Here is a 115,343-nt window from a genome sequence, read left to right on the forward strand (position 1 = left end):
GCCAATCTACTTTTAATTCATCAAACCATTCCTGAATATTATCCCACCAGGCAGGTAAATCAGGAGATTAGAGCTGTTGAGCTAACTGCTCGAGATGGCGCAAACCAACTGCACCTACTGCACCTTTAATTTTGTGGGCTTCTACAACAATCCCATTTCTGTCTTTGGCCACAATATTAGAATCCAATAAAGATAGGTATCCTGGCATCACATTTTCCAAGATCTTTATGCTCTCTTCAATCAGTTTTGGTCCAACTAATTCGAAATATTGGTTGAGCATATTGATATCTAATACGTCATCATGATTGGCAAGTTGTTTTAGCGGAATGTTGAAGGATTTATTTTTACAATCGGTCAAATATTTTTCAATAATCTTTATTAATGCACTTACCTACAGTGGTTTACTCAATACATCATCCATACCGGCAGCAAGATACTCTTTTTTGTCTTTCAATACATTAGCTGTTAATGCAATTAAAGGTGGAAGTTTATCATTAGCATAGATTTGATGAAACTGACGTGCAATATCGAGACCGGTCATATCAGGTAGTTGGATATCCAATAAAACCAAATCGTAACTACCAATTTTGAACATTTTTAGTGCTTCTTTTCCATTCATAGCAACATCAACGGTATGGCCTAATTTTTCTAATACAGATCGTGCAACGATGATATTTAATTCAATATCTTCCACTAAAAGAATATGCAACTTAGGTAGTAAAACAGCTTCTGTTGTTGGGGTTTCAATCGTTTTTGCTACAATGGGCGCTATAACGGATACAGTGAAGCAAGAACCTACCCCTAATGTACTATCGACCTGTATATCTCCCCCCATGCTTTGCGCTAACCGTTTAGAAACAGCAAGACCAATTCCAGTACCCGTTTCTGGTCGGCCACTAGCACTACCCTTTACCTGATAGTACATGGCAAAAAATTTTTTTGCGCCTCTTTTGGAATGCCAATACCGCTATCAATAACCTGAATAAAAAGTTGCTCATGTCCTTCATACCAAATACGAACTTTGATCTCACCCTGTTGAGTAAATCTGACGGCATTACCAATTAAATTCCATAGTATTTGCCGTAACCGTGTTGCATCAGTAATGATCTTGCTCGGTAAATTTTCTTTTACTTCTAAGATAAACTTTAAATCTTTAGGTTGTACTAAAAGCCCCGATAAATTTTCAAGATCAGAAATAAATTCATTAAAATCAATTTGTTGACTATCTAAACTAACCTTGCGGCGTTCAATCTTATCCATCTCAATAATATCATTGAAAATATTACCTAAAGTAATAGCGCTGACATGAATAGTTTTCAAATAATTTGTTTGTTCATCGGTTAATTCAGTATCGAGTAATATACGACTCAGTCCAACAATCCCATTAAGCGGCGTACGAAGCTCATGGCTGATGGTTGAAATAAACGTTGTCTTATCCCTACTGGCATTTTCTAACGCTTCCTGATAATGCTTACGCTCGGTAATATCGCGTCCAAACCCTACTAACCCATGGCGTTTTCCAACCCGATCATAAAACGGGACTTTACGTATTTCAAAGCATGCTTTCCGTCCATCGGGATATACCAACCATTGTTCATAGGTCAATGACACATTATGACGAAATACTTTTTCATCAGTTTCCAGCTCCTTTTCGGCCACTTCCTCACCATAAATTTCACGATAAGTTAGCCCAATAAGCTGCTTTTCACTGCGACCTGTCAATAATTCCCTTGCTCGATTACAACAAGAAAAATCATTATTTTCATCACGATAATAAACAAGATCAGGTGATGCATCTAAAAATAATTGTAATAATATAGACTGCTGTTCAAACTCAAGTTGTGTCTGCTCTCGGCGCTTCATCTCTTTTTGCAATTTTTCTAATAATTATAAATGCGCCTTTTGTATTTTTTCACGCTCTGCAATTTCCAAATTGAGCTGAGCAATATTTTCTTTAAGTTTGTCAGTAAGCTCGGCATCACGCTTACGCATAACTTCTAATTTATCAACCATGCCTGATAAACGACGACGAGACTCTTCAAGTTGTTCGACCACAACAGAAATAAAATAGACCGCCCAAGGCATAATAATCAATCCAAAAAAGATAGAGCGAACCAAATCAATATTATGAACATTGCCATATAATAAAATATCAACCGCGATCTGTAATACCATAGCGAATACAACAAGTGCTGTGGCTCATAGTAAGGAAAATCCCATTACGCCAAGCTTAATCATTAAATCAACATAATATTGAGCAAATCCTTTAAGCAGCTTCATACACACTCCGATACAAAAAATCAGCTTAAATCATAACTTATATAGATAAAAAACAGAGGGATCTAACATACATTATGAGGGATAATTTACATTTAGATTTTCATGAATAATGAATTAATTTATAAACGAAATTTTATAATTATCAGATAAATAAAAATTTAATAAACAAAAAATATAGATTTAAAAAAGAAAAAAGGGCAGTATTTGATACTCCCCCTCAATCATGAGATACCTTATTTTATAACACGTAGCGTCGGGCGTCCTTTCGGTGGCATCGGCGGCTCATCATCAGAAGATGAAATCGACTTTATTTCTTGCGCTTCGTTTGACAAATCAGTATCACTAACCAGTACTAAATTTTCACTTTGAGCAATAGAATTACCTGCACCATCCTCATATTCTGGTTCAGGTTCAAACATCATTCCTGCTCCATTTTCGCGCCCATAGATAGCAATAATAGCGCTCATAGGTACTTCAACATGGCGAGGAACTCCACCAAAACGGGCATTGAAGCTGACAATTTCATTAGTCAGTTCTAAATTACCGACAGCAGAAGGTGTAATATTTAAAATAATCTGTCCTTTATTCGCATATTCCATCGGTACATTTACGCCAAAAATATTAACATCCACAACTAAATGGGGTGTCATATTATTATCGAGAAGCCATTCATAATGAGCCCTAAGAAGGTAAGGACGACGTGGAGACATTCCTAACAATTCCATAATAAATTAACCTGTGGTAGATAAAAGCATCTCACGCTCAGCTTCAGTTAATGAAGCAAGGAAAGAGTCTCGCTCAAATACACGTTCCATATAAGAACGAATGCCCTCTGTTTCTTTTCCTTTAGGGATGTCGATCTTCCAGTAAGGTAAACGCCATAAAAGGGGAGCTAAATAGCAATCAACTAGACTAAATTCTTCGCTCATAAAAAACGGTCTTTCTTTAAAAATTGGCGAGATTGCTATCAGTTCCTCCCTTAACTGCTTACGGGCAGCATCAGCTTGAGGATCCTTATTTTCAATCTTATACATCAAAGAATACCAATCATTGTCTATCCGATGTATCATCAAACGACTATTACCACGAGCAACGGGATAAAGAGGCATCAATGGTGGATGCGGAAAGCGTTCATCAAGATATTCCATAACAACACGGGAATCATACAATGTTAATTCTCTATCAACCAGCGTTGGTACTGTTTGGTAAGGATTTAGATCAATCAAATCTTGAGGCAAATTACCCGCTTCAACATTCTCAATCTCAAAGCTCACGCACTTTTCTGCCAATACGATCCGCACTTGATGGCTAAATATGTCGGTCGGGCCGGAAAACAGTGTCATTACCGAACGTTTGTTGGCAGCGACAGCCATGAAAACCTCCAAGTTTTATTAAAAAAGAATAAACAGCCATAATATAATTAATCAGGCCATTCTTACATGTTTAAAATGCTGGTGAACCAATTTACTCGGTTAACAGACATTTGACCTTTATTTATTAAACTACAATTAATACATGTTATTTCCACCAAATCAGGTGAGAAATAGATAAGAAAATAATGGCCTATAGTCTATCAGATTTTGTTCAATATGGGGGAAAGTTTGACAAGATTTTATGATAAATGTACAAAATTCAAGCAATTTTTTATTGAAAAAATTTATAACAAAAAAAATTAAATTAATAATCGCAAGATGAGATAAATTTATAACATGCTAAAAACCCGCCTTTAGGCGGGCTTTTTATTACTAATTTGTTGTAAAAACAAGAAATTAACGTTTAGAGTATTGTGGACGACGACGTGCTTTACGCAGTCCCACTTTCTTACGCTCAACAGAACGCGCATCACGAGTAACAAACCCAGCTTTACGTAATTCTGAACGTAGTGTCTCGTCATATCCCATCAATGCACGTGTAATACCATGACGGATTGCACCTGCTTGACCAGAAATCCCACCACCTTTAACGGTAATGTATAGATCCAGTTTTTGCAACAGATCAACCAATTCTAACGGTTGGCGAACAACCATTCGCGCCGTTTCGCGGCCAAAATATTCTTCTAAGCTGCGTTGATTGATAGTAATATTACCGCTACCTGACTTAATGAAGACACGTGCGGAAGAGCTTTTGCGGCGACCAGTGCCGTAGTATTGATTTTCAGCCATTGCCTATATCCATCCCGATTAAATGTCAAGAACTTGCGGCTGCTGTGCCGCGTGGTTGTGATCACTACCCGCATAAACTTTCATTTTACGGTACATCGCAAGACCAAGAGGTCCTTTGGGTAGCATACCTTTAACCGCAATTTCAATTACACGCTCAGGGTGACGGGCAATCATTTCTTCGAAGGTCGCTTGTTTGATACCACCGATATAACCAGTATGGCGATAGTAGATTTTGTCTTCACGCTTGTTACCAGTAACAGCAACTTTTTTTGCATTAACAACAATGATGTAATCACCAGTATCGACATGCGGAGTATATTCCGCTTTATGCTTGCCGCGCAAAAGACGAGCAATTTCAGTTGCAAGACGGCCTAAAGTTTTTCCATCTGCATCAACAACGTACCAGTCGCGTTTTACGGTTTCTGGTTTAGCTATAAAAGTTTTCATTAAAGCTTACCCATATATAAGTTACATGTTGGCGAACACTCATATTTTATAAAAATACTTCAGTATGTTCACGCTAATTTTTGTCCAGTAAATCCTACCCCTTCGAGTAGTCAAACTGACATTAATGCAAGATTTTTGGGAAATAAAAGACTTGCTGTAACGTGGGGTGGAAAGATTATAGAGAAATTTTCGCCAAAAATCGACCCAAAAATAAATTTCTCGTCAATTTATTATATTATTACCCGCTAATCAAGCTATATGAGGTAATTTTAGGTATTCCTCACTCTGCATTTCTTGCAATCTTGATACACAGCGTTGATATTCAAAACGTAACAAATGCCCTTGGTAAAGTTTATCCATTTCTACCTCAGCATTAATAATCAACTTAACTTTTCGTTCATAAAACTCATCAATCAGAGCGAGAAAACGCCTGGCTACATCTTCATGCAGTTCTGACATCAACAAAACATTATACAGTAGTACCGTAAATCTTTTGCTAAGACGATATAGTCATTTTGACTACGTGCATCTTCACATAATACCTTAAATTCAATCGATAAAATGCCTTCTGCGGTACAGATTGCCGGCATAGTACGATGATTAATCTCAAGAATAGGAAACCTAACTCCAGATTTGCCAGCTAATTTAATAAATATCTCATCCATACGATTGCAGTTCGCTTCATCAATTGGCGTAAGATAAAGACCCGCTTGCTTCAAGGTACGTAAACGATAATCAATACCTGCATCAACATTGATAATGTCACAATATTTTTTAATTTGTTCGATCACAGGTAGAAAACGTGTTCGTTGCAATCCATTTCGATAGAGTTCATTTGGATGAATATTAGACGTTGCTATTAAGCAAATGCCTCTGCAAATAAAGCTTTCAATAACGTTGCCAAAATCATGGCATCAGTGATATCAGAGACAAAAAACTCATCAAAGCATAAAACATCGGTCTGTTTTTTAAATCTATCAGCAATAATTTCCAATGGATCTGGCTGACCTTGTAACTCAATCATTTCATTCTGCACTCGCCACATGAAAAGATGAAAATGTAAGCGTAATTTTCTGCCATCCGGTAAACGCTGATAAAAGAGATCCATCAGCCAAGTTTTACCTCGGCCGACACCTCACCACATATATAATCCCTGCACAGGCTCACGATTTGTATGAAGTTTCTTAGCAAATAATTGGCCAATTTTATTTTTCAATGATAACTGGGATGTTTTATTAAGCAACTGATGATGAATAATATCTAAACGTGCTATCGCCTTACTTTGCACCTCATCAAATTGACAATCACCGGTAGCCAAAAAATGTTGGTAAAGTTTAGTGGGAGTCAACAATGCCATCAACGTGATACTCCTTAAAAATGTCATAATTTAATTGACCAATGAAACCAATCATAAACATTATATCGATAATCTTTACTACTTTAATACCGCAAAATACTATGAAATCATTAGCAATAACTTTTCCCACTTTCACTTATAGCCTTTTAACAGGTATAGTGACTGCTATACTGTGAATCTATTTCTATGAAAATAAATGTTGTTTTGTTAATGAAGGAGTCAACATGACTTGGGAATATGCACTAATCGGTCTAATTGTAGGTTTCATTATTGGTGCACTAGTAGTTCGCTTCGGCAATACCAAGCTACGCAACCAACAAGCTTTACAAGCTGAACTTGAAAAGAAAAACCATGAATTGGAAGAATATCGTAAAGAATTGGTCAGCCATTTTGCGCGTAGTGCAGAGTTACTCGATAACATGGCGCAAGATTATCGTCAACTCTACCAGCATATGGCAAAAAGTTCTCATGAATTGATGCCTGATATGCCAATACAAAACAACCCGTTTAACTATCGTTTGACTGAATCAGAATCAGACAATGATCAAGCTCCGGTTAATTTACCACCTAAAGATTACTCTGAAGGTTCTTCTGGCTTATTTCGCACAATAAAAGAAAAAAGAAAGTAAATTAGGTTTGATATATTAATAAAATTGTATCTTTACCTAATTTTGATGATAGCGTATCCACCTGATAGAGTTATTTTGTTGTAAAAAATTAATATCATGTAAATACATGTAAAAAAACGATTACTACTATCTGTTGGCTGAACTTTTTTGCATAATTTAAAGTCTTAAACCTGCTGAGGCCTTTTATATCCAGGATAGCAAATTACCTTAAATAAACTAGGTATGTAAGAGAATTGAATTCATGATGAAAAAAGAGAAACATTTTTTAACTATATTAGCTATGAGTATCAGTCTTTCACTCATAAGTATACCTGCAGTAAGTCATGCTGCATCAATGCCACCAATTGCTTTATCATCTGGTCAAGAATTACCTAGCCTAGCACCGATGCTAGAAAAAGTACTTCCTGCCGTAGTTAGTATTCGTGTATCTGGAACACGTGTTCAAAATCAACAGCTACCAGAAGAATTTAAATTCTTTTTTGGGCCCAATTTTCCCTCACAACAACAAAGTGTTCGCCCTTTTGAAGGATTAGGCTCCGGGGTTATTATTGATGCTGAAAAAGGTTATATCCTAACTAATAACCATGTCATCGATAATGCTAATAGCATCCAAATTCAGCTTAATGATGGCAGAGAAATTGACGTTAAGCTTATCGGCCGTGATCCTCAAACAGATATCGCCCTATTACAAATCAAAGATTCAAATACAGCAAATCTGAAAAAATTGAACTTAGTGGCGATTAAAATAGCTGACTCCGATAAACTGCGAGTTGGTGATTTTGCTGTTGCTGTTGGTAACCCTTTCGGTTTAGGTCAAACAGCAACATCAGGAATTATTTCTGCATTGGGTCGTAGTGGTTTAAATGTAGAAGGTCTGGAAAATTTTATTCAAACTGACGCTTCTATTAATAGAGGTAACTCAGGTGGCGCATTAGTTAATCTCAATGGTGAACTAATTGGTATTAATACCGCTATTTTAGCGCCTGGTGGGGGTAATATTGGTATTGGCTTTGCCATTCCATCCAATATGGCTAAATCTCTTAGTGATCAAATTATCAAACATGGTGAAGTAAAACGTCGATTGCTAGGGATCAAAGGCACTGAAATGACTTCTGATGTATCGAAAGCATTGAAGATTGATGTGCAAAAAGGGGCATTTGTCAGTGAAGTGATACCAAATTCTGCAGCAGCTAAAGCAGGCATTAAATCTGGTGATATTTTGGTTTCGATTAATAACAAATATATCAATAGCTTCGCTGAATTGAGAGCTAAAATTGGCACTAGTGAAATCGGTAAGCAGATCACCATCGGTCTACTACGTAAAGGCAAGCCAATGGAAGTGAATGTTACCTTAGAAGATAGTGATTCTAGCAGTACGAAAGCAGAAGTTTTAACCACGTCACTAATAGGAGCCACTTTAAGCAATAGTACAATCAAAGGCACTAAAGGTGTTAAGGTCGATAGCGTTTCGTCTAATTCACCTGCAGCCATGCTTGGCCTGGCAAAAGGTGATCTTATTATTAATGCCAACGAACAACGGATAGAAAATATTAATCAACTGCGTAAAATTATTGAAACTAAACCTACTGCTTTAGCATTAAATATTTTACGTGGTGATCAAAATATCTATTTATTACTTCGCGGTAATAATATATTCAATTAATCACCCAGCAAACAGGTACTGTTAACTATCGTACCTGTTTGTATTTATGGTATCCTGCTATTTTATTATCTCGTTTATCTTTTATTACAGAATACTTACTATGTTCATCAAGCTTTTTCGTGCCGCCATTGGAGGGCTTGTTATCGCTACTATTTTGCTAATGGCTATTCCATCTCTACGCCCAAAAGGACTCACTGACCTCCTTGACGGTAAAAAAGATGAGCAACCAATTAGTTATAGTAAAGCGGTACGTAGAGCAGCACCGGCAGTTGTCTATGTTTATAGCAGCGGGACCGGTAGTTTTTCCCAAAATGGGCGCGAATTAACTGCATTAGGCTCCGGTGTCATTATGAGCAGTAACGGTTATATTATTACCAACAGACATGTCGTTAATAACGCAGATCAAATTCAGATTGCACTGCCTGATGGATTAATTTTTGACGCACTCATCGTTGGCTCAGATAGCTTAACAGACTTGGCTGTTTTAAAAATAGACGCCGAAAATCTTCCTGTGATTACGATTAACCCACAACGTAAAGCGCGCGTTGGCGATATCGTGTTAGCCATCGGTAACCCCTATAATTTAGGACAAACAGTGACACAAGGAATTATTAGCGCCACTGGACGGGTAGGGCTAAGTCCTACCGGCCGACAGAATTTTCTACAAACCGATGCGTCTATTAATCATGGCAATTCAGGCGGAGCGCTAATTAATACTGAAGGTGAATTGATGGGAATTAATACACTCTCATTTGATCATTCAGAAAATGGTTTTACGCCTGAGGGATTAGGTTTTGCTATTCCAACAGAATTAGCAACTAAAATTATGGAAAAACTTATTCGTAATGGGCGAGTGATCCGCGGTTTTATCGGTATCACTGCGCGGGACTTACCCCGTATTCGCTCTAACAATAACGATATTAATCAAATTAAAGGGCTACGTATTTTTCAGGTCGCGGCAAATGGCCCGGCAGAAAATGCTGGTATTCAAGTCGGTGATATTATTATTTCTGTTAATGATCAACCGGTTATCTCGGCTGCGGAAACAATGGATCAAGTTGCTGAAATTAGTCCGGGCAGTATCGTCCCTGTCACACTACTGCGCAACGAAAAAACAATGACTGTCCACGTTAAAATTGAAGAGTACAATGAAGGTAAATCATTACTACAATAAGTAAGAATCAGCAGTCTAACAAAGCTACTGATTTTTACCTTAGTAAAATAGCAGGTTATATTTTCTTTGCAGTAATACGTTCTATATTGGCCCCTAAACTACGTAGCTTCTTTTCTATTTCCTCATATCCCCTATCGATATGATAAATCCGATCAACAGTCGTTTTTCCTTTCGCAATACATCCAGCAAGTACTAAACTAGCAGATGCCCGTAAATCGGTAGCCATGACTTGTGCACCCATAAGTTGTTCAACACCATGACAAACAACGGTATTTCCTTCTATTTCCGCATGGGCTCCCATACGAATTAACTCAGGGATATGCATAAAACGATTTTCAAAAATAGTTTCTGTTATTGTACTAACACCTTCAGCCACTAAATTAAGTAAGCTAAATTGTGCCTGCATATCGGTTGGAAAGCCTGGATGCGGTTCTGTTCTGATAGTCACTGCTTTTGGCCGCTTACCATGCATATCCAGCTGGATCCAATCCTCGCCAATTTCAATCTCTGCACCCGCCTCACGTAATTTAGCTAATACTGCATCCAATGTAGCTGGTTTAGTATTGCGACAGATTACTTTACCTCCAGAGATAGCAGCTGCAACCAGAAATGTACCTGTTTCAATCCGATCAGGTAAAATTCGATAAATACCACCACCTAAGCGCACAACTCCTTCAATAATAATGCTGTCTGTACCTGCACCCGTGATCTTTGCCCCTAATGAATTTAAAAAGTTGGCTGTGTCTTCAACTTCATGTTCACGAGCTGCGTTTTCAATAACGGTTTTTCCCTCTGCCAGAGTTGCAGCCGTCATAATAGACACGGTGGCGCCGACACTAACTTTATCCATAACAATATTGGCGCCTTGCAAACGACCATCGACCGATGCTTTAACATAACCTTCATCTAAGGTAATTTTGGCACCAAGTTGTTCAAGCCCAGCAATATGTAAATCAACTGGACGCGCACCAATCGCACATCCTCCCGGTAAAGATACTTGGCCTTTACCGAAACGAGCCACTAATGGCGCCAAAGCCCAAATAGATGCACGCATCGTCTTGACTAATTCATAAGGAGCACAAAATTTATTAATACCACGTGCGTCAACAAAAATAGCGCCATTACGCTCAACTTTTGTACCTAACTGATTAAGTAATTCAATTGTTGTATCAATATCTTTTAGCTTTGGAACATTTTGTAATTCAACGGGTTCTTCTGCTAAAAGCGATGCAAACAATATCGGTAGTGCCGCATTTTTTGCACCAGAAATCGAGACCTCTCCCATCAAACGGGTTGGCCCCTTCAATCGAAACTTGTCCATCTAGAAATTCTCTATGAGTAATATTTATATTATTAATGCAAAAGTATAGTCTTAAAAACCATTAAGCTTACGATCTCTTTTCCATTCCGCGGGGGTATAAGCTTTAATTGATAATGCATGGATCCGATTATCTGCAATATATTCCATTAGTGGTGCATAAATCAGTTGCTGCTGCTTAACCCGACTCATACCGTCAAACATTTCACCAACAGCAATGATTTGAAAATTACTACCTTCGCCATTGACAATCACTTCATCAAGTTTCAATTGTTCTATTAATACTTGCTTTATTTCATTTGTATCCATAATTAAACTCAATTCTAACATTAAAAGACAATCCATCTATCCTAATCGATCTATCATCTGCTGCAAATCAAACAAAACGCCCTTGGCATAAAAATGCACAAGAGCGTTTGCTTTATATATAAACTCTTTTTAAAATTTATGACCCAATTAGTTCATAAAATCCTCAAGTTTATAAAGCCTAATAAGGGTCTTAAAACGCTCACTAATACCTTCAAATACCCATTTATTCTCTGACTGCTGTTCTGATTTTAACCTAATAAACATAGCGAGTCCGGTAGAATCGATATGAGATAACTGGGAAACATTCATCGCATTAATACATTTTAGCAACTGATTTCTCTGTTGCCAAAAAGCGGGTAGAGTATCACGATCAAGCTCACCGGTTAAAATCAACATTTGACCTTTCTGCTCCCAAGTCAACATGGGTATCATGATTTTTTATTTTCCAGCGTAATGGGATTTTTTGCACTATTGAGCAACACTTGTGTCAAACCGTCAATACCTTTAGTACGTAAAATATTAGCCCATTCGTTTTGTTTAGTTGTAATTAAACTAACACCTGCAGTAATCATATCATAAGCCTGCCAATAGCCAGTTTTGCTATTTTTACGCCATTGAAAATCAAGACGTACAGGTGGTCGTCGGCCCTGTGGATCGGTAATTGTTACCCGAATAGCAACCACATTCCTATCACCCAGCGGTTGTTCAGGCGCAATCTGATATTGTTGCCCATGATACATTGCCAAGGCTTGTCCATAAGCTTGTTCCAAATAGGCTTCAATCGCCTGAAAATAAGCATCCCGTTGTGACGGGGTTGCACTACTATAATAAGATCCTAAGACTAATGCTCCTGCATACTTAATTTGTACATAAGGCATAAGTTCTTCACGAACAACCCTGCGTAAGTAATCTGGATTTTGCCGGATCATAGGCTGCTCATTTTTTAAGCGAGTAAAGGTTTTAGCAGCGGCTTCTTGCATCAGTTTATATGGGTTGGTTTGATCTATCGCCATCGCAAAAGAAGCAACCACTAACAAAGCCACTATTAAGAAACGTTTAAACATAAAATAGGTTCCTTTTCTTATCATATTAGATTGTTCATCATGGTGTCGTGGAAGATTTTTCGTTATTTCCGGAAACTGAGCTTGCTCTATTCGAACGATTAGGATCGCCACTGCTATATAAGAATTGCCCAATTAAATCTTCCAATATTATGGCCGGTTTAGTATCTTCGATGCGTTCACCGTCCTTAAGAAAGGTAATTCCCATATCCGGATCATAAAAACCCACATTAAGTGCTAAAAACTGCTCACCTAATAATCCCGCAGTAAGTATCGACAATGAGCTGTTATCAGGAATATTATCATATTGACTAAAAATCGCTAAAGTAACACGTGGCGTATAAGTTTTCTTATCTAACATAATATCGACTATTCGGCCAACCACCACACCACCTATTTTTACCGGCGAGTTTACTTTCAATCCGCCTACATTGGTAAAAGAAGCAGTAACTTTATAAGTTGGGTGATTACCAAATGATTTAATATCTGCAACTTTTAAACATAAAAAGACAATTGCAGCTAATGCGATCAAAACAAATAGTCCAACTAGAATTTCACTTTTCTTACTTTGCATGAATTAATTCCCAAACATCAGTGCAGTAAGCACAAAATCTAAACCCAACACAGCTAATGAAGAATGAACAACGGTTCTGGTTGTTGCACGACTTATCCCTTCCGATGTTGGGATGGCATCATAACCATTAAATAAAGCTATCCAGCTGACTGTAAAAGAGAATACCACACTTTTAATAAAACAGTTGAGAATATCCTTTTTCCACTCAATAGCAGATTGCATCGATGACCAAAAAAAGCCTTCATCAATTCCTTTCCAATCAACACCGACTAGCGCACCACCTAATATGCCTACGGCGACAAAAATTAATGCCAGTAATGGCATACTGATCAGTCCGGCCCAAAAACGTGGCGCAATAACTCGACGTAATGGATCAACCGCCATCATTTCCAAACTAGAGATCTGCTCTGTTGCTTTCATCAACCCTATTTCTGCCGTTAATGCAGAACCTGCTCTGCCAGCAAATAAAAGTGCGGTCACCACTGGTCCTAGTTCCCTTAATAGAGAAATAGCGACCATCATGCCAAGACTGGATTCAGCACTAAACATGGTCAAGACTAAATATCCTTGTAAACCAAGTACCATGCCAATGAATAATCCCGATACAGCAATAATTAATAAAGATAAGACTCCTACATTGTAGAGCTGTTTTATTAATAATTGCCATTGTTTTACAAATTCAGGGTTGCCAAATAAGGCCCGACATAACAAATAGCCAGCACGACCAAATGTCGCCACCATAGCTAGTGAACGATGGCCTAATGCGGCTAATGTATCAATTAGTATCATCCCATCACCCTAATAAATCTGCTGCATAATTTCCTGCCGGAAACTTAAATGGTACCGGACCATCTGCTATACCATCAAGAAACTGCCTAACCCGCGCATCCTTATTTTGTTGCAATTCTTTCGCTGTGCCTTCAGCAATAACATGTTGCTCCGCAATAATATAAGCTTTATCCGCTATGCTCAACACTTCTGGCACGTCGTGAGAAACAATAACACAAGTAATACCTAATGCATGATTAAGTTCATCAATAAGTTTAACCAAAACTCCCATGGTTATCGGATCTTGCCCAACAAAAGGTTCATCAAATAGAATTAATTGTGGATCAAGGGCAATAGCGCGTGCCAATGCTGCTCGTCGCGCCATACCACCTGATAGTTCAGCTGGCATAAGATTGGCCGCACCTCTCAACCCGACTGCTTCTAGTTTCATCATGACCACTGTTCGAATAATTTCTGCTGCTAAAACAGTATGTTCACGTAAAGGGAAAGCAACATTGTCAAAAACATTCATATCAGTAAACAAGGCACCTGACTGAAACAACATACTCATTTTCTTGCGAGCAGCATAAAGTTCCGCGCGTGATAGTGTTGGAATATTAACACCATCAAACCAAATTTCTCCCTTATCTGGCTGTAATTGTCCACCAATCAAACGTAGCAACGTTGTTTTTCCAATACCTGATGGCCCCATGATTGCCGTAATTTTTCCCCAGGGGATCGTCAAGCTCATATCGGTAAAAATCAGCCGTTGACCCCGAATAAAAGACATATCTTTGATTTCTATGATATTATCTACAGACTTCTTCATGACGATAATAGCCTTTCTGTCTAATTATCATTTAAGTATATTTACTCAGTATGGAACATATTACCTAAAAACTAGCATATATTCGCTATCAATATTATTGCCAATTTTACTTTTGTTCATTACATCGTCACAATAAACAAATTTTCAAATGTCATCATAGTGAAAAATGCTATTTTTTCTAATAATACAACGTACGGATAATATATTGATGACAGTAATACAAAGCGAGTGATATGAAAAAACGAGTCTTACTAAACATCTATTAACCCATATAATTAAATTAGTTATATTAAATTGGGGAATAAAAATGTCTGATATTGATTTTCAAAAAACAGCGAAGAAGGTATTGGAGATTGAACGTAGCGGGCTTGCCAATTTGGAGCAATATATCAATGATGATTTTAACCAAGCTTGTGAACTGATTTTCAAATGTACTGGCAAAGTCGTTGTTATGGGGATGGGTAAATCAGGCCATATTGGCCGAAAAATTGCAGCCACATTAGCCAGTACAGGAACACCGGCTTTTTTTGTCCATCCAGGAGAAGCTAGTCATGGTGATTTAGGCATGATTAGTCGTCAAGATATTGTTATGGCTATTTCTAATTCCGGTGAGTCAAATGAAATATTAGCACTCATTCCAGTGTTAAAACGCCAACACATTGCGTTAATTTGTATGACAAAAAATCCTGCTAGTAGCATGGGAAAAGCGGCAGATTTTCACCTTTGTATCAAAGTACCGCAGGAAGCTTGTCCATTAGGTCTAGCGCCAACAACAAGCACAACCGCGATGTTAGTTATGGGAGATGCTATTGCGGTCGCTTTACTTGAAGCGCGGGGTTTTACTGCTGAAGATTTTGCACTTTCTCATCCAGGTGGCACATTGGGCCGCAAACTTTTATTAAGAGTGAGTGACCTAATGCATACTGGGAAAAATATTCCAAATGTCATGAAACAGGCAACATTACAGCAAGCATTAGTGGAAATTACTCGCAAAAAACTAGGTATGGTTGTGATTTGTAATGAAGAAATGCAAATTGAAGGTATTGTTACCGATGGTGACTTACGACGCGTCTTTGCAATGAATATTGACTTAAATAATGCCAAAATTACCGATGTAATGACAGCCGGTGGTATTATGGTAAAACCCGATATGCTAGCGATTGACGCCTTAAATTTGATGCAACACCACCATATTACTTCCTTACTGGTGGCAAAAGCAGATACACTTATTGGTGTTATTCATCTGCATGATCTTTTGCAAGCTGGCATCATATAATTATTGGAAATAATACATGAATAATGATAATAAAATCACAACCTGTTATGGCCCAATATACCAACATATCGTTGAAAAAGCACGTCTTATCAAATTACTAATTTGTGATGTTGATGGTGTCATGACAGATGGCTTAATTTATATGGGAAATAATGGAGAAGAACTAAAAGCATTCAATGTAAAAGATGGTTATGGTATCCTTTGTTTACTGACCTCTGCAATTGAAGTTGCCATTATTACTGGTCGTAAAGCTAAATTATTGGAAGATCGTGCCAAAACACTCGGTATTAATTATCTTTACCAAGGGCAAAGTGAAAAAAAATTAGCTTATAATGATCTGATAACCCGATTAAAACTCCAACCTCAACAGATTGCTTATATTGGTGATGATTTAATTGACTGGCCTGTCATGTCGCAGATAGGACTTTCGGTTGCTGTAGCTGACGCGCATCCAATGTTGTTAAGTAAAGCGCATTATGTTACATATCAAGCAGGCGGCAAAGGTGCGGTACGTGAAATTTGTGATCTGATCCTGCTTGCTCAAGATAAGATAGAAAATGCCCAAGGTTTATCAATATAGGCAAAAATGAAACAACGATGAGCAAATTTAAGTTTTGGCTTAACATTATATTAACACTAATTGTTTTAGCGCTTATTGGCTGGAACTTAGCTGATTTTAATCAATCAAAAGCACCAGCTATGGTGGATAACAGCCAACCAAATTATCAAACTGGTAATGCCATTACCCATGTCTATGATCCAATGGGTAAATTGGCCTATAAGCTGATAACCGATGATACGCACTACTTTTCGAGTAATAAAACCAGCTGGTTTATTAATCCAGTATTAACAACTTATGACCCAAAAAGTATCCCCACTTGGGCCGTACGCTCCAATAAAGCCAAATTAACCAACGACAACATGCTTTATTTATATGGTAATGTTCAAGTAAATAGCTTAAATCCAACTTCAGATTTACAAAAAATTTTGACGGAAAATGCCATCGTTAACCTAATTACCCAGGATGTTTCATCTGATGATAAAGTCACGGTAATTGGTATCGGTTTAAGATCAGTGGGTATGAAAATGCGCGGTAATATGAGAACGCATACCGCTGAATTAATTGAAGATGTTAAAACCTATTATGAAATCCCCAATAAGCAAACAGCTCCAGAAGGAAACAACTAAATGATATTGGTAAAAAAAATCTTCATTAATGTAGCATTGACTAGTTCAATATTCATATTAAGCTTGCCAGCAATAGCGCTGAAAAGTGATTCTCAACAACCCATTCAGATTGATTCAGTTAAACAGTCACTTGATTTAGAAAAAAATATTACCACATTTACAGAAAATGTTGTCATAAAACAAGGTTCTATAGCTGTTCGAGCTGATAAAGTCGTTGTAACCCGTCCGAACGGCGATGCCAAAAAGATGGTTGTCGAAGCCTATGGTACACCAGCCAATTTCTATCAATTACAAGATGATGGTAAACCGATCAAAGGTCACAGCGACAAAATACGTTATGAAATGGAAAAAGAGCTGGTCATCCTAACGGGTAATGCTTACCTTGAACAACTAGATAGCAATATTAAAGGTGACAAAATTACCTATTTAGTCCCAACCCAACAAATGGAAGCATTTAGTGATAAAGGGAAACGAGTAACGACCATACTGTTACCTGCCCAATTACAAGAAAAAGGCCCTGGGGTAAAAAGTACAAATAATAGTAAGAGTAAATAATAAAAAATGGCGAAATTAACTGCGAAACATTTGGCAAAAACATACAAAAACCGCAAGGTTGTTGAAGACGTTAGCCTGGAGGTCAGTTCAGGTGAAATCGTTGGTTTACTTGGGCCAAACGGTGCAGGTAAAACGACAACCTTTTATATGGTAGTTGGTATCTTTCCTCGTGATACTGGAAAAATTGCTATCGACGATGAAGATATTAGTTTGCTGCCGCTTCACGAACGGGCTCGTAGGGGAATAGGTTATTTACCGCAAGAAGCCTCAATATTTCGCCGGCTAAACGTTTACGAGAATCTGATGGCTGTATTAGAAATTCGTAAAGATTTAACATTCGAAGAAAAACAGCAACGTGCCGAAGAATTGATGGAAGAGTTTAGTATTACTCATTTGCGAAATAACCTCGGTCAATCACTTTCTGGCGGGGAGCGTCGACGGGTAGAAATAGCCCGGGCATTAGCGGCTGATCCTAAATTTATTCTTTTAGATGAACCTTTTGCTGGTGTTGATCCGATTTCAGTATTAGATATAAAAAAAATAATCCAACACTTGAGAGATTATGGTTTAGGCGTATTAATAACCGATCACAATGTGAGAGAGACATTAGATGTCTGTGAACGTGCTTACATTGTCAGTCAAGGTCATCTTATCGCGCATGGAACTCCTAAAGCAATTTTAGAAAATGAACAAGTCAAACGCGTCTATTTGGGAGAAGGTTTCCGCCTCTAACCGTGACTAATTAAAGTTGGTAAATTTTTTTATTATGTTATTCCCAAGAGGCTAAGCCAATTTTATGAAACAGAGTTTGCAACTCCGACTCAGTCAGCAGTTGGCGATGACACCACAGCTACAACAAGCTATTCGTTTGTTGCAACTTTCAACATTAGAACTTCAACACGAAATTCAGCAAGCTCTTGAAAGCAATCCTTTACTTGAACAAGATGACCTCTACCAGGAAATTGAAACATCAGATATTAATGATAACGAGCCAGCGGCACTAGATAGTTTTGACGCCATCGAACAAAATGATGTGCCAAGCGAATTACCTTTAGATACTAATTGGGAAGAAATTTACCACTCAGATAACTATCCAACTCTAACCAATAATTTTAGTGACAATGATTTTCCTATCTACCAAGGAGAAACATTGCAAACGTTGCAAGATTATTTATCCTGGCAAGCATCATTAACACCTTTTACTGAAATAGATGCCGCGATTGCCACCGCCATTATTGATGCTGTGGATGATTCCGGCTATTTAAGCACCACTATTGAAGATATTTACGCGGGTTTAGCCCTAGCAGATATTACCCAGGAAGAAGTTGACATTGTATTAAAACGGATCCAGCACTTCGATCCGATTGGCGTCGCAGCCAAAAATTTAAAAGACTGCTTACTAATTCAGTTATCAGCGTTACCTCGCGAGACTCCTTTTCTAAAAGAAGCTAAACTGATAATTAACGACCATTTAGAATTAATTGGCAATCGTGATTTTCGGCAACTTAGCCGAAAAACCAAATTAAAAGAACCGGCCTTGAAAGAAGTTATCGCTATGATCCAACTATTAGATCCTAAACCTGGGCAAATCATTCAAACTAATGAACCACAATATATTGTCCCCGATGCTCTGGTGCGCAAAATAGATAATGACTGGCAAGTAGCTCTAAATACTGAAAACATTCCACGCTTAAAAATCAATCAACATTATGCTTCTCTAGGTCAATACTCTGATAATGAAGAAGATAACCAATTCATCCGTAACAACTTACAAGATGCAAAATGGTTAATAAAAAGTTTAGAAAGTCGTAATGAAACTTTATTAAAAGTTGCCCAATGTATTGTTGAAAATCAACAACAGTTTTTTGAATATGGTGAAGAGTATATGAAACCTATGGTACTAGCGGATATTGCTTATCAGGTTGATATGCACGAATCGACGATTTCCCGTGTCACATCGCAAAAATATCTACATAGTCCAAGAGGTATTTTTGAACTGAAATACTTTTTTTCTAGCCATGTTAACACTGATACCGGAGGAGAAGCCTCTTCTATCGCTATACGCGCGCTAGTAAAAAAACTCATTGCGGCAGAGAACCCTGCAAAACCCTTGAGTGATAACAAATTAACGAGCATACTAGCAGAACAAGGTATTCAAATTGCTCGTCGTACAGTTGCTAAATATCGAGAGTCTCTATCCATTCCACCCTCGAATCAGCGTAAAAAACTGATTTGAATTAACTGAGAAGGAAGATACTATGGAATTTCAAATTACTGGCCAAAATATTAAAATTACTGAAGCATTACGCCAAACCGTGGAAGAAAAGTGTTCGAAATTTGAACAATACTTTGACCATATCAATGCTATTCATGTAATTTTAAAAGTACAGAAATTTAATCAAATTGCTGAGGCAACGGCGAAAGTAAATGGAGCAGAACTACATGCTTCTGCTCAAGAAGATGATATGTATGCGGCAATTGATGCCATGGTAGAAAAAATGGCGCGCCAGCTTACTAAATACAAAGAAAAATTGAAACAACATGAATCTGTGTTATTAAACAACAAGGGCACTATGACACTAAATGTAGATTATCGATGTTAGTATCGTTCATGCCAGATATTCATTATGGATATCTGGTATAATTGCCCTAAGTGAATAAATCCAATGAACAGTGAAAAAAAATTATCATTAAGCTCGGTATTAACACCATCATGTACACTCAATAATGTACATTGTACTAGTAAAAAACGAGCACTAGAAATTATTAGTGAAGTTGCTGCAATTGCACTGAATGTACCTGAAAGTGTCGTTTTTGACTCATTATTAACCCGTGAAAAAGTCGGCACAACCGGTATAGGTGGAGGTATTGCAATCCCACATGGCAAATTAAATGAAAACAATTCATCCGACGCAGTTGGTGTTTTTCTCCATTTAGATGAACCTATTGCTTTTGATGCCATTGATAATCAGTCAGTCAATTTACTGTTTGCATTATTAGTTCCTTCAGAGCAATGTAAAACACATTTACATACTCTCTCTTTAATTGCCAAACGGTTAACTGATAAGAACCTATGTCGTCGTTTACGCGCTGCGCAAAGTAATGATGAACTCTATAAAATCATTACTGAATAACTGGTTTCTAAAAATCTAAGCCAAATAATGATTTTCATTGTGAAGAAACTTAAGGGGTATGACTCATGGTGCTGATGATAGTCAGTGGCCGTTCTGGTTCAGGTAAATCAGTTGCTCTACGGGCACTGGAGGATATGGGTTTTTATTGTGTTGACAATCTGCCCGTTATTTTACTGCCAGAATTAGCAAATTCACTTGCTGAACGACAAACTTCTGCGGCCGTGAGTATCGATGTTCGTAATATGCCAGACAACCCAACAATTTTCGAGAATGCGTTAAAAAATCTACCGGCTAGTTTTTCCCCACAATTACTTTTTCTTGATGCAGATCGTAATACGCTGATCAGAAGATATAGTGATACACGCCGTTTACATCCACTCTCCAATAAAAATTTATCATTAGAAAATGCTATTGATGAAGAAAATGATCTATTAGAGCCACTCCGCTCACGCGCAGATTTAGTTATCGACACCTCTGAAATGTCAGTACATGAACTGGCTGAAATGCTTAGAGCACGCTTATTAGGTAAACGGGAACGTGAATTGACAATGGTTTTCGAATCCTTTGGCTTTAAACATGGTATTCCGATCGATGCAGATTATGTGTTTGATGTCCGTTTTTTACCTAACCCACATTGGGATCCTAAATTACGTCCTATGACAGGTCTCGATCGTCCTGTTGCCGCCTTTCTTGACCGACACACAGAAGTGCATAACTTTATCTATCAAACACGTAGTTATCTTGAATTATGGTTACCCATGTTAGAATCTAATAACCGTAGCTATTTGACGATTGCTATCGGTTGTACCGGAGGTAAACACCGTTCAGTTTATGTTGCCGAACAACTGGCTGATTACTTTCGTTCTAGAGGCAAAAATGTTCAGTCGCGTCATCGGACGTTAGAAAAGAGAAAGTCATGACGGTCTATCAACTCATTATTATAAAAAATCAACAGGGTATGCATGCCAGGCCAGCAATGATGCTATGTGAACTAATCCAACAATTTGAATCTTCGGTGCTATTGCGCAATTGCCATAATATAGAAGCTCAAGCAGATAGTGTTATAGCGATGTTAATGTTAGACTCAGAACAAGGTAGTTATATCGATATTGAAGTAACCGGTCCAGATGAAGAGCAGGCACTAGCAGCAATGATTCAACTTTTTCATCATAAACTTGAAGACGATTAACCAGTCTCTTTCAAAAAGTGTAATTAAATCAACGTTATTAGACAGCCATTTTTCACCGCTATCAACTACCTCAAAATTACGCGATATCTGCTAACACTATTATTCTTTCAATGTCATTTAATATACTGTGGCAAATTGAGTAAAAGTCATTCTGCCACACTAAAATGCTACTGAGTTGGCATCAACCCCATCTATAACTTTTCCGTCATCTGGTAATTTCTGCTCTTGCTGTAAATGCCTATCATTTTAGCCGTTCAATCCGGCCAAATCTTCTCATTCAACGAAAGCAATTATTAGCAAAATTTACTGACCAGCAACATGCATTTCTGGTAATAATACCGAACCACATTGAATATTACTGCGAGTTTTAATATCGTTGCCTATTGTTACGATATTAGCCCACATCTGTTTTAGATTGCCAGCAATAGTAATTTCACTGACAGGATATTGTATTACGCCGTTTTCAACCCAAAAACCTGCTGCTCCCCGAGAATAATCCACCGTTACCGAGCTAACTCCCTGCCCATCAATTCAGTAACAACTAACCCCGTCCCCATTTCTCGCAATAAAGCAGCAAAAATGACCGGTGTCTTCATAGTTGATAATTTACGCGGTGAAAGCCTGGCGACAGTTCGGCGAGCAGCCTCCTGTCCAACCCATTGAGGTGATTGCAAATCCTCTAATCGACGGGCAATGGAATAAGCATAATCGCGCTCCATTCCATCATTCTCCTGAGCAATCACACAACTTGACATTGAGTGCCGACTGGAGCAATAACTCTGTAACATTCCGTGAGTATTACCAAACACTCTAATGCCATAATGACTATTAAAACTTCCACCTTCAGTATTTTTAATTCTTTTATCCGCATTTAAAGCCGACATCTCCGCTTGAACTGCCAATTGGATCGCTTTTTCAGCATCAATATCAAAGGGATAAAAGAGTTTTAAATCAGGTGATTGATAAGCCAAAAGGTCAGCGTCTGCTAAACCAGCAAAAGGATCTTCCGAAGTATACTGTGCAATATCAATATCGGCTTGCACAGTACGCTTAATCGCTGCTGGATGTAAATTAGTGGACGAGGCACTACCTTTGTTGTTTATGATAAACCGTGATGCCAAGAGAGCACCATCACTATTACATTCAATATTGTCAGTTTCACCAAAACGTTTACTTACACTGATACCTGTTGATTTATTAATAGCCACTTCAGCTGCATCACAACTCTTTTTGGCGATTGATAATGCATATGCAACTGTTTCTTCTAATTGTTGACGTTGTAATAAAACCTGTTCCGTCAAACTCATTGATATCATCCAAAAATAGAAAATAAAATCAACTCAACCAATACCTATCTTCAGCAGAAAATAAATCCTCTGTAGCATTAAATCTATTTTCCCAGTTACAATAGAGATAAGATGTTAACATACCAGACGACAGATTATTCTGAAATAAAATAATCCGACGTCTTGCTAAGAGGAAAACCGCGATGGCAAAACAGCCCGATAACTGGTTCGATGATAACGCCGATAATATCGATAAGGATGAAATCATCTGGGTCAGTAAAAGCGAAATCAAGCGTGATGCCGAAGCGCTAAAAAAGCTGGGAGCAGAACTGGTTGAACTTAGTAAACATGAACTAGAACGTATCCCCCTTAATGATGAACTACTAGCAGCTGTTGAATTAGCGCAAAAAATTAAGAGTGAAGGGCGACGACGCCAGATACAATTTATTGGTAAATTACTCAGAGCGCAAGATCCTCAACCTATTTATGACGCGTTGGATAAGCTAAAAAATCGGCACAATCAACAAATTGCCATATTACATAAACTTGAAGCTTTACGTAATCAATTATTAGAGAATGGCGATAATGCAATTGAAGATGTAATACGTTTATTTCCCTTAGCTGATCGTCAACAGCTACGGACCTTAATTCGTAACTGTAAAAAAGAAATAGAGGCAAATAAACCGGCTAAAGCCTATCGCCAACTCTTTCAATACCTAAAAACATTATCTGAAATTGCCTAAGCTGGATTAGATTGGGAGGCTCGGCAATGAAATATTAATTTCCCTCCTAATGTTTGTTCAGCTTCTCTAAAAACCGTTATCAGCTCAGCAAATTCTGTTAACTGATATTCATTTATATGAGAAAAAATAACCTCTACCGGTAAAGCAATTCCACAAGTCAACATATCCCAAAGTGCATCCAAATTTTGGCCAAACCATTTTGGTAATTCAAAAACCAATATCGCTTTTTGATAAAAGTCATTCAGATTTTCTATTTCACGAAAATCAAATTCAACACAATGCATCATTTAATTCACTCTTGAAAAGGTTTTATAATGATCTAACGTCACATAAATCAATCCATCTGATGAATAAAGCAATCTATCACTAGCTCGATGACCACAGTGATAATTGATATCGGCTTCATACCATTGGCGGATCTGGAGCAGCAGGTAGCAATTTTTCTCTGTTGTTGTATCTATCGCCACCAATCGCTGTACCCGGCATAACTTGACATAAATTACCTGCCCTTGGATCCCAACCACTTTGTCGTGCTTTTCTTTTTGTAATATAAAAGTCTGGTAATCGATGGTATTGCCTTAGATAATTAACCACATTTTGCTGTGCGGTTAACTTGTCAATATTATGGACAGCCGTGGGCGCTACTGTTTGCCCTATTATGTCTGCCTGCTGCCGACTATGCCATTTAAAGTAAACGACTGCCACTATTAATATGGCTAATATTAGCAAGATAACAATTTTTTTATTCATCCAATCATCCAAAAATTTATTATGCTGTTCCACCAACCGTCATACTATCGAGCTTTAATGTGGGTTGGCCCACACCAACAGGAACACTTTGCCATTCTTTGCCGCAAACACCAATCCCGCTATCAAGTTTGAGATCATTACCAACCATTGAAATCTGCTGCATTGCTTCTCGCCCGGAGCCAATTAATGTTGCTCCTTTTATCGGCTTTGTGATTTTCCCTTTTTCGATCAAATAGGCTTCCGCAGTCGAAAAAACAAATTTGCCCGAAGTAATATCAACTTGCCCACCAGCAAAATTAGGTGCATAAATACCACGATCAACACTGGCTATTATCTCTGCTGGGGTTGATTGTCCGGCTAACATATAAGTATTTGTCATACGAGGCATCGGTAAATGCGCATAAGATTCACGCCGACCATTACCGGTTTGCACAACACCCATCAAACGAGCGTTCATTTTGTCTTGCATATAACCTTTTAAAATACCATTTTCAATCAAGACATTATATTGTCCCGGTACACCTTCATCATTGATGGCTAAAGATCCTCTACGACCGACTAGAGTGGCATCATCAACCACGGTACAAAGTGGTGAAGCAACTTGTTGACCTACTTTTCCACTAAAAATAGATGTGCCACGCCGATTAAAATCACCTTCAAGACCGTGGCCGACTGCCTCGTGTAGTAAAACACCTGGCCAACCAGCACCGAGTACCACAGGCATTGTGCCTGCCGGTGCAGCAATTGCGGTAAGATTAACCAATGCTATGCTGACAGCCTCTCGAGCATAATATGCCGCCCGAACTTCACCTTGCTCTGTTTCAAGAAAATATTGGTAACCATAGCGCCCACCACCACCACTACCAGCACGCTCACGCTTGCCGTCATGTTCCACTAACACACTGACAGATAAGCGTACTAATGGACGAATATCAGCCGCTAACGTGCCATCTGTTGCTACGACCAGAACATGTTCATAAACACCAGATAGCGTTACATCGACCTCTTGCACACGAGGATCTTGGGCTCGGGCAACTTGATCAACACGCTGCAACAATGCGATTTTCTCTTCCTGGATCATTGTTTGTATAGGATCAATCGCAGAATATAAATGTTTAAAATTAACCTTACTAATTAGACATGCTTGGCCCTTACCAGCCTAATTGACAATGCTTCGAGCCGCATTAGCACTTTGCTGTAGTGCCTGTAAAGTTATCTGATCGGCATAAGCAAATCCGGTTTTATCATCACGAATAGCGCGAATACCTACACCCTGATCAATATTGTAGGATCCTCTTTTAATAATTCCGTCTTCCAATCCCCATGCTTCATGACAACTCCGATTGAAAATAGAGATCGGCATAATCTAAATATCGCTCGGCAAGTGATTGTAAAACATCTTGCAGATGTTGATGATTAAGATCGTTTGATGTCAGCAAATATTCACTAACAGAGGTTAAACTCATATTTATTTACTCTTTCTATTTCGTTTTGTGTTCAATGAATGGCATCAAACTAGTACAGAAGCGATTATGCTTTACGACTTTCATCTGTTCACGGACACCAATCAGGCTTTCTTTAGCTTTATCAATATTAAGCGTTAATGCACTGACTGCATCTGCATTTTCTTGCAAAATATTGCCCCAGCTATCAATCACCATTGAGTGACCCCAAGTACGACGTTGACCATGCACGCCTATTTGTGCCGGCGCCAAAATCATACATTGATTTTCAATCGCGCGGGCTTTTAACAGTGGTTCCCAGTGAGCTTCACCAGTTAAACGTGTAAAAGCAGCCGGCACAGCAATGAGATCCGCCCCTTGCTTTCTTAATGCCTGAAACAGGCAGGGAAAACGTAAATCATAACAAATCGTCATTCCTAAACGGCCAACTGGCGTATCAACTACTGTAATATGTTCACCACGTTGATAAATTGACGATTCGTTATAAATACCTTGTTCATCATCAATTATATTCACATCAAACATGTGAATTTTGTCATAGCGAGCACGAATTGCACCGCTATCATCAAATAACAGACTACTACTCGTGATAAGCTCAGGATCTTCGCGGCTGATTAATGGCATAGAGCCCACCAATATCCATACTTGATAATGACGAGCCATTTCAGCAATTGCACCTTGTAAAGGACCTTCTCCCTGTAATTCAGCAAAATTACGGTAACTGATATTATCACTAAACAACAGTGCATTTTCCGGTGTTAAAACCAATTTCACACTATTTGGCAATTGTTTAATCTGCTGCTCTATCTGAGCAAGGTTATGTTTAGTATTTTTACCACTACACAATTGTAATAGTGCAATATTGTCACTTGTCATCCCGTTGATTCTCCTTCAATTGACGTAAAGTTTCATCAATTTTTGGTTGTTCCAGACTACCGGTAATTCGATAACGAATAACCGATATTTTACTCCATAATGGGCCCAATACTCTAGTTGCAGCAAACACTACCGCACCCGTAAGTGGATTAACGGCAAATGCCGTTGCAACACTTACCGTGGTTGCAATTTCAGGAGTAATAATAGCTTCTAAATTCATATCACGACGAACTAAATTAATTTTGCCATGTATTGTAATATCAGCCATTAAACCATCAATATAAAAATTATCAGTATTCAAGATGCCATTTTTTATATTGGCGTTACCCCGAATGGCATCAAACGCAAAGTCATCACTAAAGGTATCACTAAAATCCAATTGCAATTTACGTAAAAGTGCGTCAAAACTGATAAAACGCAACAACTGACCGGCTACACCACCACCCATCTGAGCAATTGCTCCCTTAGCTAATTTAAAACTCAGATTACCGTTCAAACTAGCAACATCAGGTTGCCATGGTACTGCGGCCCAATTTAAATCAAAATCAATTTTAAAAGGTGCCTGTTTAATCGGCACTAGTATGCCATAATAAGCAGCCAAATCATCAAATCGATTACCTTTTAATATCCCTTTTATCGTTGTACTGTTTTGCTGATCTGCATGCCATATACCAGAGATTTTCAAATCAGTGGAGCTATTTATTAACGATCCTTCTTTTAAAATGAGGGTTTGTCTATTGCGTATGACTTGTGCTTTTAGTTCACCTAGTTTATAGCCTGCAAGCCAACATTCTGAGCAATAAATATTCATATTTGGCCAAGCTGAAATATCATATCTTTGCGCAAGGTTATTTATTGCCACATAATTCTGCTGTTGGAATGAAGTTTCTGGATTAAAATAAAGATAGTTAATCTTAGCTTGCCAATCACCCTGCTTCGGAATACTTAAACTACCCTTCAAATTATCGCTATCTACAACAATTGTCGTTAATTCAGCGGTTTTATTAATGGTACATGCCATATTATTCCATTGCTGTTTAGCAAAAGTGATCTTTGGCAAGTTAACAATAGCGATATCGGGTATTACAAATGATTTACCATAACTTTGCGGTGCTAAATTTAATGAAGAAAATGAAGTCAAAAATGAAAGCCATTTCGGATCATTGATTTCAGGTAAGTTGATCATAACTAATGGACTGTCGGGCAGAACAACGCCTTTAGCTGTGTAAGGCTGAATGGCTACTTTTAGCAAACGAACTTGCTTTTCAGTAAATTGCCATTGGCTATTAAAGCTAACTTGCTTACCAACATCACCATAAATTTGTAATTGCCGGGTATCACCACTAGCACGAATTTGCATATCACCTAATTGCCTTACTTGCTTGCTATCCAAAGCAGGAAATTTGCTAGTAAGCTTATCTAATTTGCTATTCAGAGCAATGGATAAGGTTGGATTTTGCTTTAGTTGATTGGGCAATTGAATATTAACCTGTCCTTGCCAGGCTGTGCTACCTGCCAATTGACGCGTAATCGATTTAGGCAAAATAGCGATTTTTTTAGCTTGCCAATTACCGCCAACATTTACATTGATCTGGTAATTCTGTCGTTCATTAATGGTATTAAATGTTAAATTTATCGGTTGGCCAAACCATTCAGCTTGCAACTTTTCACTTTTCAAATCACCATTACGAAAATAAAAACGCCCCGTTAGCTGTTCCAGCTGACTATCAATAGCTGTGATATCGACATCATTATTCTTAAGATCAACTGGACCACTAGCAATCACACTACCACTATTTCTCTCTAACGGAATATCAAGCATCAATTTGCCACTAACGTTACCGCCTATTTTCACTGCATCTAATGCCTTGCCAATCGAACCTTCCATCGGGCTATGGATAAAATAATTATGGATCGCTTGTCCATCACCGGTAATATTAGATTTTATTAATAATTTAGATTGACTATAATCGGCAATATCTGCGCTAAGATCTACTGCTTTAGCATCACCTAATTTTACACTAGGCGCCGACATCCAAAGTCCATTACGTTCAAAATTAAGATCGATATCCAAATCAAAAATTGTCGGCCAATCAGTTTGATACTTAAAAGTCGCATCTCGTAGCGGTACAACAACTTGAAATTGTCCATTCTTCTTTTTAAAAGGAAAATTAGCCGGATCACCGTGAAAAACCATCGTGGCGGCATCAACATGACCGCTAATAATTGCTTTCGTCAGATAATCAGATAAATCTTTACCCATTAACGTGGTGGGAAAATAACGCCATGCATCACCAGCATCGGTCAATTTTGCGCCAGCCAAAATACTTAATATAGGTGGCTGATCTTTTGCTGTCTGATAACGAAAATCGCCGGTTGTCGATAGCGATTTTGCTTGCAGCATTAGATCCTCACTCCAAATCTGGCGTGATTGGCCTTCTTCCGACCAAAAAATGGTTCCCTGTCCGGCAGAAATTTCCAATGGCACTTTAAACATTGGTGCATATTCGATAAAACTATTATTTAAGTTAAATGAGCATCTTCCACTTTGCTGACTACCTCGCAATGAACCACTAAAATGGCTAACTGAAGGTATATCTTTCCAGCGTATCCAGCTAATATCTTGCCAGGTGGCATCAATGAGTGCTTTCTCTGGCTTACCCGGCGTAATATCCAATGCCAGTGCGACGAGTTGACCTTTTGGCTGACGTTTTTGCCAATCACTAATAAATTCAGGCGTGAAAAAAGAGAAAATAGGGATAATAGTTCTTAATCGCTCTAATTGAATATTATTAATCCGTATACGCCAATGATTTTCATCTGCTTTTGATTGTGGTAAATAGAGTAGAGAACTTTGACCTTCAAGCCATTGTTGTTGATCAGTTTTTAAATGTTGTAGCTGTGGAATATTAAATAACCAACCATTCTCTTGACGATGCAGGGTCAGCAATAAATCATCAACAGCCAGCTGATGCTCTTGTCCATCAACCTGCCAATTTGCCTGTCCTTGATGCAACTGTAATTGCCCACCTTCGATACGACTATCTTTGATAGTAATCCAGCTAGAAAGACTAAATACTGCATTCTGTAATCCAGTATTATCACGTAACCAACGACTTAACCAAGGGCGCAAATTTACATTATCTGCCTGTAAGTAAACCGTGCCGCTATTAATCACACCATTTTTATTACGAAGATTGAGTTTAATTTGAATGGCATCCTGATCTTGCTGCTGTTCAAAATTATCAAGGCTGATAAATCCTTGTGCTCGATGATATTCATTTTGATTTAACCAGGTCAGTTCAGGGATCTTTAAGGTCTTTTTTTCTGCCGACGGCGTCAGAAAAGTGATACGGCTTTCTTTTAAGGTAAAATAATCAAATTGCTGTAAAAACAATTCATCTAAAGCATCTAAATCAAAATGACTAAAATCGCCTTCACTGACAAATTCAAGTGGTTTATAACAATCTGCATTTAATTGATAGAAAATAATATCCCGAAAACGGAGATGTAAAGAAAAGAGTGAACGCCATATATCAAGTGAAAATTTTATTTTCTTTACCTGAATATTCACTTTTTTCGTGCTGACACTGACATCAGAAAACGTTAATACTGGTCCAAAAGAGACCCATTCACCTTCAATATGACCAATTTTAAACGGTATTCCTGTTAATGATTGCAGCTGTCCTTCAAGTTGATTGCGATATTCATTAATTTGTGGAAGAAAAAGACGTAGTACAATAATGGCCAATGCCATAATAAGTACTATTATTGCGCTTATGGCTACCAATACCTTAGGTAGTCGTTTCACCCATCTCTCCTTCCAAAAGAAGTTACTACAATGGCAATCTAACCACTATCATAACTACATCATAACGACATCAAACTGTTCCTGACTATACAGTGACTCAATTTGGACTTTGACAGATTTGCCAACAAAAATTTCTACTTCGGCCAATATATGAGATTCATCACCATTTAATGCTTCAACAACTGCCGCTGAAGCATAGACTAAGAAACGATTGGCATCGATAGTACGATTTATACGAACAATTTCACGTAAAATTTCATAACAGACTGTTTCTACCGATTTTACTGTTCCTCTACCCTGGCAAGTCGGGCATTCATCACATAGAACATGTTCAAGGCTCTCACGTGTTCTTTTGCGTGTCATCTCGACCAATCCTAGTTGAGAAAAACCATTAATGGTGGTTTTAACCCGATCTTTTAATAATGATTGTTCCAACGATGCCAAAACACGACGACGATGCTCCGGATCAAGCATATCAATAAAATCGATAATAATAATACCGCCTAGGTTGCGTAACCTTAACTGCCTCGCTATAGCTTTTGACGCTTCAATATTGGTATTAAAAATGGTCTCTTCCAGATTACGGTGACCAACAAAAGCACCAGTATTAATATCAATAGTGGTCATTGCTTCAGTTTGATCAATAATTAGGTAACCACCTGATTTTAATTCAACTTTACGTTCTAAAGCACGTTGGATCTCTTTCTCAACATCATACAGATCTAATATTGGTAATGGTCCTTGATACAGTTCAAGTTTTACTGTCATTTCAGGCACATATTCATCAATAAAATCTTTTAATGAAATAAAAGTCAGGTTTGAATCAACACGGATCCGATCTAATGAAGCACCGGCAAAATCACGAATGATACGATTTGCCAAAGCCAGTTCACGATAAATCTGCATACGGGACTTATGACGTTTTTTACGTTCAACAATTTTAGCCCATAAACGCTTCAAGAAAGCGGCATCTTGAGCCAGTTCATCATCACCGATCCCTTCTGCCGCAGTACGAATAATGAAGCCACCATGCTCATCACAAAATAGCTCAATAATATTTTTCAAACGTTCTCGTTCTTCTTCACCTTCAATGCGTTGGGAAACGCCGACATGAGAAGCGCCCGGCATAAAAACCAGATAACGGGATGGTAATGTGATATCAGTTGTTAAACGAGCCCCTTTTGTTCCTAGCGGATCTTTAACCACCTGTACCATAATATCTTGCCCTTGCCGAACCAATTCGCCGATATCACGTACATGAAAGTTTTTTTGTTCGTCGCCGGCAATGCATTCGGTATGAGGCATAATATCTGAGGCATGAAGAAAAGCGGACTTTTCCAAGCCAATATCAACAAAGGCCGCCTGCATACCGGGCAAGACTCGACTCACACGACCTTTGTAAATATTACCTACAATGCCTCTTTTAGCTTCACGCTCAATATGAATTTCGTGTAACACGCCACCATCAATATAAGCCACCCGTGTTTCAGAGGGGGTTACATTGACTAATAGTTCAGCTACCATAGCTCTCATTCCTATTATTTAACGCCAGAAACTTGGTCAATAATTCATCTGTTTCAACTAACGGTAACCCTACTACAGCGTGATAACTTCCGACAATCCGCTTAACAAAACAGCCACCTTTACCATGGATAGCATAAGCTCCTGCCTTGTCCATCTGCTCACCCGACAAGATATATTGATCGATTTCTTTATTTGTTAATTGCCGCAATGTCACTTTGGTGACAATTAAATCATGCAATGTATTTCGCTTATCTGAGAACGCGATTGCAGTCATCACCTGGTGTTTTTTACCTGAAAGTTGTCTTAATATATGCGCAGCATGGTTTTCATCTTTAGGCTTACCAAAAATATTTCCGTCACTTACGACAATAGTATCCGCACCTAACACTGGGTAGGGTTTTTCTGCCATATCAACACCCGCCTGAGATTTTTCACATGCTAAGCGAATAACATACTCACAGGCTGTCTCTCCTTCGTAACATAATTCAGATATATCAGGGAGAATAATGTCAAATAACCATCCTAGCTGCTCAATTAACTTACGCCTTCTTGGCGAAGCTGACGCTAAATAAATTCTATTTACCATAGAAAAAACTCTCAGAAACAATATACACTTGGCTGCCCATTTTTAACGAACTAAAAACTGACGTCGAACTTTGCGCAATAATAAAAACATCCAAGGCCACAAGATGGCATTAATCAAACAATTCCAGAATACTTCGGGATGAAATAATACTAGAGAGGAAAGAAACTCCGCCCAGAAGATCGTAAAATTCATAACCACTGATAATCCAGCAATAACAAGGGATTGTTGCCACAGTGCCATATTACGAAGAAGCTGATGTTTATACGATACCAAATAACAAATCATACTATAAGCTAATGCATGTACAGCAAGAGCTGAACCTTGGATCAGATCCATAAAGATCCCCAAAAAAAATCCTGTGCCTACACTAACTCGATGCGGCAAAGCCATAACCCAATAAATTAAAATTAATGCTAACCATGTGGGGCGATAATAAAGAAACTGCTCAGGCCAGGGCACTTGCTCTAGGATTATTGCAATTAAACAGGACAGCCAAATGATCCACCGCCCATTTCCACGGTATTGATCCATTTTATGTTTCCTTTAGTTGCCTTGATTTCACGGTAGCAATTCCTACTGAGCGACCAAAGGAGGTTGCTCGACATTTTTTTTCATTTCTGTTGACGGTAGCTGTGGCCCTTGAAGCTCGTTTGGGCCAGGAAACACCTGGGGCAGAATCTTCATTAAACGTTCATTTGCTGCGCGATATACTTCTGATGGAGGTAAAGGATGAGAAGGATCGCTAGAGTTTCCCCATAGCAATAAAAGATAGCGTAGTCTTTGTAAATCTGCGGTAGGCCGAGCATGGATAATCGTATAAGCGCGCTGGGTATCATGTCTTACGGAAGAAACAGTCGCAACTGGGTAACCTTCAGGAAAACGCCCGCCTAAACCAGAAGTAACTATTACATCACCAATACGTATATCAATATTATCTGGTAAAGGTTCAAGTTGAAGATCATCACTACATCCTGTACCCACTGCAATAACCCGAATATCATTACGTAATACTTGTATAGGTAATGCATGCGTTGTGTCGCAAATCAGTAAAACACGACTATTAAACTGGCTCACTGAGATAACCTGTCCAACAACACCTTTATCACTAATAACAGGCTGGCCTTCATAAACACCATCATGTAAACCTTTATCAATCACAATTTGATCTCGATAAGGTGTATTCGCACCTGAAAGCGCTTGAGTAACCATCATGTGTTCATCCTGACGTAGAGGTGAACCCAATAGCTCACGTAATCTAGCATTTTCCTGTTTAAGTTGTCCAAGTAATAAATTATCTGCTTTTTTTAATAAAACCTCTTTCTTCAATGCTTTATTTTCAAAAAGAAGTTGATCTCTTCTCGCCAATGCATCTGAAATATTATCAAGCAGGTCTCGCGGACCATTTACCAAAAAATAAAAAGGACTAACAGCCGTATCTAAATAACTACGTATTTTATTAAAAGTATCAAATTGACGATCAAAAGCAACCAACGCGATTGCAACAACGATCGCAATAATAATACGTAATTGTAGGGATGGCCCTCGACTAAAGATCGGCTTCATGAGTTATTTTGATAAAAAATAAATAAACGTTAAACATTAACATCGCTATACATAAATTAAGGAGGAGCGCCATCCTTAAGTTCCTCCTTCTATTGGTTAACGTCTAGTCATCACTAAACAGATCACCACCATGCATGTCGATCATTTCCAATGCCTTACCACCACCACGTGCAACACAAGTTAGCGGATCTTCAGCAACAATAACGGGAATGCCTGTTTCTTCCATTAATAGACGATCTAAATTACGCAACAACGCGCCACCACCAGTTAACACCATACCTCGTTCAGAGATATCAGAAGCTAATTCTGGTGGACATTGTTCCAAGGCCAACATAACGGCACTAACAATACCGGTTAAAGGCTCCTGTAATGCCTCAAGTATCTCATTAGAATTAAGTGTAAAACCACGTGGTAAGCCTTCAGCCAAATTACGCCCGCGCACTTCAATTTCGTAAACTTGATCTGTAGGATAGGCCGAACCGATTTCATGTTTAATCCGCTCAGCAGTAGCTTCACCGATTAATGAACCATAATTGCGACGAACATAATTAATGATCGCTTCATCAAACCGGTCACCGCCGATACGTACCGATGACGAATAAACAACACCATTTAATGAAATAACAGCAACTTCTGTCGTTCCACCACCAATATCAACCACCATTGAACCCGTTGCTTCGGAAACAGGCAAACCAGCACCAATTGCCGCCGACATGGGTTCTTCAATTAAGAAAACCTCACGAGCGCCAGCACTAAGCGCCGACTCTCGGATTGCACGACGTTCTACCTGGGTCGCACCAACAGGTACACAAACTAAGACGCGTGGACTTGGACGCATAAAGCTATTGCTATGAACTTGTTTGATAAAATACTGTAACATTTTTTCAGTAACATAAAAATCAGCAATCACGCCATCTTTCATTGGACGAATAGCCGCGATATTACCTGGCGTCCGGCCTAGCATCTGTTTTGCTTCATGACCTACAGCAGCAACGCTCTTAGGTGAGCCTGCGCGATCTTGACGAATAGCGACAACTGACGGTTCGTCTAACACAATACCTTGTCCTTTGACATAGATGAGAGTATTGGCGGTACCCAAATCAATAGACAAGTCGTTGGAAAACATGCCACGAATTTTTTTAAACATAACGAAAGGATAATCCTGCAAGCTGGAAACGAATGAAAATCCGTCTACTTTACCAACCACATGAAGCGACGACAAGGAGTTAATTAAATCGCTTCAATAAAAAGTGGCTAATTTTTTTACAATACAAAAAACCACTACTACTGCTTATTCTCTATAATCAATTACAGTATAAAGTCAACAATACCCTCATAAAAATCACTTAATTCATTTAATATAAAACTTTCTAACAAGAAAATTAACTATTTTAGATTAAAATATAACGCTGTATTAAGTTTATATGACGCTACATAATTATTAGTTGACATATGCTTCAAAGCAAGGTCAATTCGCTTTTTAATATTATATTAAAGTATAAAAGCCTGCCATGTTAATAAGTTATTAAAGTAGCAATAAAAAATAATTTAAATGTAAGTATTAATTCTGCACGTTATTATTTATTATAGAAAAAATTTTTTTTTACTACTAAAATAAACTAGTATTCTGCATGATAACGCCCTATTGACGCTAGTAAAAAAAACATATTTACAATTTATTTATTATTGAGACTTTATGCCCGCCGAAATAACGAAAATAACTTTATACTGCAGCATCCTTATACAAACATAAAGGCCACAAATTATGAAAGCCTTGCTATTAGAACAAGAAAATCAAGCATTAAAAGCCAGTATAAAATCGAGGCTTTGTTGAATAAATCAGAATTAGCCGACAGGATTGCTCCCTCTGCTACAGCTGTTATCCGATCCTGACGCTGTGTGGCATACCCAACAACGTCATACGGTTCAGCGCTTTGACCATCGCCATTGCTTCACCTACCTGAGCCTCATAGTCACGCAGCCTCAGATGGCCACCCAGCAAAGTTTTTATGCGGAACATCGCTGTTTCTGCCACTGAACGCCGGTGATAACCTACTTTCTTTTTCCACATATCATTACTCCTACTCAGACGCTGATTCGCCACCGCATAGTTACGTTCATGGTACTTGTCCGGCCAGTATTTCGCTCCGCTTCGCGGCGGGATAAGGGGCCTGATTTTCTTTCTTAGCAACGCGTCGTGGCAGTAACAGGCGTCATAAGCACCGTCTGCTAACACTTCCCTGATTTTCCGGTGGTTTTGGTTAATCAGGCCCGGCAGTGCCTGCGCATCTGTCGTTCCGCTGAGCGATAAGTCGGCACAGATAATCTCATGAGTCACACTGTCTGCTGCCAGATGAAGCTTGCGCCACACTCTTCGTCTGTCAGCCCCATGCTGCCTGACTTTCCTTTCACCTTCGCCAAAGACCTTCAGACCGGTACTGTCGATGACCAGATGCGAGATTTCACCACGCGTTGGCGTTTTTATGCTGATGTTGACGCTCTTTGCTCGTCTGCTGACCAGCGAGTAGTCCGGACAGCACAGCGGCAAAGACATGAGTTTAAAAATCGAATCAACGAAGCCCTGTAATGCCCGGAGCGACAGGTTAAACACACGCTTCATCATCAGGACAGTGGTAACAGCCATATCGCTGTAGTAAAGCGGCCGGCCACGACCTTCAGGCGAAGAACTGTCAGTCCATCCAGCGATGGCCGACTCATCAAGCCAGACCGTCAGGGAACCGCGTTGTCTGAGTGCCTTGTTGTACGCGGGCCAGTTGGTAATTTTAAACTTTTGCTTTGCCATGGGGACCTGATGTTGAAACGAATTTAGCGATCAGCTCCGCCAATCACCTAAAAGTTCGATTTATTCAACAAAGCCTAAAATCGATCGATGACACACTTTTACACTCTGATGACGTTACCGTAGATATTTATTGGTCTACACTAAACTACAAAGATGCTTTAGCTATTACTGGTAAAGGAAAAATTATCCGCCAATTCCCGATGGTACCAGGCATCGATTTTGCTGGTATCATTAAGTCTTCAACAGATGCAAAATTTCAAGTCGGCCAACAAGTTTTACTGACCGGTTGGGGTGTTGGTGAAAACCATTGGGGGGGGATTAGCAGAACAAGCGCGTGTACCAGCCAAATGGTTAACAGCTATTCCTGACAAAATGACTATGCGACAAGCGATGATAATCGGCACCGCTGGTTTTACCGCTATGCTCTGTATAATGGCGTTGGAAGCAAACGGCGTAACCATTGATAAAGGCAACATTGTTGTGACAGGAGCCAGTGGTGGTGTAGGTAGTACCGCAATTCATCTGCTGGATAAACTTGGTTATTCCGTCACAGCAGTAACTGGTCGGGAGAGTAATATCGATTACTTAAAAGCACTTGGCGCTAAACAAGTGCTGCTACGTAAAGAGTTTACTACCATACCTCATCCTTTAGAAAAGCAACGTTGGGCAGGAGCTATTGATACCGTTGGCGGCAATATATTAGCAACCGTTATTTCACAAATGTGCTATTCAGGTACAATAGCAGCATGTGGTCTGGCCGCTGATATTATGTTATCGACAACAGTGATGCCTTTTATTCTGCGTAATGTACGACTACAAGGGATAGACTCGGTGATGGTTCCAACGATCAAACGCCCACAGATATGGCAACGGTTAGCCAATTTATTACCCGATAGTTTTTATCAATTAACAACCACAGAGATCCCGTTAGAAAAAGTGATTGATTATGCCGATAAATTAATCAATAACCAAATCACTGGCCGGACACTGGTAAAAATACGTTAAATTTTTCGAGCCAATCTTGCTGATTAGACTAAAATTTTGCTGCTAATTGCTATGAAATGTTTATAATATCGCTCTCTGTCGTCAAAATAAACGTTTTCATTATGAGAAAAAGATGACAAACTATTAGCATAAAGTTATGTTGTCTAATTATCAATTATCAATTATCAATTATCAATTATCAATTATCAGTCGGAGATACCCGCAAAATGGCAAAAGATTTCCACATTTTGCTGCTAAATGGCCCAAATTTAAATATGCTGGGGACGAGAGAACCACTATTCTATGGTGCTCTTACACTTCAGGATATTGTTCACCAAACGAACCAAAAAGCAAAACAATTAGGAGTTAAATTAAGTCATTTTCAATCTAATGCGGAACATGAGCTTATTAATGAAATCCATCAAGCTCAAGGAAAAATCGACTTTATATTGATTAATCCGGCCGCATTAACGCATACTAGTGTGGCTTTACGCGATGCAATATTAAGCGTTGCTATTCCATTTTATGAGATCCACCTTACTAATATTTATGCACGTGAGCCATTCAGGCATAACTCCTATCTCTCCGATATTGCAAACGGTGTCATCTGTGGTTTCCGTGCTGCTGGTTATATTTTTGCATTAGAAGCTGCGGTTAAATTCTTATTAAATATCGAAGAATTAGCAACCATTGATGAATCCCAACCTAATAAATGTAAAGAATAAAAATACGGCATTAATTTATGGATATTCGTAAAATTAAAAAATTGATTGAGCTTGTTGAAGAATCTGGCATTTCTGAACTAGAAATTTCGGAAGGTGAAGAATCAGTGCGTATTAGCCGTACAATCGTGCAGAATTTACCGAATTTACAACAGTATATGGCAGCGCCAACCACGCATCAACCGGCTTTAGCAAACGCCATTGCACCTTCTCAAATTTTACCTGAAACAACAAATGATAAAAAAGCAGAGATCAGTGGTTATACTGTTCGCTCGCCAATGGTAGGTACCTTCTACCGAGCGCCAAGTCCAGAAGCAAAACCATTTGTTGAAGTCGGCCAAACGGTTAAGCTAGGGGATCCTCTATGTATTGTCGAAGCGATGAAAATGATGAATCAGATCGAAGCAGACAAAGCAGGTGTAGTTAAAGCAATTCTGCTGGAAAATGGAGAAGCGGTTGAATTTGACGAGCCATTGGTTATCATCGAATAACGAGGCATCCTATGCTTAAAAAAATTGTTATCGCCAACCGTGGCGAAATTGCTTTACGCATTTTACGTGCCTGTAAAGAACTAAAAATAAAAACCGTCGCCGTGTATTCTGCCGCCGATCGTGACTTAAAACATGTATTACTTGCTGATGAAACTGTCTGTATCGGGCCTGCCGCTTCAGCTGAAAGTTATCTTAATATTCCAACAATCATCTCGGCAGCAGAAATTACTGCTGCAGAAGCCATTCACCCTGGTTATGGTTTTCTATCTGAAAATGCCGACTTTGCCGAAAAAGTGGAACGTTCTGGTTTTATATTCATTGGTCCCAAACCAGAAACTATTCGACTCATGGGTGATAAAGTTTCTGCCATTGAGGCGATGAAAAAAGCCGGTGTTCCTTGTGTTCCTGGCTCAGACGGGCCTTTAGGAAATGAGATAAAAACCAATAAAACAATTGCTAATCGAATTGGCTACCCAGTTATTATTAAAGCATCTGGTGGCGGTGGTGGCCGCGGTATGCGCGTTGTTCGTAACGAAAATGAGCTAGAACAAGCCATTACCCTAACTGGCGCCGAAGCCAAAGCTGCCTTTAATAATAGTATGGTTTATATGGAGAAGTTCCTGGAAAATCCACGCCATATTGAAATTCAAGTACTTACTGACGGTCAAGGCAATGCGATTTATTTAGCCGAACGTGATTGCTCAATGCAACGTCGCCATCAAAAAGTGGTTGAAGAAGCGCCTGCACCAGGTATAAAAGTTGATATGCGTAAAAGCATTGGCGAGCGCTGTGCAAAAGCTTGTCTTGATATCGATTATCGCGGTGCCGGTACTTTTGAATTCCTTTATGAAAATGGCGAATTCTACTTTATTGAAATGAATACGCGTATTCAAGTTGAGCATCCTGTGACGGAAATGATCACTGGGGTTGATCTGATTAAAGAACAGTTAAGGATCGCTTCTGGCTTGCCGCTATCTATCAAACAAAAAGATGTTAAAATTCATGGGCATGCAATAGAGTGCCGAATTAATGCAGAAGATGCAAATACCTTCTTGCCAAGTCCGGGTAAAATTACTCGCCTCCATATTCCTGGTGGTTTTGGTATACGTTGGGAATCACACATTTATGCAGGTTACACCGTTCCATCCTACTATGACTCTATGATTGGTAAGCTGATCACATATGGTGAAACCCGGGAAATTGCTATCCTTCGGATGAAAAATGCCTTATCTGAATTAATTATTGATGGCATTAAAACTAACATAGAATTACAACAAAAAATTATGGATGACAGCAATTTTTTCAAAGGTGGTACCAATATCCATTACCTGGAAAAAAAACTCGCTTCACAGGAATAAACTTTTCTATTCACCTTTCATCACAATAGGGTACGGAATGTACCCTAATTTTTGATACTTTTTCTGAAGATAATCTTTAACTAATATACAAACCCTCAGATTAAATTTTTACTACCAGGAGAACCAATGGACAAACGTTTTCTTCAATCCAACAAAGAAGCTCGTTGGTCAGTTTTTCTTACTGTTGCTTATTTATGTAGTTGGATTATGACTGCCTACCTCCCCGGTGAGGAAATGGGAATAACAGGGATGCCATTATGGTTTGAACTTTCATGTTTATATTTACCTCTGATTTTTATTTTACTTTGTGTCTTAATGGTTAAATTCATTTTTAAACAAATGTCATTGGAAGATAAAGATGCAAATTGAAATTCTATTACCACTTATTGGTTATTTATTATTGGTTTGTTTACTGTCTATTTATGCTTATCATCGACGTCAAAAAGGCGAATTTTTGCATGAATATTTTCTAGGTAATCGCTCTATGGGTGGGGTTGTTTTGGCAATGACCATCACTGCTACCTACATCAGTGCTAGCTCTTTCATAGTTGGTCCTGGAGCAGCCTATAAATATGGCCTTGGCTGGGTGCTACTTGCCTTAATTCAAGTTCCGACTATTTGGTTGTCGCTTGGTGTACTAGGTAAAAAGTTTGCCATTTTGGCTCGTCGCTATAATGCGGTGACACTTAATGACATGCTGTATGCTCGTTTTCAAAGCCGTTTACTGGTATGGATTGCTAGCATTAGTTTACTCATCGCTTTCTTTGGTGCTATGACAGTTCAATTTATCGGCGGAGCTCGTCTACTTGAAACTGCGGCAAATATCCCCTATGAAATAGGATTATTAATATTTGGCATCACTATTGCGCTTTATACTGTGTTTGGTGGTTTTAGAGCCAGTGTCCTTAATGACACCTTAAAAGGCTTTGTTATGTTAGTAGGAACCATGATTCTGCTGGTTGCAACTATTCACAAGGCAGGCGGTCTCGCGGCGGCAACAGAGACACTAAAAACGATTGTTCAAAAACTAATCAGACCACAAGGTGCCGATAACATCTTTAGTATGCCCTTTATGTTTTCGTTCTGGATATTAGTTTGTTTTGGCGTTATTGGCTTACCACACACTGCTGTCCGCTGCATTTCTTATAAAAATAGCCAAGAGATGCACCGAGGGATCATCATCGGTACCATTGTGATGGCTATTTTAATGTTGGGAATGCATTTAGCAGGTGCATTAGGTCGAGCTATTTTACCGGATTTAACGATCCCAGATCAAGTCATCCCAACATTAATGATCACGGTTTTACCTCCATTCGCCGCAGGAATTTTCTTAGCCGCCCCAATGGCTGCCATTATGTCAACAATTAATTCACAATTACTCCAATCTTCAGCAACTATTATAAAAGATCTATATTTCAATATTGCACCAGAGGAGATAAAAAAAGAGAAAAAATTAACCTTGATCTCAAGTGCTTCTACCCTCCTTCTGGGTGCTTTATTACTATTAGCCGCCTGGCATCCACCACAAATGATTATTTGGTTAAATTTACTGGCTTTTGGTGGATTACAAGCGGTTTTTCTTTGGCCATTAATACTCGGACTATATTGGCAAAGAGCAAACCGTTTTGGTGCATTAAGTTCAATGATCCTCGGAGCCCTTTCTTACACATTATTGACCGCCTTTGATGTTAAATTTTTAAATTTTCACCCCATCGTACCCGCTCTATTATTGAGTTTGATTGCTTTTTTAATCGGTAATGTTGTTGGTGAGAAAAAATCATTATCTACATCCATAAAAACGAGCTAATAACCTACGATTTCAAGAGAATATTTATGCCTTGGATACAAATACGTCTGAATTCGACAGCCGAGCAGGCAGAAGCCTTAAGTGATATATTAACGGAAACCGGAGCGGTTTCTGTCACCTTTCAGTATAGCTACGACAACCCTGTTTTTGAACCCTTACCGGGTGAAACTCGCCTTTGGGGAGATACGGATGTTATTGGTCTATTTGATGCTGAAAACGATATGAAGCAGGTGATTAGCCAACTTGAAAATTACTCCTTATTGGGTAAAAATTTTGTTCATACAATTGAACAAATAGAAGACAAAGATTGGGAACGTGAATGGATGGATAATTTCCATCCTATGCGTTTTGGACATAAACTATGGATTTGCCCTAGCTGGCGTGATACGCCTGATCCCAATGCGGTTAATGTCATTTTGGATCCTGGTTTAGCGTTTGGTACCGGCACCCATCCTACTACATCACTCTGTTTAGAGTGGTTAGATGGCTTAAATTTGAAAAATAAGACAGTTATCGATTTTGGTTGTGGCTCAGGCATATTGGCCATTGCCGCGCTTAAACTAGGAGCCAAAAAAGCGATTGGTATTGATATCGATCCTCAAGCAATCCAAGCTAGCCATAACAACGCCGAACAAAATAGAGTCGCCGATAAATTAGTTCTGTATTTGGCGAAAGATCAGCCTGAAGATCGAAAAGCGGATATTGTTATTGCTAATATCTTAGCTGGCCCCTTACGCGAATTAGCTGGTGCAATCGGTGGATTAACTAATCCAAATGGCTTACTTGGACTGTCTGGAATCTTAGCCAGTCAGGCGGAAGCAGTTATAACCGCTTACCAACAACAATTTAATATTGAGCCGATAATAGAAAAAGAAGGATGGTGCCTAATAACCGGAATAAAAAAAGCGGATTAGCCATAAGCGAGGTTAGCGCATGCTAATGCGCTAACCCGACAATAAAAATTTTGCTAAAAATCTGCTGCTATAAAAAATCACAAAATTATCAAACTAATTACTTTTATTGTTTATACAAAATAATATTTTTCCAATAACCATCATAAAAATAGTGATCAAGGTTGATTTTTATACAATCAACAGAGATAATCTAACCTAACAAGGAATTTACGATAAAGAATAACAAAATTTGAAAACAAATCAGAAATTTTCATTATATTGATTTTTATGAATATTATTTATAATCAAAAAAATCAATATAAAATTTTTCAAAGAAATATCAATTTGCTCAAAGTTTGTCCTTTCATATCTCGTAAAAAATGCGTAATATACGAGCCCTTGCAGTCACAGGATGGTGTTCTTTTATCGCCTATGTATTGGTCAATATCAGATAAAAAACTGTCTCATTGCAGCACCAATGGCGGGTATGGGTATCACCGATAGGCCTTTTCGGTCACTGTGTTACTCAATGGGTGCTGATATTACAGTGTCGGAAATGCTTTCTTCCAATCCTCAGGTTTGGAAAACAAACAAATCCAGATTGAGAATGATCCATAGTTATGAATTAGGCATTCGTTCTGTGCAAATTGCAGGTAGTGATCCCGATGAAATGGCAGCAGCTGCACGAATTAATGTTGCAAATGGTGCTCAGATCATCGATATCAATATGGGTTGCCCTGCCAAGAAAGTGAACCGTAAGTTAGCAGGTTAAGCATTATTGAGCTATCTAGAGCCTGATTGAGAAAATTCTATTAGCTGTTGTAAATGCGGTTGATGTTCCTGTTACATTAAAGGTTCGCACTGGTTGGTCACCTGAAGAACGGAACTGTATAAAAATAGCCCAACTGGCCGAAAATTGTGGTATTCAAGCTGTAACTATTCATTGCAGAACTCTTTCTTGCTTATTTAATGGTGTAGCTGAATATGACAGCATTCGAGCAGCTAAGCAAAATGTTACTATTCCTATTATCGCTAATGGCGATATTGCTGACCCGCTTAAAGCCAGAGCAGTGCTTGACTACACTGGGGCTGATGCCTTAATGATTGGTAGAGCTGCTCAGGGAAGACCCTGGATCTTTCGGGAAATCCAGCATTACCTGGAAACAGGTAAGTTACTGCCACCTATGCCTATTGCTGAGGTGCAGTGCTTAATGCAAGCGCATGTTAAGGAGCTGCATGACTTTTACGGTCTAAGCAAAGGAATCCGCATCGCACGCAAGCATGTCTCTTGGTACTTAAGAGAACATGCACCTGATGACCAGTTTCGGCGCACATTCAACACCATAGAGGATGCCAGCGAACAGCTGGAAGTGTTTGGAGGCATATTTCGAAAAATTTTGCGTAAATCAAAGAAAAGAGCTGACAGAACTATGTTCGAACAACGCGGAAATTCTGACGTACTAACCGTTGCTACTGTAAATGCACAAGATCAAATAACTCAAAAGCCACTACGTGATTCAGTTAAACAAGCACTGAAAAACTATTTTGCCCAACTTAATAACCAGGATGTTAATGACTTATATGAATTAGTATTGGCTGAGGTTGAAAAACCATTATTAGATATGGTAATGCAATATACCCGTGGAAATCAGACCCGTGCTGCGTTAATGTTAAGCATCAACCGTGGAACTCTACGTAAGAAATTGAAAAAATATGGTATGAAGTAGCCATAAGTGGTAAGTGGTAAGTGGTAAGTGGTAAGTGGTAAGTGGTAAGTGGTTAACATACTAATTAAAAAAGCACTTTTATATTTTATATCAGTGCTTTTTTGTTATTACTTATACCCTACTCACTGAACAAATATATAAATAGAAGATAAGACGAAAACATGATGAGGCGGTAGCTAATGGCAGCTCTAAATGAAAACCTGCAAAATCCAATTACTCAACGTTGAAATCAGCTCTCAGAATCGATTGCTACTGACACAGGCAATCAAATCTAACAGCTCAGTTTGAAGTTCTACCGAATTTAGCATAAATTTGCTAATATCAGAGCCATGTGCATTCCATCTTCACTATAACCATTCATTATCCAGATAACCTCTTTGATTTAGATATTAGCCAGATTAATACCAACCTCCTAAAAACCATTCAAAGAGAATATCCAGCATTAACTGAAAATAATTTATTAAATAATCCCAGCTTGAATATTCATCCAGGTACAATGATATTAAAGCGTAATTTTGTTTCATATGGGAGTAAATGGTTAACTACATAAATCTATAATACGGCAATGGGTAATGTTGATTCAACGATCCATAATCGTTTCCGTTATGCCAAAAAATTTATCGAAAGCTATTTTCAACTACATGACTATTAATGTGGTTTTTCGTCAACATCGATTTTTAAATAACTGTTCCATATCTGCATCTGTAAGATCCATTGACATGTTGATAACATTTTACCAACACCATTTTCAAGAAACTAGCGTGCTATCAGGTTAATATTGAATCACACAAGAACTCAAATTGAATTAAACAAAAATAAAATTATTGATTCTCGATGATCATGAAAAAAATCCTAAATGATTGCAATTTTTGGTGTTTTTTAAAATTTATGATTTCTTTTCCACTTGTCAGTAAATCATGACAGCACAGCCTCCGTAACGAATTCATCATTCTGGTGTAAAATTTTATCCTGATATTTAATTATTTTGTAGGCAACATTGCTGTTTATATTCTGTTTGTATTGGTGATAGTATTGTTATACAGAGGCGGCGGTAAACAACAAGTACGTTTTTTATGAAAGATAAAATGACGGCTGTAATGATGCTGGCTGCTACAGTGATTGCCGGTGGTGCACAAGCCAATGATATAAATATGTGGCGTGAACCAGCACCGGTTGTTAAAGAAGGAAAATTTTTCTCCGTTATTCAGGATCGAGGAACCTTGCAAAAGGCAGTTAAAAATAGCAATAACGAGTTTCTTTTTTCAGAAAAAGGTGCAGGCGTTAAGCCGCTAGTACTCATCGGATCACCAGTGGAGATTTTCGAATATTTGGAAAAAAATCAAACCCGCGGTATCGAAAACCATCTACAAGAAACCCCTGAAATATATATGGTAATCACAAAGTACGTACCACATAAACGTTTTAATGGACTCTTTCCGATACAGGATTTTTTAGTTAAAACACTTGAGCAGGTGCTTAAATTTGTACCTACCGGAACAGTTATTACGGACGCAGCTGGTATTCCTGCGGATCTTAAAGAACTTTATCGCGTTACCAATTCGTTTAAAAGTAAAGAAAAATCCAGTGGTGATTTACTCTACGTAAAATTTAGTTATCTTCCAGAAGATTGAATGCAAAAAATTGGTACCCGTTCGGTTAGCTTTGGTCGTATATTACAATTGATGCACAATAAAAATTAACGATCGAGTCTATCAGAATAGGATAGGTGTATATTAAATATAAACACACGCAAAATGTCACTGACAGATAAAATATTAGGTAATATTGTAGGTAAGTAATAGACAAGCTACTAGATACATGTAAAAAGGCGCTTACCTCACAGGTAAATGCCTTTTTATTTTAACAGGTAACAATCAAAATAAATTTACTATTACCTTTCTATCTTTCAACAACTTTTCATATAGTTAATTGCCAAACTTTAAATTGGCTACATAACAAAAGTTTCAGCTAGATTTTTACATCACGCTATGTGGCTTATTTTAAGCTTCCATTACTAACCGAAGTTTTTTCATGGCATTTTTTTCTAATTGACGAACACGTTCAGCCGATACACTATATTTATCGGCTAAATCCTGTAAAGTAGTATTGCTTTCTTCATCAAGCCAACGCGCACGAATAATATCCTGGCTGCGCTCATCTAAGGTGGATAATGCCTGCGTTAATTTATCAGTAGCATGGTTTTCCCAATTATCTTCCTCAATGCTATCGGCAAAATCCGAAGATTTATCCTGTAGATATAAAACCGGGGCAATAGTGGTATTTTCACCATTATCATCATCGTCATTCATGTCGAATGCCATGTCTTGTGCAGCCATTCGCGATTCCATCTCACGAACATCCTTGCTGGTTACACCTAGCTCCTTGGCAACCATATCGACTTCATTTTGATTAAACCAGCCGATACGTTTCTTATTCTTACGCAAATTGAAAAAAAGCTTACGTTGAGCTTTAGTGGTGGCAACTTTAACTATCCGCCAATTACGCAATACATATTCATGAATTTCAGCTTTTATCCAATGAACAACAAATGAAACTAAACGTACGCCAACTTCAGGATTAAAACGACGCACAGCTTTCATTAGACCGATATTACCTTCTTGGATCAGATCAGCTTGTGGCAATCCATAACCTGAATAATTACGCGCTATATGAATAACAAAACGTAAATGAGAGAGTATAAGCTGTTTAGCCGCATTTAAATCACCATGATAATGCAGCCGTTTTGCATATTCTTGTTCTTCCTCTGCGGTTAGCATCGGATAAGCATTAGCTGATCGCACATAAGCTTCAATGCTACCTTGTGGAATTAATGCTAATGATTGCATATCTTTGGTCATTGATATCCTCTTTGAATTCAACAAACTAAGAGTTAGTTCTAAATAAAAAATTTATATTTGAGCAGATTCCATTGCTCAGCGATTAATCTGATATCGAGTAGTTTACCACTGCTTGGTATCGAAGAAAATTGCCTTGTTTTAATTACATTGAACTTTTAAATTCGACAAAATGTCAGCATAAAAGTTCAATATTGATCACCCGTGTCACTTTTCCTGCTGATAATGATCATTCTGGCGTGAAACGTCTTAAGTGTTGAGCTGTAGCCAGCCAAGCCGCTAACCAGCCAATCATTGCGGCAATCAGTATAACTAATAGCACCTCATCCCATAAAAAACCTTGAATATGAAATGTAGTACCAAATACACCCGCTACCTGTGTAACGATACCGGTCAGTTGCCATACCAATAATGCAGAAAGTATTAATGAGAGTAAAGCACCAAAGAATCCCAGTATAATACCACTATTTAAAAAAGGACGCATAATAAAACCATCTGTCGCCCCAATCAACTTCATGACATTAATCGTATCCCTACGGGCAAAAATATTTAGTCTTATACTATTGCCTATCACCAAAAATACCGCCATAACCATTAAAATACCAATCACCATGGCAATTTGTCCAATCAGCCCAGTTAATGCTGCTAAACGGGTAAACCAACTATCATCCATGCGAACATCTTCAATTCCAGCTAATTGACCTACTTTATTACGCAGGTTTATCAATGATTGTGAATTTTGAAAATCAATTTTAGGCGTGATAATGGCTACTGCTGGTAAAGGGTTTTCTTCCAACAGATCTAACGCTGTGCCGAATCCTGACCAATTGCGAAACTCAATCATGGCTTCTTCGCGCGACAGGTAATTAACACTCTTAACACCATCTAATTGCTTAAGTCCAGCGACTGTCTGTTCAGCGCCTTTTTCATCTAATGATTTATCCAAATAAATGGTTAATTGAGGTGCGGGATACCATTGTTGCGCGGCTTGTGAAACATTTTTCCAAACAATATAACAAAGACTGGGCAGCGTTATCGAGATAGCAATAACAGCCACCGTTAAAAGCGTGGCTAAAGGCTGGCGTAACATATCAGCTAATGTATTTAACCAAGCATAGCGCCATTGCTCTCGCCACCCTCCTTTCAATTCCTTGGCTTTGGCTATTTTATGGATAGGTTTTTTAGCCATTCTGACCTCCTACCATTCTTCCCTCGCTTAATGTCAAAATAGAATAATGACGACGCTCAATAAGCTCAAGATCATGAGTGGCTACCAAAACTGTTACCCCCACTCGATTGAATTCTTCAAACAATCGCATAATACCTTCAGATAATTCATCATCCAAATTACCCGTTGGCTCATCTGCTAGCAATACACTAGGCTTATTAACAATTGCGCGAGCTATACCTACCCGCTGCTGTTCACCACCTGATAATTGAATTGGATAACTTTTCGCTCTATTAAGTAAACCCACCTTATCTAAAGCAGCAGAAACCCGACGACGAATATCCTCAGAGCTGGCACCGGCAATAATCAGCGGCATAGAGACATTGTCATATACGTTTCTATCAAACAACAAATGATGATCTTGAAAGATCATACCTATCTGCCGACGTAAAAAAGGGACTTCCCGTTTTTTTAAGCGACTAATGTGATGACAACCAAACCAAATATGGCCAGTACTGGGGCGTTCAATACCACATATTAACTTTAGTAAGGTACTTTTCCCCGCCCCCGAATGGCCAGTAAGAAATGCCATTTCTCCAGGATGAAGATTAAAATCAACGCCCTGAAGTGCTTGCTTGCCACCACGATAAGCTTTACTAACATGTTCAAAGCGAATCATTGATATTAATCCTCTCGGACAAAAAGCGCCTCGATGAAATCATTAGCTACAAATGGCCGGAGATCATCAATGCATTCACCAATCCCTATATAGCGAATCGGGATCTTAAACTGATCGGCAATAGCAAAAATCACGCCACCTTTAGCTGTACCATCAAGTTTAGTTAAAATAATGCCAGTTAACCCCACTGCCTCATGAAAAATTTTAGCCTGATTAATTGCATTTTGACCAGTACTTGCATCTAATGTTAGCATCACTTCATGAGGCGCTTGTTGATCAAGTTTTTGCATAACTCGGACAATTTTTTTCAACTCTTCCATCAAATGCGCTTTGTTTTGCAATCGTCCGGCAGTATCAGCAATCAATATGTCGACTCCCTTCGCTTTCGCCGACTGAATGGCATCAAATATCACTGAAGCAGGATCTGCGCCAGTATGCTGAGCAACAACCGGGATATTGTTACTCTCTCCCCAAAATTGTAATTGTTCAACCGCTGCTGCCCTAAATGTATCGCCAGCCGCTAGCATTACTGATTTACCTTCTGCCTGATATTGGCGGGCTAACTTACCAATTGTTGTGGTTTTACCGACCCCATTAACTCCAACCATCAATATTACATAAGGTAGCTTATTTTCTATAACCAATGGCTTATCAACATCAAATAAGATATTGGCCATCTCTTCGCGTAATTTTCTATAAAGCATCGCAGCATCATTCAACTCTTTACGATTAGCATGGGTAGTTAGGCTATCTATAATCTTTCGTGTTGTTTCTAGCCCCACATCAGCAACTAAAAGTTGTTCTTCTAACTCATCAAATAGCTCATCATCAATTTTTTTACCACGAAAAAAACTAACAAAACCGACTCCCATATTCTGCCGCGTTTTTAATAAACCTTGTCTTAACCGTGCAAAGAAATTATCTTTTGCCGGTTTTTTTGGCTGTTGTATCGGCGGTACTTTTTTCTGTTCATCTATGTCTTGCAAAGTGGTTATCTGCTGACTAGGTGTAACAATTTTTGCGGCTTTCATGTCTGCTGTTTGGCATTGATCGTTTTTTTCTTCCGCTACTTGAGGTTGCACCTTTTCTACTTTTGCAGACTGCTGTGATGTTGCTATTACATCCGTCACCCCTTCAGAACTGTCTTCTACTTTCGGTTCGGATTGTTGCTCTGTCTCTCTTTTTTGCACTTCATTTTCAGATCCTAACCCTAGCCAGGAAAAAAAACTTTTTTTTCTCTTTGTAGCCATCTGCCATTACACTCCTAGCGGTAAAAATATGGTGTTACCAATGTAAATAATAAAAATAGGATGGCAGTGTATCACTTGATTTGATTGCAACACATATCTGACACCCATTTCATGTTAAATTAGCGATAATTTTCATGTTGTACATGCTGTCGATAAACATTGGTATTATTATCATCTATATTAACAAACTGTAATGACTCAACTATGTAAATTATGGCAAGAAAAATACAATCTGCATCACGTGGCCAAATTCGTATTATTGGTGGTAAATGGCGAGGTCGTAAACTACCTGTCTTTGATAGTGATGGCTTACGCCCCACAACAGATAGGATCAGAGAAACTTTATTTAATTGGTTAATGCCTGTTATTCAGGAGGCTCGCTGCCTTGATTGTTTTGCTGGTAGTGGCGCTTTAGCTATTGAAGCACTTTCTCGCTATGCCGCTTCAGCTACCCTAATTGAATTAGAGCGCTCCGTCGCAACACAACTTGTGGCCAATCTAGCTAAATTAGAGGCAAAAAATGTACAAGTGATTAATAGCGATACATTGAACTATCTGGCACAGAACGGCACAGCCTATGATGTCATTTTTCTTGATCCGCCTTTTCGTAAAGATCTATTGCAACAAACAGCTTTGCTACTAGAACAAAATGGTTGGTTAAGCGAAAATTGTTGGATCTATGTTGAGGCAGAAGCAGAAGCTAATTTAGCCTCGTTACCTAAAAATTGGCAGCTTCATCGTAAAAAAGTTACTGGGCAAGTCGCTTACTGTCTTTATATTCGTAATCAATAATTAGTTGGAAAATATTATGTTAATAAATGCTGGAAAATTATTAATGGTTTTTGTTTGGGGAGTCATGATGTTTAATTTAATCCATCCATTTCCAAAACCATTAAAATATTTTATAGATGTAGCAATGATATTTATGATTTTCATGCATGCCATGCAAGCCATTTTTTTGCACGCCGCTTTTGCAAAAACAGAAAAGCATCCTCGTTGGCTGCAAATAAAAATCTTTCTATTTAGCGTTTTTGAACTTTTAGCCTGGCAGAAAAGACAAAAAACTGACTAACTATAAAAAAATCGCAAGTAATTACAAAGGCAATGCATTATTGGCTGATAAATTTAGCTATTTTGCATTGGCTTTGCTTTGAAAGCGAACAAACCTTGTTCCCTTCATATAAAGCGTACTTCTATCCCCTTTTTTAATCGCATTATATTCCTTCTCCTTTTTTAGAAAAATCTTTATTACCTCACTAGCCGATAGCCGCTGAAAATAAATTTCATAACGAAAAGTTTCCGGAGTAACAACCTCTCGTTGACGAGAACGCATATTAGGATAGGGATAATCTTTCTTATCAATGACCTCAACTTGATAACTGATAATCGGAGAATTATCATCAATGACATCTTGTCGACGTTGATCAAAAAAACGTTTCGTCGCTAACATAATAATGATAATAATAACGAATATAACCGATTTATTCACAATATTTTCCAAGCTTTCATTATTCATATATTTAGTAACTATTATTGTCTATCATCTAATAGGATCAATAATTTCTAATTAACCTTTTTAGTTAGTGGGGAAACCATGATCAGTTGGCCATTTCTTGCTGTGTTATTTTCTGGTTGGCTTTATATTGATGCTGCCTATCGCGGTCCACAATGGCAATGCTGGCTGTTTCGCCCAGTTACGCTATTATTGTTAGTATTTTGGGCCTGGAGTGCCGATTTTACTGATGCTGCCGGCTATCTGATCATGGCGGGTCTGTTGGTGATGCTAATTGCTGACAGCTGGCAAATGCTTTCCAAGGAACGTTTATTGCCGACTATTTTCTTGTTGTCTCTAAGCTACCTACTTTATAGCATCAGTTTTGCTATGCAGATGAATTTCACTTTCTACTTGCCATTACTGACTATCCTACTAATCCTTAGTGTCATGGTATTAATTATAATCTGGGCAACTCGTGGTTCACTACGCGCACCGGCCATTTTTCTACTAACAATGTCATTCATTATGGCTTGGATAGCGGGTGAACAATATTTCGGTCTAGCAAGAGAACATAATTTTTCCATTATTATAGGTGCATTTTTACTTTTTATTGCCAACAGTATTTGGCTGATCGCCAACTTTCGTTACCCATTTAAAGCTTCTAAAGCAACAATTACCGCTTGCTATTTTATTGGTCAATTTTTCATTGTACGTTCGCTTTACTTATAAGTTGGATTGATAACCATTTTTCAGCTAAATAGCATTTTTTGTCAAAAAATACCCTCTTTTATGTTTGACTTGAGAGTTAACTCTCAAGTGTAAAGTAAATCACAGAAACGAAATTTTAAGTGAGTAAATTAAAAAGTGGATACTATGTGTGCGCATACCCATCAACAACATAAGCATACTGCAAAATGTTGCACAACCAATAGCCACAGCAGCGATAAAAAGAAAGTTATTGGTCACAAACATAGCAAAAAAACCGTATCGCTATCAGCAAAAAATAGCGCTGATGATGAACATCATCCTGCGAAGAGTAACACTAAACTTATTGATCAGCAGGCATGCAGTGATACCAATCAATATAATTGCGTAAGTGAACATTCACTTATGCCTGAGGAAAGTAATGCCGTCATTTCAAGAGGAAACCACCGCTTTCATTGGATTGTAAGCGGTATGGACTGCGCAAGCTGCGCGCGTAAAATTGAAATAGCCGTTAGCAAGGTCAAGCATGTCAAAAAAGTAAAGGTACTGTTTACAACCGAAAAATTAATTGTCGATGCTGATGATGATGTTCGTGATGATGTAATCAAAGCTGGGCAACAAGCGGGCTTCAAATTATATAACCTCAATGCCGCCGAATTAGCCACAAAAAAGAAGCAAAATAATCCATTTAGTGAATCTAAACCTATCATTATTTTAATATTTCTTATGTTAATCAGTTGGGGAATTTCCTTCATTTATGTAAAAGTAGGACAAATTGCTTTTATTTTAACAACATTATATGTACTCTACCCTATTACAGTTAGAGCAATACAACTGATACGCTCAGGTACCTTTTTTGCAATAGAAACATTGATGAGTGTTGCGGCAATAGGTGCATTATTCATTAATGCCAGCGAAGAAGCCGCGATGGTACTGTTGTTGTTTATGATATGAGAAAGATTAGAGTCATATGCCGCTGGACGCGCACGCCGAGGCATCAGTAGTTTAATGGCCCTTATTCCTGAACAAGCGGTACTCATTAAAAATGGTGTAAAAACCACTGTCCCTGTCTCGACACTGCAACCAGGCGACATCATTGAAATCCTTCCTGGTGGCCGTTTACCCACTGATGCTGAATTAGTGAATGAATTTGCCAGTTTTGATGAAAGTGCATTAACCGGTGAATCAATGCCTGTTGAACGAAAAACGGGGGAAAAAGTATCAGCCGGTGCACTTTCTATCGATCGCGCTATACAAATGAAAGTAATATCTGAACAAGGGCAAAATGCGATCGATCGCATAATGATATTAATTGAAGAAGCTGAAGAGCGCCGCGCCCCAATTGAACGATTTATTGATCGTTTTAGCCAAATTTACACACCCCTTATTATGTTAGTCGCAACATTGGTTATTATTATTCCACCACTATTTTTTGCTCAATCATGGGACATATGGATCTATCGTGGTCTAACCTTGCTGTTAATAGGCTGTCCTTGCGCTTTAGTGATCTCTACTCCAGCGGCAATTACTTCTGCTCTGGCAGCAGCAACCCGTCGAGGAGCCTTGATTAAAGGTGGCGCAGCCTTAGAGCAATTAAGTTCTGTCACCAAAGTTGCCCTGGATAAAACAGGTACGCTTACCGAAGGGAAACCACAAGTTACTGACATCATAACCGCTGAAACAGTGACCGAGGAAAAACTATTGCAATTTACCGCTTCAGTCGAAAGAGGATCACACCATCCTTTAGCAAAAGCGATTTTGGCTAAGGCTCAAGCGCTAGAAATAAATGTTGAACCCGCCCAGAATCATAAAGCAGTGGCTGGTATTGGTGTGGAAGGTTATTTGGCAGATAAATATATTCTGGTGTCAGCACCGAATAAAATCTCTGACGATATATTAACCATACAATGGCAGCAAACTGTAAAAACAATTGAAAATCAAGGTAAAACTGTTGTTGTGGTACTAGTCGATAACAAGTTACTTGGCATTATTGCTATGCAAGATACATTACGCTCAGATGCCATTGATGCGGTTAATAAACTGCAAAAACTGGGTATTAAAACCGTCATGTTAACGGGTGATAACCCACTGGCAGCTGAATAAATTGCGCAAAAAGTTGGTTTAGATTATCGGGCAGGGCTGTTACCTGAAGACAAAGTCAATGCCATTATAGCACTCAGTAAAACCAACCATACACTGATGGTTGGCGATGGTATTAATGATGCTCCCGCAATGAAGGCCGAAAATGTTGGCATCGCCATGGGTAATGGAACGGATGTCGCTCTTGAAACCGCTGATGCGGCATTGACTCATAACCGGCTAACTGGATTAGCCGAGATCATTATGTTATCACGAGCAACCAGAGCCAATATTCGTCAAAACATTACTATCGCTTTAGGACTAAAAGCTATCTTCCTGGTGACCAGTTTATTAGGTATAACCGGCTTATGGATGGCTCTTTTAGCAGATTCCGGTGCCACTGCATTAGTGACCGCAAATGCGCTCAGTTTATTGAAGGATCGCCAGCCAGAATAAACACTTTGTTAAATATTATTTATATATTTGAAAAAAGAGAGACATGATTCAATAATCTCTCTTTTTTCAATATACTTTTTGTTTAACCCCGTTTCGCTTTTAGTATTAATTAACTTTCTTGCGGATCAAATAACGGTAAGGAGGTTGCTGAATCTCTTCAGCAAGCAATTGATGTTCCATAAAACGGCAAAAAGCAAGAATATCACGGATTGTAGCCGGATCATCCGCAATAATTAATAACGTTTCACCTTCAACCATCTGACGAACCATTTTTCTTATCATCATCATGGGCTCAGGACAACGTAATCCTTGTGTATCAAGGGTTCGGTTATGGTTAGTAAAAATATCTGGCATTGGTATTTTAGTTTTAAAGCCTATTCAATAGGTTGGAATTATATTACAAATCAAATAAATTATCCCGCCATTTATTAAATAAAATAAATAAGAAAAATTTATTATTTATTTTGCTTTTATCTTATCTCAGGCGTATGATGCACCGCGTAAATTAAATTATCATGGGTTCCCTCACCCCATATTTAACCCAAAAGGTATAATATGTTCGAATTGACGCCACAACAGCGTATCAAAGCACTCATTTGGCTTTCCTTTTTTCATATATTGATTATTACCTCCAGTAATTATCTGTTACAACTGCCAATTACCATTTTTAGCTTTCATACCACATGGGGAGCATTCACTTTCACTTTTATTTTTTTGACAACGGATCTAACTGTACGTATTTATGGTGCTCCTATCGCTCGACGGATTATTGCTGCAACTATGCTGCCGGCTATTTCTGTCTCCTACATTCTTTCGGCGCTTTTTTACCAAGGACAATGGCAAGGGTGTATCACACTAAATGAATTTAATCTATTTGTTGCCCGTATTGCGCTAGCAAGCTTTATGGCTTACGCTTTAGGTCAGATTATGGATATTTTCGTGTTCAATAAATTACGTAATTATTGTCGTTGGTGGATTGCGCCGACTGCGGCAATGTTTTTCGGTAATCTACTGGATACGATTGCTTTCTTTTTCATTGCATTTTATCACAGCACTGATCCTTTTATGGCGGCCAATTGGGTAGAAATTGCTTTAGTCGATTATAGCTTTAAGTTATTTATTTGTATGTTATTTTTCCTCCCTGCTTATGGATTGATGTTGAACTGCATTCTAAGTTACTTTTTCCAAGGCCAACACCAAAAGAATGGTTATCTAGCTGCAGATAATAATTAAGTTAAATCAAGACAAACGTTGCCTAATTGAATATCTGTTTAGCGACAAAACTATCTATTGAGTGGAAAGTGGCGATATCCACTCAGTGGAATACCTTGTAACCAACAGAATGCCCAGTAATAATTCGGTTATAGGTGAATTGTTGACCTTAATCCAATGTCTGATAGCGACTTAATAAGTAGTCATCTAACACAATATAAGCCACTCTTAATCAATAATCTTTATTAAGAAACAAAAACGAGCATTCATGGTGACTTTTTGTAACAGAACTAACAAATTTATGACAAAGCTCACAATTATACTTGAATAATTAAAAAATTATTTCTATCGCCGATATATATTTTGTCTGTTTACGCACAAATTTATAACATTTTCGCATTCGTATGCAGACATATGCATTAACATGAGTTATCTTAGCGCGCGATTAAGAAAGAAGACCTAATAATAACGTCTCACATTTTCGTTTTAGCAATTGCTTATTACTTAATAGCAAAAATTTAAATGCTATCGGAGGGGAATTATGTTAAGTATTTTTAAGCCAGCACCACATAATAAAAGAGTTACGGCAGATCAAATGGATCCGCTTTATCGTCGCCTACGTCGGCAAATTTTCTTCGGTATCTTTTTGGGTTATGCCGCTTACTATCTCGTTAGAAAGAATTTTGCATTAGCGATGCCCTATTTAATTGAGCAGGGGTTTTCTAAAGGTGAACTTGGTTTTGCTTTATCAGGAATCTCAATTGCATATGGTATCTCAAAATTTATCATGGGCCAGTCTCTGATCGTTCAAATCCGAGAGTATTTTTACCTGCCGGGATAATTTTATCCGCCTCAGTAATGCTAATTATGGGCTTTGTGCCTTGGGCTACCTCAAGCATTATGATTATGTTTGTGCTGCTATTCCTATGCGGTTGGTTTCAAGGTATGGGATGGCCTCATTGTGGCCGAACAATGGTTCACTGGTGGTCACAAAAAGAACGGGGTGGTATCGTTTCAATTTGGAACTGCGCGCATAATGTTGGTGGTGGCATCCCGCCGTTGTTATTTATATTAGGCATGGCATGATTCCACGACTGGAAAGCAGCACTATATATGCCTGCTTTTGCTGCCATTTTTGTTGCTATGATTGCCTTTGCTTTAATGCGTGATACGCCACAATCTTGTAGTTTACCACCGATTGAAGAATATAAACATGACTACCCACCTGATTATAATGATAAAGACGAAAAAAAGCTGACTGCAAAGCAGATTTTTATGCAATATATTTTGCCTAATAAGCTACTTTGGATGATCGCTTTTGCTAACGTTTTCGTATACTTATTACGTTATGGTGTACTCGATTGGTCACCAACTTACTTACGTGAAGTTAAACACTTTGCTATGGATAAATCCTCATGGGCTTATTTCTTATATGAATATGCAGGTATTCCAGGCACGCTACTTTTCGGTTGTATGTCAGATAAAGTTTTCAAAGGAAACCGTGGCGCCACCGGCGTATTTTTCATGGCATTAGTCACCATTGCAACTGTTGCCTTCTGGCTCAATCCGCCAGGTAATCCTCATATTGATATGGCTTGCATGCTAATTATTGGCTTCTTAATTTATGGCCCTGTTATGTTGATCGGTTTACATGCGCTTGAATTAGCACCCAAAAAAGCCGCAGGTACTGCTGCTGGTTGTACCGGTTTATTTGGCTACCTTGGTGGCTCGGTAGCAGCAAATGCTATCGTGGGTTATACCGTTGACTATTTTGGCGGGAATGGAGGCTTTATGGTAATGATTGGCGGTAGTTTACTTTCTGTTATTTTATTATTTATCGTGATGCTGAGTGAAAGCAAGCATAAACGCGAAATGGCAGAACAACATAGCTAATTTATGTCATAAATCAGTTATCTTTAATTAATAAGCTTGGCAAAAAGGGGAACTCATTTTATCACTGATTTCCCCGCTCATAATAAAGAGAATTATACTAATGAATATAAAATTAAATAGCTTGGTTGCTAGTATGTTATTAGTTATGTCAATGTCAGCAATGGCTCAATCTAACGCAAAAGTCGTTATTGCTCACCGCGGGGCAAGTGGTTATCTACCAGAACATACATTACCAGCCAAAGCAATGGCTTATGCGCAAGGTGCCGATTTCCTTGAACAAGATCTGGTAATGACAAAAGATAATGAACTGATTGTATTACATGATCATTACCTAGATAGTGTTACAGACGTTGCGGATCGCTTCCCTGGCCGTGCTCGCAAAGATGGTCGCTTTTATGCCATTGATTTTAGCTTACCCGAAATTCGATCACTCAAATTTACTGAAGCCTTTGAAATTAAAGATGGTAAAAAAGTTCAAACCTATCCTAATCGTTTCCCGATGGGAAAATCCAGCTTCCATATTCATACTTTTCAAGAAGAAATTGAATTTGTCCAAGGTTTGCATAAATCTACTGGTAAAAGGCTTTGTTGAATAAATCAGAATTAGCCGCCAGGATGGCTCCCTCTGCTACAGCTGTTATCCGATCCTGACGCTGTGTGGCATACCCAACAACGTCATACGGTTCAGCGCTTTGACCATCGCCATTGCTTCACCTACCTGAGCCTCATAGTCACGCAGGCTCAGATGGCCACCCAGCAAAGTTTTTATGCGGAACATCGCTGTTTCTGCCACTGAACGCCGGTGATAAACCACTTTCTTTTTCCACATATCATTACTCCTGCTCAGACGCTGATTCGCCACCGCATGGTTACGTTCATGGTACTTGTCAGGCCAGTATTTCGCTCCGCTTCGCGGCGGGATAAGGGGCCTGATTTTCCGGTGGGTTTGGTTAATCAGGCCCGGCAGTGCCTGCGCATCTGTCGTTCCGCTGAGCGATAAGTCGGCACAGATAATCTCATGATTCACACTGTCTGCTGCCAGATGAAGCTTGCGCCACACTCTTCGTCTGTCAGCCCCATGCTGCCTAACTTTCCATTCACCTTCGCCAAAGACCTTCAGACCGGTACTGTCGATGACCAGATGCGAGATTTCACCACGCGTTGGCGTTTTTATGCTGATGTTGACGCTCTTTGCTCGTCTGCTGACCAGCGAGTAATCCGGACAGCACAGCGGCTAAGACATGAGTTTAAAAATCGAATCAACGAAGCCCTGTAATGCCCGTAGCGACAGGTTAAACACACGCTTCATCATCAGGACAGTGGTAACAGCCATATCGCTGTAGTAAAGCGGCCGGCCACGACCTTCAGGCGAAGAACTGTCAGTCCATCCAGCGATGGCCGACTCATCAAGCCAGACCGTCAGGGAACCGCGTTGTCTGAGTGCCTTGTTGTACGCGGGCCAGTTGGTAATTTTAAACTTTTGCTTTGACATGGGGACCTGATGTTGAAACGAATTTAGCGATCAGCTCCGCCAATCACCTAAAAGTTCGATTTATTCAACAAAGCCCTGGTAAAAATATCGGCATTTACCCGGAAATTAAAGCACCTTGGTTTCACAAACAAGAAGGAAAGGATATTTCGACCAGAGTGTTAGAAGTTCTGAAGCAATATGGCTACAGCAAGAAAAGCGACAATGTTTATCTTTAGTGCTTTGATGCTAATGAATTAAAACGTATTAAAAATGAACTTTTACCTAAATTAGGCATGGATTTAAAACTGGTTCAATTAATTGCTTACACGGACTGGCATGAAACTTATGAAGAGCAGCCTAACGGTACATGGACAAATTATAGCTATGATTGGATGTTTAAGCCGGTAGCAATGAAAGAAGTTGCTAAGTATGCTGATGGCATTGGCCCAGATTACCACATGCTTATTAATGAAAACTCCAAACCTGGTAAAATAAAACTTACTGCTATGGTTAAAGATGCGCACAAAAATAAGTTAGTCGTTCATCCTTATAACATTCGGATTGATAAGCTACCAAATTACGTGAAAAACGGTCAACAGCTGTTTGATATTATCTATAACAAAGCTAACGTCGATGGTGCCTTTACCGATTTCCCTGATCTCGGGGTAAAATTCTTGCAAAAACAGCATCAACATCCATAATAGCCAGCAATAAATTCAGCGGTAATAATTTACCGCTGATTACTATTAGTTTACTGATAATTAAGCTCGCTCTATAGAAAAAGAGATAACATCACTGATTTTTTCTGCATTCAGCGCCAACATGACTAAGCGATCAATACCTAAAGCAACACCTGAACAATCAGGTATGACTTTATCTAGCGCAGCAAGCAGACATTCATCAATAGGCTGTTCTGGTAAACCCATTTTTTCGCGCATCTGATGATCATGCTCAAAACGTTCTCGCTGTTCTTGTGCATCAGTCAACTCACGAAAACCATTGGCCAACTCAATACCCTTAAAATAAACTTCAAAGCGCTCAGCAACTCGGTGGTCTTCTTTACTAATTTCAGCTAATGCTGCCTGTGAAGCAGGAAAATGATAGATAACGGTAGGCTTATCTTTACCTAAATTTGGTTCAACTCCCATAGTAAACAAAAATTGTAATAACACATCTTTGTCTTCTTCTGTTTCGGCATTATTTAAACCCAACTTCACTGCTGCATCACGTAATTGTTTTTTTTCTGACTCCAGTGCTAATGGATCAATTTTTAGATAACGCTGAAAGGCCTGTTGATATGATATCCGCTCAGTGGGTTGGCAGTCCAAAATTTGTTGCAACAAATCATCTACTTCATCAATAATTCGGTACATGTCATAATGAGGCCGATACCATTCAAGCATAGTAAATTCTGGATTATGATAACGTCCCTCTTCTTCATTACGAAAAGCTTTAATCATCTGATATATAGGCCCACTGCCGTCCGCTAGCAAGCGTTTCATATGATATTCAGGACTGGTTATCATATACAATTTGGTGCTGTCAGCAATTACCGGAGCAACAAATTGGGTTTCAAACGGTGAGAGATGAATATCTGTTACCGTGAATTTGCTTAATATAGGCGTCTCTACTTCCACTACTCCTCGATCGATGAAAAAACGTCTGATTTCAGCAATAATTTTGGCTCTTTTCAGTAAGTTATTGATAGACGCGCTCGGTTGCCAATTCACTATCTCACTCATTGTAAAAACTCCAAAAAAGAATAAAGCGCGCTAGTTTACTCGCCTGTAAACAAATAAACAAATTTTTCATATCGTTAATCTCATCACTCTGTTTTTTAACAAAAATAAACTAATCCTTAGTTAAATATTGGCTTTGTTGAATAAATCAGAATTAGCCGACAGGATGGCTCCCTCTGCTACAGCTGTTATCCGATCCTGACGCTGTGTGGCATACCCAACAACGTCATACGGTTCAGCGCTTTGACCATCGCCATTGCTTTACCTACCTGAGCCTCATAGTCACGCAGGCTCAGATGGCCACCCAGCAAAGTTTTTATGCGGAACATCGCTGTTTCTGCCACTGAACGCCGGTGATAACCCACTTTCTTTTTCCACATATCATTACTCCTGCTCAGACGCTGATTCGCCACCGCATGGTTACGTTCATGGTACTTGTCCGGCCAGTATTTCGCTCCGCTTCGCGGCGGGATAAGTGGCCTGATTTTCTTTCTTAGCAACGCATCGTGGCGGTAACAGGCGTGATAAGCACCGTCTGCTGACACTTCCCTGATTTTCCGGTGGGTTTGGTTAATCAGGCCCGGCAGTGCCTGCGCATCTGTCGTTCCGCTGAGCGATAAGTCGGCACAGATAATCTCATGAGTCACACTGTCTGCTGCCAGATGAAGCTTGCGCCACACTCTTCGTCTGTCAGCCCCATGCTGCCTGACTTTCCATTCACCTTCGCCAAAGACCTTCAGACCGGTACTGTCGATGACCAGATGCGAGATTTCACCACGCGTTGGCGTTTTTATGCTGATGTTGACGCTCTTTGCTCGTCTGCTGACCAGCGAGTAGTCCGGACAGCACAGCGGCAAAGACATGAGTTTAAAAATCGAATCAACGAAGCCCTGTAATGCCCGGAGCGACAGGTTAAACACACGCTTCATCATCAGGACAGTGGTAACAGCCATATCGCTGTAGTAAAGCGGCCGGCCACGACCTTCAGGCGAAGAACTGTCAGTCCATCCAGCGATGGCCGACTCATCAAGCCAGACCGTCAGGGAACCGCGTTGTCTGAGTGCCTTGTTGTACGCGGGCCAGTTGGTAATTTTAAACTTTTGCTTTGCCATGGGGACCTGATGTTGAAACGAATTTAGCGATCAGCTCCGCCAATCACCTAAAAGTTCGATTTATTCAACAAAGCCTTAAATATTAAGAGAACTTGAAAATATTAATTAGTTGAAATAAATAATTAACGTTAGTTATAAGTTGATATAACTACTTTCTATATGATCTCCAATTTAGCTGAATAAAGAAAATATTTCAACTCAAAATCATCAAACCATCAAAAATAAATTCAAATAATATCAATATGTTAAAAACATTTGGAAGTTATTTTCAGCTATAAAATTAATAAAAATAATCATTTTAATGGATTAATGTAAATTTTTATTTATTAAAATTGCATTTATTTATAATATTTTTATTCTTATAAAATGATTATAAATATGACTAAAATTACCTTATTGCTCATAAAAATATTATCAATGAATATATTTTTATTGATATAAAAAAAAACCAAAATAGAATAATGTTATATATCAATCAATAAGCATATAATTACGCTATTTTTATTAAATAAAAATCATATTATTTATTAAATTGGCACCAAAAATTTGCTGCTGGTAATTGTTTGGGATTTATTTAAAAATCATTATTAATACAATAAAAATAAAAACCAACCCAAAATCCACTAAGTCAATAAGATAACATATAAACTTAATTATACCCATTTTATGATCAAAAATAGCTAATTTTTAAACAAGTCTATTAACTCTCACTTTTTATAAGCAAAATCCGGCTTTGTTGAATAAATCGAACTTTTAGGTGATTGGCGGAGCTGATCGCTAAATTCGTTTCAACATCAGGTCCCCATGGCAAAGCAAAAGTTTAAAATTACCAACTGGCCCGCGTACAACAAGGCACTCAGACAACGCGGTTCCCTGACGGTCTGGCTTGATGAGTCGGCCATCGCTGGATGGACTGACAGTTCTTCGCCTGAAGGTCGTGGCCGGCCGCTTTACTACAGCGATATGGCTGTTACCACTGTCCTGATGATGAAGCGTGTGTTTAACCTGTCGCTCCGGGCATTACAGGGCTTCGTTGATTCGATTTTTAAACTCATGTCTTTGCCGCTGTGCTGTCCGGACTACTCGCTGGTCAGCAGACGAGCAAAGAGCGTCAACATCAGCATAAAAACGCCAACGCGTGGTGAAATCTCGCATCTGGTCATCGACAGTACCGGTCTGAAGGTCTTTGGCGAAGGTGAATGGAAAGTCAGGCAGCATGGGGCTGACAGACGAAGAGTGTGGCGCAAGCTTCATCTGGCAGCAGACAGTGTGACTCATGAGATTATCTGTGCCGACTTATCGCTCAGCGGAACGACAGATGCGCAGGCACTGCCGGGCCTGATTAACCAAACCCACCGGAAAATCAGGGAAGTGTCAGCAGACGGTGCTTATGACGCCTGTTACTGCCACGATGCGTTGCTAAGAAAGAAAATCAGGCCCCTTATCCCGCCGCGAAGCGGAGCGAAATACTGGCCGGACAAGTACCATGAACGTAACCATGCGGTGGCGAATCAGCGTCTGAGCAGGAGTAATGATATGTGGAAAAAGAAAGTGGGTTATCACCGGCGTTCAGTGGCAGAAACAGCGATGTTCCGCATAAAAACTTTGCTGGGTGGCCATCTGAGGCTGCGTGACTATGAGGCTCAGGTAGGTGAAGCAATGGCGATGGTCAAAGCGCTGAACCGTATGACGTTGTTGGGTATGCCACACAGCGTCAGGATCGGATAACAGCTGTAGCAGAGGGAGCCATCCTGTCGGCTAATTCTGATTTATTCAACAAAGCCGATGAAAGGCTACAATATGCGCTTACCAAAATGGAATAAAACAAAACTTCCCGGCTGAATTCGGTGCCAATTCTCATTACCAGTTAAAGGCTTGGTTGCAATCACTGAGACTATATCAGTTGTTTGTGTATGTTGCTGAAAATCGATTTCAATATCATTATCAAGCAATTTTGCCTTACCAAAAGGTGCTTTGCGGGTAAGCCAATGCAAATCAGTTGAGCAATAGGCCATCATATATTGTCCATCTGAAATCAACATATTAAGTACCCCCATCAATTTTAATTGATCAGCTAGTTTGGCAATAAACCGATATACAGTTAACCAGTTTGTCGGTTTTTTAGGGTATTTTTCTGCCAATTGATATAAAATACAACAAAATACCCACTCACTATCAGTCTTTCCAATTGGCCGATAGTGTCCTACTGGTAATTTTTTATAACCCTCAAGTTGGCCGTTGTGTGCATAAGTCCAATTTCTGCCCCACAGTTCCCTGGTAAAAGGATGGGTATTTTCTAATAATACATCGCCCTGATTCGCCTGGCGAATATGCGCAATAACTGCCTCTGATTTAATCGGGTACTCTTGCACAAAGCGTGCAATAGTCGATTGATAACATGGCTTGGGTTCTTTAAACGTTCGGCAACCTCGACCTTCATAAAAAGTGATCCCCCCAACCATCTTTGTGTGGCCCAGTCTGACCTCCTCGCGGGATAAGACCACTTAAACTAAAATTAATATCTGTCGGGAGACTAGCACTCATACCAAGCAATTCATACATAATGCCTCCTTTATGTATGCCAGAATGAAATTTCCAAATCTAAGCATAATCACGCTAACTGCTCACATTTCTACCCGACAACATTGCCTAGCAATGTTATTTAACCATTTCTTTTTCTATTAGCTGAATTAAGATATGGATCACCTTAATATGAATTTCTTGGATCCGATCGGCATAACCAAAATGAGGTACTCTGATCTCAATATCAGCGGTTCCTGCCATTTTTCCGCCCTCTTTACCTGTCAATGTGATCACTTGCATCTTTTTAGCACGTGCAGCCGCGATTGCCTTGATGATATTGCCAGAATTACCTGATGTTGAGAGTGCAAATAATATATCCCCTTCTTTACCGACAGCCTCTATATAACGGGAAAAAACATAGTCATAACCAAAATCATTACCAACGCAAGAGAGATGACTAACATCAGAAATCACAATGGCTGGATAACCTGGACGATTTTCACGATAACGTCCGGTTAATTCTTCTGCAAAATGCATAGCATCACAGTGCGAACCACCATTACCACAAGATAATACTTTTCTTCCCGCTTTAAAGGCGTTCGACAACATAATCGCGGCTTGCTCAATCGCTTCGATATTTTCTCGGTTATTAAGAAAATTGTTCAATGTCACCGCCGCTTCTTTTAATTCAGCACAAATAAGCTCCTGATACATCATTTGTACTCCTAATAAAATATTATTTTTTCAACAATCCCAGTGTAACGGATTAAACTTTATGAAAGAAGTATCAATACGACTTATCACAACCAAGTTAAGCTCAATAAATAATTTGTGAACTTCACTGTAATTAATATGTAAAAATATTGATAAATAAAATTACATAGATTAAAGATAAGAAAAAAACAGATATGACTTCCGATGACTTAGCTTAATCATAATCAGGAGTACCATTATGGCTCTACTCACTATTTTTCTATTTATTGGTTTAATCGGAATTCTTTGCTATCACAAAGCAAATCTACTATTTAGTAGCTTACTTATACTGGCTTATTGTTTACTTATGGCTAGTACTGATTTATGGTATTTTTGGACGTTATTGCTCGTAGCGGCGGTATTATTTCCATTAGTCTATCTCCCAGTACGTCGCTCATTCATTTCTAGTAAAGTCTTACAAATTTTTCAGAAAATCATCCCTTCCATGTCAAAAACCGAGAAAGAAGCCATCGAAGCTGGCACAACCTGGTGGGAAGGTGATGTGTTTCAAGGTATGCCTGATTGGGATAAATTACATAAATATCCAAAACAGCAATTAACAACTGAAGAACAAGCGTTTCTCAATGGCCCAGTTGTAGAAGCATGCCGTATGGCTAATGACTTTCCAATTAGCCATGAACTAGCCGATCTACCTACTGAATTATGGCAACATTTAAAACAACATCGTTTTTTCGCTATGATCATCAAAAAAGAGTATGGTGGCCTCGAATTTTCTGCCTATGCTCAAGCGCTAGTGTTACAAAAATTGGCCGGAGTTTCCGGCATATTAGCCATTACTGTAGGTGCGCCTAACTCATTAGGCCTAGGAGAACTTTTACAACATTATGGCACCGATGAACAAAAAACAGCATTATCTTCCCAGACTTGCTAGCGGTGAAGAGATCCCCTGTTTTGCTTTAACAAGCCCTGAAGCCGGTTCTGATGCGTGAGCTATCCCTGACACTGGTGTTGTCTGTATGGGCGAATGGGAAAACCAACAGATATTAGGTATGCGTTTAAATTGGAATAAACGTTATATTACATTAGCGCCGATTGCTACGGTATTAGGGCTAGCATTTAAACTTTATGATCCAGACCATTTACTTGGCGATATAACCGATCTCGGCATTACATGCGCACTAATCCCAACCAATGTTGCATGAGTAGAAATTGGCCATCGCCATTTTCCTTTGAATATCCCTTTCCAAAATGGCCCTACGCGCGGTAAAGATATTTTTGTGCCGATTGATTATATTATTGGTGGTACCAAAATGGCCGGCCAAGGCTGGCGTATGTTAATGGAATGTCTTTCTATTGGTCGTGGTATCACGCTTCCATCTAACGCCACGGGTGGCTTAAAAAGTGTCGCGCTGGCAATCGGTGCGTACGCCTATATTCGCCGTCAAGTCAAAGTATCTATTGGAAAAATGGAAGGTATTGAAGAACCTTTAGCACGGATCGCTGCTAATGCTTATTTAATGGATGCCGCTTAAACCTTAATTACGACGGCAATTATATCTGGCGAAAAACCAGCAGTCCTCTCTGTGATTGTCAAATATCACTGTACCCATCGAGGCCAAAGAGCCATTATTGATGCGATGGATATTGCTGGTGGTAAAGGAATTTGTCTAGGTCCCTCAAATTTTCTTGCTCGCTTTTATCAAGGAGCTCCTATTGCTATCACCGTTGAAGGTGCCAATATTTTAACACGCATTATGATGATTTTTGGCCAAGGGGCTATTCGCTGTCATCCTTATATTTTGCATGAAATAGCCGCAACACAAAATAACGACATTATCGCCTTTGATAAATTACTCTTTAGCTATTTAAGTCATACAATAAGTAACCTATTGCGCATTTTCTACTTGGGTATAACAAACGGCAGAACAAGCAAAGCACCAACAAAAGATAATACTCGCCGCTTCTATCAGCAATTAAATCGCCAAAGTGCTAATCTTGCCTTACTTGCTGATATTTCTATGGCAGTATTAGGTGGCGTGTTAAAACGTCGTGAGCGGATTTCTGCCAGTTTAGGCGATATTTTAAGCCACCTCTATTTAGCATCCGCCACACTAAAACGTTTTGAAGATGATGGCCGCCCAGCAATGGATTTACCTATTGTTGAATGGGTAATAAAAGATTGTCTATTTCAATCAGAAAAAGCCATGCAAGCACTGCTACGAAACTTTTCCAATCGTCTGGTTGCTATGTTAAGCTGTATTATCATTTTTCCATTGGGTTCTCGTTATGCGCCACCTAACGATCAACTTGATCATAAACTAGCAAAAATTATGATGACACCATCAGAAACACGCGAGCGTATTGGTCGCGGTCAATATATGACACCAAGTGAGCATAACCCTCATGGCATAATTAATGCCGCATTATCAGATATTATTGCCGCCGAGCCAATTTTTGAACGTTTGACCAGTCAAGCTAGCCATAAACCAAACTTTATCAATTTAGATAAACTTGCCTAACAAGCACTCGCCGATGGTAAAATTAGCCAACAAGAAGCTGACATTTTACGTAAAGCAGAAGCCAGCCGTTTAAGATCGATCAATGTTGATGAATTTGAATATGATGCACTGGCGATAGCGAGTAAAAAATCTGACAAACAGAAAAATAGTTCCCCATTATATAAAGAACAAGCGGCATAATTGTAGAACTTGCAGAGGGCTTAAGCTCCCTAATCACTACTTATCAAACACGTTTCTAATGCCAACAATTCTGCCAATGTTTGACACCGACGAATTAATTTTGCCTCACCATTTAAATACATTACTCAGCGATTAACGGTCGACTATTATAATTAGAAGACATTGAAGCACCATAAGCACCAGTATCATGAAAGACTAAATAATCTCCCACATAAATTTCAGGTAATAAACGAGGCACAACAGCGCCGGTATTTGTCTGGGCAAAAACATCACCAGACTCACATAACGGACCAGCTACTAGTGTTTCACGTAAATTTCCGTCAGTAAGATGTCGATTATCCGCTGGCAAGACAGAAATATGATGATAACAACCATACATAGCAGGACGCATTAGATCATTAAAACCACTATCAACTAATACATAATGATTTTTGCCCATTCTTTTTATTGCTCTTACTTCAGCTAAAAGCACGCCAGATTCTGCTACCAAGTAACGACCAGGCTCAATTTCTAATGTTATATGATGCCCCAAATGAGCTGAAATACGTTCACGAGCATCATGCCACAAGGCAAAATAATGGTTAATATCAATTCGCTCTTCAGCTAAATTATAAGGGATCGACAATCCCCACCAGCTGAAATTGCTTGTATATCACAGCCACTTAAGATGACCTGCTCTACCATTGCCTCACAGACTTTAGCCAAGTGGCAATAATCAACCCCAGAACCAATATGCATATGTATACCGACCAGCGTTAACTGATATTGATTAATTTTTTCAATCGCTAATGGCAAATCACTAAACCAGATACCATGCTTACTATTTTCTCCACCGGTGTTGGTTTTTTGGCTATGACCATGGCCAAATCCTGGATTGATACGTAACCAAATAGCATGATGTCGTTTGGCTTTTCCCAATTGAACGAGCATGTCAATAGAGCCTACATTAACAGGAATATCTAACTCTATTACACGCTCAATAGTTTGCTTTTCAATGACATCTGCGGTGAATACAATTTCTGCTTGTTCTCTACCTGGGCGAAAACCAGCAACTAACGCCCTTTCGATTTCGCCTAATGATACAGCATCAACTTTCACGCCTTGTTGACGCATCAAACGTAAAATATGAATATTAGAGCACGCTTTTTGTGCAAAACGGATCGCATCGAACGCAGCTAACTGCTTAATCGCCTGTGTAATGACTTCACTATCATAGATCCAAATAGGAGTCCCGAATTGAGCGGGCAGTTTAATTAATTGTTCTGCCGTCAAATATCGACTTATGGTGGTTGCAAACGTTGTCATTGATAACCTTAATTTATTTTTTCATTTTTTTTATTATTAATAGAGAAAATAAGGATAAAAATATCTATTTAGCTATAGTCTATTCATATAGGATATAAATAACAGCAGCGAGTTATGTAAATGAAAACTTTTTCCTGGCGTCATATAGAAATTTTTCGCGCGATCATGACCACCAAAAACTTAACTGATGCAGCACAATTAGTTAGAACATCTCAGCCTACCGTCAGCCGTGAAATTAGTCGTCTAGAAAGTCTGTTACGATTTAAGTTATTTGATAGGATCAAAGGACGGCTATTGCCAACGGCTCAGGGATTAAGGTTATTCGCAGAAGTCGAACGTTATTATTATGGATTAGAAAGGATCTATAATATGGCGGAAATTATCAGACAATTTAGAGACACGCAACTTGCAGTTGCCTGTTTACCGGTATTTAGTCAGTCGTTATTACCTAAAGCCTGTCAGCGGTTTCTACTCGATTACCCTGAAGTTAATTTTACCATTATCTCCCAAGAGTCACCTATATTAGAGGAATGGCTTTCGGCACAACATTATGATATCGGTTTGACAGAAAATCGGCAGATACCCACCGGCACTTATGGTGATCTTTTAACTAGCTTAAATGAAGTCGTTGTGTTACCTCGTATGCACCCAGGCTTTGTTGAATAAATCAGAATTAGCCGCCAGGATGGCTCCCTCTGCTACAGCTGTTATCCGATCCTGACGCTGTGTGGCATACCCAACAACGTCATACGGTTCAGCGCTTTGACCATCGCCATTGCTTCACCTACCTGAGCCTCATAGTCACGCAGCCTCAGATGGCCACCCAGCAAAGTTTTTATGCGGAACATCGCTGTTTCTGCCACTGAACGCCGGTGATAACCCACTTTCTTTTTCCACATATCATTACTCCTGCTCAGACGCTGATTCGCCACCGCATGGTTACGTTCATGGTACTTGTCCGGCCAGTATTTCGCTCCGCTTCGCGGCGGGATAAGTGGCCTGATTTTCTTTCTTAGCAACGCATCGTGGCAGTAACAGGCGTAATAAGCACCGTCTGCTGACACTTCCCTGATTTTCCGGTGGGTTTGGTTAATCAAGCCCGGCAGTGCCTGCGCATCTGTCGTTCCGCTGAGCGATAAGTCGGCACAGATAATCTCATGAGTCACACTGTCTGCTGCCAGATGAAGCTTGCGCCACACTCTTCGTCTGTCAGCCCCATGCTGCCTGACTTTCCTTTCACCTTCGCCAAAGACCTTCAGACCGGTACTGTCGATGACCAGATGCGAGATTTCACCACGCGTTGGCGTTTTTATGCTGATGTTGACGCTCTTTGCTCGTCTGCTGACCAGCGAGTAGTCCGGACAGCACAGCGGCAAAGACATGAGTTTAAAAATCGAATCAACGAAGCCCTGTAATGCCCGGAGCGACAGGTTAAACACACGCTTCATCATCAGGACAGTGGTAACAGCCATATCGCTGTAGTAAAGCGGCCGGCCACGACCTTCAGGCGAAGAACTGTCAGTCCATCCAGCGATGGCCGACTCATCAAGCCAGACCGTCAGGGAACCGCGTTGTCTGAGTGCCTTGTTGTACGCGGGCCAGTTGGTAATTTTAAACTTTTGCTTTGCCATGGGGACCTGATGTTGAAACGAATTTAGCGATCAGCTCCGCCAATCACCTAAAAGTTCGATTTATTCAACAAAGCCATGCACCCACTGAGTAAAAAAAATATTTAACAGCTAAAGACTTTAATAATGTTGCTTTTATTAGTCTTTCAATAACGGATAGTTATCGACAAGCCATTGATACATTTTTTGCAGAACAACATATTAGCCGACGAATGATAATGGAAGTCCATAATGCTTCCTCTGTTTGTGCTATGGTAAGGTAAGGATTAGGTATATCAATCGTCAACTCATTTACCGTTATCGATTTTTTACAACATGATCCTGATAGCCTTTGCATCAGACCTTTTATTAAACCCATTCCTTTCACTGTCAATTTAATTAAACCAATGCATCGACATTCTTCTGAACTTACCGAACGATTTCTTCAATGCCTAAAAATTACGATTAAAGAATTTGAAACTCAGTTACTGACTGCCTTTAATTATTGATTATTTTTAATCTGATCCATTAACCAACTTAAGTTTATAGAATTCAATAATAACTTGAATATTACTAACTTATTTTTAATTAACACAATGATAATTAAAAATAATTAGATTATTTTCTGATTATTTAATAATCTGTCACGCTGAGACAATAGGATCATTTCCTTAGTTAACTGTTTTATTGATAAATTGTCGATCCACAGTAATAATCTTTTATAAATGGGCGAAATTTGCCAAACTAGCGACTAAAATACTATTTGCTGGATAATTGTGAACATTAATGGTTATTAGAAACAAACTAAATTTTTATGCCAGCAATTACTGGGCAATAAAGGTAACAAATCTGGTGAAATGGTGTTGCTATCCAGTGTGGATACTTATTTTTTGCCACACTTTACTGTCAATTGTATTATTTTTCTTCCAATTTTTACTATTTGCTATAAGTGATTAAACATTCAGTATTAAGGAAAACATTATGAAAGTTGTTTCCATCATTACAATGGCTACTCTCTTTACTTTCAGCGCGGCTTTGTTGAATAAATCAGAATTAGCCGACAGGATGGCTCCCTCTGCTACACCTGTTATCCGATCCTGACGCTGTGTGGCATACCCAACAACGTCATACGGTTCAGCGCTTTGACCATCGCCATTGCTTCACCTACCTGAGCCTCATAGTCACGCAGGCTCAGATGGCCACCCAGCAAAGTTTTTATGCGGAACATCGCTGTTTCTGCCACTGAACGCCGGTGATAACCCACTTTCTTTTTCCACATATCATTACTCCTGCTCAGACGCTGATTCGCCACCGCATGGTTACGTTCATGGTACTTGTCCGGCCAGTATTTCGCTCCGCTTCGCGGCGGGATAAGGGGCCTGATTTTCTTTCTTAGCAACGCGTCGTGGCAGTAACAGGCGTCATAAGCACCGTCTGCTGACACTTCCCTGATTTTCCGGTGGTTTTGGTTAATCAGGCCCGGCAGTGCCTGCGCATCTGTCGTTCCGCTGAGCGATAAGTCGGCACAGATAATCTCATGAGTCACACTGTCTGCTGCCAGATGAAGCTTGCGCCACACTCTTCGTCTGTCAGCCCCATGCTGCCTGACTTTCCATTCACCTTCGCCAAAGACCTTCAGACCGGTACTGTCGATGACCAGATGCGAGATTTCACCACGCGTTGGCGTTTTTATGCTGATGTTGACGCTCTTTGCTCGTCTGCTGACCAGCGAGTAGTCCGGACATCACAGCGGCAAAGACATGAGTTTAAAAATCGAATCAACGAAGCCCTGTAATGCCCGGAGCGACAGGTTAAACACACGCTTCATCATCAGGACAGTGGTAACAGCCATATCGCTGTAGTAAAGCGGCCGGCCACGACCTTCAGGCGAAGAACTGTCAGTCCATCCAGCGATGGCCGACTCATCAAGCCAGACCGTCAGGGAACCGCGTTGTCTGAGTGCCTTGTTGTACGCGGGCCAGTTGGTAATTTTAAACTTTTGCTTTGCCATGGGGACCTGATGTTGAAACGAATTTAGCGATCAGCTCCGCCAATCACCTAAAAGTTCGATTTATTCAACAAAGCCCTTTCTTATATAAATTAGATTTGGTTAAATTATTTGATAACTTAGCTGGTTTAGAAACCTCATTCATCCAGGCGGTTAGTAAATTATATGAGACAGCTAAAACGACTGGACCAATAAAAAGACCAATTACGCCAAATGATAAAATTCCACCAATAACGCCAATCAAAATAAGTATCATTGATAAATTCGCCCCCATCCTTATTAAAATAGGACGTAGTACGCCATCCATTGTTGCGACAATTATGCTCCATACAATCATAATAATGGCCCAGCTGGTATTGCCTGACCAGAATAACCATACTATGGAGGGTATCATAATCAATAATGGTCCAAGTTGGGCAACACAACATACAAAGATAAGAATTTTTAATATCGCAGCATAAGGAATATCTGCTAAAGCTAAACCAATACCACTGGTAATCGCTTGTATTAATGCGGTAACTACTACACCTAATGCAACAGCGTGAATTGATTGGCCTGCAAGTAGGATCGCGGTATCGCCTCGTGTACCTGCCAGGCGAATTGCAAAATGCCGAATACTTAATATAACACTTTCTCCCTGCAAATAGAGTAATGCACTAAATAGTAACATTACGACAAGATGAAACACGAAACGCCCGGCATTAATGGCTTGCGCTAAGAACCAGCTGGTTGCTTCTCCAACATACGGTTGTAGTTTAGCAATTAATGTATTACCGCCATTCGCGACCAATGTATGCCAACCATAAAAGAGTTTATTACCTATAAATGGTAGGTTTTTTAACCACAATAGCTCGGGTAATCTAATTTCAGTTGGTGATTTTGCCCATTCAATCAGTGGGCCACTGTTTTGAATAATGCTACCAATTAGTATTGCAAAAGGAATAACAAATAATAATATTACTAATAGAGTCATCGCTATACTTGCTAGCCATTTTTTATGCCATAGTTTACTTTCAATTTTTTTAAATAATGGCCAGGTTGCAATAACCACCATGCCTGCCCAGAGAAAACCAAGTATGAATGGTTTAAATACCCAAAAACAAGCAGCTATCATCAAGAAAATAGCAATTATGCTAAAAATGAATTTGGGTAAATCATTAGGGGATCGCGCTTTTTCCATATATTAGCCTGATTATAAAGAATGATGGGTGAATATTATCAATTGTCTATTACATGATTAATCATGTTTTTTGTATCTAAAAAAAGTAGGGTGATGATGGAAATTGTATTGTTTACAAAATGTTAATTGCCAAATTTTGTCTGGTATGTACTCTCAGTCAAAGATAGTACATAAATTCAAAGTGAACACTAATTAAAAAGAGTTACTAGTATAATGATCCCACGTATAGGACGCGCTCATCAAATCAGTCAGCAGATAACAACCTATTTAACGACATTAAAAGACCGAGGTTTTAGCGGAGATGTAACCACCAGTTATGCTGAACGTTTATCAATGGCAATAGATAATAGTATTTATCAACTTACACCTCAAGCTGTTGTCTATCCACGTTCGACTAGCGATGTTCAATTGTTGGCGAAACTTGCCATTGATAAACAATTTCAGTCATTAACCTTTACACCCAGAGGTGGTGGCACAGGAACCAATGGCCAGGCTTTGACTGAAGGCATTATGGTTGATATGTCGCGCTATATGCAAAAAATTTTGCAAATTAATGTGGCAGAAAAATGGGTTAGAGTCGAAGCTGGTGTGATAAAAGATCAACTTAACCAATTTTTGGCACCTTATGGTTATTTTTTTCACCTGAATTATCAACCAGTAATCGAGCCACCTTGGGTGGCATGATCAATACTGATGCCTCAGGTCAAGGCTCATTAGTTTATGGTAAAACATCGGATCATGTACTGAGTGTTAAAGCTATTTTACTTGGTGGAGAGGTATTAGAAACCTATCCGATGACAGTTGAGTTAGCGGAGCGTTTTTCACAGCAGCAATCAACTATTGGTCGCATATATAGCACCGTTTATCACCATTGTCGTCAGCAGCGACAGCTAATTTTGGCTAAATTTCTGCGATTAAATAGATTTTTAACCGGTTATGATTTGCGATACGTTTTTGACGATACTATGACGCAATTTGATTTAACCCGAATTTTAACCAGCTCTGAAGGGACGCTGGCTTTCATTACCGAAGCTAAGCTAAATATTACTCCATTACATAAAATAAGACGATTATTTAATATAAAGTATAACTCATTTGATTCAGCGTTACGTAATGCACCAGTTATGGTGTCAGCCAAAGCATTATCAGTGGAAACGGTTGATACTACAATCCTTTCTTTAGCGCGTGATGATATTATCTGGCATTCAGTGAGTAAATTAATTAACGATGTTGATGACAAAAAATTATCAGCATTAAATATTGTTGAATTTAGTGGGGATAGTGAAGAAAAAATTAATCAACAATTAACCCGTTTATGTTCACAATTGGATAAGTTAATCCAAGCCGGTAATTCGGAGATCCTTGATTATCATATATGTCATCAATTAGCAGATATTGAAAATATCTATACGATGAGAAAAAAAGCAGTTGGCCTATTGGCTAATACCAAAGGATTAGCAAAACCGATACCGTTCATAGAGGATACTTGCGTGCCACCGGAGAATTTAGCGGATTACATTGCCGAATTTCGTGCGTTGCTCGACCGCAATAATTTAGCTTATGGCATGTTTGGACATGTTGATGCAGGGGTATTACATGTTCGCCCGGTGATGGATATGTGTGATCCTCAACAAGAAGTATTAATGAAACAAATTTCAGATTAAATTGCTCAACTTACTGCTAAATATGGCGGCTTATTATGGGGGGAACACGGTAAAGGTTTTCGCTCAGCCTATGGCCCACAATTTTTTGGTGAAAAGCTTTATCAAATACTCTGTCAAATTAAAACCGCATTTGATCCCTTTAATCAATTAAACCCAGGAAAAATATGCTCATCTATTAATGTAGCGCTCCCGTTAATGCCTATCGATGCTGTAAAAAGAGGAACCTATGATCGCACTATCCCGATCAAAGTAAGGGAAACATTTGAGCAGGTTATGGCCTGTAATGGTAATGGCTTGTGCTCTAATTTTGACGTTAATAGTCCAATGTGTCCTTCAATGAAAATTTCCCAGCAACGAATTCATTCGCCAAAAGGCCGAGCAACATTAATGCGAGAATGGTTAAGATTACAGGTTAAGCAAGGCGTAAACTTAGCGTTATTTGCAGAAGATATTAATAGTTATAAACTCTCTTGGCCGCAAAAAATAACACGCCTATACCATACCTTGCGAGCTAAGAGTGGACAGTATGATTTTTCCCATGAAGTAAAAGAAGCGATGGCGGGTTGTTTAGCCTGCAAAGCGTGTTCAACCCCATGCACAGTTAAAATTGATGTTCCATCGTTTAGGGCAAAATTTTTAGCCCTCTATTATAGTCGTTATTTGCGACCAATTAGTGACTACCTGGTTGCCAATATTGAATTAACTGTGCCGCTGATGGCAAAACAACCACGCTGGTTTAATTTTATATTACGGCAAGGGTGGATACAAACCCTAGGTCACAAGGTGATTGGACTAACGGATTTTTCTCAACTGTCTACACCCAGTTTACAACAATTGGCTGGTCATGCAGCATTGTCTCTGTCATTGCCACAATTCGAAAGCTTACCTGAAGAGACTCGCAGCCAATTTGTTTTTGTCGTCCAAGATCCATTTACTAGTTATTATGATGCAAGGGTAGTTGCAGATTTTATCCATTTAATTGAAATATTAGGTTATCGTCCTATATTTTTGCCATTTTCTGCTAATGGAAAAGCGTTGCATATTAAAGGATATTTAACTCGTTTTGCCAAAACAGCGCAAAAAACAGCGGATTTTCTTAACCGCTTAGCGCAATTATCAATTCCGATGGTCGGTATTGATCCAGCCTTAGTGCTCTGTTATCGCGATGAATATAGCCAGATCCTTGGTAATAAACGGGGTAAATTCGAAGTTAAATTAGTTAATGAGTGGCTGATGACAGTATTAGCGCCAAAGCCAGCAGCGAAGTTAACGGCTGAAAAATGGTATCTATTAGGGCATTGTACCGAGATGTCATTGTTAGCCGATAGTGCCCAACAGTGGATTAAAATTTTTGCTCAGTTTGGTCGTCAACTTATTAATGTTAATGTTGGTTGTTGCGGCATGGCAGGAACTTATGGTCATGAGGTTAAACATCTGGCTAATTCAAAGGGAATTTATGCCTTATCTTGGGGAAATCGATTACAAAAATTACCCAAAACACGTTGTCTAGCAACAGGTTACTCTTGTTGTAGTCAAGTAAAACGAATTGAAAATGAAACAATAAAACATCCTTTACAAGCGTTATTGGAGATATTTAAATGATTTGGCAGCGTTCTTATACCCTTGAAGAAATTAATAGTTGGAGTGATAACAGCATGTTATCCCATTTAGGAATTGTTATGTTAAGTATCAGTGATGATACTATTGAAGCAACAATGCCAGTTGATCAACGTACCATGCAGCCGTTTGGATTACTACATGGTGGTGCTTCGGTGGTATTAGCCGAATCGTTAGGCTCGATAGCTGGTTATCTCTGTACTCAAGATAACCAAAAAGTAGTTGGCACCGAAATTAATGCTAGCCATATTAGGCCGGTATCTTCAGGAAAAGTACGTGGCGTATGTAGTGCAATTCATCTAGGGCGCCGGCAAAAAGTCTGGTCGATAAAAATCTTTGATGAACAATTAAGACTGAGTTGTATTTGTCGTTTGACAACAGTAATCATTTAATGATTAGCACTTAAAGATAACTAAACAACAAAAACTGGATGATTTAGCGATACTTTGCTCGTCATGTTAAATATTGCTGAATTTGCGAGTTTATTTTATTTTTTTAATGTTTATCAACATGTTAATATGATTGATAAATTAAGAATCGTAAAAAAAACAGTAAAATAAACGCCACTTTTTGCTGAAAAAACACTCTAATAAAAATATCCGCTTAAAATAAATGGTTGAAGTGAGAAATGTTATCATTACCATATATAATATTAAACAAAAAAAGTCTAGCTACATTGATAGTGTAATCTAGTCAAAATATTAGTTTCGTGAGGTCAATAATGGCAGAACATGTTGATACTTTTTCTTTGAATGAAACAACTTGGCAGGGCCTTACCATAACCGATAAAGCAGCTGCTCAAATTCTTAAATTAATGAAAAAAAATCCTGCTAGTCAGGGATTATCTCTTAATATCAAGCAATCAGGTTGTGCAGGATTTGGTTATGTCATTGCATTGATAGATAATCCAACTAAAGAATATTTGCTGTTTGAAAATAATGGCGCCAAACTTTTTGTTCCTCTAAAAGCAATGCCATTTATTGATGGTACTGAGGTTGATTATGTTCGTGAGGGACTTAATCAAGTATTCAAATTTAATAATCCTAAGGCTCAACACGCTTGTGGTTGTGGTGAAAGCTTTGGTATTTAAGTGAATTAAATTATGTCACAGCGTAATATAGAAATTGGTGATGATGTTCAACAATGGCTAGCGGAGCATCGTTATAAAGAGGGGTTTTTCACTAAGGTTGCAACGGATGAATTAGCTAAAGGTCTCAATGAAGAGGTCATCAAAGCGATTTCAGCCAAACGTAATGAACCTGATTGGATGTTGCAGTTTCGTTTAGAGGCTTATCAACATTGGTTGGGTATGGAAGAGCCCCACTGGCTTAAAGGCTATTATCCTGATTTAAACTACCAGGAGTATAGTTATTATGCAGCACCATCATGCAATAGTTGCGATGATACTTGTCAAACTGAAACTGATTCATCGGCAGCGGGTGGGGATGAGCATAGCAATAATTATCTGACCGCCGAAGTTGAAGAAGCATTCAATAAACTGGGTGTACCAGTCCGTGAGGGTAAATCGGTTGCGGTAGATGCTATTTTTGACTCTGTTTCTGTTTCAACAACTTATCGTAGCGAAGTAGCGAAACTGGGTATTATTTTTTGCTCTTTTGGTGAAGCTATCCAACAGTATCCTGAGTTAGTAAAAAAATATATTGGTACGGTCGTTTCTAATCGAGACAATTTTTTTGCGGCATTAAATTCTGCTGTCGCTTCTGATGGTACATTTGTTTATGTGCCAAAAGGAGTTCGTTGCCCGATGGAATTATCAACCTATTTCCGTATTAATTCAGCTAAGACCGGTCAGTTTGAGCGCACTATCTTGATTGCTGATGAAGGTAGTTACGTTAGTTATATTGAAGGATGCTCTGCTCCGGTGCGAGATAGCTATCAATTACATGCTGCGGTAGTTGAAGTTATTATTCATAAAGATGCTGAAGTAAAATATTCTACCGTACAAAACTGGTTTTCAGGTGGTGAAAGTGAAACCGGTGGCATTTTAAACTTTGTCACCAAACGCGCCTTATGCGAGGGTGAGAATGCCAAAATGTCCTGGACACAGTCTGAAACAGGTTCGGCTATTACTTGGAAATATCCCAGTGTTATTTTGCAAGGGGATAATTCGGTGGGGGAATTCTTTTCAGTGGCATTAACCAATGGTAATCAACAGGCTGATACCGGTACAAAAATGATCCATATTGGTAAGAATACGCATTCTACCATCATCTCTAAAGGGATCTCAGCTGGTCGTAGTCAAAATAGTTACCGCGGTTTAGTAAAGATTTTACCGACGGCAGAAAATGCCAGAAATTATACCCAATGTGATTCTATGTTAATTGGCACTCAATGTGGCGCGCATACTTTTCCTTATATTGAAGTAAAAAATAGTAGCGCACAGTTAGAGCATGAAGCTACAACATCTCGTATTGGTGAAGATCAACTCTTTTATTGTTTGCAACGAGGTATTAGTGAGGATGACGCCATTTCGATGATCGTAAATGGTTTCTGTAAAGATGTCTTTTCTGTATTACCATTAGAGTTTGCCGTTGAAGCACAAAAATTGTTAGCAATTAGTTTGGAACATAGTGTGGGTTGATGATTCCTATTAAAAGAATACTCAGTTATTCAAAGGCCAATGAAATGTTAAGTGTTAAAAATTTAAATGTCAGTATTGCAGGTAATCAAATTCTTAACGGATTAAATCTAGAAGTAAAAGCGGGTGAAGTACATGCAATCATGGGGCCTAATGGATCAGGCAAGAGTACATTATCAGCGACACTGGCAGGACGTGAAGAATATCAAGTAGAACAGGGTGAAATTCTATTCAAAAATAAAAATTTGCTTGAGTTATCGCCGGAAGAACGTGCAGGAGAAGGTATATTTTTAGCCTTTCAATATCCAGTGGAAATTCCTGGCGTAAGTAATCAATTTTTCTTACAAACCTCGGTTAATGCAGTAAGAGAGTATCGTAAGCAGCCACCACTAGATAGATTTGATTTTCAGGATTTTATTGAAGATAAAATTGAACTACTTGATATGCCGAAAGATTTACTTACTCGATCAGTAAATGTCGGTTTCTCTGGTGGAGAAAAAAAGCGTAATGATATTTTACAGATGGCAGCGTTAGAGCCTGAGTTATGTATTTTAGATGAAACCGACTCGGGTCTTGATATTGATGCCTTAAAAGTTGTGGCTAATGGCGTGAACTCACTTCGTAGCACTGAAAGAGCTTTTATCATCGTTACTCACTATCAGCGTATTTTGGATTATGTACAGCCTGATTTTGTTCATGTTCTCCATCAAGGCAAAATTATTCAATCAGGTGATTTTACCTTGGCCAAAAAACTGGAGGTACAAGGCTATGGCTGGCTTATTGACCAACAGTGAAAGAGCAGAAAAACAGCAGCAAGTCACAAAGTTAAATCAACAGGCGCTAAAAAGCTTTGCGACACTTTTTTATGCCAGTAAAAGAGCAAATGAAAAACAAGCTCAGGCCTATTGGCAGCAGGTAGAGAAAATTGGTTTTCCGCCATTTCGCCATGAAGAGTGGCATTATACGCCGTTGGCAAAAATACTTAACGCTCAATACCAATTAAATAGTGATAAAGTTAACACAATTACTGCTGAGCAATTAAAACAGCTGGCTATCTCCCTTGACGGCTGGCGAATTGTTTTGTTTGATGGATGTCTTATCCCTGACTTAAGTAGTGATAACTTTGGCCCTTATCAAATTCAAATGATGGATGCGCAAGCACAGCTTCCAGCGCCTATCGTGACCGATGAAATATTCCTGTATTTAACTGAGAGTCTGGCCGCTCAACCATTAATGATTAAATTGGCCGCTAATCAACAGGTAGAAAAACCGCTCTATATATTGAATATTACCTCTGGTTCAAATCACCATAATTATGTTAATACTAGTCACTATCGCTATCATTTAGAGATTGGTGCCAATTGCAAATCACAAGTTATTGAACATTTTGTTTCTGTTGATGATAAGCCGCATCTGACAGGCAGTCGATTGACCGCTAATATAGGTGATAATAGTCATTTTAGACATATTATATTTAGCGTTGAAAACAACCAAAGTCACCATTTTGCCCATAATGACATCTTGTCAGGTCGAGATAGTCAAATAAACAGTAGTGGTATTTTTATCGGCTCAGCATTACTTCGCCATCATACCAGTGTGAAAGTAAATGGAGCGGGTAGCAGATTAACACTCAATAGCTTATTGTTGCCACAAAATAGAGAAATTGTTGATACCAGAACTTATCTTGAACATAATCAGCCATTTTGTGAAAGTCGCCAGTTGCATAAAACGATCGTGCAGGATGAAAGTAAAGCTGTTTTTAATGGTATGATTAAAGTTGCGCCACAGGCACTTAAAACCGATGGCCAAATGACAAATAATAATTTGTTATTAGGTAAACAAGCCGAAATTGACACCAAACCGCAGTTAGAAATTTATGCTGATGATGTTAAGTGTAGTCATGGCGCTACAGTAGGCCGGATTGATGATGAACAGCTGTTTTATTTACGTTCCCGGGGTATTCCTCTCAATGATGCAAAACATATGATTATGGTGGCCTTTGCAGCTGACGTCATCGAAGCTATTGATAGTGAGGCTGTAAGTAACAAGGTAATGGATATTATTCAGCAGCGCTTGGCAGGGATTTAATATGACATTTTCAGTGGCATCCATTCGCAAAGATTTTCCTATGCTGGCAGAAAAAATCAACGATCAACCGTTGGTTTATTTGGATAGTGCTGCCAGTGCGCAAAAACCGCTCCAAGTGATAGAAAAGGAAAGGCAATTTCTTTGTCATCACTATGCGGCGGTACACCGAGGGATCCATCGCTTGAGTAGTGAAGCCACGGCGATGGTGGAAAATGTTCGTCAGCAAGTCGCTGATTTTATTCATGCAGCTGATTCTGAAGAAATTGTTTTTGTTAAAGGAACAACGGAAGGCATAAATTTAATTGCTAATAGTTATGGACATGGTTTTATCAAACCAGGCGATAATATTATCATTAGCCAAATGGAACATCACGCTAATATAGTTCCTTGGCATCTGCTTGCAGGCCAGATTGGTTTTGATATTCGTATATTACCTATTGATCATGATGGGAAATTAATTTTTGAACAATTAGATAGGCTAATCGATAGCCGGACTCGGATACTCTCTTTTACCCACATGTCGAATGTTTTGGGAACGGTTAATCCAGCAAAACAGATTATTGCCTATGCGCGCCAATGTGCAGAGCAAAAAGCAGCACAATTGCATATTTTGCTTGATGGTGCGCAAAGTATTATGCACCAAATGATTGATGTCCAAGATTTAGATTGTGATTTTTATGTTTTTTCCGGTCACAAACTGTATGGACCTACTGGTATTGGTGTTTTATATGGCAAAAAGGCATTATTAAATGCTTTACCACCTTGGCAAGGTGGAGGAGCCATGATTGATAAAGTAAGTATGACGTTATTTGAGCCAGCAATAATAAATATCACTTACGAAAAGGCGCCATGGCGATTTGAAGCAGGCACACCCAATATTGTTGGCATTATAGGTTTAGGTGAGGCTTTACGTTATGTTAATAATATTGGTTATCAACAAATATCTGCTCATGAAACCACATTAATGCAGTATGCCAATCAGCGTTTAAGTACGGTAAACTCTTTGCGTCTTTACGGCTCAGATGAGCGCCAGGGAGTTATTGCCTTCAATTTAGGTGAGCATCATGCTTATGATGTCGGTAGTTTTTTAGATAATTATGCGATTGCAATACGGACAGGCCACCATTGTGCGTTGCCATTGATGGATTTTTATCAAGTACCAGCTATGTGTCGAGCTTCGCTAGCGGTTTATACTACTAAAGAAGAGATTGATATTTTGGTTGAAAAACTACAACATATTGAAAAATTACTAGCTTAATCTGTTTTAAAGTACATATAAGGTAGAATGATGTCAGCCTTGCCTGATGAGAATAAATTGTTGCATAATTTTTCACGTTGTCAAAACTGGGAAGAGCGATATCTTTATTTAATTGAATTAGGGGAAAAATTATTACCTCTTAGCGATAGACAAAAACAAGTGAAAAATCAGGTCTCAGGTTGTCAAAGCCAGGTTTGGATTGTTATGGAGCCAGATAGTGACGGTAGGATCCAATTTGCTGGTGACAGCGATGCTGCCATAGTTAAGGGATTGATTGCATTAGTAATAATTATTTTTCAAAATAAAACCGGACAACAAATTTTGACCACAGATAGCAAAACATTTTTTCAAAAGTTGTCATTGGAGCAGCATTTAACACCATCAAGAAGCCAAGGATTGCATGCTATGATCAGAACAATCCGTCAGCGAGCCGAAAAAATTATCCAATCAAGCACTTAAACATTTAGTTAACTACTGATATTATTAAAGTGACGCTTATTCATCCGATAAACTTTGTATGTTCCTTAGGAGGAAAAAGTATGAAGAGAATTCTATTTTTTATTGGCTTGTTGTTTTTAAGCGGGCTGACTTTCAATGTCATTGCTGCTGAATACTCCTTGCCATCCACTACAGCACGCTTAATTGGTGAAAATAGTCATTATGTGGTGCCTAATGATGGGCGTCAACTGGAAGCTATTGCAAGTGAATTTCAGATAGGTTTGCTGGGTATGTTGGAAGCTAATCCAGGAACCGATCCATATTTACCTAAAGCGGGTAAAACATTGATTATTCCATCGCAAATGTTATTACCTGCGACTAAGCGTGATGGTATCATCGTTAATTTAGCCGAATTGCGACTGTATTATTTTCCTAAAGGAAGCAATAAAGTCATGGTTTACCCTATTGGTATCGGCCAATTGGGCGCCAATACGCCTAAAATGGTGACGACTGTTAGTCAATTAATTAAAAACCCAACCTGGACACCAACGCCGAATATCCGTAAACTTTATGCTGCCGATGGCGTTATTTTGCCGGCGGTATTTCCTGCTGGGCCTGATAATCCTATGGGGCTTTATGCCTTGAGATTATCTTATGGTAAGGGACAATATTTGATCCATGGTACTAATGCCAATTTTGGTATTGGATTACGTGTTAGTTCCGGGTGTATTCGTTTAAGACCTGAGGATATACAAGCATTATTCTACTCTATACCGGTAGGAACTCGTGTACAGGTAATTAATGAACCGATTAAGTACTCTAAAGAGCAAGATGGAAGCTATTACATCGAAGTTCACCAACCATTATCTAAACGTGAATCTGATGATCCGCAAACGATGCCATTAGTGTATAGCAATGAGTTTAAGGCATTTTTACAACAACCTGGTATTGATCAGAGATTAGTTGCTCAAGCCGTAGCAAGTCGCTCAGGAATGCCGGTTAGGGTAAATAAGAGCTAAATTAATATTAGATGGTGATGTATTATGAGTAGATATACTCTATTTTATAAAAAATAGTGAATTAATTAATAATCAGATAATGGTATTATTAAAAATTAGTTGTATGTAATAAATAATAAGGCACCCATCGGGTGCCTTATTAGTATATCTAGTGATCCGTTAAATGCAACTGGATTACTTTTTATATCTACGAACTTGATTATCCAAACGTTGATTAGCACGAGCAGCTTCATCTTTAGCAGTATGAACATCAGTACGTAATGACTGAACGTAATTGGATAGTTGATCGACTTTACCGTTTAACGTTTGTACATCTGAGGACAGTTTGTTAATTTGGCTACTGTTTGAACAGCCTGCTAACAAAGCAGAAGCCAGAACGATAGAGCCCAGTACAACTTTAGTACGCTTCATTATATTACCCTCTAGATTTAGTTAATCTCCAAGTAGCAAGGTAAGTATTGCACATTCCTGGTAAAACAGAGAATACATTTCTGTCTCTAACTTTGAATTATTAGATCTTTTTCAAATTCAAGCAAAATACTTACTTATTCTTATGCTAGTACTTAATTAGAATATTTTCTACTTAAAATCTGACAAGTTGTTTAATAAAATTAAGAAAAGACAATACATTTGTTTGTTTTTTGTTCATTTTGCTTGAGTAAACAGCAATTTTTAATTATCTCATGGCGTTATTTTGTCAATTATTTTTTATTGCAAATATAAAATAAAATTAATGCAATAACAGTTATTTTTTAAATAACATGTCGATTATGATCTTTTGGGCTGGAAATATTAATTTTTGGCTAATAGAATGCGTCTTAAATAAATGCTAAATGGCAAAAATGATTAATAGGTTTTTTGATTATAAAGTACGAATATTAGATATTAGCGCTCTAATTTTCTTTATTAAAAAAAGAAAAGATAAATTCCCCGCTATTTTATTTGGAGGAATTTATTCTGGCTAATAGAATAATTATAAGATATGGACAGATGAGGTATTTGTTGTACCACTTGGCACTAATGCACCTGAAACCATAACAACAACTTCACCTTTTTCGGCCATATTATTAGCTAAGGCAACTTGTTTACCAATACGATAGAAATCGTCTGTAGAGGCAATTTCTTTGACTAATTGCGGAATAACGCCTTTAACTAATAATAATTGACGGGCAGTTTCTTCATTAGTTGTTAAAGCAAGGATCGGTGCTGTTGGAAAATATTTACGTACTGATTTTGCTGATTTACCGCCATAGGTTGCCACAATAATCAATTGAGAGTTTAACTTTTCCGCCATTTCAACCGCACCGCGACAAACTGCTTCAGTAATGCGTAATTTTTGGTTTATTTTACTATCATCAATGCGGCTTGGCATAACACGATCGGTACGATCGCAAATAGTCGCCATAATTTTTACCGCTTCGATAGGATATTTTCCTTTCGCGCTTTCACCAGATAGCATAACGGCATCTGTACCGTCTAAAATAGCATTAGCAACATCACCGGCTTCAGCACGAGTAGGGCGGGGATTTTTGATCATCGAATCTAACATTTGGGTGGCCGTAATGACAATTTTACGGGCAGCTACGCATTTTTTGATCATCATTTTTTGCGCAAAGATAACTTCTTCGACTGGGATCTCGACGCCAAGATCACCACGTGCCACCATGATCCCATCAGAGGCTTCTAAAATTTCATCGAAGTTATTTAATCCTTCTTGATTCTCAATTTTAGAGATTATTTGGATATTTTTACCACCATGCTGCGCTAGATGGGCACGGATTTCTTCTACATCAGCGCGTTTACGGATAAAGGAAGCAGCAACAAAATCAACGCCTTGCTGGCAACCAAAAATCAGATCTTGTTTATCTTTTTCCGCCAGTGCCGGCAAGCCAATTGAAACACCAGGTAAATTAACGCCTTTATTTTCACCTAAATCGCCATTATTAAGTACTCGACAGATGACATCACTAGCGGTAACGGATAAAACTTCCATACCAATTAAGCCATCATCAACCAGAATAGTATTACCTGGTTTAAGATCATCAGGTAAACCGTTGTAGGTCACAGCAACCCGATCTTGATTACCAATCACTGAGGTGTCGGTGGTAAAGGTAAAATTTTGTCCAGCGATTAGCGATACATCGTTGCCATCTTTAAGCCGCATTGTGCGGATCTCTGGCCCTTTTGTATCTAGTAATATCGCAGCCTGTTGGTTTTTTTTGCTACAGAAAGCACGTAGATTTTTAATGCGTTGACCATGTTCTTCATGATCACCATGTGAGAAATTTAGCCGCATGACATTCATGCCAGCATTAAGTAATTGCGAGAGTTTTTCTTCAGATTCAGTTTTAGGGCCGATAGTACAAACAATTTTGGTTTTTTTCATGACAATTAATCTACAGGTTTTATAGCAGTATTTTATTAATTAATTGCGGTGTTTATATCAGGTTTTTGTTTTGATATAGGTTATACGCCGTAACTAATAGCTAAAAATCCACTGGTATTTAATAACTATAAAGTAAGTGGCACAAGTATAAATATCATGCCTTATTATTGCAACTGGCCACTATATTGTCAGTTGCATCATTTGAATGATATATAACTTATTATGATATTGTATTTATTACTATTCATGCTATCAACGAGAAACCAATATAAACATATGCTAATCACCACAATATTTACTAGCAGATAACAGTGCCGTTGGATTTTATCTTAAATGATAAAATTTGACTGATAAACTAACTGTTTATTTGTATACTGGAAAGGGAATAACATTATTACATCTTAAATAAAAGCAAATATTTGATATTTAATTTTTTAAAATTGGATTTAGCTAAATATTTATAAGCAAATCAAGGAGGATATTGATGTTTAATCAGATTAATCATCCTCAATCGCATAACCGCGTAACAGCTATTCAGATTGGTGAGGTAGGTGATATTACTATTTCTTCATCGCAACCAATTGGTGCCCAACTAGGAGAGCAGATCAGAACAGTTAGTAATAATCATATCCAGTGGCCGTCGGCCGCAATCAATAACGGAACAGGTTTTGGTACTGAGCAATCGACAAGTACAAACCACTGAATGTTATCAATGCAATGTACTAATATTAGATCTGATGATGATCAACGCGTGCAGAATATGACGTTGAGCATGGCTATCGATGTCGATCCTGAAATTTCGACTTATTCGCTATCAGAGACTTTTCTAAGTGCTAGTAGGAATGCTGTTCATCATAGCCTTTCACCGCTCAGTGAGCACAATTTTTAGCTACCTGAATTAGAAAGAGCCTCTGCAGAACAATTTCAGGATGTTAGGCAATATATAACTCAATTAGAGGGAGGGCAATCCTCTCAGTCAGCAGCAAGAAGGCTTTGTTGAATAAATCGAACTTTTAGGTGATTGGCGGAGCTGATCGCTAAATTCGTTTCAACATCAGGTCCCCATGGCAAAGCAAAAGTTTAAAATTACCAACTGGCCCGCGTACAACAAGGCACTCAGACAACGCGGTTCCCTGACGGTCTGGCTTGATGAGTCGGCCATCGCTGGATGGACTGACAGTTCTTCGCCTGAAGGTCGTGGCCGGCCGCTTTACTACAGCGATATGGCTGTTACCACTGTCCTGATGATGAAGCGTGTGTTTAACCTGTCGCTCCGGGCATTACAGGGCTTCGTTGATTCGATTTTTAAACTCATGTCTTAGCCGCTGTGCTGTCCGGACTACTCGCTGGTCAGCAGACGAGCAAAGAGCGTCAACATCAGCATAAAAACGCCAACGCGTGGTGAAATCTCGCATCTGGTCATCGACAGTACCGGTCTGAAGGTCTTTGGCGAAGGTGAATGGAAAGTCAGGCAGCATGGGGCTGACAGACGAAGAGTGTGGCGCAAGCTTCATCTGGCAGCAGACAGTGTGACTCATGAGATTATCTGTGCCGACTTATCGCTCAGCGGAACGACAGATGCGCAGGCACTGCCGGGCCTGATTAACCAAACCCACCGGAAAATCAGGGAAGTGTCAGCAGACGGTGCTTATGACGCCTGTTACTGCCACGATGCGTTGCTAAGAAAGAAAATCAGGCCCCTTATCCCGCCGCGAAGCGGAGCGAAATACTGGCCGGACAAGTACCATGAACGTAACTATGCGGTGGCGAATCAGCGTCTGAGCAGGAGTAATGATATGTGGAAAAAGAAAGTGGGTTATCACCGGCGTTCAGTGGCAGAAACAGCGATGTTCCGCATAAAAACTTTGCTGGGTGGCCATCTGAGGCTGCGTGACTATGAGGCTCAGGTAGGTGAAGCAATGGCGATGGTCAAAGCGCTGAACCGTATGACGTTGTTGGGTATGCCACACAGCGTCAGGATCGGATAACAGGTGTAGCAGAGGGAGCCATCCTGGCGGCTAATTCTGATTTATTCAACAAAGCCGATGCAGGCATTAAAGCATCCGAAGGGATCGTCACACTTGAGACTTATAAAGGAAAAGGTTATTTTGACGAAAATATAAAACAATATTTTCATAAAGTTAATTAATTAGTTACTTAGCCATAATTTAACTGACTAACAAAATATCTAATTGTTTTTATTAATATGTCTTAGGCTTTGTTGAATAAATCAGAATTAGCCGCCAGGATGGCTCCCTCTGCTACACCTGTTATCCGATCCTGACGCTGTGTGGCATACCCAACAACGTCATACGGTTCAGCGCTTTGACCATCGCCATTGCTTCACCTACCTGAGCCTCATAGTCACGCAGCCTCAGATGGCCACCCAGCAAAGTTTTTATGCGGAACATCGCTGTTTCTGCCACTGAACGCCGGTGATAACCCACTTTCTTTTTCCACATATCATTACTCCTGCTCAGACGCTGATTCGCCACCGCATGGTTACGTTCATGGTACTTGTCCGGCCAGTATTTCGCTCCGCTTCGCGGCGGGATAAGGGGCCTGATTTTCTTTCTTAGCAACGCATCATGGCAGTAACAGGCGTCATAAGCACCGTCTGCTGACACTTCCCTGATTTTCCGGTGGTTTTGGTTAATCAGGCCCGGCAGTGCCTGCGCATCTGTCGTTCCGCTGAGCGATAAGTCGGCACAGATAATCTCATGAGTCACACTGTCTGCTGCCAGATGAAGCTTGCGCCACACTCTTCGTCTGTCAGCCCCATGCTGCCTGACTTTCCATTCACCTTCGCCAAAGACCTTCAGACCGGTACTGTCGATGACCAGATGCGAGATTTCACCACGCGTTGGCGTTTTTATGCTGATGTTGACGCTCTTTGCTCGTCTGCTGACCAGCGAGTAGTCCGGACAGCACAGCGGCAAAGACATGAGTTTAAAAATCGAATCAACGAAGCCCTGTAATGCCCGGAGCGACAGGTTAAACACACGCTTCATCATCAGGACAGTGGTAACAGCCATATCGCTGTAGTAAAGCGGCCGGCCACGACCTTCAGGCGAAGAACTGTCAGTCCATCCAGCGATGGCCGACTCATCAAGCCAGACCGTCAGGGAACCGCGTTGTCTGAGTGCCTTGTTGTACGCGGGCCAGTTGGTAATTTTAAACTTTTGCTTTGCCATGGGGACCTGATGTTGAAACGAATTTAGCGATCAGCTCCGCCAATCACCTAAAAGTTCGATTTATTCAACAAAGCCTATGTCTTATTTCATCAAAAATATTATTTTTTTAATACATTCATTATGAAATAAAAAAAGTAAAAATATATTATAAATAATTTTATTGCTATCTTGCTCCGCTTGATTAGCTATCAAGCGGTATTTTTTATCAATAAAGATCATCGCGGCAATAAGGTTCTATCTCGCCGGTTTTGCGCGTTTTTAATAATTTTAATATCCAGGTATATTGTGCCAGATAAGGTTTAACTAAATATTCCAACTCTTCGTTCATGCGCCTGGCAATATAGTGATTACTTTGCCCAGCAATATCAGCCATTGGCTCACGAATATAGATATGTAATTGGTGAGTTTTATAGTCATAAACCGGAAATAATGGCACAATATCCGCTTTACAAACCTTCATCAACCGCCCTACTGCCGGTAAGGTTGCTTTATAGGTTGCAAAAAAATCAACAAACACACTATGTTCTTCACCATGATCTTGATCTGGTAAATAAAAGCCCCAATAACCTTGCCTGACACTAGTAATAAAAGGTTTAATGCCCGCTTCACGAGAATGTAAACGACCACCAAAATGATGACGTGCTTTGTTCCATAAATAATCAGCCACAGGATCATTTTGATGATGAAACATGGCTGCCATTTTTTGGCCTCGAGCCGCTAATAACATGGCTGGAATATCAACCGCCCAACCATGAGGTACCATAAAAATAATATTACGCTGTTGCTCTTTTAATTGTTCAATAATTTGTTCATTATGCCAATGAGTTCGTGCTAAAGTTTTATCTACGCCGCGTAAAACTAATTCGGCTAATATTGCAAAAGATTGCGGTGCTACAGCAAACATTTCATCAACATATTTCTCTCTTTGCTGCTCCGTCAATTCTGGAAAACAATAAAGCAAATTAATTTTTGCCCGCCTACGCGAGCCTTTTGCTAACTTACCAATTAACTTACCCATTTTTGCCAGTAACAGATCGCGTAACTTAATAGGCAAATAAGCTGTTCCAGCTAATAGCAATGCACCAACCCACATCCCCCAATATCTGGGATGTAGGTAAATACGATGAAAAGTAGGAATATAACCAAGTTTACTATCTGTATCCTGTTCTTGATTCATTAGTACACTCAAATACAACGTATAAAAATCTAAAATACATTATAATATTAACCTTATGATTTACAGAAAATAATTATGGCAGTAAATAAAATGCTAGTTCACAACGGCTTTGTTGAATAAATCAGAATTAGCCGCCAGGATGGCTCCCTCTGCTACAGCTGTTATCCGATCCTGACGCTGTGTGGCATACCCAACAACGTCATACGGTTCAGCGCTTTGACCATCGCCATTGCTTCACCTACCTGAGCCTCATAGTCACGCAGCCTCAGATGGCCACCCAGCAAAGTTTTTATGCGGAACATCGCTGTTTCTGCCACTGAACGCCGTTGATAACCCACTTTCTTTTTCCACATATCATTACTCCTGCTCAGACGCTGATTCGCCACCGCATGGTTACGTTCATGGTACTTGTCCGGCCAGTATTTCGCTCCGCTTCGCGGCGGGATAAGGGGCCTGATTTTCTTTCTTAGCAACGCATCGTGGCAGTAACAGGCGTCATAAGCACCGTCTGCTGACACTTCCCTGATTTTCCGGTGGGTTTGGTTAATCAGGCCCGGCAGTGCCTGCGCATCTGTCGTTCCGCTGAGCGATAAGTCGGCACAGATAATCTCATGAGTCACACTGTCTGCTGACAGATGAAGCTTGCGCCACACTCTTCGTCTGTCAGCCCCATGCTGCCTGACTTTCCATTCACCTTCGCCAAAGACCTTCAGACCGGTACTGTCGATGACCAGATGCGAGATTTCACCACGCGTTGGCGTTTTTATGCTGATGTTGACGCTCTTTGCTCGTCTGCTGACCAGCGAGTAGTCCGGACAGCACAGCGGCAAAGACATGAGTTTAAAAATCGAATCAACGAAGCCCTGTAATGCCCGGAGCGACAGGTTAAACACACGCTTCATCATCAGGACAGTGGTAACAGCCATATCGCTGTAGTAAAGCGGCCGGCCACGACCTTCAGGCGAAGAACTGTCAGTCCATCCAGCGATGGCCGACTCATCAAGCCAGACCGTCAGGGAACCGCGTTGTCTGAGTGCCTTGTTGTACGCGGGCCAGTTGGTAATTTTAAACTTTTGCTTTGCCATGGGGACCTGATGTTGAAACGAATTTAGCGATCAGCTCCGCCAATCACCTAAAAGTTCGATTTATTCAACAAAGCCGTTCACAACCTAATTAGCTAACAAAAATCATATTAATCGCTTGCCAGCTTCGATTTATTCTCTTTAACGGATGCCAGAAAGAGTTGACGATCTTTACCTGTTAATCCACCTGAGTTAGGTAAATTAGCTGTTAATGGGTTAACTGCGCGCTGATTAAACCATAACTCATAATGAAGATGAGGGCCTGTAGTACGCCCAGTATTACCTGATAATGCTATGCGTTCACCTCTTTTTACTTTCTGACCTGGTTTAACCAATAATTTACGTAGATGCATATAACGAGTGGTATACTGACGCCCATGACGAATAGCAATAAAATTACCGGCCGCTCCACTATATTTCGCCACAATAACTTCACCATCACCAACCGCTAATATTGGTGTCCCGACGGGCATAGAAAAATCAACTCCCTGATGAGGAGCTGGACGCCCTGTTACCGGATTTATACGACGCAAACTAAAAGGAGAAGAGACTCTAACGGTTTTGGCTGTAGGATAACGTAAGAAACCGCGCTCTAAGCCATTAGCTTCACTATCATAATAGCGACCATTTTCAGCTCGAAAGGCATAGTAATTCTTACCATTAGTTAATAAATGAACCCCCAACAAACGACTCTGTTCACTGTGACCATCAAGCATTTCACGACTTAACAAGACCGAAAATTTATCACCTGACTTTAGCTTACGCAAATCGATCTGCCATTGTAGTGCTTTAGACACTTCACGTGCTTCGTTATATGTTAAGCCTGAATTAACTGTAACTGCACTAGAGGTAAAATTACCGTTTATTTTACCTTGGATAACATTATCAGCCCAAACACCTTGACGAATTTGCTTCTCTTCATTAAAAGTACTAGAGGCACCTTGGCGAGTATAAACACGTGTTTCACGCTGTGAAATAATCCATGTCAGTGTCTGTAATTCTCCATCTTTATTCCATTCCCAGCTTAACGTTTGCCCTATTTGCAAATTCCGTAACGCTCGGTGTTGATTAGAAAGAGCGGCCACATCACCAGCATCTAAACCATACTGAGTTAAAATACTAGTCAGATTATCACCGTTTGAAACAACATGTTCATCAGGTGTATCAGCTCCCTTTTCATCAGTTACCCCTTCATCAGGTAACTGTTCGCTGCTATCGGTGATCATATCATCAGTATCCGAGTTATCTACTTGGCTGGTATTAGTTTCACTTTTATCTTTACTGCCAAGAATAATACCTGGTTTTATTGGCGATGATTCTTGAGAAATATTTTCATCTTTATCATCGGGTTGAATAACAACAGGCCGCCAAATTGCGACAGCCAATGTTGCTATGGTTAATGTGCCTAGCATAATTTTATGCGGTTTAGGCAAATTGCCATATACCTGAACGATAGTCTTCGCCATCTGCTGCACGTATTAAATTCCTTCTAGTTCTTATCCAAGCAGTTTTTAAATTGATTAGATAACGCTGTTAAAAATTCCACATAGCTATCCTTACTTAATCCGATGCCGCTCCCTAATGGATCTAATGTCCCCATATATACATCGGTATCTTTTATAACAGCTTTAATCACCGCTGGCCTGAATTGTGGTTCAGCAAAAACACAAACTGCTTTTTTCTGAGCCAACATTGTTCTTATTTGATATAGTCTTTGGGCGCCAGGCTGAATGATAGGATTAATAGTCAAATAACCTAATGAGGCTAAATGATAGCGTTTTTCAAAGTAACCATAAGCATCATGAAAAACAAAATATCGCTTATCTCCAACCGACTGTAACATCTTAGCAAGATTTTGATCAGTTTGCGTAAATTTCTCATCGAATTTACGAAGGTTTACGTCCAACTGTTTTTTATATTTAGGATATAAAGCGACTAATCGGTGGTGGATAATGTTAGCAGCAATACGTGCAATGTCTGGTGACAACCAGATGTGCATATTATACTCACCATGTGAATGATGCTCATGATGATGACCATGAGAATTTTTATTATTTACCGCTGTGCTATCTTCGCTGCTTTTCAGTAAGCGTGCTTTTATAGCTGGATCTTCAGCTAATGTGATCCGTTTTTCAGTGGGTAATTGTGCTAATGTTTTCTCTAAAAAAGTTTCTAAATTTGAGCCAACCCAAATGAAAAGATCAGCAGTTTTGATTTTTTCCAGATCGGAAGGTTTTAAAGCATAATCATGGGGTGAAGCACCATCAGGTAATAATATTTGTACCTCAGTAACACCATTAGTAATGGCTGCGGCAATAAAACCTAACGGACGAATTGACGTAACTACATCAGCTTGAGTAGTAGATATGAAACTGAGTAATAGTCCAGCAAGAATGTATTTTTTTCCCATAATTTTTTGAACAATTTTTTTGTTTTGTGTAACATAGAATAGTTTCCATAGACTAATTTTGATAGTGTTATATTATAACACTTTAACCATCCTGCAAGAATTATTTACCATGCAAACGCTATTAAGCTTAAAAAATATTGCTGTTAGTTTTGGTTCACACCAAATTGTCGAAAACATCTCCTTTGATCTATATGCTGGAGAAATATTAACATTATTGGGGCCAAATGGTGCTGGTAAATCTACGCTAGCTAAAATACTCCTCGGCCTAATTACCCCTAGTCAAGGAGAAATAATTTACCAAGCCAAATTGCACATCGGTTATGTGCCACAGAAATTATCGCTGGATATGACAATGCCTTTGACCGTTAAACGTTTTATGTCATTAAAACCTGGGGTAAAAACTACTAATATTATTCCTGCTTTAATACGTGTCGGCGCCGATCATCTTATCGAGCAACAAATGCAAAAACTATCAGGCGGGGAAACTCAACGTGTTCTACTTGCTCGTGCTTTACTGAATCAACCACAATTACTTGTTTTAGATGAACCTACACAAGGCGTAGATATCAATGGTCAAGTCGCTTTATATAATCTAATCGATAATATTCGTACCGAATCAAATTGTGCTGTTTTTATGATTTCACATGATCTCCACCTTGTGATGGCAAAAACTGATAAAGTACTCTGTATTAATAAACAAATATGCTGCTCTGGCCGGCCAGAGAATGTGGCTTTAGATCCCGAATTTATTGCTATGTTCGGCCATCGTGGGATAGAACAGATCAGTATCTATCGCCACCATCATCATAATCATCAATGCGATTTAAATAATGAGATTGATGATACACCTACAGGGAACTGTCATCATGATTGAACTATTACTACCTGGGTGGTTAGCTGGTATGCTGTTAGCCATTGCCTCAGGACCACTAGGCTCTTTCGTTGTCTGGCGGCGTATGTCATATTTTGGTGATACTCTCGCTCATGCTTCATTACTTGGTATCGCTTTTGGTTTATTACTCAATGTTAATCTGTTTTATGCCGTTATTACTATCACCCTTCTTCTTGCAATTTTATTAGCCTGGCTAGAAAAGCGCCCACATCTGGCCATCGATACCCTATTAGGCATAATGGCGCATAGTGCCCTATCACTTGGATTAGTCGTCGTCAGTTTAATGGACAATGTTCGTATGGATTTGATGGCTTATTTATTTGGTGATCTATTATCGGTAACTAGCGAGGATGTTTTTTCAATCGCGATAGGTGTTGCTATTGTTTGTTCAATTATTGTCTGGCAATGGCGTAATTTACTGTCAATAACAGTTAATCAGGATTTAGCTTTTGTTGATGGCGTAAAAATACAGCAGCTTAAGGTATTATTAATGCTGGTTACTGCCCTTACCATAGGTATTGCCATGAAATTTGTTGGGGCTTTAATTATTACATCATTATTAATTATTCCTGCCGCTACTGGTAGACGATTTGCCAAAACAACAGAGCAAATGGCAGTAGTTGCTATTATTATCGGTATGTTTGCGGTGACGGCTGGACTTGCTCTGTCTGCCTATTACGATACACCAGCAGGGCCCTCGGTTGTGATCTGTGCCAGTGCTTTATTTGTATTAAGTTTATTTATTAAAATAAAAAACTAATCTATTCATACGATAAAATAAATTATTTTTAAAATTAGCTAAACACCCTATTCCCTCACTACAAATCCATCAATTATGACTTGTAGTTAGTTTTTATTTTGCTAATCAAATTAGAACCGGTAACCGACACCAAGCATCCATGTGCCGACTTTTATATTTTTTAAAGTAGTATGTTCGAAAGATAATTTGGTATGTTCATATGTAACATCAATAGCTACATTCTCCACCGGATTAATTTGTAAACCAGCACCATAAACTAATTCAATTTCAGTGTCTTTAAAAGCATTTGCGAATGGTTATTTTGCCTAAACTCTACCACGTGCCGCTCCAATTAAGCCATAGAGACTAATATTGCGATTAAAACGATAGTTAGTACCAAAACGGCTTTGTTGAATAAATCAGAATTAGCCGACAGGATGGCTCCCTCTGCTACAGCTGTTATCCGATCCTGACGCTGTGTGGCATACCCAACAACGTCATACGGTTCAGCGCTTTGACCATCGCCATTGCTTCACCTACCTGAGCCTCATAGTCACGCAGCCTCAGATGGCCACCCAGCAAAGTTTTTATGCGGAACATCGCTGTTTCTGCCACTGAACGCCGGTGATAACCCACTTTCTTTTTCCACATATCATTACTCCTGCTCAGACGCTGATTCGCCACCGCATGGTTACGTTCATGGTACTTGTCCGGCCAGTATTTCGCTCCGCTTCGCGGCGGGATAAGGGGCCTGATTTTCTTTCTTAGCAACGCATCGTGGCAGTAACAGGCGTCATAAGCACCGTCTGCTGACACTTCCCTGATTTTCCGGTGGTTTTGGTTAATCAGGCCCGGCAGTGCCTGCGCATCTGTCGTTCCGCTGAGCGATAAGTCGGCACAGATAATCTCATGAGTCACACTGTCTGCTGCCAGATGAAGCTTGCGCCACACTCTTCGTCTGTCAGCCCCATGCTGCCTGACTTTCCATTCACCTTCGCCAAAGACCTTCAGACCGGTACTGTCGATGACCAGATGCGAGATTTCACCACGCGTTGGCGTTTTTATGCTGATGTTGACGCTCTTTGCTCGTCTGCTGACCAGCGAGTAGTCCGGACAGCACAGCGGCAAAGACATGAGTTTAAAAATCGAATCAACGAAGCCCTGTAATGCCCGGAGCGACAGGTTAAACACACGCTTCATCATCAGGACAGTGGTAACAGCCATATCGCTGTAGTAAAGCGGCCGGCCACGACCTTCAGGCGAAGAACTGTCAGTCCATCCAGCGATGGCCGACTCATCAAGCCAGACCGTCAGGGAACCGCGTTGTCTGAGTGCCTTGTTGTACGCGGGCCAGTTGGTAATTTTAAACTTTTGCTTTGCCATGGGGACCTGATGTTGAAACGAATTTAGCGATCAGCTCCGCCAATCACCTAAAAGTTCGATTTATTCAACAAAGCCTCATTATTTTATTTTAATGTTTATAAAGTAAGAGATATTAGAGAAGTCATTAATCGAATAACAAAAAATTATCAATTTAATAATCAAATAAAAAGTGAGTACCAGATCTTAAAGCAAGCCAGGAAAAATTATCTTATTGTTAATAGGGGAAAAATAATCACAGGTGATTTTGTAAATGGAAATGCTTTTACTAGTGAAATAATAAACAAAGGAAATGGAATTGTTAAAATTAAGCAATGAAAATATTTATTTTTAAGTCATTATGACACAAGCCCATCATTATTGATGGGCACTTGGTGTTAAAAATTAGCTATTTTATTTTTTTTCGTCCGTTTCAGGTAAAGTTACATTTAACTCTAAAACCGAGATATCATCATTTTTTTGTTCAAATTGTACTGTGAGCATTTCTGGATCAATTTGGACGTATTTACAAATGACCTTTAAAATATCACGTTTCATTGCGGGTAGGTAAGCCGGCCCACAGTCATTACGTCGGCGTTCGGCAACAATAATTTGTAGCCTTTCCTTGGCAATATTGGCCGTTGATTTTTTTTTCGACAGGAAAAAATCTAATAAGGCCATATTTTATCCTCCAAACAAGCGCTTTAAGAAGCCTTTTTTTTCGTCTTCAATAACACGAATAGGGAGGTTTTTACCTAAAATTCGATCAACGCAGTCACTGTATGCTTTGCCTGCATCAGATTTGGCATCGAGAATAACAGGCTCTCCTTGGTTAGAGGAACGTAAAACGGATTGATCTTCAGGGATCACACCAATCAGTGGGATACACAGAATTTCAAGTACGTCTTCCATACTCAGCATATCACCATGAGTGACACGACCTGGATTATAACGGGTAAGCAAAAGTTGCTCCTTGACGGGTTCTTCGCCACGTTCTGCACGGCGTGATTTAGAAGCGATAATACCGAGTATGCGATCTGAATCACGTACAGAAGAGACTTCAGGATTGGTGGTAATAATTGCTTCATCGGCGAAATAAAGTGCCATCAATGCACCACTTTCGATACCTGCGGGTGAATCGCAGATAATGAATTCGAAATCTAATTTTTTCAGTCCACTTAGCACTTTTTCAACGCCTTCGCGTGTTAATGCATCTTTATCACGCGTTTGTGAAGCAGGAAGTATATGAAGATTTTCAGTCCTTTTATCTTTAATAAGTGCTTGGTTGAGTGTGGCATCACCTTGGATCACATTCACAAAATCATACACTACGCGGCGTTCGCATCCCATAATTAAATCGAGGTTACGTAGACCAATATCAAAATCGATCACAACGGTTTTTTTTCCTCTTTGGGCCAGGCCGGTAGCGATGGCTGCGCTGGAAGTAGTTTTGCCTACGCCACCTTTACCTGAGGTTACAACAATAATGCGTGCCATGAAGTCATTCCTGTAATAAGGTCTAAATGATATTATTAATCGTCAATTCATTATTTACCAAACAAAGTCTAGCTGCTTTCCCGATAAAATCTGCAGGAATTTGTTCACTTAACCAAAATTGTCCAGCAATAGAAACTAATTCCGCTTGTAAGTGTGTACAGTAAATTTGACAATCATTATCGCCAGATGCGCCAGCAAGTACTCTACCACGCATCATGCCATAAATATGTACATTGCCATCAGCAATCAATTCAGCACCAGCACTAACATTAGCGTTAACAATTAAATCACAATTAGCGGCATATATGCGTTGTCCTGAACGAACATGGGTGGTAATAATACGCGTCTTACCATGTACAGTGGTAGCGATATTGGCAGTTTTTTTATTTTGTGTTTTTTGATTTTGACCTTCACTAAGTAAAGGTAGGCCAATATCAGTGATAGCCTGGCGCAATTTAGTATTGGTACACCCACTAACACCAACTATCTTTAAACCTGCCTGACTAATAATTTTATAGCAGGATAAAATAGTATTTACATCTAATAGACCAGCAACATTGAACACAACAGGGGAATTTCTCAAAAAATCAGGCGCTTGGTCAATTTTTTCCTGAATTGCTTTTTTAATAGCTTCAGGATCTTCATTATGAATATGAAGAACGGTGAGAGTGAAGCTACTGCCTTTTAGTTCGATTGGTGATTGTGCCATCTGCATTCGACTCAGCATGTTGAACTGACCCATAGTGGAATTTTGGACGATGATATAAGGAAATACAATATTATGTTATAGTTACTTAATTAGTCAGGCAAGTCAAAAGTGTTAATAAAAAAGAGCTAAATTGAATGTTTTGTGTCATTTATTGTAGTGCAAAGAAGGAACAAACTTATCTTTTTGTAGAAAAAAAAGACAATTTTTCCCGCGTTCCCAAACCATTATTACAGCAATTTGGTACTCCCAGATTGGTCATGACTCTAAGTTTGACAGATCAAAAAAAATTAGCCAATGCTGATATTGATAGGGTTAAACGGTAGCTTATCGAGGTTGGTTATTATCTCCAGTTTCCGCCTCCGGTTGAAAATATAATGGAATATTATCGCTATGAGACTCAAACTTATTTATACAGTAATTGGTAGTTTCTTATTGATAGGTGATTTGCTCATCGCAATGCTGCCTAAAGTGATTTTCTTGATATCAGTACCGCAAGCAATAGCAAGCGCAATCTAGTGAAGTTTCTTTAAGTAAGGTATTTCCGCATAAAAAACGTAGTTTGGCGCAATTTCCAGCTTATGTTCAATATTTAAAGCAAATGGCAAGGCAACAAGGAATAAGCGAAGCAACGATCGCTATGGCTTTTGCCAATATTTGTTTTGTTCAGCGAATTGTGGCCGCAGATCGTAGACAGCCGGAAAAGCGTGCTAACGTCAATTTAGAAAATTATTTACAAAAAGTTTTACCATCATCCAGTATTAGCATCGCAATACAGCAATATTATAATAATAAGCATCAACTGGATATAACCAGTAAGCGGTTTGGTATTCCGGTGCAATATATTGTTGCACTGTGGGGATTAGAGAGTAAATTTGGTTAAATCCAAGGGCAAGAAGATGTGCTTTTCGCCTTAGTCACTTTGTCATTTGATGGCCGCCGAGAACTTTTTTTTAGTAAACAACTGATGGCCGCACTCAAAATTATGGATAAAGGCTATGTGTCGAAAAACCAGCGTTTAAAAGGCTCTTGGGCCGGTGCAATGGGACAAACTCAGTTTATGCTAACCTCTTATCTACAATATGCTATAAATGGTAGTGGTAAAGGTCAGATTGATATCTGGCACAATAAAGCAGATGTTTTTGCTTCAATTGCCAATTACCTTAGGTATGAAGGTTGGCAAACTTATTTACCTTGGGGCACACAGGTTAAGTTACCAATAGGTTTTGATATTGGTTTCGCAGGGATAAAGAAAAAAGGAAAATCGGTAGAACAATAGAAAAAGCTTGGCATAGAAGTTCCTGTGATGGCTAATTTGGCGTTAACTACACAGACTTGGTTAATTGCTGGATGTATCTGCTAATAAAGTGGTTTGTGTAGGCAGTAATTATGCCGAACATGTGCAATAAATGAACGCAAAGCAGCATAAAGAGCCGGTCATTTTCATTCAGCCGGAAACTGAGCTTTGTGATATCACTAAACCTATTTTGTTGCCAAAAGGGCTAGGCACAGTACAAGCTGTTTTGATTGGCACGACGCTGAAAGAGGAAAATGATCAAGAGAGAATTAAATCAGCAATTAAAGGGTTTGCCGTGGCACTTGATTTGACTTTACGTGATTTACAGCAAACATTAAAAACATCTGGCCAGCCATGGGAAAAATCCAAAGCTTTTGATGGTGCTTGCCCAATATCCGGATTTATTGCTGCTCATGAGTTTGGTGACCCACAAAAAGCGAGCTTAAGTTTATTGGTTAATAACGAAATACGACAGGAAGGAAACACCGCTGATATGCTGACAGCCACATTATCTTTGATCAGTTATATATCGCGTTTTTTTACTTTACGCCCTGGGGATGTTATTTTAACAGACACACCCAAAGGTGTTGGCCCACTAGAAGTGAACGACGAGCTTACTCTTCATTTAAATGATCGAATTTAAAAACACGAGTTATCTAATAAGAGGATTTTTCTTTTATATGTCTGAGTCTTTTTGGCAGCGCAAAACGTTAGAACAGATGACCTATGAAGAGTGGGAATCATTATGTGACGGTTGTGGGCAATGCTGTATGCATAAGTTACTGGATGCCGATACCGATGAAATTTATTTCACCAACGTGGCATGTAATCAATTAGATCTTAAAAGCTGTCAGTGCAAAAACTATGCAGAAAGATTTCGTTATGAACCAGATTGTATCAAATTGACAAGGGATAATTTGACTACCTTCCGTTGGTTACCTAACACCTGTGCTTATTGTTTAATTGCTGAAGGAAAACCGCTGCCAGCCTGGCATCCATTAAAAACCGGTTCAAAATTAGCCATGCACCAAGCTAAAATATCCGTTCGGCATATTGCGGTTATAGAAATTGAGGTGATGGATTGGGAAGATCATATTATTAATACCCTTTGATCCTAGAGAAAAAATGGAAAACCATTATTTAGAACAACATGTCAGATTAGCTAATGTTAATGATATTGCATCACTTTTTGCTATTCGAACCAGTGTAAAAGAAAATCACCTTTCCAAAAAACAACTCATTGATAAAGGAATTACACCTGACGCATTACGCGATATTTTGTCTGCGTCACCTTGTGCCTGGATTGCGGAAATAGCTGGCAATCCTATCGGTTTCTCTATGGTGGATATGTCACAAGGCAGCATTTTTGCTTTATTTGTTCGTCCTGAGTTTGCCGGGCAAGGTTTCGGCAAAATTTTATTAACCAAAGCTGAAACGTTTCTTTTTCAACAATATAAAAAAATTTGGTTAACGACTGATGCTGCGAGTCGTGCCTGCGGTTTTTATCAAAAACTGGGTTGGTTGCCGGTTGAAAATTTGCAAAATGGAGAAATACGACTGGAAAAGTTGATTAATTAATATTATTAACTTGATTATTTTATTAGTCATCTAAAATTGGTTAATAGTATCCGTTGTGATGGCTAATTCACTCAAGTTAACTAAGAAACCAATTAGCAATTATGGCGGTTATATTCAGTAATCGACAACTGGAAGTTACTAGGCCGTTGGCGGCAGTTGCTGGTGGTATTCCATTTTGGATTATTCATTGGTTAATTAGCGATAGTTTTGTGCCATAAGCGCCCTAAAGCACTCATGGCAATCAGCTGCCAGAAACCCTAGCAATAAATATTGTCTTAATGTTAAAGATTAACCTTCAATTTTATTAGCACACGGTTCTCCTTGAGCAATCTGTTTAATATTTTGTAGCGTTGGTTCGCTAATATTATTGAGAGCTTCTTCGGTTAAAAAAGCTTGGTGTCCAGTGAATAGGACATTATGGCAGGCAGATAAGCGGCGAAAAACGTCATCTTGGATCACATCATTCGATTTATCCTCAAAAAATAACTCACGTTCATTTTCTTATACATCCATCCCTAAGGCGCTAACTTTTTGTTGTTTTAGTGCTTCGATTGCTGCAGTAGAATCAATTAAACCGCCGCGGCTGGTATTGATCACCATAACCCCATCTTTCATTTTATTGAAAGATTGTTAATTGAGTAAATGATGATTTTCTTTTGTTAATGGGCAATGGAGGCTAATAATATCGGCATGCTTTAATAAAGCATCTAAATCAACATACTCAGCACCAAGCTTTAATGCGGCTTCACTGGGATAGGGATCATAGGCAAGTAGTTTCATGCCAAAACCTTTAAGAATGCGTAATGTTGCTAAACCGATTTTACCGGTACCGATAATGCCAGCAGTACGATTATACATGTTAAAACCGGTTAATCCTTCCAGTGAAAAATTGGCATCCCGAGTACGTTGGTAAGCGCGGTGAATACGTCTATTTAGACAAAGCATTAAACCCACTGTATGTTCAGCAACAGCCTCAGGAGAATATGCAGGTACGCGCACAACTTGAATGGTCAATTTTTTTGCAGCAACTAAATCGACATTATTAAATCCGGCGCAACGTAAAGCTAAAATTTTAACATCCAGCTTTGCAAGCTCTTTAAGTACTGCGTGACTGGCATCATCATTAACAAATATACAAACCGCATCAGCACCTGCAGAATTTTTAGCAGTTTGTGGGGTGAGTGGAAAATCAAAGTACTCGATATCAAAATTAAAATGATCCTGTTTATTGATTTGATCGAAAGGAATGCGGTCGTATTGTTTTGTACAATAAGAAACGACTTTCATTGGAGGCTCCAATATAAAATGAGGATAACTTTTGCACCTATAGCGATAAATGTGCTTAGTGTTAATAGAATGGCACAAATAGAGGATTATATGAATAGATGGATAAAAATTTGTTGATAACATCGCTAATGTAGTTGTGTTGTAAATCTATTAATAAGATGGATCAATATTAAAGATCCATTATTATGGTTTTAGTGAGGTTAATTAAAACAAAGGAATAGTAGAGTGCCTAAATTAATAAAATATATTATTTTGCTATTCATAATCTTGTTTTTTATTGTTATCACCAGCTGGTTTTCAATCCCGCATTGGTTACCTAGAGTCAGTCAATTATGGCTACCCAAAGGTGCAACATTGTCAATGACGTTACCGAAAATCACCGGCCAAGGGATTGTTGTAGCTGATATGCAAATTGCACTAGGCAGCTGTGAATGGGTCAAGGTAGATCAATTAACGGTTTCTTCAGCAACTAAATGGCCAACAAAATGGATAATTAATGCTCAATCGTTAGTGAGTGACAATAATTGCTTATCCCAGTTAACAGACGATCAAGCTACACAATCTGAAATAGATATAAAACAGATCTTAACCACAATCCCGTCAATGGAATTAACAATTGAACAACTCGTCTTACATCCTTGGCCATTTTTAGCTGGCAAACTTCAGTTACAAGTAAGTCAAAGTCATCACTTGCACATCGATTCTCAAGGACAAAATGTGCAATTTGTGGCACGAACAACCACGGCAGATTATTTCAATATAGAGCATATGTTTCTTCGGCTGAATGAAGATACGGTTAATTTACCCGGTAATATCTCGCTACCCTTGAGTTCGACATTAATTCCCCAACAGGGAAAAATTGACGCGATTTTTACGACTAATCACTATGCTAAACCGGTGATTGCGCAATTAAATTGGGCAAATCGCTCAGGGATTTTACAGCTAACAGAACAGCAGTCTCAAATGCCATTACTCTTTTTGCCCTGGCAATTATATGACCAGTATTTGACTATTAAGCAAGGAAACTGGCGTTGGCACAATGGTGATCAATTATTATCAGGAAAAATCGATCTTCGTCTGGCTAATTGGCGTGATAATTTAGCTGATATGCGTATTAGTGGTCGCGCTAATATGTTGACGACGGGCGGGGAAGGCAAAGCTAATTTGGTGCTGACTATTGAGCAGGGTAAATTAGATTGGCTAAATAGCCATATTCCATTTCAATTAATGGGACAGGTTAAAATTAATGATCTGATTATTGATATGCGAACCCCAACCCTGATTTCAGGTCCATTGCTCTCTCCGCGTATTACTTTTTTACCATCATCATTAATTAGAATGTATGGCAAGATAAATAAAACATTAATGCTTGATGAATTACGTCTGCCGTTAGCGGGCACTTATTTGACGGCACAAGGGGTAACTGGGCGTTTGCAGGCAATTGCTGATACAACTGACAGTTATTGGGGCCATGCACAATTACCCCCCCCTTAATGCCAATTGGAATCTTAGCGGTGATGGTTACTGGATTAACTCTTTATTGGTGGTAAACAGATTGAATACCGGATTTGATAAAATTCAGTATGAGATGGTTAATATGTTTCATCCCCGTTTAACGCTATCAAAACCCTTAAAATGGCAACGTGATGCTAAGCGCGCTAATTTTACTGGTGAGCTTATTTTACGTACTAATCGAATACAGTTTGGTCAAGAGAGCCTTTTTACCAGCAACCGCGATCATAGCTAAAGTAACTGGTCGCAATCCAGCAGATTTCCAATTATCCGGAGCACTATCAGCGCAACAAATAGGTCCAATTCCATTTTTTATCCGTTGGGATGGTATTATACGATTAAGAGGAAATGCACGTTGGCAAAATCAGAGTGTATTAGCATTTCAATCGTTGATCCCGGCAGATTTGGCTATCACCTTGCGAGAAGGTAATTTTTATGCTAAAGCTGCGTTTTCTGTGGCGCAAGGCCAAGGGGTGATCGCTGGTGGCCATTGGTCGGTTACTAATGCTGGATTGTGGTTAAAAGATGGTAGTGTTGATGGGATTGATTTTATTTTACCCTGGCGTTTACAAAATAGTCGCTGGCAGCAGGGGACCAAGTCACCGATCCAAATTAGGATCAAACAGGTAAAAAGTCTGTTTGATATGCGTAATATAACGGCTGATCTTTATGGCTATTATCCAGCTAGCGCAAAATTCCCTTTAGTGTTACGGGCAGTTAATGTTGATTTGTTAGGCGGCGCTGTTCGGTTAGCTAAATTACCTTGGCCGCAAATAGAGCCAGCCATACTCACTATTGATCGAATAGATTTAAGTCAATTATTAACTCGCCTTAGAACCACGACTCAGGTTGCGATGTCAGGAAAAATAAGTGGTCAATGACCTTTCTTCCTGAATAACCCGGATTGGATTGTGAAAGAATGGTGGCTAGCAAACTCAGGCAATATTACCTTAAGATTAGGAAAAGAGTTAGTGGATTCTATCGGTGAAAAGAATTTATCTGCTAGAGTTGCTATGGCCTGGTTACGTTATTTGGAAATAAATCGTAGCCAAACCGAAATTAGTCTGAGTAATCTGGGGATATCACGCTCAATGCTCAAATTCATGGCGTTAATCCTTTAGAAAGCAAAAATCGGCAAGTTAGATTAAATTATCGCCATCAAGAAAATATCTTTCAATTGTGGCGCAGTCTACAATTTGCTAATAATTTAGGTGATTGGTTAGAAAAAAATATTTCGCTAAAAAAAGGTGAAAATCAGTAATGAAAAGGCAAATTTGGTATATGCTGATCTTATCAGCGGCATTTTTATTAACAAGTTGTGTTCGGTTAGAGGTGGCAACACCCGATAAGCCAATAAATATTAATATGAATGTCAAAATTGAACATGAAATTAAAATTAAAGTTGATCGCCAGGTTGAGGGGTTACTAAAAAATAATAGTGATCTTTTTGGATAACAAATGACATGATGAAAAAATATATTTTACCTTTCGCATTGGTTAACAGCATTAATCAGGCTCGAGAACAAAAATATGCTGAAATTGCGCATAAGACTGAGCAAGTGGCCAAAATTGCTGGCCAAAAATTAATAGATGGGGCGGAAAAAGGTGAATATGTATTAGGTATTAATGGTCGCTGGACACAAAAATAAGATACTATAGCACTCTATTATTTTGGCAAAGAAGAGTATGTGTCAATGACATCGTGTTTTGATGGTCAACTCAGCAAATCTGCCCCTTCACTAAGGTCTAATTAAAGTGAACTCTGATTTAATAGCATTATATGCTGATATTGGAAAGCTATTATTGCGTGATCAATTGGTATTAAAAAAACGCTTGGCAGGGATAAAGAAAATAAAAAATGAAAAATCCCGCCAATCGGTTATTGAATTAGTTAAAACAGATATTGCTGCCGGGCAGAAAAAAATTGCTCAGTGGCAAAGCGCTCTTCCAGTAATTATTTATCCAGAAAATCTCCCTGTAATTGAGAAAAAACAGGCAATTGATCAGGCGATCCGTGATCATCAAGTGGTCATTATTGCTGGTTAGACGGGGTCGGGCAAAACAACCCAGATCCCCAAAATTTGTCTAGAGCTTGGCCAAGGGATAAAAGGCTTAATTGGTCATACCCAACCTCGTAGATTGGCTGCGCGCTCAGTTGCTAACAGGATCGATGAGGAGCTTAATATCCCTTTAGGTAGTACTGTTGGTTATAAAGTCCGTTTTAATTATCAGGTAAGTGATAATACGTTCATTAAATTAATGACAGATGGAATTTTATTAGCAGAATTACTTAATGATAAATTATTACTGCAATATGACACGATAATTATTGATGAGGCGCATGAAAGCAGCTTAAACATTGATTTTATTCTGGGCTATTTACGCCAATTATTACCTAAACGCCCTGATTTAAAAGTTATTATCACCTCCGCGACCATCGATCCAGAGCGTTTTTCCCAACATTTTGATCACGCGCCGATTGTTGAGGTATCAGGAAGAACTTATCCAGTAGAAGTTAGATATCGGCCAATTAGTGGTGACAGCAACGATAGTCATCGCGATCAGCTTGATGGCATAATCGATGCGGTTGATGAATTAAGTCAACATGCTATTGGCGATATTTTGATTTTTATGAGTGGTGAGCGTGAGATCCGGGATACTGCCGAAGTACTAAATAAGCTGAATTTAAAACATACCGAAATATTACCGCTTTTTGCTCGTTTTAGCGACCAATGTGGCAGAAACCTCATTGACAGTTCCTGGTATTAAATATGTAATAGATACCGGCTATGTGCGCATTAGCCGTTATAGTTATCGCACAAAAGTACAGCGTTTGCCAATTGAACCAATTTCACAAGCTTCGGCTGAACAGCGTAAAGGGCGCTGTGGCCACGTCTCTGCAGGGATCTGCATTCGTTTGTACTCGGAAGAAGATTTTTTAGCCCGCCCGATGTATACCGATCCTGAAATTTTACGTACCAATCTGGCTTCGGTTATTTTGCAGATGATGGCGATTGGACTAGGTGATATTAATCAATTTCCTTTTATTGAACTGCCTGATAAACGTAATATTCAAGACGGCATTCGATTACTCGAAGAATTAAACGCTATTGCTAATAAAACCGCTACTGCTGGCGATTATCAACTGACTGAAATTGGTCGTCAGTTGGCACAACTGCCGCTCGATCCACGTTTGTGACGTATGGTTTTAGAGGCCAGAAAGCATGGATGTGTGCTAGAAATTATGGTGATAAGTTCCGCGCTTTCTATCCAGGATCCTCGTGAAAGGCCACTTGATAAACAGCAAATAGCAGATGAAAAGCATCATCGCTTTATCGATAAACATTCGGACTTTCTGGCCTATTTAAGTTTATGGGATTTTGTTAAACAGCAACAAACTATTGTATCCAATGCGCAATTTCGTAAGCAATGTAAACAAGATCTACTTAATTTTATGCGCTTAAGGGAGTGGCTGGACATCTATAGCCAGCTGCGTCAAGTGATTAAAGAGTTGAGTATTGCGGTAAATAGCGAACCTGCTGATTATCAGGCTATTCATATTTCGCTACTGGCAGGTCTGCTTTCTCATATTGGCCAAAAAGGGGTTGATAAAGCAGAGTTTTTAGCTGTCAGAAATGCGCGATTTATGATTTTTCCTGCTTCTGGCTTATTTAAAAAACCACCTAAGTGGGTTATGGTGGCAGAATTAGTTGAAACGAATAAGCTTTGGGTACGTACTGCGGCGATAATCGAACCTGACTGGATCTAGCCACTGGCTGGGCATTTAGTCAAATATCATTACAGAGAGCCGCACTGGTCAAAAAAGCAAGGTGCGGTTATGGTGTCGGAAAGTGTAACGCTATTGGGTTTACCTATCGTAACTGGCCGTCAGGTTAATTACAGTAAAATTGATCCGCAATTGTGTCGTGAGCTTTTTATTCGCCATGCATTGGTTGAGGGTGACTGGCGAACCAGCCACACCTTTTACCAACAAAACTTAAAATTATTAGCTGAAGTAGAAGAGTTAGAGCATAAATCCCGTCGCCGCGATATTGTGGTTGACGATGACACGCTGTTTGATTTTTATCTACAGCGAATTAGTAGTCAGGTTGTCTCTTCCCGCTACTTTGATCGCTGGTGGAAAGTGGTGAGTAAAACACAGCCTGAGCTACTGACATTTAACAAAAATATGTTAATGCGGGCAACAACTAATAACGTTAGCCGGGCAGAATACCCCAATTATTGGCAACAAGATGCGCTTAAATTGCAGTTAACATATCAGTTTGAGCCTGGTAGTGCGGTTGATGGCGTCACGGTTCATATTCCACTATCGGTACTCAATCAAGTGAAAGATGAAGGTTTTGATTGGCAAATACCGGGATTACGCGAAGAGTTAGTTATCGCGCTGATTAAATCCTTACCTAAAGTGTGACGGCATAACTTTGTGCCGACCCCAAATTATGCTAAAGCATTTTTAGAGAGAATACCTGCGCCGCAAGGAAAATTGTTAGATTGTCTAACCCGTGAATTGCGTCGTATGACAGGTGTTACTATTGACGCCGACGCCTGGCAATGGGATCAATTAGCTGATCATTTAAAAATGACATTTCATATTGTCGATGAAAATAACCAGACTATTGCCGCAAGCCGTGATTTAACATCGTTGAAAATACAATTAAAACAGCAAGTTCAACAAACATTAGCTGCGGTTTTTAATAAAAGTATTGAGCAAAGTGGGTTACACATATGGAATTTTGGTACTTTGCCTCAGCTTTATGAACAAAAGCGTGGTAGTGATCTGGTTAAAGCTTATCCTGCGCTGGTGGATGAAAAAAATAGCGTTGCAATTCGCATGTTTGAAACTCAACTAGAGCAGCAACAGGCGATGAATAAAGAATTAAGGAGACTATTGCTGCTGAATATTCCTTCACCGATAAAATACCTGCATGAAAAATTGCCAAATAAATCCAAACTCGGGCTTTATTTCAAGCCTTTTGGCAAAGTTCTTGAGCTAATTGATGATTGTATCAGCTGTGGAGTGGATAAATTAATTGCTCAATTTGGTGCTCTGATATGGACAGCAGAAGATTATCAGCGATTGGAAATTTATGTTCGTGCTGAGCTTAATGAGGTAGTGGTTGAGATAGCTAAACAGGTTGAAATGATTTTAACTCGTGCATTTGCAATTAATAAGCGTTTAAAAGGCCGGGTCGACATTCATTTGGCACTGGCATTTTCTGATATTAAAACCCAACTTAGTGGATTAATATTTACAGGTATTGTTACATCTCATGGCTGGCAAAAACTGCCTGATATTATTCGTTATCTTAATGCGATAGAGCGTCGTTTGGAAAAGTTAGTCGCTGATCCAAACTGTGATCGCGCGCATATGCTGCGTATTGAGCATATTAAACAGCAATGGCAGGGTTGGTTAGCTAAGTTGTCTAGCGTACAAAGAAAGTTGCCTGAAGTACAAGCAATATACTGGATGATGGAAGAATTACGGGTAAACATATTTGCCCAACAACTGGGCACCCCTTATCCTATTTCAGATAAACGTATTCTACAGGCAATGGCGCAAATTTCATTACTGCCAGAGTAGGGTAAAAAAGTGGTGTTACCACCCCTTTTTAATGATATTTAATGTGATAAGTGACTAGGGCGTTCGCTTGACCTGGTGTTACTCGTGCAGCAACTTGGATATACTGCGCGTAAAAAGGCAGTGGAATACTTTCGGTATCAGGCACTTTTTTTAATGAAAACCAGTGGTTGAATTGGATGGGGTTATCTTCATATATAATCTGTAAGCCAATACCTTTTGCTGCATGATATTTATTTAACGCTAAAATTTTATCATCAGTTGACGGTAATGTATCTCCTTCCATTTTTATTTCAACTGGTGATGGTTGAGTACAGCTTAATTCGAGATAAAATGTTTTTTTGATCGACGTACTATACATGCCGTTAAAAACAGTTGTTTTTAGGCGACCTAAATTTATCTCTAATGCTTTATTATTGATAAAACAGCTTACTTTAGGAACGATAATTTTAACATTTCTCAATTTGAAATTTACTATCGGTAAATTACCAATAGTTGCTTCAGTGAGCTGATGTTGGGGAATATTACCGGCATCTACCTGTTAAGCTGTTTTTATCAGTTGCACTTCGATTATATAGAAGTCTTCTCCACAAAATACTTTATGAGTAGATTGGCTAGAACACGGAACAACATAGGGTTGGATATTGCCATCATGGTAGATAATTTTTAACCCGATACCCCTTAAATTTGTTGGGTAAATATCATCGGATGATGACATCATTGAATAATGCTTATTATTTTTCCATTGATGTTTGATTTGCTCTGATTGGCAGATGATAAAACCGCTATGATTGCTTCTTGAAATCGATCCAGAAGATTTCTTAATAATGCTACCTATAGGTAATGTAGGTGAGACCTCAATTTCATTTGGCAAGGGAATAAAAATGTCTACTGATCGCGAACCTGACATGTAGTTACAGCCGGAGGTATGAGCGTTTAGAGAGAATAATCCAAGTAGCAAGAAAGCCAGGATCATTGTTTTAGTTGAAGGGCTTGTCATTTTCACTCCTTTGATTGACAGATGGCGGTAATTTTGTGAACTTTAGCTAGTATGGCATCATCAGGTAGTGCATATGAACAGTGATAATTGTTATTTCCAGTTGTGATAATGAATTCACCTTGAGCGGGGACCCCACTTAAATAAAGCTGCTGCCGATCATATATGATCCCAGTAGTCGCTATCGTGGTTTTATCTATTAAAGTTGCAATTGCGCCAAATGGAATAGTCTTACTATGATGCTGAAGTTTAAAAATTACTCTATAGCCAACTTGGGTAGCAAAATGGGCTATGGCGATTGCGCCACGAGTAGGGGTCACTGTTTGTATATTAGATTCAATATCAACACCATCTGGTAGTGTTTCGGTTGCGAGAGTAATTTGGTTTGTCCGATAACTACTAATATTGGGAATGATAGCGATACCTTGATAGTCAGTTTTTATACCTGAATGATTTTCTAGTTTTACCCCAACTGCGTCCTTTGCAATCACTAATGCTGCTGTTTCACCGATAGGTTGGGCTAAGGTTAATCCATAAGGATGGGCAACCAAGCTGCCTTGCAGACCATAATTTAATTGGTTTTGATGGGGGTCGTGATTGTAGCCTAAATTGAGGATTGCATATTGATTTCGATATTGGCCATAAGGTGCACTACTAATAGAATTAGTATGATTTTCATACTGTCGTTCATAGTTTTGTTGAATGGTTAAAAATAAGCTTTCATCAGCAAATGGAGAGTGGTGAATATTTATTTGCTGAAGAAGACGCTGATTAAAGCTATTTTGTATACCATAGCTTCCCCAGGTTCGCTTTAACCATCGCTTAAAGGGAATTTGCAAGTTGATAGACAGGATCTGATCAGCTGATTGTTCTCGTCTGGCTTAGTATAGCTATAGTTGATTGTATAATCTAAGTCCCAGATCCGAGAACTATAATTAATCGAGTAGCTTGCTTCTGTATCATCATAGTTCCAATAGTTGTTCTGATAAGCTGATAAATATAGAGTACCCCAACTAGCTAAATATTGCCTAATCCTAATATTAAATTGCAATTGGCTTTTCTTAGCGTGGTAATAAAGCGGAAAAGAGGCATTTTTAAGTTGATTAGCTTGACTAAATGTTAAGAAGTCTTTTTCACTATATCGGTAGCCTGCTAACGTTAATTGGGTACTGGTGGTTTTGCTTGTTATTAATAGAAGGCTAAAAAATCAGAGTTTAACCTTTACTTAGTTATAACATACTTTTGTAGATAAAAAAATAAAATCCCATCTAACCAGCAAGATAGAACCTTTAAGTTGAAAATTTACTATATTAATAGAAAAACCAGCATAGTCACCTGATGGCAAGTATGTTGGTGATTGTTAAATCTCGTTAATTAAATATGAAGTAAATACCAAAATGCGGGGATAGAAGAGAAAATAATTATAATTATTGCATTTCTTTCTAATCGGCTGAGTAATTTTTTATTATTGTTTTGGTTTTGCGCATAGAGGAAGATA

General features: G+C 39.1%; 84 protein-coding genes and 30 pseudogenes (1 of these 114 running past the window's edge). 58 read left to right on the top strand and 56 right to left on the bottom strand.

The genetic code is table 11. The annotated features are described in order from the left end of the window. The 6 genes and pseudogenes from arcB to zapE all read right to left on the bottom strand — a co-directional run. A pseudogene (gene arcB, locus E3U36_RS09340) lies at positions 1–2,175 on the bottom strand (aerobic respiration two-component sensor histidine kinase ArcB); it reaches 53 nt to the left of the window's first position. 338 nt (positions 2,176–2,513) lie between these two features. Further along, on the bottom strand, positions 2,514–3,005 hold the full coding sequence (gene sspB / locus E3U36_RS09345) for a ClpXP protease specificity-enhancing factor (protein WP_180816340.1): 492 nt from the start codon (positions 3,003–3,005) through the stop codon (positions 2,514–2,516). 6 nt (positions 3,006–3,011) lie between these two features. After that, on the bottom strand, positions 3,012–3,653 hold the full coding sequence (gene sspA / locus E3U36_RS09350) for a stringent starvation protein SspA (RefSeq protein WP_180816341.1): 642 nt from the start codon (positions 3,651–3,653) through the stop codon (positions 3,012–3,014). A gap of 396 nt (positions 3,654–4,049) precedes the next feature. Then, positions 4,050–4,442: a 30S ribosomal protein S9 gene (gene rpsI, locus E3U36_RS09355; protein ID WP_180816342.1), complete on the bottom strand. Its 393-nt coding sequence runs from the start codon at positions 4,440–4,442 to the stop codon at positions 4,050–4,052. Between the two features lie 18 nt (positions 4,443–4,460). Then, entirely contained in the window at positions 4,461–4,889 is a 429-nt protein-coding gene (gene rplM, locus E3U36_RS09360; RefSeq protein WP_180816343.1) for a 50S ribosomal protein L13, read from the bottom strand. A 249-nt stretch (positions 4,890–5,138) separates the two neighbouring features. Next, positions 5,139–6,246: pseudogene (gene zapE, locus E3U36_RS09365) on the bottom strand (cell division protein ZapE). A 224-nt stretch (positions 6,247–6,470) separates the two neighbouring features. On the opposite strand from zapE, the gene zapG reads away from it, so the two are divergent. The 3 genes from zapG to degS all read left to right on the top strand — a co-directional run bounded on the left by zapG (position 6,471) and on the right by degS (position 9,712). Beyond that, positions 6,471–6,875: a Z-ring associated protein ZapG gene (zapG, locus tag E3U36_RS09370; RefSeq protein ID WP_032115672.1), complete on the top strand. Its 405-nt coding sequence runs from the start codon at positions 6,471–6,473 to the stop codon at positions 6,873–6,875. Between the two features lie 244 nt (positions 6,876–7,119). Continuing rightward, on the top strand, positions 7,120–8,538 hold the full coding sequence (locus E3U36_RS09375) for a Do family serine endopeptidase (RefSeq protein ID WP_180817611.1): 1,419 nt from the start codon (positions 7,120–7,122) through the stop codon (positions 8,536–8,538). Positions 8,539–8,638: 100 nt separating this feature from the next. Further along, entirely contained in the window at positions 8,639–9,712 is a 1,074-nt protein-coding gene (degS, locus tag E3U36_RS09380) for an outer membrane-stress sensor serine endopeptidase DegS (protein ID WP_180816344.1), read from the top strand. Positions 9,713–9,767: 55 nt separating this feature from the next. Here degS and murA read toward each other — a convergent pair whose 3' ends face one another. The 7 genes from murA to mlaF form a co-directional block, all read right to left on the bottom strand. After that, the gene (gene murA, locus E3U36_RS09385) at positions 9,768–11,033 is read right to left on the bottom strand and encodes a UDP-N-acetylglucosamine 1-carboxyvinyltransferase (protein WP_180816345.1); all 1,266 of its coding nucleotides are present in this window, start codon (positions 11,031–11,033) and stop codon (positions 9,768–9,770) included. 51 nt (positions 11,034–11,084) lie between these two features. Further along, entirely contained in the window at positions 11,085–11,339 is a 255-nt protein-coding gene (gene ibaG, locus E3U36_RS09390) for a BolA family iron metabolism protein IbaG (protein WP_180816346.1), read from the bottom strand. 147 nt (positions 11,340–11,486) lie between these two features. Then, the gene (gene mlaB, locus E3U36_RS09395) at positions 11,487–11,762 is read right to left on the bottom strand and encodes a lipid asymmetry maintenance protein MlaB (protein ID WP_369412939.1); all 276 of its coding nucleotides are present in this window, start codon (positions 11,760–11,762) and stop codon (positions 11,487–11,489) included. A gap of 5 nt (positions 11,763–11,767) precedes the next feature. Further along, positions 11,768–12,403, bottom strand: coding sequence for a phospholipid-binding protein MlaC (mlaC, locus tag E3U36_RS09400; protein WP_180816348.1), 636 nt, complete (start codon positions 12,401–12,403; stop codon positions 11,768–11,770). Positions 12,404–12,440: 37 nt separating this feature from the next. After that, entirely contained in the window at positions 12,441–12,974 is a 534-nt protein-coding gene (gene mlaD / locus E3U36_RS09405; RefSeq protein WP_180816349.1) for an outer membrane lipid asymmetry maintenance protein MlaD, read from the bottom strand. Between the two features lie 3 nt (positions 12,975–12,977). Further along, a complete protein-coding gene (gene mlaE / locus E3U36_RS09410) occupies positions 12,978–13,760 on the bottom strand; it encodes a lipid asymmetry maintenance ABC transporter permease subunit MlaE (RefSeq protein ID WP_180817612.1) in 783 nt (260 codons plus the stop codon). 7 nt (positions 13,761–13,767) lie between these two features. Beyond that, a complete protein-coding gene (gene mlaF, locus E3U36_RS09415; protein WP_180816350.1) occupies positions 13,768–14,571 on the bottom strand; it encodes a phospholipid ABC transporter ATP-binding protein MlaF in 804 nt (267 codons plus the stop codon). A 307-nt stretch (positions 14,572–14,878) separates the two neighbouring features. On the opposite strand from mlaF, the gene kdsD reads away from it, so the two are divergent. The 10 genes and pseudogenes from kdsD (at position 14,879) to npr (ending at position 21,913) form a co-directional block, all read left to right on the top strand. Next, on the top strand, positions 14,879–15,847 hold the full coding sequence (gene kdsD, locus E3U36_RS09420) for an arabinose-5-phosphate isomerase KdsD (protein ID WP_180816351.1): 969 nt from the start codon (positions 14,879–14,881) through the stop codon (positions 15,845–15,847). Positions 15,848–15,863: 16 nt separating this feature from the next. Further along, on the top strand, positions 15,864–16,427 hold the full coding sequence (gene kdsC, locus E3U36_RS09425) for a 3-deoxy-manno-octulosonate-8-phosphatase KdsC (RefSeq protein ID WP_180816352.1): 564 nt from the start codon (positions 15,864–15,866) through the stop codon (positions 16,425–16,427). Positions 16,428–16,444: 17 nt separating this feature from the next. Next, complete coding sequence (gene lptC / locus E3U36_RS09430; protein ID WP_180816353.1) at positions 16,445–17,035, top strand: LPS export ABC transporter periplasmic protein LptC; 591 nt, start codon at positions 16,445–16,447, stop codon at positions 17,033–17,035. Next, on the top strand, positions 17,036–17,590 hold the full coding sequence (gene lptA / locus E3U36_RS09435) for a lipopolysaccharide ABC transporter substrate-binding protein LptA (RefSeq protein ID WP_180816354.1): 555 nt from the start codon (positions 17,036–17,038) through the stop codon (positions 17,588–17,590). Positions 17,591–17,596: 6 nt separating this feature from the next. Then, on the top strand, positions 17,597–18,322 hold the full coding sequence (gene lptB, locus E3U36_RS09440; RefSeq protein WP_180816355.1) for an LPS export ABC transporter ATP-binding protein: 726 nt from the start codon (positions 17,597–17,599) through the stop codon (positions 18,320–18,322). 64 nt (positions 18,323–18,386) lie between these two features. Next, entirely contained in the window at positions 18,387–19,826 is a 1,440-nt protein-coding gene (rpoN, locus tag E3U36_RS09445; protein WP_180816356.1) for an RNA polymerase factor sigma-54, read from the top strand. 22 nt (positions 19,827–19,848) lie between these two features. Continuing rightward, positions 19,849–20,133 (top strand): annotated as a pseudogene (gene hpf, locus E3U36_RS09450) (ribosome hibernation promoting factor); the annotation flags it as partial. 123 nt (positions 20,134–20,256) lie between these two features. Continuing rightward, a complete protein-coding gene (gene ptsN, locus E3U36_RS09455; RefSeq protein WP_180816358.1) occupies positions 20,257–20,724 on the top strand; it encodes a PTS IIA-like nitrogen regulatory protein PtsN in 468 nt (155 codons plus the stop codon). Between the two features lie 65 nt (positions 20,725–20,789). Beyond that, positions 20,790–21,644, top strand: a complete 855-nt coding sequence (gene rapZ / locus E3U36_RS09460) for an RNase adapter RapZ (RefSeq protein ID WP_180816359.1) — start codon at positions 20,790–20,792, stop codon at positions 21,642–21,644. Then, entirely contained in the window at positions 21,641–21,913 is a 273-nt protein-coding gene (gene npr, locus E3U36_RS09465) for a PTS phosphocarrier protein NPr (RefSeq protein ID WP_180816360.1), read from the top strand. Before rapZ ends, npr begins: the two co-directional genes overlap by 4 nt. A 303-nt stretch (positions 21,914–22,216) precedes the next feature. Here npr and E3U36_RS09470 read toward each other — a convergent pair. Beyond that, a pseudogene (locus E3U36_RS09470) lies at positions 22,217–23,220 on the bottom strand (metallopeptidase TldD-related protein). A gap of 182 nt (positions 23,221–23,402) precedes the next feature. Between E3U36_RS09470 and yjgA the strand changes: the two are divergent. Then, the gene (yjgA, locus tag E3U36_RS09475; RefSeq protein ID WP_180816361.1) at positions 23,403–23,942 is read left to right on the top strand and encodes a ribosome biogenesis factor YjgA; all 540 of its coding nucleotides are present in this window, start codon (positions 23,403–23,405) and stop codon (positions 23,940–23,942) included. Here yjgA and E3U36_RS09480 read toward each other — a convergent pair. The 11 genes and pseudogenes from E3U36_RS09480 to E3U36_RS09530 form a co-directional block, all read right to left on the bottom strand. After that, positions 23,939–24,229 (bottom strand): barstar family protein, encoded by a 291-nt coding sequence (locus E3U36_RS09480; protein WP_238337444.1) that lies wholly within the window; start codon positions 24,227–24,229, stop codon positions 23,939–23,941. The two genes, yjgA and E3U36_RS09480, sit on opposite strands and share 4 nt — an antisense overlap. Beyond that, positions 24,230–24,692 (bottom strand): annotated as a pseudogene (locus tag E3U36_RS09485) (ribonuclease domain-containing protein). 19 nt (positions 24,693–24,711) lie between these two features. Next, positions 24,712–26,158 (bottom strand): annotated as a pseudogene (gene tldD, locus E3U36_RS09490) (metalloprotease TldD). Between the two features lie 15 nt (positions 26,159–26,173). Next, entirely contained in the window at positions 26,174–27,031 is an 858-nt protein-coding gene (gene nit1, locus E3U36_RS09495; RefSeq protein WP_180816362.1) for a deaminated glutathione amidase, read from the bottom strand. After that, entirely contained in the window at positions 27,021–30,842 is a 3,822-nt protein-coding gene (gene yhdP / locus E3U36_RS09500; protein WP_180816363.1) for an AsmA2 domain-containing protein YhdP, read from the bottom strand. The genes nit1 and yhdP overlap by 11 nt, the downstream gene beginning before the upstream one ends. A gap of 54 nt (positions 30,843–30,896) precedes the next feature. After that, positions 30,897–32,366, bottom strand: a complete 1,470-nt coding sequence (gene rng, locus E3U36_RS09505) for a ribonuclease G (RefSeq protein ID WP_180817614.1) — start codon at positions 32,364–32,366, stop codon at positions 30,897–30,899. Next, entirely contained in the window at positions 32,356–32,952 is a 597-nt protein-coding gene (locus tag E3U36_RS09510) for a Maf family protein (RefSeq protein WP_180816364.1), read from the bottom strand. Before E3U36_RS09510 ends, rng begins: the two co-directional genes overlap by 11 nt. Positions 32,953–32,994: 42 nt before the next feature. Further along, positions 32,995–33,483 (bottom strand): rod shape-determining protein MreD, encoded by a 489-nt coding sequence (gene mreD / locus E3U36_RS09515; protein WP_180816365.1) that lies wholly within the window; start codon positions 33,481–33,483, stop codon positions 32,995–32,997. Between the two features lie 42 nt (positions 33,484–33,525). Then, positions 33,526–34,515: a rod shape-determining protein MreC gene (gene mreC, locus E3U36_RS09520; protein WP_180816366.1), complete on the bottom strand. Its 990-nt coding sequence runs from the start codon at positions 34,513–34,515 to the stop codon at positions 33,526–33,528. Positions 34,516–34,618: 103 nt separating this feature from the next. Next, positions 34,619–35,662 (bottom strand): rod shape-determining protein MreB, encoded by a 1,044-nt coding sequence (gene mreB, locus E3U36_RS09525; RefSeq protein WP_180817615.1) that lies wholly within the window; start codon positions 35,660–35,662, stop codon positions 34,619–34,621. Positions 35,663–36,394: 732 nt separating this feature from the next. Then, complete coding sequence (locus tag E3U36_RS09530; protein ID WP_180816367.1) at positions 36,395–37,318, bottom strand: IS5 family transposase; 924 nt, start codon at positions 37,316–37,318, stop codon at positions 36,395–36,397. 29 nt (positions 37,319–37,347) lie between these two features. Here E3U36_RS09530 and acuI point away from each other — a divergent pair. The 10 genes and pseudogenes from acuI (at position 37,348) to E3U36_RS09580 (ending at position 47,000) form a co-directional block, all read left to right on the top strand. Further along, a pseudogene (acuI, locus tag E3U36_RS09535) lies at positions 37,348–38,323 on the top strand (acrylyl-CoA reductase (NADPH)). Positions 38,324–38,529: 206 nt separating this feature from the next. Next, complete coding sequence (aroQ, locus tag E3U36_RS09540) at positions 38,530–39,027, top strand: type II 3-dehydroquinate dehydratase (protein ID WP_180816368.1); 498 nt, start codon at positions 38,530–38,532, stop codon at positions 39,025–39,027. 17 nt (positions 39,028–39,044) lie between these two features. Further along, positions 39,045–39,515: an acetyl-CoA carboxylase biotin carboxyl carrier protein gene (accB, locus tag E3U36_RS09545; RefSeq protein ID WP_180816369.1), complete on the top strand. Its 471-nt coding sequence runs from the start codon at positions 39,045–39,047 to the stop codon at positions 39,513–39,515. Positions 39,516–39,526: 11 nt separating this feature from the next. Then, on the top strand, positions 39,527–40,873 hold the full coding sequence (gene accC / locus E3U36_RS09550) for an acetyl-CoA carboxylase biotin carboxylase subunit (protein WP_180816370.1): 1,347 nt from the start codon (positions 39,527–39,529) through the stop codon (positions 40,871–40,873). Between the two features lie 126 nt (positions 40,874–40,999). Further along, positions 41,000–41,242, top strand: a complete 243-nt coding sequence (locus tag E3U36_RS09555; RefSeq protein WP_180816371.1) for a YhdT family protein — start codon at positions 41,000–41,002, stop codon at positions 41,240–41,242. Continuing rightward, on the top strand, positions 41,232–42,680 hold the full coding sequence (gene panF, locus E3U36_RS09560) for a sodium/pantothenate symporter (protein WP_180816372.1): 1,449 nt from the start codon (positions 41,232–41,234) through the stop codon (positions 42,678–42,680). The genes E3U36_RS09555 and panF overlap by 11 nt, the downstream gene beginning before the upstream one ends. A gap of 26 nt (positions 42,681–42,706) precedes the next feature. Continuing rightward, on the top strand, positions 42,707–43,594 hold the full coding sequence (gene prmA / locus E3U36_RS09565) for a 50S ribosomal protein L11 methyltransferase (protein WP_180816373.1): 888 nt from the start codon (positions 42,707–42,709) through the stop codon (positions 43,592–43,594). A gap of 391 nt (positions 43,595–43,985) precedes the next feature. Next, positions 43,986–45,037: pseudogene (dusB, locus tag E3U36_RS12340) on the top strand (tRNA dihydrouridine synthase DusB). After that, the gene (gene fis / locus E3U36_RS12345; protein WP_202881821.1) at positions 45,004–45,300 is read left to right on the top strand and encodes a DNA-binding transcriptional regulator Fis; all 297 of its coding nucleotides are present in this window, start codon (positions 45,004–45,006) and stop codon (positions 45,298–45,300) included. The pseudogene dusB and the gene fis overlap by 34 nt, the downstream one beginning before the upstream one ends. Before the next feature lie 1,085 nt (positions 45,301–46,385). Then, a pseudogene (locus E3U36_RS09580) lies at positions 46,386–47,000 on the top strand (hypothetical protein). 300 nt (positions 47,001–47,300) lie between these two features. Here the strand turns inward: E3U36_RS09580 and rpoH are convergent. The 4 genes from rpoH to ftsY all read right to left on the bottom strand — a co-directional run bounded on the left by rpoH (position 47,301) and on the right by ftsY (position 51,252). Further along, a complete protein-coding gene (rpoH, locus tag E3U36_RS09585; RefSeq protein WP_180816376.1) occupies positions 47,301–48,158 on the bottom strand; it encodes an RNA polymerase sigma factor RpoH in 858 nt (285 codons plus the stop codon). Between the two features lie 226 nt (positions 48,159–48,384). Then, complete coding sequence (gene ftsX, locus E3U36_RS09590; RefSeq protein WP_180816377.1) at positions 48,385–49,344, bottom strand: permease-like cell division protein FtsX; 960 nt, start codon at positions 49,342–49,344, stop codon at positions 48,385–48,387. Further along, entirely contained in the window at positions 49,337–50,002 is a 666-nt protein-coding gene (gene ftsE, locus E3U36_RS09595) for a cell division ATP-binding protein FtsE (protein ID WP_180816378.1), read from the bottom strand. Before ftsE ends, ftsX begins: the two co-directional genes overlap by 8 nt. Positions 50,003–50,007: 5 nt before the next feature. Then, a complete protein-coding gene (ftsY, locus tag E3U36_RS09600) occupies positions 50,008–51,252 on the bottom strand; it encodes a signal recognition particle-docking protein FtsY (RefSeq protein ID WP_180816379.1) in 1,245 nt (414 codons plus the stop codon). A 213-nt stretch (positions 51,253–51,465) separates the two neighbouring features. On the opposite strand from ftsY, the gene rsmD reads away from it, so the two are divergent. Both rsmD and E3U36_RS09610 read left to right on the top strand, forming a co-directional pair. Next, complete coding sequence (gene rsmD / locus E3U36_RS09605) at positions 51,466–52,044, top strand: 16S rRNA (guanine(966)-N(2))-methyltransferase (protein ID WP_180816380.1); 579 nt, start codon at positions 51,466–51,468, stop codon at positions 52,042–52,044. Positions 52,045–52,060: 16 nt separating this feature from the next. Continuing rightward, the gene (locus E3U36_RS09610) at positions 52,061–52,324 is read left to right on the top strand and encodes a DUF1145 family protein (protein ID WP_180817616.1); all 264 of its coding nucleotides are present in this window, start codon (positions 52,061–52,063) and stop codon (positions 52,322–52,324) included. Positions 52,325–52,381: 57 nt separating this feature from the next. Here the strand turns inward: E3U36_RS09610 and E3U36_RS09615 are convergent, their stop codons facing one another. Continuing rightward, positions 52,382–52,768 (bottom strand): DUF2500 domain-containing protein, encoded by a 387-nt coding sequence (locus tag E3U36_RS09615; protein ID WP_238337445.1) that lies wholly within the window; start codon positions 52,766–52,768, stop codon positions 52,382–52,384. 78 nt (positions 52,769–52,846) lie between these two features. Here E3U36_RS09615 and E3U36_RS09620 point away from each other — a divergent pair, with 78 nt between their 5' ends. Together E3U36_RS09620 and E3U36_RS09625 are read left to right on the top strand one after the other, a co-directional pair. Beyond that, on the top strand, positions 52,847–53,476 hold the full coding sequence (locus tag E3U36_RS09620) for a lysoplasmalogenase (RefSeq protein WP_180816381.1): 630 nt from the start codon (positions 52,847–52,849) through the stop codon (positions 53,474–53,476). A 144-nt stretch (positions 53,477–53,620) separates the two neighbouring features. Continuing rightward, positions 53,621–55,987, top strand: a pseudogene (locus E3U36_RS09625) (zinc/cadmium/mercury/lead-transporting ATPase). 105 nt (positions 55,988–56,092) lie between these two features. Here the strand turns inward: E3U36_RS09625 and tusA are convergent. After that, a complete protein-coding gene (tusA, locus tag E3U36_RS09630; protein ID WP_180816382.1) occupies positions 56,093–56,341 on the bottom strand; it encodes a sulfurtransferase TusA in 249 nt (82 codons plus the stop codon). A 201-nt stretch (positions 56,342–56,542) separates the two neighbouring features. On the opposite strand from tusA, the gene E3U36_RS09635 reads away from it, so the two are divergent. The 3 genes and pseudogenes from E3U36_RS09635 to glpQ (E3U36_RS09650) all read left to right on the top strand — a co-directional run. Beyond that, positions 56,543–57,220: a 7-cyano-7-deazaguanine/7-aminomethyl-7-deazaguanine transporter gene (locus tag E3U36_RS09635; protein WP_180816383.1), complete on the top strand. Its 678-nt coding sequence runs from the start codon at positions 56,543–56,545 to the stop codon at positions 57,218–57,220. A gap of 520 nt (positions 57,221–57,740) precedes the next feature. Continuing rightward, positions 57,741–59,092: pseudogene (gene glpT / locus E3U36_RS09645) on the top strand (glycerol-3-phosphate transporter). 100 nt (positions 59,093–59,192) lie between these two features. After that, positions 59,193–59,678, top strand: a pseudogene (glpQ, locus tag E3U36_RS09650) (glycerophosphodiester phosphodiesterase); the annotation flags it as partial. Positions 59,679–59,729: 51 nt separating this feature from the next. Here glpQ (E3U36_RS09650) and E3U36_RS09655 read toward each other — a convergent pair. After that, positions 59,730–60,584, bottom strand: a pseudogene (locus E3U36_RS09655) (IS5 family transposase). A 71-nt stretch (positions 60,585–60,655) separates the two neighbouring features. Between E3U36_RS09655 and glpQ (E3U36_RS09660) the strand changes: the two are divergent. Next, a pseudogene (gene glpQ, locus E3U36_RS09660) lies at positions 60,656–61,264 on the top strand (glycerophosphodiester phosphodiesterase); the annotation flags it as partial. A 60-nt stretch (positions 61,265–61,324) separates the two neighbouring features. On the opposite strand, the gene epmA reads toward glpQ (E3U36_RS09660), so the two are convergent. Then, on the bottom strand, positions 61,325–62,305 hold the full coding sequence (epmA, locus tag E3U36_RS09665; RefSeq protein WP_180816384.1) for an elongation factor P--(R)-beta-lysine ligase: 981 nt from the start codon (positions 62,303–62,305) through the stop codon (positions 61,325–61,327). Positions 62,306–62,490: 185 nt separating this feature from the next. Next, positions 62,491–63,414 (bottom strand): IS5 family transposase, encoded by a 924-nt coding sequence (locus tag E3U36_RS09670; protein WP_180816385.1) that lies wholly within the window; start codon positions 63,412–63,414, stop codon positions 62,491–62,493. An 804-nt stretch (positions 63,415–64,218) separates the two neighbouring features. Between E3U36_RS09670 and E3U36_RS09675 the strand changes: the two genes are divergently transcribed. Continuing rightward, positions 64,219–65,142 carry an IS5 family transposase gene (locus tag E3U36_RS09675; RefSeq protein WP_180816040.1) on the top strand — a complete coding sequence of 308 codons (924 nt, stop codon included), beginning with the start codon at positions 64,219–64,221 and terminating at the stop codon, positions 65,140–65,142. Between the two features lie 65 nt (positions 65,143–65,207). On the opposite strand, the pseudogene E3U36_RS09680 reads toward E3U36_RS09675, so the two are convergent. After that, a pseudogene (locus E3U36_RS09680) lies at positions 65,208–65,976 on the bottom strand (class II glutamine amidotransferase). Between the two features lie 96 nt (positions 65,977–66,072). Next, the gene (gene lpcA / locus E3U36_RS09685; RefSeq protein ID WP_180817618.1) at positions 66,073–66,651 is read right to left on the bottom strand and encodes a D-sedoheptulose 7-phosphate isomerase; all 579 of its coding nucleotides are present in this window, start codon (positions 66,649–66,651) and stop codon (positions 66,073–66,075) included. A gap of 238 nt (positions 66,652–66,889) precedes the next feature. On the opposite strand from lpcA, the pseudogene fadE reads away from it, so the two are divergent. Continuing rightward, positions 66,890–69,350, top strand: a pseudogene (fadE, locus tag E3U36_RS09690) (acyl-CoA dehydrogenase FadE). A 29-nt stretch (positions 69,351–69,379) separates the two neighbouring features. Here fadE and lysA read toward each other — a convergent pair. After that, positions 69,380–70,655: pseudogene (lysA, locus tag E3U36_RS09695) on the bottom strand (diaminopimelate decarboxylase). 120 nt (positions 70,656–70,775) lie between these two features. On the opposite strand from lysA, the pseudogene E3U36_RS09700 reads away from it, so the two are divergent. Continuing rightward, positions 70,776–71,306: pseudogene (locus E3U36_RS09700) on the top strand (LysR family transcriptional regulator); the annotation flags it as partial. A 56-nt stretch (positions 71,307–71,362) separates the two neighbouring features. On the opposite strand, the gene E3U36_RS09705 reads toward E3U36_RS09700, so the two are convergent. The 3 genes and pseudogenes from E3U36_RS09705 to ydiK form a co-directional block, all read right to left on the bottom strand. Continuing rightward, positions 71,363–72,286, bottom strand: a complete 924-nt coding sequence (locus E3U36_RS09705) for an IS5 family transposase (protein ID WP_180816318.1) — start codon at positions 72,284–72,286, stop codon at positions 71,363–71,365. Between the two features lie 1,063 nt (positions 72,287–73,349). Beyond that, a pseudogene (locus E3U36_RS09710) lies at positions 73,350–74,273 on the bottom strand (IS5 family transposase). Positions 74,274–74,337: 64 nt separating this feature from the next. Further along, positions 74,338–75,450, bottom strand: a complete 1,113-nt coding sequence (gene ydiK, locus E3U36_RS09715; RefSeq protein WP_180816387.1) for an AI-2E family transporter YdiK — start codon at positions 75,448–75,450, stop codon at positions 74,338–74,340. 213 nt (positions 75,451–75,663) lie between these two features. Here ydiK and ydiJ point away from each other — a divergent pair. The 9 genes and pseudogenes from ydiJ (at position 75,664) to E3U36_RS09760 (ending at position 86,133) form a co-directional block, all read left to right on the top strand. After that, positions 75,664–78,716 (top strand): annotated as a pseudogene (gene ydiJ, locus E3U36_RS09720) (D-2-hydroxyglutarate dehydrogenase YdiJ). After that, the gene (locus E3U36_RS09725) at positions 78,713–79,123 is read left to right on the top strand and encodes a hotdog fold thioesterase (RefSeq protein ID WP_180816388.1); all 411 of its coding nucleotides are present in this window, start codon (positions 78,713–78,715) and stop codon (positions 79,121–79,123) included. Before ydiJ ends, E3U36_RS09725 begins: the two are co-directional and overlap by 4 nt. Before the next feature lie 326 nt (positions 79,124–79,449). Continuing rightward, positions 79,450–79,821 carry a Fe-S cluster assembly scaffold SufA gene (gene sufA / locus E3U36_RS09730; protein ID WP_180817619.1) on the top strand — a complete coding sequence of 124 codons (372 nt, stop codon included), beginning with the start codon at positions 79,450–79,452 and terminating at the stop codon, positions 79,819–79,821. Positions 79,822–79,833: 12 nt separating this feature from the next. After that, the gene (gene sufB, locus E3U36_RS09735; RefSeq protein WP_180816389.1) at positions 79,834–81,333 is read left to right on the top strand and encodes a Fe-S cluster assembly protein SufB; all 1,500 of its coding nucleotides are present in this window, start codon (positions 79,834–79,836) and stop codon (positions 81,331–81,333) included. 44 nt (positions 81,334–81,377) lie between these two features. Beyond that, the gene (gene sufC / locus E3U36_RS09740; RefSeq protein ID WP_180817620.1) at positions 81,378–82,124 is read left to right on the top strand and encodes a Fe-S cluster assembly ATPase SufC; all 747 of its coding nucleotides are present in this window, start codon (positions 81,378–81,380) and stop codon (positions 82,122–82,124) included. After that, positions 82,099–83,418: a Fe-S cluster assembly protein SufD gene (gene sufD / locus E3U36_RS09745; RefSeq protein ID WP_180816390.1), complete on the top strand. Its 1,320-nt coding sequence runs from the start codon at positions 82,099–82,101 to the stop codon at positions 83,416–83,418. The genes sufC and sufD overlap by 26 nt, the downstream gene beginning before the upstream one ends. A 1-nt stretch (position 83,419) precedes the next feature. Beyond that, on the top strand, positions 83,420–84,676 hold the full coding sequence (gene sufS / locus E3U36_RS09750; RefSeq protein ID WP_180816391.1) for a cysteine desulfurase SufS: 1,257 nt from the start codon (positions 83,420–83,422) through the stop codon (positions 84,674–84,676). 30 nt (positions 84,677–84,706) lie between these two features. Next, positions 84,707–85,135: a cysteine desulfuration protein SufE gene (gene sufE / locus E3U36_RS09755; RefSeq protein WP_180816392.1), complete on the top strand. Its 429-nt coding sequence runs from the start codon at positions 84,707–84,709 to the stop codon at positions 85,133–85,135. Positions 85,136–85,215: 80 nt separating this feature from the next. Beyond that, complete coding sequence (locus E3U36_RS09760; RefSeq protein WP_180816393.1) at positions 85,216–86,133, top strand: L,D-transpeptidase family protein; 918 nt, start codon at positions 85,216–85,218, stop codon at positions 86,131–86,133. Between the two features lie 174 nt (positions 86,134–86,307). Here E3U36_RS09760 and E3U36_RS09765 read toward each other — a convergent pair whose 3' ends face one another. Continuing rightward, positions 86,308–86,544 (bottom strand): major outer membrane lipoprotein, encoded by a 237-nt coding sequence (locus E3U36_RS09765; RefSeq protein ID WP_180816394.1) that lies wholly within the window; start codon positions 86,542–86,544, stop codon positions 86,308–86,310. A 562-nt stretch (positions 86,545–87,106) separates the two neighbouring features. Next, positions 87,107–88,519, bottom strand: a complete 1,413-nt coding sequence (gene pykF / locus E3U36_RS09770) for a pyruvate kinase PykF (protein ID WP_180816395.1) — start codon at positions 88,517–88,519, stop codon at positions 87,107–87,109. A gap of 484 nt (positions 88,520–89,003) precedes the next feature. Here pykF and E3U36_RS09775 point away from each other — a divergent pair, with 484 nt between their 5' ends. Beyond that, complete coding sequence (locus E3U36_RS09775; RefSeq protein WP_180816396.1) at positions 89,004–89,222, top strand: hypothetical protein; 219 nt, start codon at positions 89,004–89,006, stop codon at positions 89,220–89,222. Between the two features lie 361 nt (positions 89,223–89,583). Further along, positions 89,584–90,507 (top strand): annotated as a pseudogene (locus E3U36_RS09780) (IS5 family transposase). Between the two features lie 282 nt (positions 90,508–90,789). Here the strand turns inward: E3U36_RS09780 and E3U36_RS09785 are convergent. The 5 genes from E3U36_RS09785 to znuA form a co-directional block, all read right to left on the bottom strand. After that, complete coding sequence (locus E3U36_RS09785; RefSeq protein ID WP_180816397.1) at positions 90,790–91,713, bottom strand: IS5 family transposase; 924 nt, start codon at positions 91,711–91,713, stop codon at positions 90,790–90,792. Positions 91,714–91,918: 205 nt separating this feature from the next. Beyond that, positions 91,919–92,890 carry a lauroyl-Kdo(2)-lipid IV(A) myristoyltransferase gene (gene lpxM / locus E3U36_RS09790; RefSeq protein WP_180817621.1) on the bottom strand — a complete coding sequence of 324 codons (972 nt, stop codon included), beginning with the start codon at positions 92,888–92,890 and terminating at the stop codon, positions 91,919–91,921. A gap of 161 nt (positions 92,891–93,051) precedes the next feature. Then, the gene (locus tag E3U36_RS09795) at positions 93,052–93,975 is read right to left on the bottom strand and encodes an IS5 family transposase (protein WP_180816398.1); all 924 of its coding nucleotides are present in this window, start codon (positions 93,973–93,975) and stop codon (positions 93,052–93,054) included. A gap of 107 nt (positions 93,976–94,082) precedes the next feature. Further along, a complete protein-coding gene (mepM, locus tag E3U36_RS09800; protein ID WP_180816399.1) occupies positions 94,083–95,438 on the bottom strand; it encodes a murein DD-endopeptidase MepM in 1,356 nt (451 codons plus the stop codon). Between the two features lie 23 nt (positions 95,439–95,461). After that, positions 95,462–96,382 carry a zinc ABC transporter substrate-binding protein ZnuA gene (gene znuA, locus E3U36_RS09805; RefSeq protein WP_180816400.1) on the bottom strand — a complete coding sequence of 307 codons (921 nt, stop codon included), beginning with the start codon at positions 96,380–96,382 and terminating at the stop codon, positions 95,462–95,464. Positions 96,383–96,491: 109 nt separating this feature from the next. On the opposite strand from znuA, the gene znuC reads away from it, so the two are divergent. Together znuC and znuB are read left to right on the top strand one after the other, a co-directional pair. Then, positions 96,492–97,256, top strand: a complete 765-nt coding sequence (gene znuC / locus E3U36_RS09810; protein WP_180817622.1) for a zinc ABC transporter ATP-binding protein ZnuC — start codon at positions 96,492–96,494, stop codon at positions 97,254–97,256. Further along, positions 97,249–98,034, top strand: a complete 786-nt coding sequence (gene znuB, locus E3U36_RS09815) for a zinc ABC transporter permease subunit ZnuB (RefSeq protein ID WP_180816401.1) — start codon at positions 97,249–97,251, stop codon at positions 98,032–98,034. The genes znuC and znuB overlap by 8 nt, the downstream gene beginning before the upstream one ends. Positions 98,035–98,144: 110 nt before the next feature. Here znuB and E3U36_RS13270 read toward each other — a convergent pair. The 5 genes and pseudogenes from E3U36_RS13270 to minC form a co-directional block, all read right to left on the bottom strand. Continuing rightward, positions 98,145–98,303, bottom strand: a pseudogene (locus E3U36_RS13270) (Ail/Lom family outer membrane beta-barrel protein); the annotation flags it as partial. A 169-nt stretch (positions 98,304–98,472) separates the two neighbouring features. Further along, on the bottom strand, positions 98,473–99,396 hold the full coding sequence (locus tag E3U36_RS09825) for an IS5 family transposase (protein WP_180816397.1): 924 nt from the start codon (positions 99,394–99,396) through the stop codon (positions 98,473–98,475). 390 nt (positions 99,397–99,786) lie between these two features. Next, complete coding sequence (minE, locus tag E3U36_RS09830; protein ID WP_032115886.1) at positions 99,787–100,053, bottom strand: cell division topological specificity factor MinE; 267 nt, start codon at positions 100,051–100,053, stop codon at positions 99,787–99,789. A 3-nt stretch (positions 100,054–100,056) separates the two neighbouring features. Further along, positions 100,057–100,869: a septum site-determining protein MinD gene (minD, locus tag E3U36_RS09835; RefSeq protein ID WP_180816402.1), complete on the bottom strand. Its 813-nt coding sequence runs from the start codon at positions 100,867–100,869 to the stop codon at positions 100,057–100,059. 22 nt (positions 100,870–100,891) lie between these two features. After that, entirely contained in the window at positions 100,892–101,578 is a 687-nt protein-coding gene (minC, locus tag E3U36_RS09840) for a septum site-determining protein MinC (protein ID WP_180816403.1), read from the bottom strand. A 134-nt stretch (positions 101,579–101,712) separates the two neighbouring features. Here minC and E3U36_RS13275 point away from each other — a divergent pair. The 5 genes and pseudogenes from E3U36_RS13275 to E3U36_RS09870 all read left to right on the top strand — a co-directional run bounded on the left by E3U36_RS13275 (position 101,713) and on the right by E3U36_RS09870 (position 104,450). Next, positions 101,713–102,003 (top strand): annotated as a pseudogene (locus E3U36_RS13275) (YcgL domain-containing protein). A 134-nt stretch (positions 102,004–102,137) separates the two neighbouring features. Then, positions 102,138–102,854, top strand: a pseudogene (locus tag E3U36_RS12795) (lytic murein transglycosylase). Between the two features lie 64 nt (positions 102,855–102,918). After that, a pseudogene (locus tag E3U36_RS09860) lies at positions 102,919–103,532 on the top strand (fumarylacetoacetate hydrolase family protein). Between the two features lie 20 nt (positions 103,533–103,552). Further along, on the top strand, positions 103,553–103,984 hold the full coding sequence (locus tag E3U36_RS09865; protein WP_180817624.1) for a YcgN family cysteine cluster protein: 432 nt from the start codon (positions 103,553–103,555) through the stop codon (positions 103,982–103,984). 13 nt (positions 103,985–103,997) lie between these two features. Further along, positions 103,998–104,450: a GNAT family N-acetyltransferase gene (locus E3U36_RS09870; protein WP_180816408.1), complete on the top strand. Its 453-nt coding sequence runs from the start codon at positions 103,998–104,000 to the stop codon at positions 104,448–104,450. 288 nt (positions 104,451–104,738) lie between these two features. Here E3U36_RS09870 and E3U36_RS09875 read toward each other — a convergent pair. After that, a pseudogene (locus tag E3U36_RS09875) lies at positions 104,739–105,737 on the bottom strand (2-hydroxyacid dehydrogenase). Positions 105,738–105,962: 225 nt separating this feature from the next. Here E3U36_RS09875 and E3U36_RS09880 point away from each other — a divergent pair. From E3U36_RS09880 to hrpA, 5 genes and pseudogenes are all read left to right on the top strand, one after another. Beyond that, positions 105,963–107,484: pseudogene (locus E3U36_RS09880) on the top strand (intermembrane phospholipid transport protein YdbH family protein). Next, positions 107,384–108,510: pseudogene (locus E3U36_RS13280) on the top strand (intermembrane phospholipid transport protein YdbH family protein). The pseudogenes E3U36_RS09880 and E3U36_RS13280 overlap by 101 nt, the downstream one beginning before the upstream one ends. After that, complete coding sequence (locus E3U36_RS09900; protein ID WP_180816412.1) at positions 108,510–108,704, top strand: YnbE family lipoprotein; 195 nt, start codon at positions 108,510–108,512, stop codon at positions 108,702–108,704. Before E3U36_RS13280 ends, E3U36_RS09900 begins: the two are co-directional and overlap by 1 nt. Positions 108,705–108,715: 11 nt before the next feature. Beyond that, positions 108,716–108,898, top strand: coding sequence for a DUF1318 domain-containing protein (locus tag E3U36_RS09905; RefSeq protein WP_439647266.1), 183 nt, complete (start codon positions 108,716–108,718; stop codon positions 108,896–108,898). Between the two features lie 106 nt (positions 108,899–109,004). Further along, positions 109,005–112,851: pseudogene (hrpA, locus tag E3U36_RS09910) on the top strand (ATP-dependent RNA helicase HrpA). Positions 112,852–112,879: 28 nt separating this feature from the next. On the opposite strand, the gene E3U36_RS09915 reads toward hrpA, so the two are convergent. From E3U36_RS09915 to E3U36_RS13285, 3 genes and pseudogenes are all read right to left on the bottom strand, one after another. Then, entirely contained in the window at positions 112,880–113,311 is a 432-nt protein-coding gene (locus tag E3U36_RS09915) for a fimbrial protein (RefSeq protein ID WP_180816414.1), read from the bottom strand. A gap of 78 nt (positions 113,312–113,389) precedes the next feature. After that, positions 113,390–113,848, bottom strand: coding sequence for a hypothetical protein (locus tag E3U36_RS09920; protein ID WP_180816415.1), 459 nt, complete (start codon positions 113,846–113,848; stop codon positions 113,390–113,392). A 2-nt stretch (positions 113,849–113,850) separates the two neighbouring features. Beyond that, positions 113,851–115,034 (bottom strand): annotated as a pseudogene (locus E3U36_RS13285) (fimbria/pilus outer membrane usher protein). Between the last annotated feature and the right edge of the window lie 309 nt (positions 115,035–115,343).

The sequence above is a fragment of the Arsenophonus endosymbiont of Aphis craccivora genome, from assembly GCF_013460135.1.
GTDB lineage: Bacteria > Pseudomonadota > Gammaproteobacteria > Enterobacterales > Enterobacteriaceae > Arsenophonus > Arsenophonus nilaparvatae.

Excerpts from the sequence above, each read along its gene's own strand:
- sspB (WP_180816340.1), bottom strand. The coding sequence starts at position 3,005 with ATGGAATTGTTAGGAATGTCTCCACGTCGTCCTTACCTTCTTAGGGCT.
- sspA (WP_180816341.1), bottom strand. The coding sequence starts at position 3,653 with ATGGCTGTCGCTGCCAACAAACGTTCGGTAATGACACTGTTTTCCGGC.
- rpsI (WP_180816342.1), bottom strand. The coding sequence starts at position 4,442 with ATGGCTGAAAATCAATACTACGGCACTGGTCGCCGCAAAAGCTCTTCC.
- rplM (WP_180816343.1), bottom strand. The coding sequence starts at position 4,889 with ATGAAAACTTTTATAGCTAAACCAGAAACCGTAAAACGCGACTGGTAC.
- zapG (WP_032115672.1), top strand. The coding sequence starts at position 6,471 with ATGACTTGGGAATATGCACTAATCGGTCTAATTGTAGGTTTCATTATT.
- E3U36_RS09375 (WP_180817611.1), top strand. The coding sequence starts at position 7,120 with ATGAAAAAAGAGAAACATTTTTTAACTATATTAGCTATGAGTATCAGT.
- degS (WP_180816344.1), top strand. The coding sequence starts at position 8,639 with ATGTTCATCAAGCTTTTTCGTGCCGCCATTGGAGGGCTTGTTATCGCT.
- murA (WP_180816345.1), bottom strand. The coding sequence starts at position 11,033 with ATGGACAAGTTTCGATTGAAGGGGCCAACCCGTTTGATGGGAGAGGTC.
- ibaG (WP_180816346.1), bottom strand. The coding sequence starts at position 11,339 with ATGGATACAAATGAAATAAAGCAAGTATTAATAGAACAATTGAAACTT.
- mlaB (WP_369412939.1), bottom strand. The coding sequence starts at position 11,762 with ATGTTGACTTGGGAGCAGAAAGGTCAAATGTTGATTTTAACCGGTGAG.
- mlaC (WP_180816348.1), bottom strand. The coding sequence starts at position 12,403 with ATGTTTAAACGTTTCTTAATAGTGGCTTTGTTAGTGGTTGCTTCTTTT.
- mlaD (WP_180816349.1), bottom strand. The coding sequence starts at position 12,974 with ATGCAAAGTAAGAAAAGTGAAATTCTAGTTGGACTATTTGTTTTGATC.
- mlaF (WP_180816350.1), bottom strand. The coding sequence starts at position 14,571 with ATGAAGAAGTCTGTAGATAATATCATAGAAATCAAAGATATGTCTTTT.
- kdsD (WP_180816351.1), top strand. The coding sequence starts at position 14,879 with ATGTCTGATATTGATTTTCAAAAAACAGCGAAGAAGGTATTGGAGATT.
- kdsC (WP_180816352.1), top strand. The coding sequence starts at position 15,864 with ATGAATAATGATAATAAAATCACAACCTGTTATGGCCCAATATACCAA.
- lptC (WP_180816353.1), top strand. The coding sequence starts at position 16,445 with ATGAGCAAATTTAAGTTTTGGCTTAACATTATATTAACACTAATTGTT.
- lptA (WP_180816354.1), top strand. The coding sequence starts at position 17,036 with ATGATATTGGTAAAAAAAATCTTCATTAATGTAGCATTGACTAGTTCA.
- lptB (WP_180816355.1), top strand. The coding sequence starts at position 17,597 with ATGGCGAAATTAACTGCGAAACATTTGGCAAAAACATACAAAAACCGC.
- rpoN (WP_180816356.1), top strand. The coding sequence starts at position 18,387 with ATGAAACAGAGTTTGCAACTCCGACTCAGTCAGCAGTTGGCGATGACA.
- ptsN (WP_180816358.1), top strand. The coding sequence starts at position 20,257 with ATGAACAGTGAAAAAAAATTATCATTAAGCTCGGTATTAACACCATCA.
- rapZ (WP_180816359.1), top strand. The coding sequence starts at position 20,790 with ATGGTGCTGATGATAGTCAGTGGCCGTTCTGGTTCAGGTAAATCAGTT.
- npr (WP_180816360.1), top strand. The coding sequence starts at position 21,641 with ATGACGGTCTATCAACTCATTATTATAAAAAATCAACAGGGTATGCAT.
- yjgA (WP_180816361.1), top strand. The coding sequence starts at position 23,403 with ATGGCAAAACAGCCCGATAACTGGTTCGATGATAACGCCGATAATATC.
- E3U36_RS09480 (WP_238337444.1), bottom strand. The coding sequence starts at position 24,229 with ATGATGCATTGTGTTGAATTTGATTTTCGTGAAATAGAAAATCTGAAT.
- nit1 (WP_180816362.1), bottom strand. The coding sequence starts at position 27,031 with ATGACAAGTGACAATATTGCACTATTACAATTGTGTAGTGGTAAAAAT.
- rng (WP_180817614.1), bottom strand. The coding sequence starts at position 32,366 with ATGGTAGCTGAACTATTAGTCAATGTAACCCCCTCTGAAACACGGGTG.
- E3U36_RS09510 (WP_180816364.1), bottom strand. The coding sequence starts at position 32,952 with ATGGTAAATAGAATTTATTTAGCGTCAGCTTCGCCAAGAAGGCGTAAG.
- mreD (WP_180816365.1), bottom strand. The coding sequence starts at position 33,483 with ATGGATCAATACCGTGGAAATGGGCGGTGGATCATTTGGCTGTCCTGT.
- mreC (WP_180816366.1), bottom strand. The coding sequence starts at position 34,515 with ATGAAGCCGATCTTTAGTCGAGGGCCATCCCTACAATTACGTATTATT.
- mreB (WP_180817615.1), bottom strand. The coding sequence starts at position 35,662 with ATGTTTAAAAAAATTCGTGGCATGTTTTCCAACGACTTGTCTATTGAT.
- E3U36_RS09530 (WP_180816367.1), bottom strand. The coding sequence starts at position 37,318 with ATGGCAAAGCAAAAGTTTAAAATTACCAACTGGCCCGCGTACAACAAG.
- aroQ (WP_180816368.1), top strand. The coding sequence starts at position 38,530 with ATGGCAAAAGATTTCCACATTTTGCTGCTAAATGGCCCAAATTTAAAT.
- accB (WP_180816369.1), top strand. The coding sequence starts at position 39,045 with ATGGATATTCGTAAAATTAAAAAATTGATTGAGCTTGTTGAAGAATCT.
- accC (WP_180816370.1), top strand. The coding sequence starts at position 39,527 with ATGCTTAAAAAAATTGTTATCGCCAACCGTGGCGAAATTGCTTTACGC.
- E3U36_RS09555 (WP_180816371.1), top strand. The coding sequence starts at position 41,000 with ATGGACAAACGTTTTCTTCAATCCAACAAAGAAGCTCGTTGGTCAGTT.
- panF (WP_180816372.1), top strand. The coding sequence starts at position 41,232 with ATGCAAATTGAAATTCTATTACCACTTATTGGTTATTTATTATTGGTT.
- prmA (WP_180816373.1), top strand. The coding sequence starts at position 42,707 with ATGCCTTGGATACAAATACGTCTGAATTCGACAGCCGAGCAGGCAGAA.
- fis (WP_202881821.1), top strand. The coding sequence starts at position 45,004 with ATGTTCGAACAACGCGGAAATTCTGACGTACTAACCGTTGCTACTGTA.
- rpoH (WP_180816376.1), bottom strand. The coding sequence starts at position 48,158 with ATGACCAAAGATATGCAATCATTAGCATTAATTCCACAAGGTAGCATT.
- ftsX (WP_180816377.1), bottom strand. The coding sequence starts at position 49,344 with ATGGCTAAAAAACCTATCCATAAAATAGCCAAAGCCAAGGAATTGAAA.
- ftsE (WP_180816378.1), bottom strand. The coding sequence starts at position 50,002 with ATGATTCGCTTTGAACATGTTAGTAAAGCTTATCGTGGTGGCAAGCAA.
- ftsY (WP_180816379.1), bottom strand. The coding sequence starts at position 51,252 with ATGGCTACAAAGAGAAAAAAAAGTTTTTTTTCCTGGCTAGGGTTAGGA.
- rsmD (WP_180816380.1), top strand. The coding sequence starts at position 51,466 with ATGGCAAGAAAAATACAATCTGCATCACGTGGCCAAATTCGTATTATT.
- E3U36_RS09610 (WP_180817616.1), top strand. The coding sequence starts at position 52,061 with ATGTTAATAAATGCTGGAAAATTATTAATGGTTTTTGTTTGGGGAGTC.
- E3U36_RS09615 (WP_238337445.1), bottom strand. The coding sequence starts at position 52,768 with ATGAATAATGAAAGCTTGGAAAATATTGTGAATAAATCGGTTATATTC.
- E3U36_RS09620 (WP_180816381.1), top strand. The coding sequence starts at position 52,847 with ATGATCAGTTGGCCATTTCTTGCTGTGTTATTTTCTGGTTGGCTTTAT.
- tusA (WP_180816382.1), bottom strand. The coding sequence starts at position 56,341 with ATGCCAGATATTTTTACTAACCATAACCGAACCCTTGATACACAAGGA.
- E3U36_RS09635 (WP_180816383.1), top strand. The coding sequence starts at position 56,543 with ATGTTCGAATTGACGCCACAACAGCGTATCAAAGCACTCATTTGGCTT.
- epmA (WP_180816384.1), bottom strand. The coding sequence starts at position 62,305 with ATGAGTGAGATAGTGAATTGGCAACCGAGCGCGTCTATCAATAACTTA.
- E3U36_RS09670 (WP_180816385.1), bottom strand. The coding sequence starts at position 63,414 with ATGGCAAAGCAAAAGTTTAAAATTACCAACTGGCCCGCGTACAACAAG.
- E3U36_RS09675 (WP_180816040.1), top strand. The coding sequence starts at position 64,219 with ATGGCAAAGCAAAAGTTTAAAATTACCAACTGGCCCGCGTACAACAAG.
- lpcA (WP_180817618.1), bottom strand. The coding sequence starts at position 66,651 with ATGTATCAGGAGCTTATTTGTGCTGAATTAAAAGAAGCGGCGGTGACA.
- E3U36_RS09705 (WP_180816318.1), bottom strand. The coding sequence starts at position 72,286 with ATGGCAAAGCAAAAGTTTAAAATTACCAACTGGCCCGCGTACAACAAG.
- ydiK (WP_180816387.1), bottom strand. The coding sequence starts at position 75,450 with ATGGAAAAAGCGCGATCCCCTAATGATTTACCCAAATTCATTTTTAGC.
- E3U36_RS09725 (WP_180816388.1), top strand. The coding sequence starts at position 78,713 with ATGATTTGGCAGCGTTCTTATACCCTTGAAGAAATTAATAGTTGGAGT.
- sufB (WP_180816389.1), top strand. The coding sequence starts at position 79,834 with ATGTCACAGCGTAATATAGAAATTGGTGATGATGTTCAACAATGGCTA.
- sufC (WP_180817620.1), top strand. The coding sequence starts at position 81,378 with ATGTTAAGTGTTAAAAATTTAAATGTCAGTATTGCAGGTAATCAAATT.
- sufD (WP_180816390.1), top strand. The coding sequence starts at position 82,099 with ATGGCTGGCTTATTGACCAACAGTGAAAGAGCAGAAAAACAGCAGCAA.
- sufS (WP_180816391.1), top strand. The coding sequence starts at position 83,420 with ATGACATTTTCAGTGGCATCCATTCGCAAAGATTTTCCTATGCTGGCA.
- sufE (WP_180816392.1), top strand. The coding sequence starts at position 84,707 with ATGTCAGCCTTGCCTGATGAGAATAAATTGTTGCATAATTTTTCACGT.
- E3U36_RS09760 (WP_180816393.1), top strand. The coding sequence starts at position 85,216 with ATGAAGAGAATTCTATTTTTTATTGGCTTGTTGTTTTTAAGCGGGCTG.
- E3U36_RS09765 (WP_180816394.1), bottom strand. The coding sequence starts at position 86,544 with ATGAAGCGTACTAAAGTTGTACTGGGCTCTATCGTTCTGGCTTCTGCT.
- pykF (WP_180816395.1), bottom strand. The coding sequence starts at position 88,519 with ATGAAAAAAACCAAAATTGTTTGTACTATCGGCCCTAAAACTGAATCT.
- E3U36_RS09775 (WP_180816396.1), top strand. The coding sequence starts at position 89,004 with ATGTTTAATCAGATTAATCATCCTCAATCGCATAACCGCGTAACAGCT.
- E3U36_RS09785 (WP_180816397.1), bottom strand. The coding sequence starts at position 91,713 with ATGGCAAAGCAAAAGTTTAAAATTACCAACTGGCCCGCGTACAACAAG.
- lpxM (WP_180817621.1), bottom strand. The coding sequence starts at position 92,890 with ATGAATCAAGAACAGGATACAGATAGTAAACTTGGTTATATTCCTACT.
- E3U36_RS09795 (WP_180816398.1), bottom strand. The coding sequence starts at position 93,975 with ATGGCAAAGCAAAAGTTTAAAATTACCAACTGGCCCGCGTACAACAAG.
- mepM (WP_180816399.1), bottom strand. The coding sequence starts at position 95,438 with ATGGCGAAGACTATCGTTCAGGTATATGGCAATTTGCCTAAACCGCAT.
- znuA (WP_180816400.1), bottom strand. The coding sequence starts at position 96,382 with ATGGGAAAAAAATACATTCTTGCTGGACTATTACTCAGTTTCATATCT.
- znuC (WP_180817622.1), top strand. The coding sequence starts at position 96,492 with ATGCAAACGCTATTAAGCTTAAAAAATATTGCTGTTAGTTTTGGTTCA.
- znuB (WP_180816401.1), top strand. The coding sequence starts at position 97,249 with ATGATTGAACTATTACTACCTGGGTGGTTAGCTGGTATGCTGTTAGCC.
- E3U36_RS09825 (WP_180816397.1), bottom strand. The coding sequence starts at position 99,396 with ATGGCAAAGCAAAAGTTTAAAATTACCAACTGGCCCGCGTACAACAAG.
- minE (WP_032115886.1), bottom strand. The coding sequence starts at position 100,053 with ATGGCCTTATTAGATTTTTTCCTGTCGAAAAAAAAATCAACGGCCAAT.
- minD (WP_180816402.1), bottom strand. The coding sequence starts at position 100,869 with ATGGCACGCATTATTGTTGTAACCTCAGGTAAAGGTGGCGTAGGCAAA.
- minC (WP_180816403.1), bottom strand. The coding sequence starts at position 101,578 with ATGGCACAATCACCAATCGAACTAAAAGGCAGTAGCTTCACTCTCACC.
- E3U36_RS09865 (WP_180817624.1), top strand. The coding sequence starts at position 103,553 with ATGTCTGAGTCTTTTTGGCAGCGCAAAACGTTAGAACAGATGACCTAT.
- E3U36_RS09870 (WP_180816408.1), top strand. The coding sequence starts at position 103,998 with ATGGAAAACCATTATTTAGAACAACATGTCAGATTAGCTAATGTTAAT.
- E3U36_RS09900 (WP_180816412.1), top strand. The coding sequence starts at position 108,510 with ATGAAAAGGCAAATTTGGTATATGCTGATCTTATCAGCGGCATTTTTA.
- E3U36_RS09905 (WP_439647266.1), top strand. The coding sequence starts at position 108,716 with ATGAAAAAATATATTTTACCTTTCGCATTGGTTAACAGCATTAATCAG.
- E3U36_RS09920 (WP_180816415.1), bottom strand. The coding sequence starts at position 113,848 with ATGACAAGCCCTTCAACTAAAACAATGATCCTGGCTTTCTTGCTACTT.